General features: G+C 59.9%; 80 protein-coding genes, 1 tRNA gene, 1 pseudogene and 2 riboswitches. Of the genes and pseudogenes, 43 read left to right on the top strand and 39 right to left on the bottom strand.

All coding sequences use genetic code 11. The annotated features are described in order from the left end of the window. Positions 1-278: 278 nt before the first annotated feature. Complete coding sequence (gene queD, locus AC2LD7_RS13985) at positions 279-635, bottom strand: 6-carboxytetrahydropterin synthase QueD (protein WP_484598337.1); 357 nt, start codon at positions 633-635, stop codon at positions 279-281. 231 nt (positions 636-866) lie between these two features. On the opposite strand from queD, the gene AC2LD7_RS13980 reads away from it, so the two are divergent. After that, positions 867-2,183, top strand: coding sequence for a Na+/H+ antiporter family protein (locus tag AC2LD7_RS13980; protein ID WP_484598336.1), 1,317 nt, complete (start codon positions 867-869; stop codon positions 2,181-2,183). Between the two features lie 138 nt (positions 2,184-2,321). Then, positions 2,322-3,377 (top strand): AI-2E family transporter, encoded by a 1,056-nt coding sequence (locus AC2LD7_RS13975; protein ID WP_484598335.1) that lies wholly within the window; start codon positions 2,322-2,324, stop codon positions 3,375-3,377. A gap of 870 nt (positions 3,378-4,247) precedes the next feature. Here AC2LD7_RS13975 and AC2LD7_RS13970 read toward each other — a convergent pair. The 10 genes from AC2LD7_RS13970 to AC2LD7_RS13925 form a co-directional block, all read right to left on the bottom strand. Beyond that, a complete protein-coding gene (locus AC2LD7_RS13970) occupies positions 4,248-5,843 on the bottom strand; it encodes an isocitrate lyase (RefSeq protein ID WP_484598334.1) in 1,596 nt (531 codons plus the stop codon). 509 nt (positions 5,844-6,352) lie between these two features. Further along, positions 6,353-7,159 carry a secretin N-terminal domain-containing protein gene (locus tag AC2LD7_RS13965; RefSeq protein ID WP_484598333.1) on the bottom strand — a complete coding sequence of 269 codons (807 nt, stop codon included), beginning with the start codon at positions 7,157-7,159 and terminating at the stop codon, positions 6,353-6,355. Continuing rightward, positions 7,156-7,785, bottom strand: coding sequence for a DUF7931 domain-containing protein (locus tag AC2LD7_RS13960; protein WP_484598332.1), 630 nt, complete (start codon positions 7,783-7,785; stop codon positions 7,156-7,158). Before AC2LD7_RS13960 ends, AC2LD7_RS13965 begins: the two co-directional genes overlap by 4 nt. A 7-nt stretch (positions 7,786-7,792) precedes the next feature. Further along, the gene (locus tag AC2LD7_RS13955; protein WP_484598339.1) at positions 7,793-8,218 is read right to left on the bottom strand and encodes a GNAT family N-acetyltransferase; all 426 of its coding nucleotides are present in this window, start codon (positions 8,216-8,218) and stop codon (positions 7,793-7,795) included. Then, positions 8,211-9,377: a ribosomal protein uL16 3-hydroxylase gene (locus AC2LD7_RS13950; RefSeq protein ID WP_484598331.1), complete on the bottom strand. Its 1,167-nt coding sequence runs from the start codon at positions 9,375-9,377 to the stop codon at positions 8,211-8,213. Before AC2LD7_RS13950 ends, AC2LD7_RS13955 begins: the two co-directional genes overlap by 8 nt. Before the next feature lie 76 nt (positions 9,378-9,453). Then, positions 9,454-10,824, bottom strand: coding sequence for an adenylosuccinate lyase (gene purB, locus AC2LD7_RS13945; protein ID WP_484598330.1), 1,371 nt, complete (start codon positions 10,822-10,824; stop codon positions 9,454-9,456). A 111-nt stretch (positions 10,825-10,935) separates the two neighbouring features. After that, the gene (hflD, locus tag AC2LD7_RS13940; protein ID WP_484598329.1) at positions 10,936-11,559 is read right to left on the bottom strand and encodes a high frequency lysogenization protein HflD; all 624 of its coding nucleotides are present in this window, start codon (positions 11,557-11,559) and stop codon (positions 10,936-10,938) included. Then, positions 11,556-12,686, bottom strand: coding sequence for a tRNA 2-thiouridine(34) synthase MnmA (gene mnmA / locus AC2LD7_RS13935; protein ID WP_484598328.1), 1,131 nt, complete (start codon positions 12,684-12,686; stop codon positions 11,556-11,558). The genes hflD and mnmA overlap by 4 nt, the downstream gene beginning before the upstream one ends. A gap of 72 nt (positions 12,687-12,758) precedes the next feature. Next, positions 12,759-13,199 carry an NUDIX hydrolase gene (locus AC2LD7_RS13930; protein WP_484598327.1) on the bottom strand — a complete coding sequence of 147 codons (441 nt, stop codon included), beginning with the start codon at positions 13,197-13,199 and terminating at the stop codon, positions 12,759-12,761. Between the two features lie 121 nt (positions 13,200-13,320). Further along, positions 13,321-15,546: an NADP-dependent isocitrate dehydrogenase gene (locus AC2LD7_RS13925; protein WP_484598326.1), complete on the bottom strand. Its 2,226-nt coding sequence runs from the start codon at positions 15,544-15,546 to the stop codon at positions 13,321-13,323. 366 nt (positions 15,547-15,912) lie between these two features. Between AC2LD7_RS13925 and icd the strand changes: the two genes are divergently transcribed. Then, a complete protein-coding gene (icd, locus tag AC2LD7_RS13920) occupies positions 15,913-17,169 on the top strand; it encodes an NADP-dependent isocitrate dehydrogenase (RefSeq protein ID WP_484598325.1) in 1,257 nt (418 codons plus the stop codon). A gap of 55 nt (positions 17,170-17,224) precedes the next feature. Here the strand turns inward: icd and cspD are convergent, their stop codons facing one another. Beyond that, entirely contained in the window at positions 17,225-17,482 is a 258-nt protein-coding gene (gene cspD, locus AC2LD7_RS13915) for a cold shock domain-containing protein CspD (protein ID WP_484598324.1), read from the bottom strand. Between the two features lie 215 nt (positions 17,483-17,697). Here cspD and clpS point away from each other — a divergent pair, with 215 nt between their 5' ends. Together clpS and clpA are read left to right on the top strand one after the other, a co-directional pair. After that, entirely contained in the window at positions 17,698-18,060 is a 363-nt protein-coding gene (gene clpS / locus AC2LD7_RS13910; protein WP_484598323.1) for an ATP-dependent Clp protease adapter ClpS, read from the top strand. Between the two features lie 29 nt (positions 18,061-18,089). Then, positions 18,090-20,360 carry an ATP-dependent Clp protease ATP-binding subunit ClpA gene (gene clpA, locus AC2LD7_RS13905; protein ID WP_484598322.1) on the top strand — a complete coding sequence of 757 codons (2,271 nt, stop codon included), beginning with the start codon at positions 18,090-18,092 and terminating at the stop codon, positions 20,358-20,360. A gap of 171 nt (positions 20,361-20,531) precedes the next feature. On the opposite strand, the gene infA is transcribed toward clpA, so the two are convergent. The 4 genes from infA to trxB all read right to left on the bottom strand — a co-directional run bounded on the left by infA (position 20,532) and on the right by trxB (position 23,284). Beyond that, positions 20,532-20,750, bottom strand: a complete 219-nt coding sequence (infA, locus tag AC2LD7_RS13900) for a translation initiation factor IF-1 (RefSeq protein ID WP_002553999.1) — start codon at positions 20,748-20,750, stop codon at positions 20,532-20,534. 98 nt (positions 20,751-20,848) lie between these two features. Continuing rightward, positions 20,849-21,556 (bottom strand): arginyltransferase, encoded by a 708-nt coding sequence (locus tag AC2LD7_RS13895; RefSeq protein WP_484598321.1) that lies wholly within the window; start codon positions 21,554-21,556, stop codon positions 20,849-20,851. A gap of 52 nt (positions 21,557-21,608) precedes the next feature. Beyond that, on the bottom strand, positions 21,609-22,289 hold the full coding sequence (aat, locus tag AC2LD7_RS13890; protein ID WP_484598320.1) for a leucyl/phenylalanyl-tRNA--protein transferase: 681 nt from the start codon (positions 22,287-22,289) through the stop codon (positions 21,609-21,611). A gap of 47 nt (positions 22,290-22,336) precedes the next feature. Continuing rightward, complete coding sequence (gene trxB / locus AC2LD7_RS13885; protein WP_484598319.1) at positions 22,337-23,284, bottom strand: thioredoxin-disulfide reductase; 948 nt, start codon at positions 23,282-23,284, stop codon at positions 22,337-22,339. A 214-nt stretch (positions 23,285-23,498) separates the two neighbouring features. On the opposite strand from trxB, the gene ftsK reads away from it, so the two are divergent. The 6 genes from ftsK (at position 23,499) to cysG (ending at position 31,212) form a co-directional block, all read left to right on the top strand. Next, positions 23,499-25,901, top strand: coding sequence for a DNA translocase FtsK (ftsK, locus tag AC2LD7_RS13880; protein ID WP_484598318.1), 2,403 nt, complete (start codon positions 23,499-23,501; stop codon positions 25,899-25,901). A gap of 16 nt (positions 25,902-25,917) precedes the next feature. After that, positions 25,918-26,541 (top strand): outer membrane lipoprotein periplasmic chaperone LolA, encoded by a 624-nt coding sequence (gene lolA / locus AC2LD7_RS13875; RefSeq protein WP_484598317.1) that lies wholly within the window; start codon positions 25,918-25,920, stop codon positions 26,539-26,541. Between the two features lie 74 nt (positions 26,542-26,615). Continuing rightward, positions 26,616-27,941 carry a replication-associated recombination protein A gene (locus AC2LD7_RS13870; RefSeq protein ID WP_484598316.1) on the top strand — a complete coding sequence of 442 codons (1,326 nt, stop codon included), beginning with the start codon at positions 26,616-26,618 and terminating at the stop codon, positions 27,939-27,941. Continuing rightward, positions 27,938-28,312: a fluoride efflux transporter CrcB gene (gene crcB / locus AC2LD7_RS13865; RefSeq protein WP_484598315.1), complete on the top strand. Its 375-nt coding sequence runs from the start codon at positions 27,938-27,940 to the stop codon at positions 28,310-28,312. The genes AC2LD7_RS13870 and crcB overlap by 4 nt, the downstream gene beginning before the upstream one ends. Positions 28,313-28,384: 72 nt before the next feature. Further along, positions 28,385-29,665 (top strand): serine--tRNA ligase, encoded by a 1,281-nt coding sequence (serS, locus tag AC2LD7_RS13860; protein WP_484598314.1) that lies wholly within the window; start codon positions 28,385-28,387, stop codon positions 29,663-29,665. Positions 29,666-29,814: 149 nt separating this feature from the next. Continuing rightward, positions 29,815-31,212, top strand: a complete 1,398-nt coding sequence (cysG, locus tag AC2LD7_RS13855; RefSeq protein ID WP_484598313.1) for a siroheme synthase CysG — start codon at positions 29,815-29,817, stop codon at positions 31,210-31,212. A gap of 59 nt (positions 31,213-31,271) precedes the next feature. Here the strand turns inward: cysG and AC2LD7_RS13850 are convergent, their stop codons facing one another. The 7 genes from AC2LD7_RS13850 to AC2LD7_RS13820 all read right to left on the bottom strand — a co-directional run bounded on the left by AC2LD7_RS13850 (position 31,272) and on the right by AC2LD7_RS13820 (position 35,476). Further along, positions 31,272-32,270: a glutathione S-transferase family protein gene (locus AC2LD7_RS13850; protein WP_484598312.1), complete on the bottom strand. Its 999-nt coding sequence runs from the start codon at positions 32,268-32,270 to the stop codon at positions 31,272-31,274. An 86-nt stretch (positions 32,271-32,356) separates the two neighbouring features. Further along, positions 32,357-33,337 carry a glycosyl transferase family protein gene (locus AC2LD7_RS13845; RefSeq protein ID WP_484598311.1) on the bottom strand — a complete coding sequence of 327 codons (981 nt, stop codon included), beginning with the start codon at positions 33,335-33,337 and terminating at the stop codon, positions 32,357-32,359. Continuing rightward, the gene (locus AC2LD7_RS13840) at positions 33,334-33,669 is read right to left on the bottom strand and encodes a TusE/DsrC/DsvC family sulfur relay protein (RefSeq protein WP_484598310.1); all 336 of its coding nucleotides are present in this window, start codon (positions 33,667-33,669) and stop codon (positions 33,334-33,336) included. Before AC2LD7_RS13840 ends, AC2LD7_RS13845 begins: the two co-directional genes overlap by 4 nt. After that, complete coding sequence (gene tusB / locus AC2LD7_RS13835) at positions 33,666-33,968, bottom strand: sulfurtransferase complex subunit TusB (RefSeq protein WP_484598309.1); 303 nt, start codon at positions 33,966-33,968, stop codon at positions 33,666-33,668. The genes AC2LD7_RS13840 and tusB overlap by 4 nt, the downstream gene beginning before the upstream one ends. Further along, positions 33,968-34,327, bottom strand: coding sequence for a sulfurtransferase complex subunit TusC (gene tusC, locus AC2LD7_RS13830; RefSeq protein WP_484598308.1), 360 nt, complete (start codon positions 34,325-34,327; stop codon positions 33,968-33,970). The genes tusB and tusC overlap by 1 nt, the downstream gene beginning before the upstream one ends. Then, a complete protein-coding gene (gene tusD / locus AC2LD7_RS13825; protein WP_484598307.1) occupies positions 34,327-34,719 on the bottom strand; it encodes a sulfurtransferase complex subunit TusD in 393 nt (130 codons plus the stop codon). Before tusD ends, tusC begins: the two co-directional genes overlap by 1 nt. A gap of 88 nt (positions 34,720-34,807) precedes the next feature. Beyond that, positions 34,808-35,476: a Bax inhibitor-1/YccA family protein gene (locus AC2LD7_RS13820; protein ID WP_484598306.1), complete on the bottom strand. Its 669-nt coding sequence runs from the start codon at positions 35,474-35,476 to the stop codon at positions 34,808-34,810. 251 nt (positions 35,477-35,727) lie between these two features. On the opposite strand from AC2LD7_RS13820, the gene AC2LD7_RS13815 reads away from it, so the two are divergent. The 3 genes from AC2LD7_RS13815 (at position 35,728) to AC2LD7_RS13805 (ending at position 38,310) form a co-directional block, all read left to right on the top strand. Further along, positions 35,728-35,818 (top strand) — tRNA-Ser (locus AC2LD7_RS13815). A gap of 210 nt (positions 35,819-36,028) precedes the next feature. Further along, positions 36,029-36,934, top strand: a complete 906-nt coding sequence (gene yedA, locus AC2LD7_RS13810) for a drug/metabolite exporter YedA (RefSeq protein ID WP_484598305.1) — start codon at positions 36,029-36,031, stop codon at positions 36,932-36,934. A gap of 185 nt (positions 36,935-37,119) precedes the next feature. Beyond that, entirely contained in the window at positions 37,120-38,310 is a 1,191-nt protein-coding gene (locus AC2LD7_RS13805; RefSeq protein WP_484598304.1) for an MFS transporter, read from the top strand. Between the two features lie 30 nt (positions 38,311-38,340). Here AC2LD7_RS13805 and AC2LD7_RS13800 read toward each other — a convergent pair whose 3' ends face one another. Then, positions 38,341-38,511 (bottom strand): hypothetical protein, encoded by a 171-nt coding sequence (locus AC2LD7_RS13800; protein WP_484598303.1) that lies wholly within the window; start codon positions 38,509-38,511, stop codon positions 38,341-38,343. A gap of 463 nt (positions 38,512-38,974) precedes the next feature. Here AC2LD7_RS13800 and AC2LD7_RS13795 point away from each other — a divergent pair, with 463 nt between their 5' ends. The 13 genes from AC2LD7_RS13795 (at position 38,975) to AC2LD7_RS13735 (ending at position 51,661) form a co-directional block, all read left to right on the top strand. Next, on the top strand, positions 38,975-39,286 hold the full coding sequence (locus tag AC2LD7_RS13795; protein ID WP_484598338.1) for a con-10 family general stress protein: 312 nt from the start codon (positions 38,975-38,977) through the stop codon (positions 39,284-39,286). Positions 39,287-39,656: 370 nt separating this feature from the next. Further along, the gene (locus AC2LD7_RS13790) at positions 39,657-40,313 is read left to right on the top strand and encodes a cytochrome c3 family protein (RefSeq protein WP_484598302.1); all 657 of its coding nucleotides are present in this window, start codon (positions 39,657-39,659) and stop codon (positions 40,311-40,313) included. A gap of 4 nt (positions 40,314-40,317) precedes the next feature. Beyond that, on the top strand, positions 40,318-43,269 hold the full coding sequence (locus tag AC2LD7_RS13785; protein ID WP_484598301.1) for a TAT-variant-translocated molybdopterin oxidoreductase: 2,952 nt from the start codon (positions 40,318-40,320) through the stop codon (positions 43,267-43,269). After that, positions 43,262-44,617 carry an NrfD/PsrC family molybdoenzyme membrane anchor subunit gene (gene nrfD, locus AC2LD7_RS13780; RefSeq protein ID WP_484598300.1) on the top strand — a complete coding sequence of 452 codons (1,356 nt, stop codon included), beginning with the start codon at positions 43,262-43,264 and terminating at the stop codon, positions 44,615-44,617. Before AC2LD7_RS13785 ends, nrfD begins: the two co-directional genes overlap by 8 nt. Continuing rightward, entirely contained in the window at positions 44,610-45,137 is a 528-nt protein-coding gene (locus AC2LD7_RS13775) for a DUF3341 domain-containing protein (protein ID WP_484598299.1), read from the top strand. Before nrfD ends, AC2LD7_RS13775 begins: the two co-directional genes overlap by 8 nt. After that, a complete protein-coding gene (locus tag AC2LD7_RS13770; RefSeq protein WP_484598298.1) occupies positions 45,134-45,664 on the top strand; it encodes a c-type cytochrome in 531 nt (176 codons plus the stop codon). Before AC2LD7_RS13775 ends, AC2LD7_RS13770 begins: the two co-directional genes overlap by 4 nt. Next, on the top strand, positions 45,661-46,659 hold the full coding sequence (locus tag AC2LD7_RS13765) for a hypothetical protein (protein WP_484598297.1): 999 nt from the start codon (positions 45,661-45,663) through the stop codon (positions 46,657-46,659). The genes AC2LD7_RS13770 and AC2LD7_RS13765 overlap by 4 nt, the downstream gene beginning before the upstream one ends. Next, the gene (locus tag AC2LD7_RS13760; protein WP_484598296.1) at positions 46,656-47,108 is read left to right on the top strand and encodes a hypothetical protein; all 453 of its coding nucleotides are present in this window, start codon (positions 46,656-46,658) and stop codon (positions 47,106-47,108) included. The genes AC2LD7_RS13765 and AC2LD7_RS13760 overlap by 4 nt, the downstream gene beginning before the upstream one ends. Before the next feature lie 196 nt (positions 47,109-47,304). After that, entirely contained in the window at positions 47,305-48,153 is an 849-nt protein-coding gene (locus AC2LD7_RS13755) for an SCO family protein (protein ID WP_484598295.1), read from the top strand. After that, entirely contained in the window at positions 48,146-49,114 is a 969-nt protein-coding gene (coxB, locus tag AC2LD7_RS13750; protein WP_484598294.1) for a cytochrome c oxidase subunit II, read from the top strand. The genes AC2LD7_RS13755 and coxB overlap by 8 nt, the downstream gene beginning before the upstream one ends. 27 nt (positions 49,115-49,141) lie before the next feature. Then, positions 49,142-50,767: a cytochrome c oxidase subunit I gene (locus AC2LD7_RS13745; RefSeq protein WP_484598293.1), complete on the top strand. Its 1,626-nt coding sequence runs from the start codon at positions 49,142-49,144 to the stop codon at positions 50,765-50,767. Continuing rightward, positions 50,754-51,401 carry a cytochrome c oxidase subunit 3 gene (locus AC2LD7_RS13740; protein WP_484598292.1) on the top strand — a complete coding sequence of 216 codons (648 nt, stop codon included), beginning with the start codon at positions 50,754-50,756 and terminating at the stop codon, positions 51,399-51,401. The genes AC2LD7_RS13745 and AC2LD7_RS13740 overlap by 14 nt, the downstream gene beginning before the upstream one ends. After that, positions 51,398-51,661 carry a hypothetical protein gene (locus tag AC2LD7_RS13735; protein WP_484598291.1) on the top strand — a complete coding sequence of 88 codons (264 nt, stop codon included), beginning with the start codon at positions 51,398-51,400 and terminating at the stop codon, positions 51,659-51,661. Before AC2LD7_RS13740 ends, AC2LD7_RS13735 begins: the two co-directional genes overlap by 4 nt. Before the next feature lie 59 nt (positions 51,662-51,720). Here AC2LD7_RS13735 and AC2LD7_RS13730 read toward each other — a convergent pair whose 3' ends face one another. Genes AC2LD7_RS13730 through AC2LD7_RS13695 form a run of 8 tightly spaced genes read right to left on the bottom strand, consistent with a single transcriptional unit; the run spans position 51,721 to position 60,026 of the window. Further along, entirely contained in the window at positions 51,721-53,133 is a 1,413-nt protein-coding gene (locus AC2LD7_RS13730; protein ID WP_484598290.1) for an NADH-quinone oxidoreductase subunit N, read from the bottom strand. Next, positions 53,133-54,620 carry a complex I subunit 4 family protein gene (locus tag AC2LD7_RS13725; RefSeq protein WP_484598289.1) on the bottom strand — a complete coding sequence of 496 codons (1,488 nt, stop codon included), beginning with the start codon at positions 54,618-54,620 and terminating at the stop codon, positions 53,133-53,135. Before AC2LD7_RS13725 ends, AC2LD7_RS13730 begins: the two co-directional genes overlap by 1 nt. Then, complete coding sequence (locus AC2LD7_RS13720) at positions 54,617-56,554, bottom strand: NADH-quinone oxidoreductase subunit 5 family protein (protein WP_484598288.1); 1,938 nt, start codon at positions 56,552-56,554, stop codon at positions 54,617-54,619. Before AC2LD7_RS13720 ends, AC2LD7_RS13725 begins: the two co-directional genes overlap by 4 nt. Further along, positions 56,554-56,859 carry an NADH-quinone oxidoreductase subunit NuoK gene (gene nuoK / locus AC2LD7_RS13715; RefSeq protein ID WP_484598287.1) on the bottom strand — a complete coding sequence of 102 codons (306 nt, stop codon included), beginning with the start codon at positions 56,857-56,859 and terminating at the stop codon, positions 56,554-56,556. Before nuoK ends, AC2LD7_RS13720 begins: the two co-directional genes overlap by 1 nt. A 14-nt stretch (positions 56,860-56,873) precedes the next feature. Next, the gene (locus tag AC2LD7_RS13710) at positions 56,874-57,479 is read right to left on the bottom strand and encodes an NADH-quinone oxidoreductase subunit J family protein (RefSeq protein WP_484598286.1); all 606 of its coding nucleotides are present in this window, start codon (positions 57,477-57,479) and stop codon (positions 56,874-56,876) included. After that, the gene (locus tag AC2LD7_RS13705; RefSeq protein WP_484598285.1) at positions 57,479-58,405 is read right to left on the bottom strand and encodes a complex I subunit 1 family protein; all 927 of its coding nucleotides are present in this window, start codon (positions 58,403-58,405) and stop codon (positions 57,479-57,481) included. The genes AC2LD7_RS13710 and AC2LD7_RS13705 overlap by 1 nt, the downstream gene beginning before the upstream one ends. Further along, positions 58,402-59,688, bottom strand: a complete 1,287-nt coding sequence (locus tag AC2LD7_RS13700) for an NADH-quinone oxidoreductase subunit D-related protein (protein WP_484598284.1) — start codon at positions 59,686-59,688, stop codon at positions 58,402-58,404. Before AC2LD7_RS13700 ends, AC2LD7_RS13705 begins: the two co-directional genes overlap by 4 nt. Beyond that, positions 59,685-60,026: an NADH-quinone oxidoreductase subunit A gene (locus AC2LD7_RS13695; RefSeq protein WP_484598283.1), complete on the bottom strand. Its 342-nt coding sequence runs from the start codon at positions 60,024-60,026 to the stop codon at positions 59,685-59,687. The genes AC2LD7_RS13700 and AC2LD7_RS13695 overlap by 4 nt, the downstream gene beginning before the upstream one ends. A 531-nt stretch (positions 60,027-60,557) precedes the next feature. On the opposite strand from AC2LD7_RS13695, the gene AC2LD7_RS13690 reads away from it, so the two are divergent. Both AC2LD7_RS13690 and AC2LD7_RS13685 read left to right on the top strand, forming a co-directional pair. Continuing rightward, on the top strand, positions 60,558-61,298 hold the full coding sequence (locus AC2LD7_RS13690; RefSeq protein WP_484598282.1) for a ZIP family metal transporter: 741 nt from the start codon (positions 60,558-60,560) through the stop codon (positions 61,296-61,298). A 48-nt stretch (positions 61,299-61,346) separates the two neighbouring features. Beyond that, a complete protein-coding gene (locus AC2LD7_RS13685; protein ID WP_484598281.1) occupies positions 61,347-61,946 on the top strand; it encodes an exopolysaccharide biosynthesis protein in 600 nt (199 codons plus the stop codon). 68 nt (positions 61,947-62,014) lie between these two features. On the opposite strand, the gene AC2LD7_RS13680 is transcribed toward AC2LD7_RS13685, so the two are convergent. Beyond that, positions 62,015-63,193, bottom strand: a complete 1,179-nt coding sequence (locus AC2LD7_RS13680) for a DUF1615 domain-containing protein (protein WP_484598280.1) — start codon at positions 63,191-63,193, stop codon at positions 62,015-62,017. A 196-nt stretch (positions 63,194-63,389) separates the two neighbouring features. Here AC2LD7_RS13680 and AC2LD7_RS13675 point away from each other — a divergent pair, with 196 nt between their 5' ends. Both AC2LD7_RS13675 and AC2LD7_RS13670 read left to right on the top strand, forming a co-directional pair. Next, the gene (locus AC2LD7_RS13675) at positions 63,390-64,352 is read left to right on the top strand and encodes a hypothetical protein (protein WP_484598279.1); all 963 of its coding nucleotides are present in this window, start codon (positions 63,390-63,392) and stop codon (positions 64,350-64,352) included. Positions 64,353-64,475: 123 nt separating this feature from the next. Then, positions 64,476-64,763 carry a hypothetical protein gene (locus AC2LD7_RS13670; protein ID WP_484598278.1) on the top strand — a complete coding sequence of 96 codons (288 nt, stop codon included), beginning with the start codon at positions 64,476-64,478 and terminating at the stop codon, positions 64,761-64,763. A gap of 59 nt (positions 64,764-64,822) precedes the next feature. On the opposite strand, the gene AC2LD7_RS13665 is transcribed toward AC2LD7_RS13670, so the two are convergent. Together AC2LD7_RS13665 and fdhF are read right to left on the bottom strand one after the other, a co-directional pair. Beyond that, positions 64,823-65,305 (bottom strand): helical membrane plugin domain-containing protein, encoded by a 483-nt coding sequence (locus tag AC2LD7_RS13665; protein ID WP_484598277.1) that lies wholly within the window; start codon positions 65,303-65,305, stop codon positions 64,823-64,825. Then, positions 65,305-68,265 carry a formate dehydrogenase subunit alpha gene (gene fdhF, locus AC2LD7_RS13660; protein WP_484598276.1) on the bottom strand — a complete coding sequence of 987 codons (2,961 nt, stop codon included), beginning with the start codon at positions 68,263-68,265 and terminating at the stop codon, positions 65,305-65,307. The genes AC2LD7_RS13665 and fdhF overlap by 1 nt, the downstream gene beginning before the upstream one ends. A gap of 245 nt (positions 68,266-68,510) precedes the next feature. Between fdhF and AC2LD7_RS13655 the strand changes: the two genes are divergently transcribed. Beyond that, on the top strand, positions 68,511-69,356 hold the full coding sequence (locus AC2LD7_RS13655; RefSeq protein ID WP_484598275.1) for an AraC family transcriptional regulator: 846 nt from the start codon (positions 68,511-68,513) through the stop codon (positions 69,354-69,356). Here AC2LD7_RS13655 and AC2LD7_RS13650 read toward each other — a convergent pair. From AC2LD7_RS13650 to AC2LD7_RS13640, 3 genes are all read right to left on the bottom strand, one after another. Further along, entirely contained in the window at positions 69,353-69,940 is a 588-nt protein-coding gene (locus AC2LD7_RS13650; protein WP_484598274.1) for a LysE family translocator, read from the bottom strand. The two genes, AC2LD7_RS13655 and AC2LD7_RS13650, sit on opposite strands and share 4 nt — an antisense overlap. Before the next feature lie 87 nt (positions 69,941-70,027). Further along, positions 70,028-70,669: a DUF1109 domain-containing protein gene (locus tag AC2LD7_RS13645; RefSeq protein WP_484598273.1), complete on the bottom strand. Its 642-nt coding sequence runs from the start codon at positions 70,667-70,669 to the stop codon at positions 70,028-70,030. Beyond that, positions 70,666-71,232, bottom strand: coding sequence for a sigma-70 family RNA polymerase sigma factor (locus tag AC2LD7_RS13640; RefSeq protein WP_484598272.1), 567 nt, complete (start codon positions 71,230-71,232; stop codon positions 70,666-70,668). Before AC2LD7_RS13640 ends, AC2LD7_RS13645 begins: the two co-directional genes overlap by 4 nt. 212 nt (positions 71,233-71,444) lie before the next feature. On the opposite strand from AC2LD7_RS13640, the gene AC2LD7_RS13635 reads away from it, so the two are divergent. The 10 genes from AC2LD7_RS13635 to AC2LD7_RS13590 all read left to right on the top strand — a co-directional run bounded on the left by AC2LD7_RS13635 (position 71,445) and on the right by AC2LD7_RS13590 (position 83,489). Continuing rightward, on the top strand, positions 71,445-71,717 hold the full coding sequence (locus AC2LD7_RS13635) for a BufA1 family periplasmic bufferin-type metallophore (RefSeq protein WP_484598271.1): 273 nt from the start codon (positions 71,445-71,447) through the stop codon (positions 71,715-71,717). 24 nt (positions 71,718-71,741) lie between these two features. Continuing rightward, a complete protein-coding gene (gene bufB / locus AC2LD7_RS13630; protein ID WP_484598270.1) occupies positions 71,742-72,581 on the top strand; it encodes an MNIO family bufferin maturase in 840 nt (279 codons plus the stop codon). Then, positions 72,578-73,342: an HvfC/BufC family peptide modification chaperone gene (locus tag AC2LD7_RS13625; protein ID WP_484598269.1), complete on the top strand. Its 765-nt coding sequence runs from the start codon at positions 72,578-72,580 to the stop codon at positions 73,340-73,342. Before bufB ends, AC2LD7_RS13625 begins: the two co-directional genes overlap by 4 nt. A gap of 24 nt (positions 73,343-73,366) precedes the next feature. Continuing rightward, complete coding sequence (locus tag AC2LD7_RS13620) at positions 73,367-73,840, top strand: DoxX family protein (RefSeq protein ID WP_484598268.1); 474 nt, start codon at positions 73,367-73,369, stop codon at positions 73,838-73,840. A gap of 128 nt (positions 73,841-73,968) precedes the next feature. Then, positions 73,969-74,703, top strand: a complete 735-nt coding sequence (locus AC2LD7_RS13615) for an HAD family hydrolase (protein ID WP_484598267.1) — start codon at positions 73,969-73,971, stop codon at positions 74,701-74,703. A gap of 3 nt (positions 74,704-74,706) precedes the next feature. After that, entirely contained in the window at positions 74,707-75,954 is a 1,248-nt protein-coding gene (locus tag AC2LD7_RS13610) for a DUF2254 domain-containing protein (RefSeq protein WP_484598266.1), read from the top strand. 421 nt (positions 75,955-76,375) lie between these two features. After that, positions 76,376-77,782 carry a DegQ family serine endoprotease gene (locus tag AC2LD7_RS13605; RefSeq protein WP_484598265.1) on the top strand — a complete coding sequence of 469 codons (1,407 nt, stop codon included), beginning with the start codon at positions 76,376-76,378 and terminating at the stop codon, positions 77,780-77,782. 164 nt (positions 77,783-77,946) lie between these two features. Continuing rightward, entirely contained in the window at positions 77,947-78,309 is a 363-nt protein-coding gene (locus AC2LD7_RS13600) for a hypothetical protein (RefSeq protein WP_484598264.1), read from the top strand. A gap of 367 nt (positions 78,310-78,676) precedes the next feature. Continuing rightward, the gene (locus AC2LD7_RS13595) at positions 78,677-81,739 is read left to right on the top strand and encodes an ATP-binding protein (RefSeq protein ID WP_484598263.1); all 3,063 of its coding nucleotides are present in this window, start codon (positions 78,677-78,679) and stop codon (positions 81,737-81,739) included. 225 nt (positions 81,740-81,964) lie between these two features. Further along, positions 81,965-82,062, top strand: a riboswitch (glycine riboswitch). Positions 82,063-82,066: 4 nt separating this feature from the next. Continuing rightward, a riboswitch (glycine riboswitch) is annotated at positions 82,067-82,163 on the top strand. A gap of 60 nt (positions 82,164-82,223) precedes the next feature. Beyond that, positions 82,224-83,489, top strand: coding sequence for a D-amino acid dehydrogenase (locus AC2LD7_RS13590; RefSeq protein WP_484598262.1), 1,266 nt, complete (start codon positions 82,224-82,226; stop codon positions 83,487-83,489). Positions 83,490-83,528: 39 nt separating this feature from the next. Here the strand turns inward: AC2LD7_RS13590 and AC2LD7_RS13585 are convergent. Next, positions 83,529-83,690 (bottom strand): annotated as a pseudogene (locus AC2LD7_RS13585) (FKBP-type peptidyl-prolyl cis-trans isomerase); the annotation flags it as partial. A gap of 50 nt (positions 83,691-83,740) precedes the next feature. On the opposite strand from AC2LD7_RS13585, the gene AC2LD7_RS13580 reads away from it, so the two are divergent. Continuing rightward, complete coding sequence (locus AC2LD7_RS13580) at positions 83,741-84,787, top strand: recombinase family protein (protein ID WP_484598261.1); 1,047 nt, start codon at positions 83,741-83,743, stop codon at positions 84,785-84,787. The last annotated feature ends 41 nt before the right edge of the window (positions 84,788-84,828 follow it).

Genomic DNA, 84,828 nt, shown 5'->3' with positions numbered 1-84,828 from the left:
GGGTTTGTCTTTGGGCAAAGAAAAAACGGAACGGGCTGCTTCTAAACGTATCCGCGAAAAAGGGCCGCAGAGTGACGGGGCGGCAGGGCCAGCTCAGCTAGCGCCTTCACATTGTGGTGATGCGCAGTCTGTCACGTTAGGGATACTTGACCTGCCCTAAAGGTAGCGCGATACCTATCTAATCGACTTGCTTCCTACCGTCTGCTACGCCCGAATCGGCATGAAACGGGCGCTACAGCTTGGTCTCGATTGCTGACCCCGGCACGGCGGATGCAAAATTATACGCCGTGATATTCGCAACCACTGGTACAGGTTTCGTGGATGCGAATCCGTGATAACTCAGGGAGTAGAGGTTTGAGCTCCTGCCAGATCCATTTCGCCAAATTCTCGCTGGTGGGATTCTCCAGGCCTGGCAAGTCGTTCAGATAGTTATGATCGAGTCGTTCGTAGATTGGTTTGAAGACTTGTTTGATCTCGCCAAAATCGCGAATCCAACCGGTATGCGCATCCACCTCACCTTCGATATAAAGAGCCACCCGAAAGGAATGCCCATGTAGTCGGCCGCATTTATGCCCTTCGGGTACGTGCGGCAAGCGGTGTGCGGACTCGAACGTAAACTCTTTGAATATTTCCACTGATCCATCCGAATAGGTGTTGTCGCCAGAAGCGCCAATTTTACAAGTTTTGCATGGGCGGGTGTGGCTGACAGTAGATAAGAGCGACTCGAGCTGCTCCGTTAGAAATTCGATGGGCTCGGCTATGTCCGTGGTTCTTTGACACTCCCATGATCTTGCGGCAGAGTACCCCGCTTTTTATCGGCTTTTTATCGGCTTTTTATCGGCTTGTGCCGTCTCCGAGGAGTTAAAATGAATGCAGTAGTGGCGGCAGTCGGCATTATGCTGATTCTTAGCCTGTGCAGAATCCATGTGGTCGTGGCGCTGATTGCCGGTGCCATCGTTGGCGGAGTATTGGGTGGGTTAGGATTGGAAGGTAGCCTCGCAGCCTTCAACAAGGGATTAGGGGGCGGCGCAACGGTTGCGCTGTCCTATGCGTTGCTTGGTGCCTTTGCGGTGGCTATCGGTAAAAGCGGCCTGGCCCATGCGCTGGCTGATCGTGCGTTGGCAGTAGTAGGTAGGCACGATTCGAAACCTAGTGGCTCGGTCAAATGGTTGATGATCGGCTTACTGCTCGTTGTCGCAGTATCGTCGCAGAATATCCTTCCAATCCATATCGCTTTTATTCCACTCCTGGTTCCACCGTTGCTCTATGTATTGAGCAAGTTACATATTGATCGACGCTTAATTGCCTGTGTTTTGGCATTCGGACTGGTTACGCCCTATATGTTCTTGCCGGTGGGCTTCGGTAGCATCTTTCTGAACGAAATCCTTCTCGCCAATGTTGCGAAGAGTGGAGTCGATGTCAGCGGGATAAACGTAAGCCAGGCGATGTTGATACCTGCGCTAGGTATGTGCACCGGGCTGGCGGTAGCTATGTTCAGTTATCGTAAATCGCGTATATATGATCTTACCCAGGTCGACCAATCAAAAACGGTCAGAGTCAGCTACAGCCCTCTTACGTTACTGGTGGCAGGCTTGGCAGTTTCTGTGGCTTTCGTAATGCAGCTGTGGTTGGACTCGATGATCGTTGGTGCGCTGATCGGTTTCGTTATTTTTTCCGTATCTGGCGTGGTGCGCTGGCGAGAGGCTGACGATCTGTTTACTGAAGGCATGAAAATGATGGCGATGATTGGCTTCATCATGATCGCCGCCGCCGGGTTTGCAGAGGTCATGCGTGAGACCGGGCAAGTGAAGACGCTTGTCGATGCGTCAGCACAATGGATCGGAAACAGCAAGGCGATTGGTGCCCTGATGATGTTGCTGGTTGGTCTGCTAGTTACTATCGGAATTGGCTCGTCGTTCTCCACGGTTCCGATTATTGCCGCTATCTTCGTGCCACTTGGATTGGAACTCGGTTTCGGTCCCTTGGCTATCGTGAGCTTGGTAGGTACTGCCGGGGCGCTCGGAGACGCCGGCTCGCCAGCTTCCGATTCGACTCTAGGACCCACGGCTGGCCTGAATGCGGATGGCCAGCATAATCACATCTGGGATACCGTCGTACCGACGTTCCTGCATTACAACTTGCCGCTGCTCGGGTTTGGCTGGGTGGCCGCGATGACACTCTGATTCGCCAGTTACGAGCACGCTTCAATGCGCCGGTCGACGGGCGGCGATCAACTGAGAAGGGCTCCGATCAATCGGTATTAGCACTCCTTTCGGCAATCGCTGACTAATAGATACCGTTACAGCAATAGGAAGCCAAATGTGAATTCGACGCTTGAGCAAAAAGTATTCCTTGCCCTGTTGCTCGTAGTAACCATCGCCTTTGGCTGGATACTCTTCCCCTTCTACGGGGCTGTGTTTTGGGCCGTAATTCTTGCGATCATCTTTGCTCCGCTACAGCGGAGCCTGTATGGCCGTCTTGGCAATAGGCGCAATCTGACCGCGCTGATCACCTTGTTGGTTTGCCTGATAGTAGCGGTCCTCCCGGTTATTCTGATCACCGGTCTTTTAGTTCAGGAAGGTAGTTCTCTTTATAGGCAAATTGAAAGCGGGGAGCTTGATATAAACAGCTTCGTCGGAAGCGCGAAGGAGCTACTGCCTGCCTCAATTCAGCTACAGTTGCAGCGCTTCGGTTTTGGCGACATAGACCAGATGCGTGATCGGCTTGCTAGCGGGGCGCTGGAGGGCAGCCAGTTTCTTGCCACCAAGGCATTCAGCTTCGGTCAGGGAACATTTCAGTTCGTGGTCAGTTTCTTTGTAATGCTTTACTTGTTGTTCTTTCTAATTCGAGATGGACGGGATCTGGTTGCACGGGTCAGGCGCGCGCTGCCTCTGAGCGATAATCAAAAACGACGACTGTTCAGCAAATTCACGCGCGTGGTCAGGGCTACGGTAAAAGGCAACATTGTAGTTGCTGCGACGCAGGGTTTTCTCGGTGGTGTGATATTTGCCGTTCTCGGTATTCCCGGTGCCCTACTCTGGGGTGTACTCATGGCGTTCTTGTCACTGCTCCCGGCGATTGGCGCCGGGCTGATATGGACGCCGGTAGCAATTTATTTCCTGACGAAGGGAATGATCGTCCAGGGCGTTGTCCTTACGCTTTATGGCATCTTGGTGATTGGCCTTGTCGACAACATTCTGAGGCCGATTCTGGTGGGCAAGGACACCAAAATGCCGGATTATCTGGTGTTGATATCGACTCTTGGTGGGCTGGCTCTGTTCGGCTTGAATGGCTTTGTAATCGGACCACTGATTGCGGCGCTATTCATCTCTGCATGGGGACTGTTCACTACGCCTGAGGGAAAATCGCCGATTTAGATGCCATCTAGTAGTACAAATCCCAGCGAAATTGTCCGCCGACATGGTTTCGGATCGCCTCGCGCCAGCGGATGATGTACCCGTAGGGGATCGATGCACGAGGGTTCATCACGGGCTTTGCGGCGGATTTCCACGATTAATACCGCGGGCGTTGATTTCCTTCGAGCCTCGTCGACCTCGACGCGTTTGCTATCAGCGAGAGTGGCCCAGTTTCGATGCAGCAACGGGGCATCTATATTCATGATTCAGCGCGAGCAAGTCGTGGTCGCTTTTGCATCCATTGATGCTTGGCATCCATTGGGAAGAAATGCATGCCAGCGTGGTGCATGCCGTTTTTCTGTGCTTGGTCTTCCACAGGGTTGCTGGCGTCTTCGAGATACGCCGGGTAGCTTCAGCAAATAGGCGTACCCCAAGGAATGAAGCCTTTGCCGTATAGCCTGGCGGCACCGTGATGATGTCGGCTCGCGCCAAAGGTAGGCGGGTACGGCGTCGGAACGGGAAAGATTTCCGCCGCTGCCTGCAGGTTCGACTGCGTTGGCGATTACCGGTAGCCACTTAGAAACGCAAGCGCACCACCGGCTATTTACCGTATGTCGTCCCACGCTGACGACATCTTGAATATAAGGATTGGCAGACTGGTTGCTTGGCAACTCATCGCCATTGCCGAAGATGTGTTGTGATTGTTGTCAGCCACGAGGCAGTTCCATTGGAACTGTGACGCTATGGAGGTCGAAGACAGCTTAATGACAGTCCTGTCGCTGGCGACAAGCGGTTCGTTTGATGGGAAAGCCCAAGAAAATAAAAGCCCCGGTAGATACCGGGGCTCGTTACACCATCAGGTCGGGCCGGAGCCCTACTGACAAACGCTTCTTAGTGGAACTGATTCATGGTGTTGTCTTTGCCACTAGCCTTCAGAGCAGCTTCGCCAGCGAAGTACTCCTTGTGGTTGTCGCCAATGTCGGAGCCTGCCATGTTCTGGTGCCTGACGCAGGCGATACCCTGACGCAGCTCTTGGCGCTGAACACCTTTGACGTATGCGAGCATGCCTTCTTCTGCGAAGTACCCCTTGGCCAGATTATCGGTGGAGAGCGCAGCGGTGTGATAAGTCGGCAGGGTAATCAGGTGATGGAAGATGCCGGCGTGAGCGGAGCCGTCCTTCTGGAAAGTGCGGATCTTCTCGTCAGCAACCTGAGCCAGTTCCGTCTCGTCGTACTCGACGCTCATCAGCTTGGCGCGGTCATAGGCGGAAACGTCTTTGCCTTCGGTAACAAATGCATCGAATACCTGCTGGCGGAAGTTCAGGGTCCAGTTGAACGACGGGCTGTTGTTATAGACCAGCTTGGCGTTCGGAATGGTCTTGCGGATTTCATCGACCATGGCCGCGATCTGGCCAACGTGCGGCTTCTCAGTCTCAATCCAAAGCAGATCAGCGCCGTTCTGCAGCGACGTGATGCAATCCAATACGCAGCGCGCTTCGCCAGTGCCCTTGCGGAACTGGAACAAATTGGACGGCAGACGCTTGGGACGCAGCAGCTTACCTTCGCGGTTCAATACCACGTCGCCATTGTTCAGCTCTGTGGCGGAAACTTCTTCACAGTCCAGGAATGAGTTGTACAGATCACCCAGGTCGCCCGGCTCTTTGGTCACAGCGATCTGCTTGGTCAGGCCTGCACCCAGCGAGTCGGTACGCGCAACGATTACGCCGTTGTCGATGCCCAGCTCAAGGAAGGCGTAACGGACGGCGGCGATCTTGGCCAGGAAATCGGCGTGAGGAACGGTAACTTTGCCGTCCTGGTGGCCGCACTGCTTTTCATCGGAAACCTGGTTTTCGATCTGGATGCAGCAAGCGCCTGCTTCGATCATGCGCTTGGCCAGCAGATAAGTGGCTTCCGGGTTGCCAAAGCCGGCATCGATGTCGGCGATGATGGGTACGATGTGGGTTTCGTGATTGTCGATCTGGTTCTGGATCTCGGCGGCCTTGGCAGAGTCACCGGCTTCACGAGCAGCATCCAGAGCGGTGAAGAGCAAATCCAGCTCACGCGAATCAGCCTGACGCAGGAAGGTGTACAGCTCTTCGATCAGGTCGGAAACGGCCGTTTTCTCGTGCATCGACTGATCCGGCAGCGGGCCGAACTCGGAACGCAGAGCTGCGACCATCCAGCCCGACAGGTAAAGGTAGCGCTTGTTGGTGGTCTTCAGGTGCTTCTTGATAGAGATCAGCTTCTGCTGACCGATGAAGCCATGCCAGCAACCTAGAGACTGAGTGTAAACCGACGAGTCGGCGTCGTACTCAGCCATGTCCTTGCGCATGATGTCGGCAGTGTACTGAGCGATTTCCAGACCGGTCTTGAAGCGGTTCTGAGCGCGCATACGGGCTACGGATTCAGGGTTGATAGCGCTCCAGCTGCTTCCAGCTACTTCTTTCAGAGCGGCAACGGCCTTGATGTCGTTTTGATAAGCGGACATGGTCAATCCTTCAAAAGAAATTCGTGTTTGGTTGAGCACCGACTTTTCCCACCGAAACCTACGTGCTTGCGCTAATCATGCGAGCAACACGCGGCAGAGCGTCGAAATACCGACCGGGACGAGGATTGAACCAAGGAGAGGAGGGGTGTGCAGTTACGACCGCAAGAAGACCCGGCTAGCTGCGGAATGGTCGTGGCATCCCGGCACGCAGCGGCACGGGGCCGTTGAGTGACTCAGCAGAACTGACGTCTCGAGCTGATGCGTTAATCGCTTCCCCGTCCCTCAGGACGACTCGTTCCAGTCGCAACCTCGTCAGTCCGCCTTGTGGGCAGTACAGGCACGGAACGCCTCTGCTGGTTGGCTGAGCACGATCCGGAGACCCTTGCCAGGGCCCCTGGTTAGCGGGAGCGGGGCCATCATGCGCTGCCAAAAAAGGTTCGTCAAATGTTTTGTAGTGCTTTTTTTACCTCACTACATTTTTTAACAAGGGCAGCGGAGCCGTCGGTTTTTTAATTCAACGCGTCTACTTTCAGCCGTAGCGAGAGATCCTGACGGCCTTGCGTGGAGTAGCGACGAAGCGTCCCACTTTGATTGGAACTGGCGTTTTCATCGAGGCCGCCAAGTGAGATCCATTCTCCGAGTCGTCCGCTGACGCGGGTGTCGGTTTCCTGAATATCAATGGCGTCTGGCAGGGAACGACTCATTCGATCCTGGTGACTGCTGATGGTGACTCGCACCCTATCGCCTTGAACCGTCGCCGTGGCATAAAAGCCCCGCGTGACGTTGCGATATTGGGTCTGCTGGTAAACCTGGCCGTAACCATCGGCGCCAGTGGTCGTGATTGGTACGCTTTGGCCAACCTGAATGAGGGCGGGGTAGCCCTCGGTTGCCTGGATCTTCTGAACACCGCTGCCTTGACTGGTGGTGCTGCGGCGTATGATGCGAACCTGATCGCGCCCTTCCGTCTTTCCGCGTCCCGTCTGGACTTCGACGTCACCGATGCCGGTTGAGCCGTCGACGCGGTAACCGCTATCACTGCCGATTGCTGAACTCTGGGTGTCTACGCTGATGAGCAGCCTTCTGGGCTCGTTGTCCAGTTGAGACAGTACCTCGCGCAACTCGCTTATGACTTCGACGGGAGCGTTGACAACCAACTGATTGCCGTACGCGTTCACCTTGCCTTGGTCGCCGACCACCGATTGCGCAATCGGTAGCACATCTTCAGCCATGCGGAAATTCAGAGGGATTACCTCGGTCGCGGCGTGGATCGACATGCTGATCAGTATCGAAAGCGCGGCGAGAATACGGCAAGTCATAGCAAAAAGCTCCGCAGGTCAGGGTCGGACAGGCTATGGTCCCAAGCGGTGTCGAACTGACGCTGACGTTGACGAGCCCGGCCGGGGTCCTGGTAGAGCGCGTGGCCGGAAAACTGAGATGGCTCAGGACGAACCAGCACGCCGCAATCATCGGCCACCAGAAAAGCGCATGCTTGCGCCGAGTAATCGGGATGAAGTTTGCGGATCTGCATATTGCTCGTCAATCGGCGCGCCAGGGTTAGCAGCCGATGTCCCTGCTTGACCGCTCGCGATGAATCACCAAGCAGAATGCGCAGGCGATTGCGTGGATGCGCCAGAAGAAAGCGCGTGCATGCTTGCTGAACACTGTTGTGGTTGTAAAGCCAGGGTTCCAGGTCGGGGCTATACAAGCTCAAACTGCGGCGCGCCTGCTCGAGCAAAGCCAGTGCATGTCGGCGCGCAGCGTCGGGCGAGTCGAATGGCTGAGGTGTTCGCGTAGCTCCCAAAATAAAGGGAGCGGGTTGCCATTCGTCCGTTCGGTTCTGTTGGGTCTGTGGGTTGTCGACGGTATAACGACCTGGCGATCGAAAGTCGATAGCGGCCCATTCGGTTGCAGCTATCGGACGATCTGAGTCGTCTGTGCTCATGGCTGGTTTAGCCGCTTTTTCGAAGCATGTCGACGTGCGGCAAACCAGCTTCCAAAAACTCGTCACTTACAACTTCAAAGCCGAGTCGCTCGTAGAATGCCGTGGCATGGACCTGTGCGGTGAGCCGCTGTTCGCTGAGACCGCGGCGCTCAGCTTCGATAATCGCGGCTTTCATCAAGGCACCTCCAACATGCATGCCGCGCCAGTCGCGAAGTACTGAAACGCGACCGATATGGCCGTCGGTCAATAACCGCGCGGTACCGATGGGGTAACCGCTTTCGAGTGCGAGAAAATGCACGGCCTCCGCATCGTCTGCGTCCCATTCAAGTTCGGGCGGAACCGATTGCTCCGCAATAAATACCGTCTCGCGAATACGCCGCAGATCCGCGTTGTCCTGCTGCCAGTCGGCGATGCGAACATCTATATCACTCATCAGCAAACTCCAGACTTCCCTGCTTGATCAGTTGCCAGATCAGATTACGCCCATCTTCGTCGTTCAGCCACGGTGCGAGGTTTTCCGCATGCATCGCATCAGCCGAGCAAATCAGTTTCAGCAGGTCTTTCACGTGGGAAGGAAGCAAGCGGCTCTGACCGCTGGCAAATAGCAGCAGGCCGATGTCGACTTCGCTCCAGGCCAGCCGCGCACTGAGGTTACGAACCAGGATAGCGCCGTTGTCCAGCATGGTGAGCAGCTCCTGCTCTTCGATGTCTTGGCCCTGCACACGCTCCGGGTAACGAGGTTCGGTCATGAACTGGCCAAACCAGGTGAGCAGGAGACGCTCGTCGCCCATGTGTTCGGTGAGCATCGCCCGCAGGCGCTTGAGTGCATCGCTCTGGATTTGGTGCGGGTCGTCGGTGGGGACCAGATCAGCGTCGCTGTAACGTTCTTCGTTGGGCAAAAACTGCGCGAGAAAGTCCGTGAAGTGAGTCAGCACCTCAGCCGCACTGGGGGCTCTGAAGCCGAGCGAGTAAGTCATGCAGGCATCTTCGGCGATGCCGAAATGCGCCAGTCGCGGCGGCAAATAAAGCATGTCGCCGGGCTCCAGAATCCATTCATCGGTCCCTTGGAAGTCCGCAAGGATGCGCAAGTCCGCATGCTGCAGCACCGGGGTGTCGCCATCACACATCTGGCCCAATCGCCAGCGGCGCTGACCGTGGGCTTGAAGGAGGAAGACATCGTAGTTATCGAAATGCGGACCGACGCCGCCACCCGGAGCAGCGAAGCTGACCATTACATCGTCGATGCGCCAGTTAGGCAGGAAGCGGAAATGCTCGATGAGTTCGGCAACTTCCGGCACTAATTGGTCGACTGCCTGCACGAGCAGTGTCCAGTCTCGCTCCGGCAAATTCTGATAGGTGTCTTCACTGAACGGCCCACGACGAAGCTCCCAGGGGCTATCTCCGTGCTCAACCACCAGACGGGACTCAACTTCTTCTTCCAGAGACAGGCCGGCCAACTCATCAGGGGAGAGCGGGCTTTCGAACGAGGGAATCGCCTGACGGATCAGGAGGGGCTTCTTCTGCCAGTAGTCACGCAGGAAGTCGCGCGCGCTGATGCCGCCTAGAATTTGCAAAGGAATATCGGAAGTCATGCAGGTACCTTGCTCTGCTACGGAGCTGCAAATAAAAACGCCCGGCACAGCCGGGCGTGCAAAGATGAGGGTCTGTTCAGATCCGCTTGGCCTGGGCTGCCGCGTTACCGATGTAGCCTGCTGGAGTGAGCTTGCGCAGCTCTTCCTTTGCTTCGGCCGGTATCTCAAGGTCTGCGATGAACGACTGCAGCGCCTCGGGGCTGATGCCTTTACCTCGGGTCAGCTCCTTGAGTTTTTCGTAAGGGTTTTCGATGGCGTAGCGACGCATGACGGTCTGGATCGGCTCGGCCAATACTTCCCAGCATGAATCGAGATCTTCGGCGATGCGAGCGGCATTGAGCTCCAGCTTGCCAATACCCTTGAGGCTCGCTTCGTAAGCGATGACGCTGTGCGCGAAACCGACACCCAAGTTGCGCAGCACGGTGGAATCGGTCAGATCACGCTGCCAACGGGAGATTGGCAACTTGCTCGCCAAATGCTGCAGCAGTGCATTAGCGATACCCAGATTGCCTTCGGAATTTTCAAAGTCGATCGGATTGACCTTGTGTGGCATGGTCGAAGAACCAATTTCGCCGGCCACGGTGCGCTGCTTGAAATAGCCCAGCGAAATGTAGCCCCATATGTCGCGATCGAAATCGATGAGAATCGTATTGAACCGCGCAACGGCGTCGAACAGCTCAGCGATGTAATCGTGAGGCTCGATTTGCGTGGTGTAAGGATTCCAGGACAAGCCTAGATCGTTTTCGATGAATTCGCGTGCGTTGTGTTCCCAATCGACAGCGGGATAAGCAGACAAATGCGCGTTGTAGTTGCCAACGGCGCCATTGATCTTGCCTAGTAGCGGGACGGCGACGATCTGAGCGATTTGGCGCTCGAGGCGGTAAACCACGTTGGCCAGTTCTTTGCCGAGCGTGGTGGGAGAGGCGGGCTGGCCGTGGGTGCGCGACAGCATAGGCACGTCTGCATGCTCTACAGCCAGCGCGCGGATTGCCTCGGCGATCTGGCGCATCAGCGGCAGCAATACATCGTCGCGACCTTCGCGCAGCATCAAAGCATGGGACAGGTTGTTGATGTCTTCGCTGGTGCATGCGAAGTGGATGAATTCGTTGACCTTGGCCAGCTCGGGCTGTTGCTTGGCCTGCTCCTTGAGAAGGTATTCCACGGCTTTGACGTCGTGGTTCGTGGTGCGCTCGAATTCTTTTACACGTTCGGCATGTTCAAGCTGAAAGTTTTCCGCCAGCTGATCAAGCAATGCATTGGCCTCAGCAGAAAACGGTGCGACTTCCGGAATGCCGCTGTGGGCGGCAAGGCGCTGCAGCCAGCGGACTTCAACCTGAACGCGGCAACGAATCAGGCCGAACTCGCTGAAGATTGGGCGAAGAGCGCTGGTTTTGCCGGCGTAGCGGCCATCGACGGGGGAAACCGCGGTGAGCGAGGAAAGCTGCATAGAGGGCATTCTCGACAGTCGAGCAACGAAAAGAGGGCGCAGATTATACATGAAAGCGACTCGATGATTGCGGCCGCGACTAGAACGGTTGCCGCATCGGGTCGTTGGGGCTTATTCCGTCCGCAGCAGTGGATAAAGCGCGTCGAGCAGCTTGCGCCGGCTTAAAACCATCTGCCAGCGATGCCCTCCAAGCTGGCGCCAGAGCCTCGCAGAGCGAATCCCTGCCAATAGGAGTGCACGAATCTTGGCGGCGTTGTCGCTCTGCTGAAGGTGGCGCATGTCGCCCTGCACCTGGATGCGCTGACGAAAGGTACTAAGGGTGTCCTGATACAAGCCACCAAAGGATGCAACGACGTTTTCGTGGGTCAGACCGAAGTGGTCGGCTTGTTGCTGTATCTGGTCCAGGCGACTTCCAATGACCTGCAGCAAATCGCTGCGCTTATCCAATTGACGTTCCAGCCCGATCATCGCCAGCGCATAGCGCAGCGGTTCGCGCTGAAGACTGCTGGTGTCGCGCTCCAGCGCGCCGACGAGGGCTCGATAACCGTCGCGCAGGTTGAGATCGTCGCCGCCATAGATTTCTAGCGGAGGTCTCTCTTCACGTACTAGCAAGCTTCCCAGCATGCAGCCGAGTGCGGCATTTGGTAGCTGGCCGGTTCGGGCGATTCTGTCGACGAGCGTTGCGGCCTCGAATACCGCACCGAGCGCCACCAGCTGTTCTTGTAGTGGCGTCATGGGCGGGCTCCGGCAAACCAGGGCTCGGCAGTCTCGATCACGCCGCCACCGAGGCATATTTCACCGTCGTAGAACACTACGGACTGACCGGGCGTCACGGCGCGTTGAGGGTTATCGAACACGGCTCGATAGCCGTTGGCGGTCCGCTCCAGCGTGCAGGGCTGATCACCCTGGCGGTAGCGTACCTTGGCCGTGAGCCGCAGTGGTGCGGATAACCCGACTGAATTGACCCAATAAATCTCCGAGACGAGCAGGGCGCGGGAGAATAGCCAGGGATGATCATTGCCCTGACCTACAATCAGCACGTTGCGCTCAAGGTCCTTGCTCAAGACGTACCAGGGCTCGTCGCCTGCGTCTTTCAGACCGCCGATGCCCAGCCCCTGACGCTGGCCGATAGTGTGGTACATGAGGCCGTGGTGGCGGCCGATAACTTCGCCATCGATTGTCTCGATGTTGCCGGGCTGTGCCGGTAGGTACTGTTTGAGAAAGTCACTGAAACGGCGTTCGCCAATAAAGCAGATGCCGGTCGAGTCCTTCTTCTTCGCTGTCACCAGACCATGCTTCTCGGCAATTGCCCGGACTGCGGGCTTTTCCAGCTCGCCCACCGGAAACAGCGTCTTACCCAGCTGCTCACCGCCAACGGCGTGGAGGAAGTAGCTTTGGTCCTTATTCGGATCGAGCCCCTTGAGCAGCTCACTGCGCCCGTCAACGTCACGGCGGCGCACGTAGTGCCCAGTGGCGATCATGTCGGCGCCAAGTGTCAGGGCGTAATCGAGGAACGCTTTAAATTTGATTTCGCGGTTACACAGGATGTCCGGGTTCGGTGTACGCCCAGCCTTGTATTCGGCAAGGAAGTGCTCGAACACGTTGTCCCAGTATTCAGCGGCGAAGTTGGCGGTATGCAGCTTGATTCCGATCTTTTCGCAGACGGCTTGAGCATCGGCCAGATCCTCCCGCGCCGTGCAGTATTCGGTGCCGTCATCCTCTTCCCAATTCTTCATGAACAGGCCTTCGACCTGATAACCCTGCTCAAGCAAAAGCAGGGCGGAAACCGAAGAGTCGACGCCCCCGGACATGCCAACTATGACACGGAGGCTTTCGGGGCTGGCAAAGGTTGCATCAGGCATAGGAACTCGGGAAGGGGCTGCCAAAAAGACGAAATTCTACAGGCTGGCGACGCCAAAGGCTAAGGGAGTGGATCAGTCGCGCACTATATCCAAGTCGTAAAGCGGGCCGTCGCGATAGTCATCGATACAGCGCGGTACCAGTTCGCTGCGCCAGCGTCCCGGCTGGGCCAGCAGCTCGTCGCGGCTCAGCCAGGGGGCGGCAACGATCCCGCTATCGAGTTCACGCTCCGGATGGTGGCAAACAGGATTGGCGGCGAAACAAATCCGCTGGTAAGTCACCCCGTTGCTCGGCGCGACATATAGATAAATGCCGACCACGCCGGTTAGCTCGACATCCCAGCCAGTCTCTTCGAGCGTTTCACGTACCGCTGCTTGGCGTAGGGTTTCGTTGGGTTCGAGGTGTCCTGCTGGTTGGTTCAGCACCAACTGGCCAGCTTTCAGCTCTTCGACCAGCAGAAAGCGGCCGTTGTTTTCCACGATGGTGGCGACAGTGATATGTGGATGCCAAGTCATATTGAAGATCTTTTATTCATGGTGGCTACCATAGTAACGATGAAGGCCGGCTTGAAAAATAAAACCCCGGCGCTAGGCCGGGGTTTCAGTCGCCGTGTCGCCATCAGGCGACCGGTTGCACTCAGACTATCGCAGCGAGCGCAGCGTTGAAGGTCGCGCTCGGGCGCATGACCTGGCTTGTCAGCTCCGGGTTGGAACGGTAGTAGCCACCGATCTCCACCGGCTTGCCCTGTACCTCGGCAAGCTCGGCGACAATCGCTGCTTCGTTTTCGCTCAGCTGCTTCGCCAGCGGTGCGAAATGGGCCTGCAGCTCCAGGTCCTCAGTCTGTGCGGCCAACTCTTGGGCCCAGTACAGGGCCAGATAGAAGTGGCTGCCGCGGTTGTCCAGTTCACCAGTGCGGCGTGACGGAGACTTGTTGTTATCGAGCAGTGTGCCTGTCGCTGCGTCCAGAGTCTTGCCGAGCACCTTGGCTTTCGCGTTGCCCGTCTTGATTCCGGTTTCTTCAAGCGATACCGCAAGCGCCAGAAACTCACCGAGCGAATCCCAGCGCAGGTGGTTTTCTTCGACCAGTTGCTGCACGTGCTTAGGTGCAGAGCCACCTGCACCGGTTTCGTACATGCCGCCGCCGGCCATCAGCGGGACGATCGAGAGCATCTTGGCTGACGTGCCAAGCTCCATGATCGGGAACAGGTCAGTCAGATAGTCGCGTAGCACGTTACCGGTCACCGAAATTGTGTCCTGGCCACGGACGAGGCGTTCCATGCTCACGCGGATGGCTTCGTTGTAGCCCATCATGCGGATATCCAGGCCGGTCAGATCGTGTTCCTGCAGGTAGGCTTCAACCTTTTTCTGAAGCTCGCGATCATGGGCGCGCTCAGGGTCAAGCCAGAAGATTGCCGGGGTGTTGGATTGCCGGGCGCGAGTAACGGCGAGCTTGACCCAGTCGCGGATTGGCGCGTCCTTGGTCTGGCAGGCACGCCAGATGTCGCCGGCTTCCACGTCGTGCTGCATAAGTACGGTGCCGTCAGCCAGCACGACGCGCATGGTGCCATCGGTGGTCATCTCGAAGGTCTTGTCGTGAGAGCCATACTCCTCCGCTTTCTGCGCCATCAAACCAACGTTTGGCACGGTGCCCATGGTGGTTGGGTCGAACGCACCATTGGTTTTGCAGAAGTTGATCATTTCCTGGTAGATCCGGGCATAGGTGCTTTCCGGCATCACCGCTTTGGTGTCTTTCAGCTTGCCGTCCTTGCCCCACATCTGCCCGGAGCTGCGAATCATCGCCGGCATCGAAGCGTCGACGATTACGTCGCTGGGTATATGCAGATTGGTGATGCCCTTGACGGAGTCGACCATCGCCATTTCTGGACGACCGGTGTAGCAGGCGTGGATATCGTCCAGGATTTCTTCTTGCTGCGAGGCGGGCAGACTTTTGATCTTGTCGTGGACGCTGCTCAGACCATTGTTCGGATTGACGCCCAGCTCTCTGAATAGGTCGGCGTACTTGTCGAACGCGTCTTTGTAGTAGACGCTCACGGCGTGGCCGAAGACGATCGGGTGGGAGATCTTCATCATGGTTGCTTTGACGTGTAGCGACCACATGACGCCGGTTTCCTTGCAATCCTGCAGGGTTTTCTCGAGAAACCCGCGCAGTTTCTTGCAGCTCATGAACATGCTGTCCAGAACTTCGCCCTCTTCGAGCGTGAGCTGCTTCCGGACTTCAACCTTGCCGTCTTTGCCAACGAACTCGAGGCGTACGTCACCGGCCTTCGCCATGGTGATGGATTGCTCGCTAGAGAAGAAGTCGCCGCCGCGCATGTAATCGGCGTGGGACTGCGAAGCCATGCTCCACTTGCCCATCGAGTGCGGATGTTTGCGGGCGAATGCCTTGACCGCTGCAGGTGCGCGACGGTCGGAGTTGCCCTCGCGTAGTACCGGATTCACGGCACTGCCAAGGATCTTGCCGTAGCGCGCACGGATCTCTTTCTCGGCTTCGGTGTCTGGATCTTCCGGGAAATCCGGAACGTTGTAGCCTTGGGCCTGGAGCTCGGCGATGGCGTTGCGTAGCTGTGGTACTGAAGCGCTGATGTTCGGCAGCTTGATGATATTGGCTTCCGGCGTGGTAGCCAGAACCGCCAGCTTCGCGAGGTCGTCGTCGATCTGCTTGTCTGCGGTCAGTTGGTCGGCAAAGCTTGCAAGAATGCGCCCTGCAAGAGAGATGTCACGTGTTTCGACGGCTATGTCAGCGGAGGCGGCAAAGGCTTCTACAATAGGCAGAAGCGAATAGGTGGCCAGCGCCGGGGCTTCGTCAGTGAAGGTGTAGATAATCTTCGAGCGGGTGGACATGTAGAGTGGTCTCTCTCTTGCTGAGCGTGCACAGAATCTCGAAATGCGCAGGTAGGCGCTCTGGCTACGTTCGTTGAGCCAGAAATCGAGGATTCGCCGCGATGATGTTGGTTGCACCACTTGATTGAGCATTTGATCCGTCCGGCTGCGGTTGGCAGTCAGGCGGTTTCAGAAGAAAAGTCCTCGTTAGAGATTGGCTTTGCTCCTCATGACTCGTTAGTCACCTAAGCAGTATATCACCGCGCCATGTTGTCTAAAAATGCCCAGACCATAAGACGAATGCACATATGGTTTCGGCCGATTCAACTGGGGTACTCTTCGGAGATGACCACTGTTTAATGTTTAACCACAGAAACGGAGTCCAGCATGGGATACCAAAAGATCCAGGTGCCTGCCAGCGGTGACAAAATCACCGTCAATGCCGATCACACCCTGAATGTTCCCAACAATCCGATCATTCCTTATATAGAGGGTGACGGAATTGGTGTTGATATCAGCCCGGTGATGATCAAGGTGGTTGATGCGGCTGTTGAAAAAGCCTATGGCGGCGAGCGCAAGATTGCCTGGATGGAAATCTACGCTGGCGAGAAGGCGACTCAAGTGTACGACCAGGACACTTGGTTGCCGAAGGAAACCCTGGAAGTGGTTCGCGACTACGTGGTGTCCATTAAGGGCCCGCTGACCACTCCTGTTGGTGGTGGCATTCGTTCGTTGAACGTCGCGTTGCGTCAGGAACTCGATCTCTACGTATGCCAGCGTCCGGTTCGCTGGTTCACGGGCGTTCCCAGCCCGGTAAAGAAGCCAGCCGACGTTGATATGGTCATCTTCCGCGAGAACTCGGAAGACATTTACGCCGGCGTCGAGTGGAAGGCCGGCTCTCCTGAATGCGAGAAGGTTATTAAGTTCCTCACGGAGGAAATGGGTGTCAAGAAGATCCGCTTCACTGAGAACTGCGGTATCGGCATCAAGCCGGTCTCACTGGAAGGCACCAAGCGTTTGGTTCGCAAGGCGCTGCAGTACGCCGTAGACAATGATCGTAGCTCGGTGACTCTGGTCCACAAGGGCAACATCATGAAGTTCACCGAGGGTGCCTTCAAGGAATGGGGTTACGAGGTGGCGCGTGATGAATTCGGTGCCGATTTGCTCGATGGTGGCCCTTGGATGCAATTCAAGAATCCTGTTACCGGCAAGAACATCGTGGTCAAGGACGCCATCGCCGATGCCATGCTGCAGCAAATCCTGTTGCGCCCGGCCGAGTACGACATAATCGCTACACTGAACCTCAATGGCGACTACCTCTCCGACGCCTTGGCGGCAGAGGTCGGTGGTATCGGCATCGCTCCGGGTGCCAACCTGTCCGACACCGTGGCTATGTTCGAAGCGACCCACGGCACTGCGCCCAAGTATGCCGGCCAAGACAAGGTCAACCCAGGCTCGCTGATCCTCTCTGCCGAAATGATGCTGCGCCACATGGGCTGGATCGAGGCTGCTGACCTGATTATCAAGTCGACCGAAAACGCCATCGCTGCCAAAACTGTGACCTATGACTTCGAGCGATTGATGGACGGTGCGAAGCTGATGTCTTGCTCCGAGTTCGGCGACGCCATGATCTCTCACATGTAGTTTGCGGAGAGACACGAAAAGGCCGATCATCGATCGGCCTTTTCGTTGCCTAAAATTAGGCGTCTATGGTCGAGCTCTGTGAGACAGGTTCGGCTATATCCGCAGTGGTCTGCAGCGACCGAATGTTGGTTGCATGCAGGCCCTTGGGACCTTGCAGAATATCGAACATGACCGCTTGCCCAGCCTTGAGAGTTCTATACCCTTCCATCTGAATGGCAGAGTAGTGGGCGAACAGGTCCTCATCGCCGCCGTCTGCTACGATGAATCCATAGCCCTTGGCGTTGTTGAACCACTTGACCTTACCGCTTAGCATGCTGTTATCCCTCTGCAAAGAAGTCCATCACTGGAGTAACATCCATTTCATTCCGCGCTGATGCAGCACATGGCCCCACGCGCGCAGCCCGTTGCCGTTGTGGCACATACTGGTTGTATCATCGTTTTGCCGATAGTCAAGGCGACTCGTCAGGTGGCTGTGAAGCCTTTCCACTTATCCCGGCCACGGCGCCCCGACCTAGAACTGTTATACGCATGCGTGCATTTCCAAAGATTCGACTAATATCCAATCAAGATCGTCCTGAACCGCTGGACGATGACGCTTCCAGCTTGGCGGTCGAAGAGGCCAAGCCGCAACTGAAGGCACCACCTATGTTCAAAGTTGTCATGTTTAATGATGACTACACGCCGATGGATTTCGTTGTGGAGGTGCTCGAAGGAATTTTCAATCACAATCGGGAGCTTGCCACCAAGATCATGTTGGCGGTTCATACCGAAGGGCGGGCCGTCTGTGGTGTCTATACGCGGGACGTCGCTGAAACCAAAGCGATGCAGGTCAATCAATATGCAAGGGAATGCCAGCATCCGTTGCTTTGTGAGATCGAGAAGGACGGTTAAACCCGACTGCTGGGTAAGAGGTGAAAGCTATGTTGAACCGTGAGCTCGAAGTCACTCTGAATCTGGCTTTCAAGGAGGCTCGTACCAAGCGTCATGAATTCATGACGGTCGAGCATCTCTTGTTAGCCCTGCTGGACAATGAGGCAGCCGCAACGGTGTTACGCGCCTGCGGTGCCAGTCTCGATAAATTGCGACACGATCTACAGGAGTTCATTGACTCCACCACTCCTTTGATTCCCCAGCACGACGAAGAGCGCGAGACTCAGCCAACCCTGGGCTTCCAGCGCGTGCTTCAGCGTGCCGTTTTTCACGTGCAGAGCTCCGGCAAGCGCGAAGTCACTGGCGCGAACGTCCTGGTTGCGATTTTCAGTGAGCAGGAAAGCCAAGCGGTGTTCTTGCTAAAGCAGCAGAACGTTGCCCGTATCGATGTCGTCAACTACATCGCTCATGGAATTTCCAAAGTGCCGGGCAATAACGGCAACGCTGAAGGCGATTCGGAAATGCAGGACGAGGAGGGCGGTGAGTCTTCCGCCGCAGGCAACCCGCTCGATGCCTATGCGAGCAATCTTAACGATCTGGCCCGTCAGGGGCGTATCGATCCGCTGGTCGGGCGCGAGCTCGAGGTCGAGCGAGTCGCGCAGATCCTGGCGCGTCGTCGCAAGAACAATCCGTTGCTCGTCGGTGAGGCGGGAGTCGGCAAGACGGCGATTGCCGAGGGGCTGGCCAAACGCATCGTCGACAATCAGGTCCCGGAGCTACTTGCCAATAGCGTCGTCTATTCTCTGGATCTCGGTGCCTTGCTTGCCGGCACCAAGTATCGAGGTGACTTCGAGAAGCGCTTCAAGGCGCTGTTGAACGAGCTGCGCAAACGCCCGCAGGCGGTCCTGTTCATTGATGAAATCCATACCATTATCGGAGCGGGGGCGGCGTCGGGTGGCGTAATGGACGCTTCCAATCTGCTCAAGCCGCTGCTCTCGTCCGGTGAAATTCGCTGCATCGGCTCGACCACATTTCAGGAGTTTCGTGGAATCTTCGAGAAGGATCGCGCATTGGCTCGGCGCTTCCAGAAGGTCGATGTTTCCGAGCCGTCTGTCGAGGACACTATTGGAATTCTGCGGGGGCTGAAGGGCCGTTTCGAGCAGCATCACAACATTGAATACAGCGATGAATCACTCCGTGCAGCAGCGGAGTTGGCGTCGCGCTATATAAACGACCGCCACATGCCGGACAAGGCGATCGATGTCATCGACGAGGCGGGTGCTTATCAGCGTCTACAGCCAGAAGAAAAGCGCGCCGCGCGCATCGATGTCGAACAGGTTGAAGACATAGTTGCCAAGATCGCGCGGATTCCACCCAAGCATGTCAGCACTTCCGATAAAGAATTGCTGCGCAATCTGGAGCGTGATCTCAAGCTGACCGTCTTTGGTCAGGACGATGCAATCGACTCGCTTGCCACCGCCATCAAGCTATCCCGGGCGGGGCTGAAAGCGCCGGACAAGCCGGTAGGTTCGTTCCTCTTTGCAGGCCCCACTGGAGTCGGCAAGACGGAAGCTGCGCGCCAGTTGGCTCGGGCGCTGGGTATCGAGCTGGTGCGCTTCGATATGTCCGAATACATGGAGCGTCATACCGTGTCACGACTGATCGGCGCGCCTCCTGGTTACGTAGGCTTCGATCAGGGTGGTTTGTTAACCGAGGCGATAACCAAGCAGCCACATTGTGTACTGCTTCTGGATGAAATCGAGAAAGCGCATCCGGAAGTGTTCAATTTGCTGCTGCAGGTGATGGATCACGGCACCCTGACGGACAACAATGGACGCAAGGCGGATTTTCGCAACGTCATTTTGATCATGACTACCAATGCGGGTGCGGAGACTGCAGCGCGTGCTTCGATTGGCTTCACTCATCAGGATCATGCATCCGATGCGATGGAAGTGATCAAAAAGAGCTTCACGCCCGAGTTCCGCAACCGTCTGGATACTATTATCCAGTTCGGGCGCCTCAGCCACGAAGTCATCAAGAGCATCGTCGACAAGTTCCTCATCGAGCTGCAGGCGCAGCTTGAGGACAAGCACGTTACGCTCGAGGTATCGGATGCGGCGCGCGGTTGGCTGGCTGAGCGCGGCTACGATGCGCAGATGGGAGCGCGGCCAATGGCTCGTCTGATTCAGGACAAGATCAAGCGACCGCTGGCGGAGGAGATTCTATTCGGCGAATTGGCCGAGCATGGTGGTGTGGTTCACATCGATATTCGTGACGGAGAACCATTCTTCGATTTCGAAACCACAGCGGAGTTAGCCTGATCAGCTGAGGGTGGAACGAAACGCTTGGCATTGCCAGGCGTTTTGTCTGGGCCTGATGTGCCGAAAGAAGGCTGTCTAGCTATCCTGGATTGCAGGCGCGATTCTGGTTGGGTTGCGATACAGTACAAACAAAAAAGCCCGGTAATTACCGGGCATTCTTTCTCGCGTCCATTAGCGGGCGCGGTAGGTGATGCGACCTTTGCTCAAATCGTAAGGGGTCAGTTCTACCCGAACCTTGTCACCAGTGAGAATCCGGATGTAGTTCTTGCGCATCTTTCCGGAGATATGCGCAGTAACGACGTGCCCATTTTCCAACTCCACACGAAACATGGTGTTGGGCAGGGTGTCGACGACAGTACCTTCCATTTCGAAGCTGTCTTCTTTCGACATTCAGTAAAGCCCTCGGTGTCCAATGATTGCCCCGGCACAAGAATGTCCGGGTAAAAGCGGCAAGTATTGTGCCTGAAACGGCCCCGAGAGCCAAGGGCTCAGCTCAGAGTAATCCAGCGTTGGTTGACGAGTAGTTCGATCGGACGGTATTCGGTCTTGTAGTTCATCTTGCGGCAATTCTTGATCCAGTAGCCCAGATAGATTGCCTTCAACCCTAATCGAGCCGCCTCGCTGACTTGCCAGAGGATTGCGAAACGGCCAAGGCTGCGCCGCTCCTCGTTAGGATCATAAAAGGTGTACACGGCGGACAACCCATTGGGCAGCACGTCAGTCACCGCCAGCGCCAGCAGGCGACCGTCGAGGCGGAACTCATAAAAACGGGAAAACGGCAGGTCACGGACCAGGAATGTATGGAACTGGTCACGGCTCGGCGGATACATATCGCCGTCGGCGTGGCGCTGCTCGATGTAGGTCGCATAAAGCGAGTAATACTCTTCGGTGAACGAGGGTCGGACGTCCGTGACGGCGAGATCTGCGTTGCGCTTGAGGATGCGCCTCTGCTGGCGATTGAGTTGCAAGCCATCGGCTGGTATGCGAGCGGGGATACAGGCCGTGCAGCGCTGGCAATGAGGGCGGTAAAGGTGATCGCCGCTGCGACGGAATCCCATTTCCGACAGCTCGGCGTACACCTGTACGTCCATCGGCTGGCTGGGGTCGAGGAAGAGTGTGGTGGCCTGCTCGTCGGGCAAATAGCTGCACGCGTGAGGCTGGGTTGCGTAGAACTTGAGACGAGCCAGTGAAGTCATGGTCAGCTCTCGAAAATCATGAAGTCAGTGTAGGTCAGCTTGGCTTCGTCGACTAGGACTCCCATCGGGCTGAACTGGGTTCGTCCAGATGCTTGGCGAGCGTCTCGGCGAAGGTTTTGCGGGATATGCCCCGGGCGCCGAAACTGGCCAAGTGTTGCGTCGGCATCTGGCAGTCAATCAATTTGAATCCCCAGTCTCGGAGATGTTCCACCAATGCCACGAATCCTGCCTTGGACGCATCGGTCGTACGACTGAACATTGATTCACCGAAGAATAGCCGACCCATGGCGAGGCCATAGAGGCCGCCGACCAACCGTTGGTCTTGCCAGACCTCGATCGAGTGTGCGACGCCGAGTTGATGCAGCTTTACGTAAGCGTCCTGCATCGGCGTGGTGATCCAGGTGCCATCGGTATAGCTGCGTGGTCCAGCGCAGCCCTGGATAACGTCTCGAAATGCCCGATCGAAAGTAACGTCGAACACTCCCTGGCGCAGCTTCTTGCCCAGGCTACGCGAAACATGCAGCTCATCTGGATAGAGAACCGTGCGAGGGTCAGGTGACCACCAGAGCAACGGTTGTCCGTCTTGATACCAGGGAAAACAGCCATGCCGATAGGCGGCGAGCAAGCGTTCGGGCGAAAGATCGCCTCCAGCCGCGAGCAACCCGTTGGGCTCGCGCATGGCCTTTTCGAGTGGGGGAAACGACAAGTCGTCGCGCTGTAGCCAGGTCAGCATATTGATCGATCAGGGTGAGGCGGGTGCGGGGCACCTGCCGACAGGAGTTACTGGTCCAGATACTTCTCGGCATCGAGTGCGGCCATGCAGCCGGCACCGGCAGAGGTAATCGCCTGACGATACACGTGATCGGCTACGTCGCCTGCTGCGAATACGCCCGGAATGGTCGTGCAGGTCGCGTCACCTTCGCTGCCGCCTTTGATTTTGAGGTAGCCGTCTTTCATCTCAAGCTGGCCCTGGAAGAGGTCGGTGTTGGGCTTGTGACCGATGGCGATGAACACACCCGACAATTCGAGCTTTTGCTCTTCGCCAGACAAGGTGCTCTTCAGACGCACTCCGGTGACGCCGCTGGCATCGCCGAGCACTTCTTCCATCGTGTGGTTCCAGTGCAGACGGATATTGCCGTTAGCGGCTTTCTCCATGATCTTATCCTGCAGAATCTTTTCCGAACGTAGCTTGTCGCGACGATGAATCAGGTGCACCTCTTTGGCGATATTCGATAGGTAGAGTGCTTCCTCCACCGCTGTGTTGCCGCCACCAATCACGGCGACCACCTGGTTGCGATAGAAAAAACCATCGCAGGTGGCGCAAGCCGAAACGCCGCGCCCTGCGAACGCCTCTTCCGACGGCAAGCCAAGATATTGAGCCGAGGCGCCTGTTGCGATGATCAATGCGTCGCAGCTGTAGGTGGCGCTGTCGCCCTTGAGGATGAAGGGACGTTGCTGTAGTTCGGCAGTATGGATGTGATCAAACACCACTTCGGTATCGAAGCGTTCTGCATGCTTTTGCATCCTCTCCATCAGGGCCGGGCCGGTGAGCCCCTCGACATCGCCTGGCCAGTTGTCCACTTCGGTCGTTGTGGTGAGCTGGCCGCCGGGCTGAATACCGGTGATCATCAAGGGTTTCAGATTGGCGCGAGCGGCATATACCGCGGCGGTATAACCGGCCGGGCCCGAGCCGAGGATGATCAGACGTGAATGCTTGACTTCATTCATAAAAAGCCCTCATAAGCCTTTGTTGCCAATAGAGAAGCGTGCTCCAGTCGAGCCACGCTGTAAAAACTGGCGTTTATGCTACACCGAAGCATCGCGAAAAGCCCAAGCCGACGCGGAACCGGCATGTCATCGAATCGACAAACCCGTACAATGTCCAATTATCTGGCTGAATACGGTTCATAGAGCGCGCCCCGGGCGCAGGAAATAAAGCGTTTTGAAGAATACCTCCTCTACCGCGCCGGCTTCCGTCTGGCGACAGCAATTGCATTACCGTCTCAAAGAGGGTGCCTTGATCGCGCTCGGCGCACTGTGCGCATATCTCTGGATGGCACTGCTGACCTACGACCCGGCCGATCCCGGCTGGACCCACACCAGCAACGTCCAGCAGGTACAGAACGCCGCCGGTCGCGCTGGAGCCTGGTTCGCCGATGTTCTGTTCATGGTGCTCGGCTACTTCGCGTTTCTGTTTCCGTTGCTATTGGGTATCAAGACTTGGCAGGTATTTCGTGCTCGCCACCAGCCCTGGACCTGGAACGGCTGGCTATTTTCCTGGCGATTGATCGGGCTGGTATTTTTAATTCTCTCCGGCTCCGCGCTGGCCTATATTCATTTCCAGTTCGCCAATAATCTGCCTGCTTCAGCTGGCGGTGCGCTGGGTGAAAGTCTCGGTCAGCTCGCCGAAGCTGCACTCAACGTGCAAGGCAGCACCTTATTGCTGCTCGCATTCTTTCTGTTCGGCCTGACGGTATTCACTGATCTTTCCTGGTTCAAGGTGATGGACCTGACCGGCAAGATTACGCTCGACCTGATCGAGCTGATCCAGAGCTTCTTCAGTCGTTGGTGGTCGGCCCGTAACGAGCGCAGGCAGATGGTCGCGCAACTTCGCGAAGCCGACGACGTGGTCAATGATGTGGCGGGTTCTTTCTCGGACGGTCGTGAGCGTGCCAAAGTGAAGGAGCGCTTGCTTGAGCGCGAAGAATCGCTGAGCAAGCATATGAGTGAGCGCGACAAGCGACCGGCACCGATGATCGCGCCGGCAGCCCCGCCGAAACCGATCGAGCAGAGCAAACGGGTGCTGAAGGAAAAGCAGGCCAATCTATTTGTCGATCCGCTGATCGAAGGCAGCGTACCGCCGCTTTCGTTGTTGGATGTCGCCGAAAAGCAGCAGAAGCAATATTCGCCCGAATCGCTGGAAGCGATGTCGCGGCTGCTTGAAATCAAGCTGAAGGAATTTGGCGTCGAAGTCATCGTCGAGTCCGTGCATCCGGGCCCGGTGATTACTCGCTTCGAAATCCAGCCGGCGGCCGGCGTCAAGGTCAGCCGGATCTCAAACCTCGCGAAGGACCTGGCGCGCTCGCTGGCGGTGATCAGTGTCCGCGTCGTCGAAGTGATTCCCGGCAAGACGACGGTTGGCATCGAGATCCCCAACGAGGATCGCCAGATTGTGCGGTTTTCGGAGGTGCTTTCATCCGCACCGTATGACGATGCCAAGTCGCCGGTGACCATCGCACTTGGCCATGACATCGGTGGCAAGCCGGTGATTGCCGACCTCGCAAAGATGCCGCATCTGCTGGTTGCGGGTACGACCGGCTCGGGTAAATCGGTCGGCGTGAACGCGATGATTCTGTCCATCCTGTTCAAGTCCACGCCGGAAGATGCGCGGCTGATCATGATCGACCCAAAAATGCTCGAGCTATCGATCTACGAGGGCATTCCGCACCTGCTCTGTCCGGTGGTGACCGACATGAAGGAGGCGGCCAATGCGTTGCGTTGGAGCGTCGCCGAGATGGAACGCCGCTATAAGCTGATGGCTGCGATGGGTGTGCGTAACCTGGCCGGCTTCAACCGCAAGGTCAAGGAAGCGGAGGAGGCCGGGGCGCCGCTTACCGATCCGCTGTATCGTCGCGAAAGCATGGAAGACGAGGCGCCGCTGCTGAAAAAGTTGCCGACCATCGTCGTGGTGGTGGACGAGTTCGCCGACATGATGATGATCGTTGGCAAAAAGGTCGAAGAGTTGATCGCGCGCATCGCGCAAAAGGCTCGAGCGGCAGGGATCCACCTAATTCTTGCCACCCAGCGGCCATCGGTCGACGTGATTACCGGTCTGATCAAGGCCAACATTCCGACCCGTATGGCGTTCCAGGTGTCGAGCAAAATCGACTCGCGCACCATTCTCGATCAGGGCGGCGCTGAGCAACTGCTCGGTCACGGCGACATGCTCTACTTGCCGCCGGGCACAGGGTTGCCGATCAGGGTACATGGCGCCTTCGTTTCCGATGAGGAAGTGCACCGCGTGGTTGAAGCCTGGAAGGCGCGAGGCGCCCCGGATTACATCGAGGAAATTCTGGTCGGTGCCGAAGAATCAGGCAGCGGCTTCGACAGTGGTGGTGACGGTGGTAGCGGCGAGGACAGCGAGGAAGATCCTCTATACGACGAGGCCGTTCGGTTTGTGACCGAAAGCCGCCGTGCGTCGATTTCCGCCGTGCAGCGAAAGCTCAAGATTGGCTACAACCGAGCTGCCCGCATGATCGAAGCCATGGAAATGGCCGGCGTCGTGACGTCCATGAATACCAACGGCTCGCGCGAAGTGCTCGCGCCGCCTCCCACTCGCGATTGAGTCGCACCGAGGTTACATGCAATTGATTCGCTTGCTGTTCGCGTCTGCTCTGCTGCTCTCGCTGGTTCCGGCACATGCCGACCAGGCTTCTGCGCAGCGCCTTACGGGCTTGCTGCAAAAAGCTGAAACCCTGACTGGCCGCTTCTCCCAGCTATCACTCGACGGTACCGGGACCCAGTTGCAGGAAACCTCCGGCGAGATGGCTTTGCAGCGCCCAGGGAAATTTCGCTGGCACACCGATGAGCCGATGGAGCAGCTGCTGGTTTCGGACGGCAAGAAGGTCTGGCTGTACGACCCGGACCTGGAGCAGGTAACCATCCAAACCCTTGACCAACGTCTGACCCATACACCGGCGTTGTTGCTTTCCGGGGACGTTTCGGCCATCAGCGAAAACTTCGAGGTGTCCCATCAGGAAGCGGGAGAGGTGGTTGACTTCACCCTCAAGCCGAAAGCCAAAGACACCCTGTTCGATAGCCTTCGTCTGTCGTTCCGCGGCGGTGTGATCAATGACATGCAGATGATTGATGGTGTCGGCCAGCGCACCAACATCCTGTTTCAAAACGTCAAATTGAATGAATCGCTAAAGCCGGATCTGTTTACGTTTGAGATTCCCGAAGGGACTGATGTCATCTCCGAGTGACACCGACTGGTCTTTCGCCAACCGACACGGCCTGCTTTTGCGCAGGCCGTTTGCATGAGAGGTTCCTGCTTCCGATGGACCTGTTCAGCCGCGACCCTGTTGCACAACCGCTAGCTGCACGCCTGCGCGCTGCCAGTCTCGACGAATATGTTGGGCAGGAGCATTTGCTGGCGCGCGGCAAGCCGCTGCGCGAGGCGCTGGAGCAGGGGGCGCTGCATTCGATGGTGTTCTGGGGACCGCCAGGCGTGGGCAAGACGACCCTGGCGCGGTTACTGGCCAAGGTCTCCGATGCGCATTTCGAAACCGTCTCGGCAGTGCTGGCTGGCGTCAAGGAAATTCGCCAAGCGGTAGAAATTGCCAAACAGCAGGCAGCCCAGTATGGCCGTCGCACCATCCTGTTCGTGGACGAGGTGCATCGCTTCAATAAGGCCCAGCAGGATGCGTTTTTGCCTTATGTCGAGGACGGTACGCTGATTTTCATCGGCGCAACCACCGAGAATCCGTCTTTCGAATTGAACAATGCCCTGCTTTCGCGGGCCCGTGTCTACGTGCTCAAAAGCCTCGACGAGGCTGCGCTGCGCAAGCTGGTCAGCCGCGCGCTGACCGAGCCCAAAGGGCTGGGTGATCTGCATCTCAGCCTCCCCGAGGAAAGCTTTCAGATTCTTATTGCAGCAGCCGATGGCGATGGTCGACGCGTGCTGAACTTGCTGGAGAACGCTGCGGACCTGGCGGAAGAGGGCGGCGAGATCAGCGTCGAGCTGCTGCAGGATCTACTGGGCGACAGTCGCCGGCGTTTCGACAAGGGCGGCGAGGCGTTCTACGACCAGATTTCGGCACTACACAAATCGGTTCGTGGCTCGAACCCCGACGCCTCGCTGTACTGGTTCGCACGAATGATCGACGGTGGCTGCGATCCGCTGTATATCGCCCGACGCGTCGTGCGCATGGCCAGTGAGGAGGTCGGCAACGCCGATCCACGGGCGCTGAGCCTGTGCCTGTCCGCGTGGGACGTTCAGGAGCGCCTGGGCAGCCCGGAAGGCGAGCTAGCCGTTGCCCAGGCGATCGTCTATCTCGCTTGTGCGCCGAAAAGCAACGCGGTCTACAGCGCATTCAACGCCGCGATGCGCGATGTTGGAGAGAATGGCTCGCAGGAGGTGCCGCTGCACCTGCGCAACGCGCCGACCCGGCTGATGAAGGAGCTGGGCTATGGCAACGAATACCGTTACGCCCACGACGAGCCCGACGCTTATGCTGCCGGCGAAGACTATTTTCCGGAGGCGATGGCGCCGCGTCAGTACTACCATCCGGTGCCGCGCGGGCTGGAAAGCAAAATCCGCGACAAACTCGAACATCTGACCCGCCTCGATCGAGAAAGCCCACGGCAACGGAGAAAGAAATGATTCGGATGGCGCTTGCCGTAGCGGCTGGTGGCGTGGTCGGTACGCTGATTCGTTTTGGCGTTTCGACTTGGGTATCGACGCAATGGCCCAGGCATTTCTATCTGGCGACCCTGGCAGTGAATCTGCTCGGCTGTGTGCTGATCGGCTATTTATACGCGTCGTTCCTGGCGCGCCCGGACATTTCACCCGAACTGCGTAGCGGGCTGATCATCGGTTTCCTCGGGGCCTTGACTACTTTTTCCAGTTTTTCCCTGGACGGATTACGGCTGCTGGAGAGTGGGCAGCTTGCGACGGCCTTTGGCTATATCGGCATCAGCGTGCTCGGCGGTCTAATGGCCGCCTGGGTTGGACTGGGTCTCGGCAGGTTATGAACCTGACCAGGATCAAAGTAAACTCTGTTTCCTCTTCGCCTTTCCTCAAAGCTTTCACAGACGAGACCCACCATGCTTGATTCGAAACTGGTACGCACACAGCTGCAAGACGTGGCCGATCGCCTCGCGACCCGCGGCTACCAGCTGGACGTGGCGCGTATCGAGGCGCTGGAAGCACAGCGCAAAACCGTGCAGACGCGCACCGAACAACTCCAGGCCGAGCGCAACGCTCGCTCTAGGTCCATTGGCCAGGCCAAGCAGCGCGGTGAAGACATCGCACCGATGCTCGCAGACGTCGATCGCATGGGCTCCGAACTGGAAGCCGGAAAAGCCGAACTCGAGAGTATCCAAAGCGAGCTGGACCAGCTGATGTTGAGCCTGCCGAACCTGCCGCACGAATCGGTTCCCGTAGGCAAGGACGAAGACGAGAACGTCGAGGTGCGTCTTTGGGGCTCGCCAAAGACCTTCGATTTCCAAGTCAAAGATCACGTCGCCCTGGGCGAGCAGCACGGCTGGCTGGATTTTGAAACCGCGGCCAAGCTGTCCGGGGCTCGCTTTGCGCTGATGCGCGGTCCGATTGCCCGTCTGCATCGCGCGCTCGCCCAATTCATGCTCGATCTGCACACCCGCGAACATGGCTACGAAGAAGCCTATACGCCGTATCTGGTGCAGGCGCCGGCACTGCAGGGCACCGGCCAGCTGCCGAAATTCGAGGAAGACCTGTTCAAGATCGGCCGCGAGAACGAAGCCGATTTGTACCTGATTCCCACCGCCGAGGTATCGCTGACCAACATCGTTGCCGGCGAGATTCTCGATGCCAAGCAGCTGCCGCTGAAGTTCGTCGCCCATACACCGTGCTTTCGCAGTGAGGCCGGTGCCTCGGGGCGAGATACCCGTGGGATGATCCGTCAACATCAGTTCGACAAGGTCGAAATGGTCCAGATCGTCGAACCGAGCCAGTCGTTCGAGGCGCTCGAAGGTCTTACTGCCAACGCCGAAAAGGTGCTGCAGTTGCTGGAGCTGCCGTACCGGGTGTTGGCCTTGTGCACTGGCGACATGGGCTTCAGCGCCACCAAAACCTATGACCTGGAAGTCTGGGTTCCAAGCCAGGACAAGTACCGCGAGATTTCGTCCTGCTCCAACTGCGGCGATTTCCAGGCCCGCCGCATGCAGGCGCGCTATCGCAACCCGGAAACGGGCAAACCTGAGTTGGTGCACACGCTCAACGGCTCGGGTCTGGCGGTCGGCCGCACCCTGGTAGCTGTGCTGGAAAACTACCAGCAGGCGGACGGCAGCATCCGCGTGCCGGACGTGCTCAAGCCCTACATGGCTGGTGTCGAAGTCATCGGTTGATTCCGTCCGCGGCGTGCTGTCGGTGTGGTCGAGCTGGCATCAAGGAATAATATTTGGTGTTCATCCAAAATCCTTGATTCTCGACAGGGGCCGTCTTCTGCCGTAGCGGTTGAGATGGCTCCACTCAATATTGTCTTCAGGACTCGCTCATGGATTTTCTGCCGCTTTTCCACAATTTGAAGGGCCGTACGGTACTGATCGTAGGCGGTGGCGAAGTTGCCTTGCGCAAAGCCCGTTTGCTATCCGAAGCCGGTGCAGTGCTGCGGGTGGTCGCGCCGGAGGTCGAAGCGCAGCTGAGCGAGCTGGTTGCCCAAGGCGATGGGCAGACGGTCATACGAGGCTATGCCTCCAGCGATCTCTCCGATTGCGTACTGGCCATCGCCGCGACTGATGACGAGCTTCTGAACGCGCAAGTGTCAAAGGATGCCAAAGCGCTTGGCATGCCCGTCAATGTGGTGGATTCCCCCAATCTCTGCACTGTGATTTTCCCGGCAATCGTCGATCGGTCACCACTGGTGATTGCAGTGTCCAGCGGTGGCGATGCGCCGGTGTTGGCGCGGTTGATGCGGGCTCGCATCGAGACCTGGGTTCCGGCTGCGTATGGCCAACTAGCCGACTTGGCGAAGCAATTTCGTGGGCGGATCAAAGCGCTGCTACCAAACGTTCAGCAGCGGCGGGTGTTCTGGGAAGAGGTCTTCCAAGGCAATATTGCCGAACGGGCACTGTCAGGGCAGATGCACGAGGCTGAGCGGCTACTGGAAGAAAAGCTCTCCGGTGCCTCATCGAAAAACCTGGGCGAGGTGTATCTGGTCGGTGCTGGACCAGGCGACCCGGACCTTTTGACATTTCGCGCCTTGCGTCTGATGCAGCAGGCCGACGTCGTGCTCTACGATCGTTTGGTTGCTGGGGCGATCCTCGATCTATGCCGCCTCGATGCAGATCGAATCTATGTCGGTAAACAGCGAGCCGATCATGCGGTGCCCCAGGAGCAGATCAACCAATTGCTGGTGACCCTTGCCAAGCAGGGCAAGCGAGTGCTGCGCCTGAAAGGTGGCGACCCGTTCATTTTCGGGCGTGGCGGTGAGGAGATCGAAGAGCTCGCAGCTAACGGCGTCCCATTTCAGGTCGTTCCTGGGATCACAGCAGCCAGCGGCTGCGCGGCTTATGCCGGCATCCCGCTGACGCATCGTGATCATGCGCAATCGGTTCGTTTCGTCACCGGGCATTTGAAGGATGGAAGTTGCGATTTACCCTGGTCGGAGCTAGTGGCCTCAAGCCAGACCTTGGTGTTCTACATGGGGTTGGTTGGACTGCCGGTTATCTGCAAGCAGCTGATCGCCCATGGACGCAACGCAGACACACCCGCCGCGCTGATCCAACAGGGCACCACCTGCAACCAGAGAGTTTTTACCGGCACCTTGGCCAATTTGGCCGAACGAGTTGCGAACGAGCAGGTTCAGGCGCCAACCCTGATCATAGTGGGCGAAGTGGTGCGGCTTCGCGAGAAGCTTGCCTGGTTCGAAGGTACCAACGCCAAGGATCGATAGACGTGGTTGTCACACGCATTCACAGCAAGGTTGCTGCGAATGCGTCCATTGCCTTGCTATCAGTACGACCAAATCCCATTGCCAGACAACCGTTCACGATCATGCGCGCGATTCAGCTCAAGCTGCGGCCCCTTGGGTACGATGCCGTTGGCGTTGATATGCCGATGGCTCGCGTAGTAATGGCTTTTGATATGGGTGAAGTCGACAGTTTCCGCGATCCCTGGCCACTGATACAGCTCACGCAGCCAGTTCGACAGGTTCGGGTAGTCTTCAATCCGTCGTAGATTGCACTTGAAATGGCCGTGGTAGACAGCGTCGAAACGGACCATCGTAGTGAATAGCCGCCAGTCTGCTTCGGTTAGATATTCGCCGGTCAGATAGCGCCGCTGCGCGAGGCGCTGTTCAAGCCAATCCAGTTCGCCGAAAAGTTCGTCGAAGGCCGTTTCGTAAGCCTTCTGCGTGGTGGCGAAACCGGCACGGTAGACGCCATTGTTGACCTTCGGATAGATCCGTCCGTTCAGGCTATCGATCTCGGCCCGCAGCGGCTCGGGGTAGAGGTCCAGCGTGGAGCCGGTCAATCCGTCGAATGCGCTGTTGAAGATGCGAATCAGCTCGGCCGATTCGTTGTTTACGATGCGTTGCTGCTGTCGATCCCAGAGCAGCGGAACCGTTACACGGCCGGTGTAATTCTCATCATCGGCGGTGTAGCGCTGGTGCAAATACCGCAGGCCGTCCAGCGCATCACCACTGGATCCGGTGTGCTGATCGAACGTCCAGCCTCGCTCTGCCATCAGCCAGCTGACGACCGAAACGTCAATCAGCGAGTCGAGCTGTTTGAGCTTGCGATAGATCAGCGTGCGGTGCGCCCATGGGCAGGCGAGCGACACATAGAGGTGATAGCGGCCGGCTTCAGCCTTGACCGCCTGCTGACCTTCCGGGCCGGGTGAGCCGTCCGCGGTGATCCAGTCGCGTCGCTGGGCTTGCTCGCGCTGAAATTCGCCGTCACTGCTGTTTTCGTACCAGCGGTCCTGCCACTGTCCATCGACCAAGAGCCCCATGTTTGCCTCCTCACGCTTTTAAGTTAGGGGCAGTTTAAGAGGCAAGGTTCGATGGATAGGTTGCAATGTCGGGTCAAACCCATCACTCAGCTCGATTGATTGCGCTGCGCCCAGTAATGCTGCGCCTGCATGAACGCCGCTTCGCGCGGTTGACCGAGGCCCCGCAAGGCCAGCGCCATGGTTGCGACGATCGCCAGTTCGCCATAGGCATTCTCGCCGCCTTTCCAAACGTCCAACAGTTGCTGCGGATCAAGCTGCGCCGGTTTGACGTGACGCTGTGGTGAAAGCGCTGGCCAATCTTCGTCCCAGGTTTCGCCAGCGCTAGTGCCGTATAGATGTGCGATTCCGTCCGGGTTGACCTCAATCTCGCCACCTTCACCCTTGATGACGATGGCCGTGTCGCCGAGCAGGCGGCTGGCCTCGCGATGATTGGCCTGGTATCCGGGGTGAAAGATGCTTTGCAGGCCGCAACGTGCACCCAGAGGATTGAGGATGCGTGCCAGTGAGTGAATCGGCGAACGCAGCCCGAGAATGTTGCGCTGGTCGATCATCCGCTGCAAGCCGGGCATCCAGGCGCCGAGCGACATAAAGGCAAGGTTGGCGCTGTCTAGGGCTGCGGCGGCGGCAGTCCAATCCTCGCAACGGGTGATTCCAAGCAAATCCAGCTGTTGCTCGGTGTACATCCGCCCTGCCGTGTGGGCGCCACCACCATGCATCAAAATGCGGATGCCGTTCGCTGCCAAGCATTTCGCTGCAAGCAGATACCAAGGCAGGTGGCGTTTCTTGCCGGCATAGGTAGGCCAGTCGATATCCACGGCAATAGCCGGCGCGTGCAGGCGTTCACGGACGGCCTCGGTGAAGCCGGCGAGCTCTTCCGCGCTTTCTTCTTTGTGTCGCAGCAGCATCAAAAAGGCGCCGAGCTGCGTGTCTTCGACCTTGCCGTCGAGCAGCATGCCCATCGCTTCGCGAGCTTCCTCACGGGTCAGGTCGCGGGCGCCGCGCTTGCCTTTACCAAGGATGCGGATGAAGACGGCGAAAGGATGTTCGGCAGGGGTGACCAGGCTCATATGCAGTTGCTCGGTTTCGGCAGCCCCGCCAGCTTTGCGGCGAGCTTGGCAGGGGTGCCTTTGAATAGACGGTTCAGGTGCAAGCTGTTGCCCTTTTCCGGGCCGAGTTTCAGTGCTGTGTATTTGATCAGCGGGCGCGTCGCCGGCGAGAGCTGGAATTCACGGTAAAACTCGCGTAGCAACCGCAGGATCTCCCAGTGCTCGGCTTCCAGATTCACCCCCTCGGCCTGGGCTAGGGCTTCGGCGACGGGTTCGCTCCACTCGTCCAGATCGACCAGAAAACCTTCCTGATCGATGGCAATGCTCCCGCCATTTACGATCAATGTGCTCATAACCAGGAATTGGTCCGTGCATAGCGGCAGCACAGTTCGACGAAACCCGGATAGCTGACCAGTCGCAAGCGCTCAGGCAGATTGCCGAGGCCGCGCGCGGTGACGTCTTCTTCCAGTGCTAACAGCGCCACGCTGTCGGGCATCAACTCCAGCGCATGACGTTGGGCTGTGCCGCCCTGCAGGGCGTAGACGGCGTCGCCGCTTAGCAGTAGACCGTCATCGGACGCCAGGAGGCGCAGGCAACTGGCCAGGCGACTATCCGCAAAAGGGGAATGCGAAAGCAGATGTAAAGTGGCCATCAGAGGGTAATCACATGGTCGTAGCGGTTGATAAGGGTGCTCAGGCCGACGTCATCGAGCACCTCCACCGGCAGCGATAAGGCGGCCTCGTCCAGCCCGCGTTCGCTGAGGCTGCGTTTGGCTGCGAACAGCGAGTCGACACCAAACATCGGCAGCGCTTGCAGATTCGCTGTCAGGTCCTTCTGCTGCAGTTTTGCTGCGTGCTGCGCCGGGGCAAGCTGGAACACGCCATCATCGAGAAACAGTAGCCCCAAGGGCAGCTCGAAGGCGCCGCCGGCCAGCACGATATCCAGGGCCTCACGGGCCGTGGGACCGGACCAAGGCGAGTGCCGGCTAACAATTAACATCGAGCGCGCCATCAATGACCTCCAAAGCAGACCAGGCGATCAGCCTGCTGGGTGGCTTCGTGCAATTGGCCAAGACCCGACAGCTCCCAGCCTGCGGCAAGATTTGCCGCAGGACGTTTGTGCCGTTTAGCCTCTTGTTCATCCAGCACACCCCGGCGCAAACCAGCAGCGATACAGACGACACCGTCGAGCCGGTGAGTACCGATGAAACGAGCCCATTGCTCGCCAATATCGAGTTCGTCCTGTGCTGCCACCAGATTGGCTGAGGCGCTATGCACGCCGTCCTGGTAGAGAAATAGTCGGACGATCTCATGCCCGCCCGCAAGCACCGCCTCAGCGAAGCGCAACGCACGTCGCGAAGCAGGGGAATGGGCAGGTGAAAACAGGGCGATGGCGAATTTCATGAGACACCGTTGAATTACTGACCGACATGATACGCCAGCTTCCAAAACGAAAAAGCCCGCCGAAGCGGGCTGATTCATGCGGCAACTGTCAGTCGTCGCCACCCATGATGCCCATCAACTGCAGCAGGCTGATGAACAGGTTGTACAGTGAAACGTACAAGCCGATCGTGGCCATGATGTAGTTGCGCTCGCCACCGTGGATGATGGCGCTGGTCTGGAAGAGGATGCAGACCGAGGAGAACAGTACGAAGCCGGCGCTGATCGCCAGTTGCAGGCCGCTGATCTGGAAGAAGAAGCCCGCAACCATCGCACCCAGCAGGACGAAGAACCCGGCGGTGATAAAGCCGCTGAGAAAGCTCATGTCCTTACGGGTGATCAGCACAAAAGCCGACAGACCGAAGAACACCAGCGCGGTCATCGACAGCGCTGAGGCGATCAGCTCACCACCGTTGGCAGTGCCCAAGTACATGTTGAGGATCGGGCCGAGCGTATAGCCCATGAAGCCAGTCAGCGCGAAGGTGGAGAGCAAGCCCCAGGCCGAATTGCGCAGCTTGACCGTCAGGAAGAACAAGCCGTAGAAGCCGATCAGCACGACGAAAATGTTCGGGTAGGCCGCGTTGGCCTGCATGGCCATGTAGGCGACCAGAGCGCTGAAGCCCAGGGTGATGGCCAGAAGGCCGTAGGTATTGCGCAGAACGCGGCCGACTTCCTGTTGTTCAACCTGCGTGTGCGTAGATGCGTATTGTTGCTTGAGCATGGCGCCACTCCTGTAAATGTATTCAGCCAGAGGTGAATTGCTTCGGATCATAGCAGAGCTTTTGTTTCGGCCTCATAACAGAGTTTGACAGTGTGTTTCGTTCCGGTACTATTGCGCCCGCTCTCTAGCGGAGCAGTGGCAGAGCGGTTGAATACAGCGGTCGCGAAAACCGTCGAAGGGAAACTCTTACATGAGTTCCTATCTTCGGCTAAGCCTAGAAGCATGCCATGAGGTGAAGCAGTAGCAAATTTGGAGGGTTGGCAGAGCGGTTGAATGCACCGGTCTTGAAAACCGGCGAACGTTAATAGCGTTCCCAGGGTTCGAATCCCTGGCCCTCCACCAAATCGTAAGCAAAGGCCCCGAATTTCGGGGCCTTTGCTTTCTTGGCGCAAAAAGACCGCTGCTCGCCAACTGAGACGATCCCTTTGGCTTGGGGCTGAAGCAACCAGGTGTACGACAAACTGCACCGGCAAACAAAAACCTGACTGTGCTTATTGCCGTGCTGGCAACCTGCCTAGAATGATCGGTCCCACTTCCCGCTCGGGTCTGTCCATGTCTTCGCGCCGCTTTCCGTTGCTGCTCGTGGGCGCATTCCTCGCGCTCTATCTGATCTGGGGCTCCACCTACTTCGTGATCAAGGTTGGCGTGCAATCATGGCCGCCGATGCTGCTTGCCGGATTGCGATTCGTCATTGCTGGCAGCCTGATGTTCGCTTGGCTGCGCTGGCGCGGTGTACCTGTGCCGACAGCGAAGGAGTGGCGGTCGTGTGCCATCGTTGGCTTTCTGTTGCTCAGTTGCGGCAATGGCGGTGTGACTCTCGCCGAGCACCTTGGCGTGGCGTCGGCGGTGGCGGCGCTGGCCATCGCCACGGTTCCCCTGTTTGCACTGTTATTCGGACTGATCTGGAACCAGCGCACTACCGGGCTGGAGTGGGGCGGCATTTTGCTAGGGCTGATCGGGATCGGCCTGCTCAATCTCGGCCACAATCTGCAGGCGAGTCCGCTGGGCGCGGTACTGGTACTGCTCGCGGCGGCGAGTTGGGCCCTCGGTTCGATGTGGAGCCGGCATCTCAACCTGCCGGGTGGTGCCATGGCCAGCTCGGCGCAGATGCTGGCGGGTGGAGTGGTGTTGTTGTTTGGCAGCGCCGCAAGCGGTGAGCGCATGCAGCAGATGCCCGATCTCGCCGGCTGGTTTGCCCTCGCTTACCTGACGCTACTCGGCTCCATCGTTGCCTTCAGCGCCTACCTTTATCTGCTCAAGCATGTGCGGCCCGCTGCGGCGACCAGCTACGCCTACGTCAATCCGGTGGTTGCGGTGCTGCTGGGTATCACCTTCGCCGACGAGCGGATCGGTACGGTGGAATGGCTGGCGATGACGGTAATCGTCAGTGCGGTGGTGTTGATCGGGTTGCCGCAGTGGCGTAGACCGAAAGCGGCTGTTGCAGCGAAGCCTGTTTGATTGCGAATGCCGCGGTCGCATCGCAGTTGTATGATGAGTGCCGCTTTACCGAGATCGAAACCGTTCGCTTGTGGGTCATAACCCATTGAAAGGTACACGGCGGGTTGCTCCTGCCCGCACCGGGATGTCGCTGCTCCGGCGCAGTCATCTTCAATTTGCGTTTCATCACCTCAACAGGCGTACCGATGCCCGCTGCGAAAACACCTGCTGCCAACGACACCTTTTTCATTTTGTCGCTGGTGGTCTTCAACTTCATTTCCTTCATTTCCATTGGTATCCCGCTGGCGTCGCTGCCGGGTTATATCCATGAAAGCCTCGGCTTCAGTACCGCCATTGCGGGCATCGTGATCGGTGCGCAATACCTGACCACCTTGCTCTGCCGTCCCCTTGCCGGGCGGCTGGCGGATGAGCGTGGCGCGAAAAAAACTGTGCTGATCGGCATGGCGTCCGGCCTGGTTAGCGGCGTGTTGCTAGTGATCTCGGCCTTGCTGGAATCCTGGCCAATGGCGAGCATCAGCGTGATGCTGGCGAGCCGGTTGATTCTTGGCTTCACACAGAGTCTGATCGGTATTTCCGCAATCACCTGGGGCATTAGCCGTCTGGGACCGGAAAGCACTGCGCGGATGATTTCATGGAACGGCGTCGCCGCTTATGGCGGGGTCGGTATCGGCGCACCACTGGGAGTGTTCTTGGCCCAATCGCTGGGGTTGTGGAGCCTGGGTGTGGTGACCATGCTGTTGGCCGCAACCGGATTGGCGCTTGCCTGGCGCAGAGGCGATGCGCCGCTCAACCCCGGCGAACGCTTGCCGTTCGCCAAGGTGCTCTGGAAGGTGGCACCGCCTGGTGTCAGTCTGGCGCTGGCGACCATCGGTTACGGAACGCTGACCGCTTTTATCGCGCTGTATTACGACGCACGCGGCTGGGAAGGCGCGGCCTGGTGTCTGACTGCCTTCGCCTTTGCTTTTATCGGAACACGCCTGCTATTCCCTAACTTGATCAATCGGGTAGGCGGCTACTCGGTCGCGGTGATCTGTCTGGTGGTCGAAATTCTTGGACTGGTCATGCTCTGGCTCGCCGAGGCGCCGGGTATTGCGCTGGCCGGATCAGCCCTGACCGGGTGCGGGCTATCTTTGCTCTATCCAGCGCTGGGCGTCGGCGTGGTTTCCCGGGTAGGGGTCGCCAACCGCAGCTCGGGGCTCAGCGTCTTCGCCATGTTCTTCGATCTGGCGCTGGGGCTGTCCGGTGCAATCATGGGGGTGTTGGCCGTCTACATCGGTATGCAGAGCATCTTCCTCGGCGCAGCGCTGATGGCTGTCGCCAGCTTGACGATCGTTTGGATGCTACTGACGCGGGAACGCAAGGCGGAGGCTGGTTAGCGCGGCTCGATGGCGGGTGCCGTTGATTCGTCACTGGCTTGTGCACAACCCGATATCGAATGACGCGCGCCTGGCTAGCGCGGCGGCGCTTGGTCGGTAGTTGCGCGTGTCGCGGTCTAGCTTTTGCTTCCAGAATTCCAGCGGCTGCTTAACGCTGAGATCGGATTGCTTGACCAGCTTTTCCAGGGTTTTGCTGCTCATACGGCCTCCAAAAGCTCAATCGAGTGGTTGGTGGTCCTTCGGGTGGTCCTTGGAATGATTCGCGTCCTTGCGCCAGCCTTCGCGGCTTTCCATAGAGCTGAGATTGACTGGGGCGAGTTACAGCTTGTTGACAGTGTCGACATGATTCTGGAACCCGATGAACGGTCCGTCCGGTATTCAGTGGCGCGCTTCTTTGGTTCGCCATGAGACTGCAAACATATATATATGGCGTAAGCCTGATGGCAGTTGGTTTTGCCGTTTCGTTGCTATCGAAACGCAACTACTATGCAGCATGCTCTTCTTTTGATTGCAGTCGCTTCGCTTGTTGTTTCTTCAAATAACCGTTCATCGTCGATTGTAACTTTCGTCGAACTCTTACGAGCTTATTGCCCTCCGAGATAGTGAGGCGGTTGTAATGCAGTCGCCAATTCTTAAGCACCACCAAAGTAATTGGAGTGATCTCATGTCGAATGATAAGAGCGGAAATCCAGGTAACTTCGCAAATGATCGCGAAAAGGCTTCCGACGCTGGTCAGAAAGGCGGCCACAACAGCGGTGGTAATTTCGCTAACGACCCACAGCGCGCTTCCGAGGCTGGCAAAAAAGGTGGCGAGAACAGCGGCGGCAACTTTGCTAACGACCGTGAGCGCGCCTCTGAGGCGGGCCAGAAAGGTGGTCAGAATAGTGGAGGTAACTTCGCCAATGATCGCGAGAAGGCTTCCGAAGCCGGCAAGAAAGGCGGCCAAAACAGCCACGGCGGTGGCCGTAGCTCCTAATATTCAGTGCTATACCTGAAGTTAGGTAAAAAGCAGGGCCCGTGAAAGCGGGCCCTGTTTTTTTGTGGATAATTATAGTGACTGTCGGAGTGCTAACGATACGCCGCAGCCAACAAAGCCTATCCTTCTTGCGTTTCGGTTTAATAATTTCTGCTACATGTCGCCGATGATGACTGGCTCGAGAATTAATATAACGATTGCCATAACTTCATTGCTATTGAAATAACATGGCGCGCTTGCAGAGCCCGTCTCATATGAAAACTTTTGAGCGACCGGCTTACGAGTCGGTGAAATGCCGTTTCCCGATATTTGTGAACTCGCGGAGCGATGCGTGGCCGAAACAGATTGATACAACAACGCACGCAGGCATATGGCTCAGATTTTTCCGCGTTCGGCTGACATGTGGCTGCGTCTGGCCTTGTTCATCCTGTTTGGTGGGATGGTGGCGGTGTTTGTGTCGCTGGTCGTGCTGGATCGCTCGGATTACATCACGGGCAAAGGCTGGTTTATCCAGCAGCCGGTGCCGTTCTCGCACGAACATCACGCCGGCGCGCTGAAAATCGATTGTCGCTATTGCCATGACAGCGTCGAAGTCAGCTCTGTCGCCGGCCTACCACCGACCTATACCTGCATGAGTTGCCATTCGCAGATATGGACCGGAGCGGACATGCTCGCCCCGGTGCGTCAGAGCCTGGCGCAGGATGAGCCGCTGCGTTGGAATCGCGTCAGCGAGCTGCCGGACTACGTTTATTTCCATCACGACGTGCATGTGAATGCTGGCGTTGGCTGCGAGACCTGCCATGGCCAGGTCGACACCATGCCGCTGATGAGCCGAGCAGAGACGTTCACCATGAGCTGGTGCCTCGATTGTCATCAGGACCCGGCGCCACGGCTGCGTCCGCGAGACGCCGTGGTCGAGATGGGCTGGACCACCAAGCAAGATCGCCGCGAACTTGGCGAGCGCCTGATAGAGGAGAACCACATCGAGACGCAAAACCTGACTGACTGCTACATCTGCCACAGGTAACTCAATGGATCGCATCCCGCTCGACTACGCCGCAATCCGCCAACGCCTGGAAGGCCAGCACGGGCCGCTTTACTGGCGCAGCCTGGAGCAGCTGGCGGACGAGCCGGCATTCGCCGAATTCGTCGAAGCGGAGTTCCCGGGTATCGCGCCGGCCATGGACCGCCGTCGCTTTCTACAATTGATGGGCGCCTCGATGGCCATGGCCGGCCTCGCCGGTTGCGGGCAGGAACCTGAGCATGGCGTGCCCTATGTCATGCAACCGGAAAAGGTCATTCCCGGCGAGACGCGCTGGTATGCCACGGCGGTCCCTTTCGCCGGGTACGCGCAACCGGTATTGGGCCGTACCCATGTCGGTCGCCCGACCAAGCTTGAAGGCAATCCCGAGCACCCGGCGAGCAGGGGCGCCGCGACCGCTTTTACTCAGGCAGCGATTCTCCAGCTGTACGATCCCGATCGCTCCCAAGCGCCGCGATACCAAGGGCGCAGCACGACCTGGAGTGCCTTTCAGCGCATCGCGTTCGAACGCGCAGCCGAATGGGATGCCAACAACGGTCGCGGCCTGCATCTGCTGATGGGCGCGAACAGCTCGCCGACTCTGCAACGCCAGTTCACGGCGCTGCTAGAACGTTGGCCCGAGGCTCGGCTGTACCGCTTCGAGCCATGGGCCGGCGACGCTTATGCCGCCACCGAGCGCGCGACGGGCCAGGCGCTGGAAACGCATTACCGCTTCGAACGTGCCGAGTGGGTGCTGAGCTTCGAACACGACTGGCTGGGTGCAGGCCCGAAGGAGCTCCCGCAGGCCCGCGCCTGGAGCGAGCGCAAGCGACGTGCCGCGCGAGGCGAGGGTGAGGCGCGATTGTTCGTTGTCGAGTCGCTGTCGACCGTGACCGGGGCGAAGGCATCCGAGCGCAGACGCGTCGAGCCCATAGCGCTGCGAGATTACGTTCGGGCGCTGGCTGCGACGCTTGGCGAGGGTGAAGCGCCACCGCTGCCGGACGAGGCGCAACGCTGGATCGAAGCGCTTTCCCACGAGCTGCAGGCACGCCGCGGTCGCTGCCTGATCACTGTAGGCGAGTTCGCGCCGCTGGACGTTCAGGCCGCCGTGCATTGGCTCAATCAACGCCTGGGCAATCTGGGCCTGACCGTGGCATACACCCAGCCGGTGACCTGGCTCGACATAGGCGCGCAGCGATTGGCCGAGCTGCCTGAACTGGTGTCCGCGATCGATCGCGGCGAGGTCGAGACGCTGGTGATGCTCGACTGCAATCCGGTGCACACCGCGCCGGGCAACTTACGTTTCGATCAGGCGCTGCAGCAAGTGCCGCTGCGCATCCATGCCGGGCTCTATTACGACGAAACCGCCGCTCACAGTCACTGGCACCTGTCGTTGAGTCACGCGCTGGATGGCTGGTGCGATCAGCGCGCCGCGGACGGCAGCGTATGCCTGGCGCAACCGCTGGTCCAGACGTTCTATAGCAGCCACTCGCTGAGCGAGATTGTCGCGCTGCTTCAGGGCGAGCTGTCACCCGACGCCCACGCGCAGGTTCGGCAGACCTGGCAGCAACTGGACGACCCCGCCTGGCGCGAAGCGCTGGAGCTGGGCTTCATCCGCGACTCAGCTTACGAGCCGGTTGCCGTGACGATACAGTCGCCGCGGTGGGATCTACCAACGCCAGCAGGCGAGGGGCTGACAGCTGTGTTCCGCCCGGACCCCAGTGTATGGGATGGCCGTTTCGCCAATCTTGGCTGGCTGCAGGAATTGCCCAAGCCGATCAGTAAGCTGACCTGGGATAACGTCATCGGAATATCACCCGCGCTGAGTGAGCAGCGCGGCATCGCCAGTGGCGATCGGCTGCAGGTGACCGTTGACGGTGCGTACCTTGAAGGCCCCGCCTGGATAATGCCCGGCCAGGCCGACGATACCCTGAGCTTGTTTGGCGGTTATGGGCGTGAACGCGCCGGACGGGTCGGTGATGGCCTCGGTTACAACGTCGCGCCGCTACGCACAGCCGCCGAACCCTGGATGCGCCGCGGCGCGCAGCTGACCCGGCGCGAAGGCCAAGTGCAGCTGGCCTCGACCCAGCCGCACCATGTCTTGCACGGCAAGGAGCTGATTCGCAGCCTGCCGCGCGAAGAAGCCTATCGGGAAGTGCCACCGAAGCCTGAATTACCCACCCTGTATCCGCCACAAGACAAGGGTGATACCGCCTGGGGCATGGTCATCGATCTCGACCAATGCATCGGTTGCAATGCTTGCGTGGTGGCTTGTCAGTCGGAAAACAACATTCCCGTGGTGGGCAAGGAACAGGTCCAGATGGGCCGCGAGATGCACTGGCTGCGGGTCGATCATTACTACGGCGGCGATCCGCGCGAGCCCACGTCGGCGTTCCAGCCCGTGCCCTGCATGCACTGCGACCAGGCGCCATGCGAGGTCGGCTGCCCGGTGAACGCCACGGTACACGGCCCGGACGGGCTGAACGAGCAGATCTACAACCGCTGCATCGGCACCCGCACCTGCTCGTCCTACTGCCCGTACAAAGTGCGCCGCTTCAACTGGTACAACTTCACCGCCGATGATCCGCCAGCGCTACAAACGCAGCGCAACCCGAATGTCACCGTGCGTGGCCGCGGTGTGATGGAGAAGTGCACCTACTGCGTGCAGCGCATCAGCGAGGCGCGCATCAATGCACGAACAGAGAACCGTGAAATCGTCGATGGCGAGGTGAAGACGGCCTGTCAGCAGACCTGCCCGACCCAGGCGATCGTCTTCGGCAACCTGCGCGACCCGGATGCCGAGGTAAACGGCGAACGCCATACCAAGCGCCATTACGCCTTGCTGGAAGAACTCAACACCCGGCCAAAGACCACCTACCTCGGTCTGGTGGAAGAGCCGCCAGTCCTGCCTGGCCACGCAGCGCCGCTAAGTCCGGAATCCAAAGGGGGAAGCGATGGCTGACACGTCGCATTTCCTGCCTCGCGATATGCCCTTAGGCGACGTTTCGCAGCGGGTGCTGGATATCCCGACCAACTTCAATCAGTACCGACGCGCCTGGTGGATGCTGTTCGGCATCAGTTGCTTGCTGCTCGGGGTGTTCGTGGCTGCGGCGACGGTGGTGCTGTGGAACGGGGTCGGCGTGTGGGGCAACAATATTCCGGTCAATTGGGGCTTTGCCATCCTCAATTACATGTGGTGGCTGGGGATCGGCCACGCCGGTACCTTCATTTCCGCGCTGTTATTGCTACTCAACCGGCCGTGGCGCAACTCGCTGAACCGCCTCGCCGAGCTGATGACATTGATGGCGGTGGTCTGCGCCGGCATCTATCCGATCCTGCACCTGGGCCGCCCCTGGCTGTTCTTCTGGACCGCGCCGTACCCCAACACCATGGAGCTCTGGCCGCAGTTCAAAAGCCCCACCGCGTGGGACTTCTTTGCCGTGCTCGGCTATCTCGGCGTGTCGCTGCTGTTTCTCTACGTGGGTTCGATTCCTGATTTCGCCTCGGCCCGCGACCGTGCGACCAAGCGGCACTATCAAGTCTTCTACGGCCTGCTCGCCCTCGGCTGGCGGGGCGCTGCCTCGCACTGGGGACACTGGCGCCGGTGCTATCGCTTCATTGCGTTGCTCGCGGTGCCGTTGGTGTTTTCGGTATCGAGCGGTTATTCCTTCCTGCTCGATCTGGCCCCCGAGACCGGTTGGCATTCCACTGTGTTTCCGCCTTATTTCGTGGCAGGCGCGGTGTTTTCCGGCTTCGCCATGGTGATCGTCATTGCGCTCGGGCTGCGGCGCTTCTTTGGCTGGCGGTTGCTGATTACCGACGAGCATCTGAACAAGCTTGGTTTGCTGCTGCTGGCCAGCGCCTGGATGACCAGTTACGGCTACTTCAGCGAGCCGTTCATTGCGTTTTATTCCGGCAAGGAGCACGAGATTCTCGTCACCCTGAACCGCATGTTCGGGCCCACCGCCTGGAGCTTCTGGCTGGCGATCTTCTTCAATCTGGTCGTGGTGCAGGCGCTCTGGTGGCCGGCGGTGCGACGCAACGGCAAGGCCATGCTGGCGATTGCCGTTGGTGTGCTGGTGGGCATGTGGTGCGAGCGCTACATGCTGATCGTTCAGCCGCCAACGCGCGACTTTCTGGTGTCGAGCTGGCAGGGCTACAGCCCGTCGTTCTGGGATTGGGCGTTGTTTGTCGGCACCTTTGGCCTGTTTCTCGTGCCGTTCTCGCTGTTCATGCGCTTTCTACCGATGATCTCGACATTCGAAGTCAAGGAAGTGCTGCATCGCTACCGGGGTGGCTCCGATGACTGAGCGCTATTACGGCCTGCTTGCCGATTACGCCCACCCCGAGGCCCTGCTCGAAGCCACCCGGGCCGCGCGCGACATGGGCTATCGGCGGCTGGAAGCCTACAGCCCTTTCCCAGTGGAGGGATTGGAGGAGCTGTTGGGGCACCGCAACAACAGCGTTTACGGGTTCGGCGTCGTCGGTGCATTGGTGGGGGCCGCCCTCGGTCTGGGCATGCAGGTCTATGCCAATCTCAGTTACCCATTGGAGATTGGAGGGCGGCCGCTGATCGCGCTGCAATCGTTCAGCATCGTCACCTTTCTGCTGATGATTGGCAGCGCCGCGCTGTTTGCCGTGTTCGGCCTGTTATGGCGGTGTCGGCTGCCGTTGCTATGGCATCCGTTGCACGAAGTCGAGGCCTTCGGTCGCGCCACCGATGATCGCTTTCTTCTGTGCATCCGCGCGGACGACCCGTTGTACGAGCGCACGGGAACGGCGCTGTGGCTGGCCGAGCGGGCGGTGTCGGTCAGCGAGGTGCCAGCATGAGGCATTGGCTGACGGTTACAGCGCTGTTCGTGTTGCTTGTCGGGTGCGATGACATGGCTCGCCAGCCTCGCGCCAAAGCCCAGGAGGCCAGCGTTTTCTTCCCTGACGGCAAGGTCAATCAGGTACCCCCGGCCGGCACGGTGGCGCGCGGCGATCTGGCCAGGGATGCGCTGTTGGCCGAGCGCCCTGCAATGAGCATGGCGTTGTTGCAACGCGGTGAGGAGCGTTACCAGATTTATTGCTCGCCCTGTCACGGGTTGGCTGGCGACGGCAATGGCACGGTGGTCAGCCGTGGTTTTCCGCGCCCGCCGGATTTCGTCGAACCACGGCTGGTCGGCGCGCCGGATCGACACTTCATGGACGTGATCGCTCATGGCTATGGGCAGATGTACAGCTACGCGGCCCGTGTGGCGCCGGCTGATCGCTGGGCCATCGTTGGTTATATCCGCGCGCTGCAATTGAGCCGCCGCGCCGAACTGAGCACGTTGCCGGAAAGCGACCAGAGCACGCTGGAGGCGCTGCCATGAACGCACGCAGGTTGGCGTTGGCGGCGCTGGCGCTGGGTCTGCCCGGACTGCTGCTATGCCTGATATTTGCGACCCGTGAAGCTGTTGCGGCCAGCCTCGCCAGCTTGCTCGGATTGGCTGGCGTGCCGCTGGGTGGCTTGTGTCTTGGGCTCAGCCTGGCGCTGGTGAGCGGCAGTGCCCGCGACCAGTTATGGCCCTGGGCAGTCGCCAGCGGGCGCGCGCTGCCGATGCTCGCGCTGATGGCATTGCCCGTGCTGCTCGGCGCTGGCGCGCTGTATGACTGGGCCGCGACCGAGGAGGGCGGCTTTCGTGGTTTGTGGCTCGCCTGGCCGAGCTTTGCTGCACGCGGTGTGCTCTATCTGCTGCTGTGGATGGCATTGGCGCGCTGGGTATTGCCGACCAGCGTTGCGCGGCCGGCGGCGTCCGGACTCGGGCTGATTGCGCTGGTGCTGAGCATTTCGCTGGCGGCAATCGACTGGGCGATGTCACTTGATCCGCATTTCAAATCCAGCCTGTATGGGCTGATCTGGTTCGCCCGGCTGCTGCTCAGCGGTATCGCTTTCAGCTGTCTGTTGGCGCTGGCTGCTGGGGCCGGCAGACCCGGCGTACTGCGCGGGATGCTCGCGGCTGCGGTACTCGCCTGGTTCTATCTGCATTTCATGCAATACCTGGTGATCTGGTACGGCAATCTCCCTGAGGAAATACGCTGGTATCAGCACCGTGGCGAGGGTGGCTGGTTGTGGCTGACCTGGCTGCTCGCGGCCGGGCAGACGCTGGTTTTCGTCGCGCTGCTTTGGCCCGTTTCCCAACGCCCGCGGCTGCTTGCCGGTTTGGCCGTGGCGACGTTATTGCTGGGCCTGGCGGAAGGCGTCTGGCTGAGCCTGCCGGGCCTGACGGACATTCAACCATTACTGCAGGGCTTGGCATTGGTCTGCGCCTGGCTGGCCGGGGGCGGGTTGTTGGCGCTGGCGCTGTTGCCGAGGAGGGGCCCATGAGCGTGCCGGTAGATCCGCAATCGAAGGAAGACGGATTCGAGCATCACGACGCCAACGTCAAGGGACTGGTCATCGTTGGTCTCAGTATTGTTGCCGTGCTGTTCCTGTCTGGCGTGGTCGTTGCCGGCCTGTTGTGGTGGTACAACCAGCAGCCGGTAGAGCCCACGACGGCGCTGGAACGACAGGTGCAAACGCCTCCCGAACCGCGTCTGGAGAACGATCCACGGGCCAGCGGCAATGCGGTGCGGGCGGCGGCGCGCGAACAATTGGAACGTTACGGCTGGGTTGATCGTGAGGCGGGGTTGGCGCACATCCCGATTGGCCGCGGCATGGCGTTGCTGGCCGAACGCGGCTGGCCCTCGCGCGCTGAGCCCGGCTCAAGCGAGACGGCAGGCGAGGCGGCCGGACCAAGGCAGGAACAGGCCAAGGGGAGGGCGCGCCGTGAGTGAATTGGTCAGGTGTTTGCGCGGTTCATTCGAGGGTCCGGAGGCGATGGGTTATCACCCATACTACGGTCGGGGCAGGGCTTGTCGGATTCCTTGTGTGCGAGGCGCTCGCGCTCGTGCTGTTCGTGGGATGGGTGTCAACCCATCGAATAAACCTCGGTGCTATGGCCTGGGTCGATGTTTCGCCTTTCTCTTTGCTGTGTTGTTGCTCGTTGGCCCCGCCTACGCCGAGGCGCCGTTCGATCCGTTCGCCTCCGCCGGCATCGAGCAAAAGCCCGGCGCCCAGGTGCCGCTGGATCTGCGCTTCAAGAACGATCAAGGCAAGCTCGTTTCCCTTGGCGAACTGATCGAGCAGCGCCCGGTAATTCTCGCGCCGGTCTACTACCGGTGCCCGAACGTCTGCGGCGCCCAGCTGGCCAGTCTGTTCAACTTGCTCACGGCGTTGTCGTTCGAGGTGGGCAAGGATTACGAGGTGATCGCCTTCAGCTTCGACCCGCGCGAAACTCCCGCCGATGCCCAGGCCGAGCGCGCCAAGCTGCGCGAGCGCTGGCCGCAACTGGCGGACTCGCCGCACGTACACTTCCTGACGGACAGCGCGCCCATCGAACAGGCGAGCCGCAGGATGGGTGATAACCCATCAAACCCAGGCGCCGAAACACCCAGCTCGCCGCAATCCTCCGGCGTTGCGCTGGCCGAGGCCATCGGCTTTCGCTACCGCTGGGACCCGGACATTCAGGAATACGCCCACGCCTCGGCCATCGCGACTCTGAGCCCGGCCGGCAAGCTGGTGCGCTGGCTGTACGGGCTCGGTTACCAGCCGGACGACATGCGCCTGGCCCTGACCGATGCCGGTGAAGGGCGCATCGGCTCTTTGGGCGATCAACTATTGCTGCTCTGCTATCACTACAACCCACGCACCGGCGGCTACGACAATCTGGTGATCGGCGCGCTGCAGGTCGGCGGCATCGGCACCACGCTGGCGCTGGGCGGGTTCATCGGCATTACCCTCTGGCGCGAGCGGCGCAAACGGGGGGCGGCGCATGAATGAGGAATTCGTGCGCTTCTGGCCGCAGACCGCTTCCAGCTACGCCGGAAATGTCGACTGGCTGATCTTCGCCTTCACCGTAATGATGATGTTCTTCGTCGTGCCGGTATTCGTCCTGCTGACGTTGTATGCCTTTCGCTACCGCAAGGGCACTAAAGTGCCGCGCGATCACCGTCCGCGCGGCAGCATGAAGATCGAGATGACCTGGATCGCCATTCCCTTCGTCGGCGCCATGGTGATCTATCTGATCTCCGCCAAGCTTTATTACGAGGTCCGCACACCGCCGCCCGATGCGATGGAAATCCAGGTGGTAGGCAAACAGTGGATGTGGAAATTCCAGCACCCCGGCGGCCAACGCGAGATCAACACGCTGCACGTGCCGGTGGGGCGTCCGGTGAAGCTCAACATGATTTCCCAAGACGTGATCCACAGCCTCTACTTCCCGGCGCTGCGGGTGAAGCAGGACCTGCTGCCGGGGCGCTATACCCAGCTCTGGTTCGAGGCCAACAAGACCGGCCGTTTCGACGCTTATTGCGCCGAGTACTGCGGTACCGACCATTCGCACATGCTGGCCAGCTTGATCATCCAGCCGGCGCAGGAATACGAAGCCTGGCTGGAGCAGGCCGGCCGCTCGGAAAGCCTGGCCGAGCAGGGCGACGCACTTTTTCGCCAGTTCGGTTGCAGCGGGTGCCACGGCGAGGCGAGTGTCGCCCATGCGCCGAATCTGGCGGGTCTCTACGGGCGCCGCGTGGCGCTGCAGAACGGCCAGTCGATCGTTGCCGATGACGGTTATATCCGCGACAGCATCTTGCTGCCGAACAAACATGTGGTGGCCGGCTTCGAGCCCATCATGCCGAGCTTCGACAACGTCCTGGACGAGGAAGCGGTGTTGCGCCTGACCGCCTATATCAAGTCCCTCGGTCGTGCCGGGGACGGAGGGCAGGATGAACCCGAACAGCCTTGAGACGCCCCGGCACAGGAGATCGCCCCATTGAGCCAGAAGAACCCCGCCGCCAATCAGCGCCCCAGCTACCTCGCGGACGAGCACGGGCTGCGCACCTGGTTCATGACCACCGATCACAAGCGCATCGGCATCATGTTCATGATCGCGGTGACCGCGTTTTTCTTTCTTGGCGGGCTGGCGGCCAGTGCGATCCGCATCGAGCTGATCACGCCGGAAGGCGATCTGCTCACCGCTGATGGCTACAACCGCGCATTCACCCTACACGGTGTGATCATGGTCTGGTTCTTTCTAATTCCCTCGATCCCCTCGGTGTTCGGCAACTTTCTGATCCCGATCATGATCGGCGCCAAGGACATGGCGTTTCCCAAGCTCAACCTGTTCAGTTGGTATTTGCTGGTCGGCGGCGGGCTGTTCACGATTTTCTCGCTGCTGGCCGGCGGCGTTGACACCGGCTGGACCTTTTACACGCCGCTGTCGACCATGTTCAGCAATGGTCACGTGGTGGCGGTAATCGTTGGCGTGTTCATCACCGGCTTTTCGTCGATCATCACCGGGCTCAACATCATCGTCACCGTGCATACCCTGCGCGCGCCGGGGATGACCTGGTTCCGTTTGCCGCTGTTCGTATGGTCGCTGTACGCGACCTCGGTAATCCTTGTGCTGGCGACGCCGGTGCTCGCGATCACGCTGCTTCTGGTCGCGGCCGAGCATCTGTTCCACATCGGCGTGTTCGACCCGGCGCTGGGTGGCGATCCCTTACTGTTCCAGCATCTGTTCTGGTTCTACAGCCACCCGGCGGTGTACATCATGATTCTGCCGGCCATGGGTGTGATGAGCGAGCTGGTCACCGCGGCGGCGCACAAGCGCATCTTCGGCTACAAGTTCGTCGCCTATTCGAGCCTGGCCATCGCGGTGATCGGCTTCATGGTCTGGGGCCATCACATGTTCGTCGCCGGCCAGTCGATGTATGCCAGCATGGTTTTTTCGCTGCTTAGCTTTCTGGTAGCGATACCGTCTGCGATCAAGGTCTACAACTGGACCGCGACGCTCTACAAAAGCAACCTCACCATCAACGCACCCTTTCTTTACGCAGTGACCTTTATCGGGTTGTTCGTAGTGGGCGGGGTGACCGGGCTGTTCCTCGCGCTGCTCGCAGCCGACGTGCATGTGCACGACACCTACTTCGTGGTGGCGCACTTCCACTACATCATGGTCGGCGCGGCAGTGGCGGGGTTCTTCGGCGCCTTGCATTTCTGGTGGCCGAAGATGACCGGGCGGATGTACTCGCAGCTGTGGGGCAAGATCGCTGCAGTGATGATCTTCTTCGGTTTCAACCTGACCTTTTTTCCGCAATTCCTGCTCGGCTACCTGGGCATGCCGCGGCGCTATCACAGCTATGGCGAGGACTTTCAGTTCCTTCACGTTATGTCCTCGGCTGGCTCCGCAATACTGGCGGTGGCCTACATACTGCCGTTCTTCTACCTGCTCTGGTCGCTGCGTTACGGTCCTATTGCCGATGACGACCCCTGGGAGGCGGCCGGTCTGGAATGGCGCACCTCCTCGCCACCACCCACGCACAATTTCACCGAAATACCCATCGTCGACTTCGAAGCTTACGAGTATCCGCCAGAGGCCACTCATGGACGTTCGTGAGGACTACCTCGCCGAACACTTCCAGACCGCCGCGCAGCAGCGCGAAGCGACTTATCTCGGCATGTGGCTGTTTCTCGCGACCGAAGTGATGATGTTCGGCGTGCTGTTTCTGGTGATCTGCTATTACCGGCTGGCTCACCCGCAAGCGGTGGCCGAGGCGGTCGGCCACCTGCACTTTCTGCTCGCTGGATTCAATAGCGCGCTGCTACTGACCGGCAGCCTGTGCATGAGCCTCATGGTGCGTGCCTCGCGTCGCCACTACTACGGCCAGATGCAGTTGTGGCTGCTTATCTCGGCGTTATTGGGGCTGGGATTTCTCGGTCTGAAGGGCTTCGAATACGCCTGGGAATTTCGCGAGGGCCTGCTGCCCGGTTCGCCCAACGAGTCTCCGTTGCGTGAAGCGGCATCGCGCCTGTACATGAACATCTACCTGTTCTCCACCGGCCTGCACGCCGTGCACGTGCTGATCGCCGTGACGCTGGCGCTGGGTATGGCGGTTCGCATTCACTTCGGCCATATGAAACTGCCCGAACGCGCCATCACCCTGGAAATGGTCGGGCTCTACTGGCACTTGGTAGACGTCATCTGGATCTTCCTTTATCCCGCCCTGTACCTGTTGGGGAGGCCAGTATGAGCTTGCGCACGTTGTTGCTGACCTACCTCGGCCTGCTCGCCTTGCTCAGCGCCAACGTGTTGCTGGCGCTGTGGTTGCCCGCCTGGTCGAACTGGGCATTGCTCGGCGCGGCGGGGCAGGCGGGGCTGGTGATCGTCGGCTTCATGCAGCTCGGTCAGCATTCGTCGCTGGTGCGCTTTTTCGCGCTGGGTGCGGGGTTCTGGTTGCTGTTGCTGTTCAGCTTGTCGTTGGCGGATCTGCTGACGCGAGGCGCCGGTTAGGCGCGTGGACTTTTGACCACAACCAACCCCGAGACCAGCTTCCTATCTCAAGGATCTCTTCACACCGGTAGCAGACTGGCCCCGGCCAACCGAGCCATCAACCACTGCATCCCCAGGCCACCTGCGACCAATAGCAACACGCCAAGGACCAACACCGCACGCGGCCAAGGGCCTTCCAAGATGTAAACCGGATGTTGGGTGCGGCCGAAAACCATCCTGCCGATGACCCGCAGGTAATAGAACAGCGACAGGGCAGTATTGATCACGGCCAGAATCGCCAGCCAGGTGTAGCCGCCATCGATGGCGGCGCGGAACAGCAGGAGTTTGCCGAAAAATCCAACCAGCGGCGGAATACCTGTCAGCGACAGCAGCGCGAGGATCAATACCAGGGCGGCCATAGGGGCTTCGCGAGTCAGACCACCGTAATCATCAAGGGCGGTACGGCCGCGCAGATGCACGATAACGGCAAAGGCGGCGAGGTTGGCGATGGCGTATGTGGCGAGAAAGATCAATAGCGACGGCATGGCGTCTGGGCTGGCGCCGAGCACCGTCACGGCCATCAACGCGTAACCGGACTGAGCGACCGCAGACCAGCCGAGCAGTCGGCGCACATCGCTTTGCCAGAGCGCGGCGAGGTTGCCCAGAGTCATGGTGGCGGCAGCGAGTAGCGCAACCAGCAGCGGCGTGTCGAATTCCTCCGGCAGCAGCGAGACGAAACGGGCCAAGGCCATGGCCGCGCCAATTTTCGGGACCACCGTAAGCAACGCTGCGGCTGGCGCGGGTGAGCCCTGGGCTACGTCCGGCATCCAGGCATGGGCCGGGAAGGCGGCCAGCTTGAACGTCAGTCCGAGGACGATGCAGCCGGCGCCGACCGCTAGCGCCAGAGAATCGTGGTCCAGCGCCAGGCTGACAGCGATCTGCTGATAGCCGGTTTCGCCGGTGATACCGAACAGCAACACCACGCCGATGCACAGCAGGCTGTTCGTCAGCGCCCCTACCAGAAAATATTTCATGCCGGCTTCCAGCGCCGGTGCCCAGCGACGATGAAAAGCCGCCAGCGGATAGCTCGCTACGGAAGACAACAGCATGCCCACCACCAGCTGCATGCTGTCGCTGGCCGAGGCAAGCATGATCACACCGAGCAGGGCGAACAGCAGCAGCGCGTAGAACTCGCCATGGCGAGGGTCGCTCTGCAACCACGCCGGGCAGAGCGGCACCACCGCCGCGCCGGCCACGAGCACGATCAGCTTGGTGGCGATGGTCAGGTCGTCGAGCGCCCACACGCCGGAGAACGTCAGGCGCGGCGTGCCGCCCCACTGGCGCATGCACAGAGCGATGGCTATGACGATTACCAGCAGCGCGACGCCGGCCATCCACGCCAGCTGGCGCTGCGGAACGAACGAAGAACCAAGGATGATGATCACGGCGCCGAGCAGCAGCGCGATTTCGGGTAGCAGGTCCGCGACCGGCATCAGCGCGCTCCAACCAGCAGGGATGCCGAGGCCTCGATCATCTGCAGCAGGAAGTGTGGCGCCACACCGACGATCACGAAGGCCAGCGCCAACCCGCCGAGCACCAGCCCTTCGGTGGTCTTGAGATCGACGAAACCGCTCCATTGCTGCGGCAACTCACCGAAGAACAGCTGCTGCAGCAATTGCAGGAACAGCGCAGCGGTAATCAGAATGCCGAAAATGCCGATCACTGCCAGCCACGGATAGACCGCGAAGGTGCCGGCGAAAATGTGGAATTCCGCGACGAAGCCGGCCAGCCCCGGCAAGCCGAGGCTGGCAAAGGCGGCCAATACGGCAAAGGCGGTCAGTAGCGGCGCGCGCTTGGCCAGGCCTCCGTACCGGGCCATCTCGTAGTCGCCGGTGCGCTGCCAGAACGAGCCGCAGATAAGAAACAGGCTGCCGGTGATCAGCCCATGAGCCACCATTTCCACCGTCGCGCCGACCAGCGCGAGTTGTCGCGCAGCCTCATTGCCACCAAGCAGCGCGCCGGCCACCGCGATGCCGAGCACCGTGTAACCCATGTGATTGATCGAGGTGTAAGCGATGCGCCGCTTGAGATTGCCCTGGCCCAGGGCGACGCTCGCACCGTAGAGGATCGATATCACCGCGACCACTGCAATCACCCAGGCGTATTCGGCAAAGGTTTCGCGCATCATCGAGAACGGGATGCGGATCATGCCAAACGTGCCCATCTTCAGCAGCACTCCGGCGAGCACCGCCGAGGCCGGCCCCGGCGCATCCACGTGTGCCTGTGGTAGCCAGGTATGCACCGGCACCAGCGGTGTCTTGATACCCAGCCCAATCATCAGGCCGAGCAGAATCAGCCCGGCGGGCAGGCCGGAGCCCACCAGTGGCTGCTCAGCAATCAGCACGCGCATGTCGAAGGTATGCGGCTCTACCGCCAGGAACAGCCCGATGAAGGCCAGCAACATCACCAGCGAGCCGCAAAAGGTATAGATGAAGAACTTCAGCGCTGCAGCTTGCGGCTGGCCGTGGCCCCAGCGGCCGATGAGGAAGAACATACCCACCAGCGACAGATCGAAAAACACATAGAACAGCAGCAAATCCAGCGACAGAAACACGCCGAGCGACACGCCCTGCAGAAACAGCAGCCAGGCGTAGTACTGCCGCGCATGGTTCTTCGTATCCACGGGGTAAGCGATGCTGGCGACAAACACCAGCGCACTCATGCTCGCCACCGCCAAGGCGATGCCGTCCACGCCGAGTCGCCAGGCCATACCGAGACTGGGCACCCAGGGTACTTCCTCGATTTGCTGGAACAGCGGCCCGGTCGTATCGAAGCGCAGCCAGGCGATAACCAGGCAGAGCACGGACAACGCCCCAACCACAATCGCGAACCCACGCGCGGCGAAATCGCTCAAGCGAGGCGTGACGGCGAGCACGAGGGCGCCCAGCAGAGGCAGGCCCAGAGCTGCGGTAAGAATCAAAGTAGTGCTCCTGTACCGAGAATGATCAGGATCGCCGCCAGACCCACGGCGACGCCGGTGTAGTAGTGATGCATCTGGCCGGACTGCAAGCGGCGCGCCTGTCCGGCCAGCCAGGCGGAAGCCGTTGCGCTGCCTCGACTGATGCCGTCGAACAGGGTTTCGCCCTGCTGGCTGCTGCGTGCCGCAAGCCAGGCCGTAGCGCTCGCGCTGCCACGCACAACGGCATCGATGACGGCATGATCGAAGCGCGACAGGCGATGAGCCATGCGTGGATAACCAGCGATGGCGCGTGGAACAGCGTCGATCACGCGGTCATCGAAGCGTGCCAATGCCCGGCTGACACATCGCAAGCCGCTGACGCCGCGTTCGGCCAGCAGGGGCAGACCCAACCAGTCGCTGGCAGTGACGAAGCGAGGATTGTCGGCGTCGTGGTTGGCCCAGCTGCGTTGCACCGCCAGCGTGCCAAGGACGATGCCGGCGAGCACCAGTCCGAGCGACATCAGCAATTCCCTGCGCGTGCCGGCCGGTAAGTCGATGCTGAGCAAACGCTCCAGTTGCCCGGCCATGCCCGGCCACCACAGCAGCGCCGTCATCAGCGACACGCCCGCCAGCGAATACAGCGCCAGGGCTTCGGGCGCCGTATGCCCCGGCGTCTCGCTGCGGTTATTGCCGACCTGCGGCCCGCGGCCGAAGGCTAACAGCTGGAAGCGCGTCGCATAGAGCGCGCTGAGCCCGCCTGCGATGGCGGCGATGACTGCCAGCCAGGCGAACTGATGACCGGCGGCGCTGATGATTTTTTCCTTGCTCCAGCCACCGCCGAGCGGCGGCATCCCAGCCAGCGCCAGACTCGCCGCCAGCGTTGCCAGGGCGATACCCGGCAGTTGCCGGCCGAGACGCATCGCACCCAGGGAATAGCTGCCGGTATGGTGTTCAGCGATGCCCGCCGCAAGAAACAGCACACCTTTCATGAATGCATGGACGACGAAATGCAGCAGCGCCACACCCGGATAACCGGCGCCAACCGCGAGCCACATCAGCCCGTAGTGCGCGGAGGTGGACGCGGCCAGAAGCTTTTTCGCATGGCCCTGCAGGCTGGCAACCAGACCGCCGGCCAATGCGGTCGCCAACCCCAGGGTAATGGCCAGTGGAGCGAACCAACTGACGCCGGCCAGGGTGGGATGCAGCCGGACGATCAGATAAACCCCCGCTGCCACCATTGTCGCGGCATGCAACAGCGCCGAAACCGGTGTAGGGCCGGACATGGCGGCGAACAGCCAGGGCGAGAACGGTAGCTGCGCGGACTTCGCCGCAGTCGCCAGGACAATACCGGCAGCGAACACCTGCAGATTGGCGCCGTCCAGCTGGCCGAGCCCGTCATAGGCGAACGAACCCGTGCCGGCATAGGCTGCGGCGGCTGCGATATACAGGCCGAGGTCGCCGAAACGGGTTACCAGAAATGCCCAGGCGGCGTCGCGCGAGGTCTTGCGCTGGTGCCATTGATGGCCGATCAGTGCCCAGGAAAGCGCGCCAACCAGTTCCCAGGCGATCAACAGGGTGAGCAAGTCGTCGGCCAGTACCAGCAGCTCCATGGCGCCGACAAAGGCCAGTAGCAGTGCAATGAGCCTGGCCAGTGCGGTGCCTGCGCTGGAGCCCGCCTCATGAAAGGCGCTGTACAGCACGATGGGCGCGGCTACCAGCGGTACTACAAGGGCGAATGTCGCGCTGGCGGTCGAAAGGTTGGCCGACAGCACAATGTGCGAGCTCCAGCGGTATGTGGCTTGCCAGTCACCGAGTACCGCCAGCAACGCGAGGACGCCGGTAGCCAACGTGAGCGCTGCTCCGAACCAACCGAGTAACGCCGGCTGGCTACGACGACCTAGGCCGTAGAGCAGCGGTGCGGCCAGCAGCGGCAATAGCGCGACGAGCCAGAGCATCAGTTTTTCAGCCCGTCGAGTGCTTCGGTGGTATCGGCCTGTTTGGCGCGATATACCGCGACTACCAGGGCAAAGCCCATGGCCATTTCAATCGCCATCACCGCCATCACGATGATGGTCAGCAACTGTCCTTCGGGCACGCCGGCGCTGCTAAACGCCCAGAAGGCGACCGTGGCGAGCATCGTGCCGTTGAGGATCAGTTCCAGACCCATCATCAGCATGACGAACGATTGCTGCGAGAGCGCGCCATAAACGCCCAGGCCAATCAACGCGGCGGCCAGCAACAGCAGGGGGGGCAGGGTCATCGTCTCGCCTCCGTTCAGTGATGGTGGTGATCGTTGCTCTGGTCGCCGTCGTCCTCAGGCGGTTTGCCGGCCGGGTCGCCGCCCGGCATCAACCCAGGCGGCATCGAGCCTTCGGTGGATGCGCCGTAGCGGCCACGGTGGCTGGACAGCACGACCACACCGATCATGGTGGCGAGCAGCACCAGCCCGGCGGACTCGAATACCAGCATCGAGGGACCGAGCATTTCCTTGCCCAGCGAACTGACGGGCTCAAGATCGGCAGCCGCCGGGCGGTCGGGGAAGTCGGCAAACAGCGCAACGGCTGCAAGTACTGCGAAGGTCACCAGGCCAGCAGCCTTGGCGATGCGTGGTTGATGCACCATGTTCATGGGGTTGAGTCCGGCAGGGTTCATCATGAACATGACCATGAACAGCGCCATCACCATCATTTCCACAGCCATCATGAACCACAGCGCCACGCCCAGATATTCCGCCGAGAGCAACAGCATGATTGCGCCGACCGCGATGAATGACAGCAGTAGCAGAAAGGAGGCGCGCACCATTGAATCGGTGCGGAAAACCCGCCAGCCGCTGTAAACCGCGATGGCCGCAAGGATGAAAAAACTCAGGTCGACAAACATCAGCGCAGCGCCTCCAGTCCGGCCCAGACCAGATCGACGAACGCCAGCGGCAGAAACAGCAGCCACGCCAGTGTCACCAGCCGCTCGGGAGCGACGCGCGCCAACAGATGTCCCAGCCAGAGCAGCACGGTGAGCACCAGCGCGCTTTTGAGCAACAACCACACCGGCCCAGGCAGCCACGGCCCGAGCCAGCCGCCGAGGAACGTCGTCGCGGCCACTGCGCTGAAGGCCACCAGCATCGCTGCCCGGGCGAATGTCCAGACCAGCCGCGAGCGGCCGGAAATTTCCGCCTCGGTACCACCGGCCAGATCGGCCGAATCGGCGAAATTCAGCGGACCCCAAAAGCTCACGCCGAGCCCGACTATCAGGAACAAGGGCAGGCCCAGCGGCTGACGGATGACGTTCCACAGTTCGCGCTGCGACTCGATCACCGCAGACATTTGCAACGACTCGGCGGGCAGCGCGACGCCGATCAGCACGAACATGCTGATCAGTATGTAAGACAGCCCCAGCGCCACGTAACGGTAGGCGCCAATCAGCGGCAGCAGCGCATTGGCCGACCAGCCATGGAGAAATATCACCACCGTGGCCAGCGCCTCCACCGAGCCCCAGAGCACGATGCCGGTGGATAGATCGCTGGGAATCAGGCTCGCCGACCAGGGCACCACCGCCAGCCCTGCGGCCGCCAGCCCGAGGTAAAGCGCAGGGGCCAGGCGCCAGTTGAGGGTGTCGGGTTTCTCCGTGGTGTTGCGCTGTTGCAGCCAGAGCCAGGCGACTTGTTGCAGGGGCGCAGGCAGCGGATTCCCCAACTTGTGTCCGCTGACAGCCGCCGCGATAGCGCCATCGATAACCTTCAGCAGATACACGCCCAGTCCCAGCGTGAGCAGTACCGTCAGTAGGGGCAGCAGTAATTGCGAGACGATCATGCGGCCCCCTTGTCTACGGTGCGGTGCAGGACTTGTGCATCGGTGTAAAGAGACAGTGCAGGCAAATCGAGGCTGGCGATCACCGCCATGGCTTCGCCCCATTCCAGACCGGGCAACAGATCGGTGAGCACGCTACTCATGTCCATCGGCTGGCTTTCACGGCTGAGCGTGCCGAGCGGGGTTTCGGTCTGATCGAGGGAGGTGTGCAGGTCCTGCCGCTGGGCGTCGGTCGCGAGGGCCAGGGCCTGTTCGGTTTCATCCAGCCACTGCAGCAGCCGCGCCGGATAGTCGCCGTATTGTTGCGTCTTCACGTCGAAGCCGAGTTGGCGGTAATGCGGGTCCCGCTCGCGCGCATCATGCTTGAGGCCGGCGGCGCGTGCGGCCGGTCCGCCCAGGCTGCGCGCCTGTTCGCGATCCAGCACGCCCAGCTTCGCCGGCATCGCGTGTAGTAGACCACTACGGTGCAGGCGTTTGCGCAGCTGCGGCAGCCGATCGCCCGCTTGCAATGTCTGCGCTTCACCCAGGGTCCGTAGCGCCAGGGCATGCAGGCCGGCGAGATTGAACAGCTGCGCCAGGCGTCTCAGATGGTGCCGAGCCCTTTCGATTTCCAGCGCGGCGATTGGCACCGGCCCGTCCAACGCCTGAAAAAACAGCGGCGAGACGCTAACCGGGTAGGGCTTGGCCTTGATCATGGCCATCTGGATCACGTCGCCCTGCAGGGTTAGTTCCAGCACCAGCCCCGCCGGCAGCAGCGGGAAGAAGGGCCCAAGATTAAACGACAGCGAATCGAGCATCAGCCCGTCGCGGATGTCATTCATCATCGCCATGGCCATCGGCCGGCCGTAGGGCACGCCTCCCATCATGCCGCTACCGCCCTGGCCGTGGTCGCCCAGCCCCTGCCAGGGACTCGGCGGCTGGTCGGGCAGCAGTTTGGGCGAGGCGGGAGTGTTGCCGTTGAGCAATCCCTGGTGGGCGTCGGTCAGCACCTCGGGCAACGCATCCAGGCGCTCGACCCTAATGGCATGCTGCAACTCTATCAACGGGTCGGCGGCGAACCAGACGCTAGCCGCTGGGTGCGGCAATTGCTCATGCAGCCGCCGCAGCGCCTGCTGATGTTCGGGCGGGATACCGCCAGCCACCAGCAGGACGCTGGCGTGGCGCGGGCTATCGACCAGTGCGATCCCCGGCGTGAGCATCAGCTTTTCGCGGATGCCCTCGCCATGCATACCCTGGACGATAAATACCGGCGTTGTCCGTGCTGCTAGCCGCTGCAACAAGTTCATTGCCACCGGAACACCCCCTCGCGCCAGGCATAGACGATCCCTACCGAGAGAATGGCCAGGAACATGCCCATCTCTATCATTGCTTTCATGCCCTCGGCGACGTAGACCACGGCCCAGGGGTACATGAACATCATTTCCATCTCGAAGGCGATCAACAGCAGGGTCATCGGGTAATAACGGATGTGGTAGCGGCTCCAGGCGTGTGCGGCGGGCTCGCCACCGCCAAGAAAAGGCGCGCGCTGCGGCCAGCCGGCTCGCCCCGATGGCGGTCGCCATTGTGCGGCCAGGCCAATAGCGACGCTGATCAGGAAAATAACCAGCAATGTGAACAGTTCCATCGGCTTCCTCCGGACCGGACTGTTGAGCGAGCTCGGTCTTGATCTGGATTGTTCCGCCCGATGCACAAAATGACCGGCCTTTGTAGTGGCCAATCACCCGGTCGGTTCTGTTGAGCCGCTGAGTCGGGGGCCCGTGTGGCCTGCGGCTTGGCAGGAAAACAGGTAACTAAAGGTTACGACCGAGGCCATTTTCTTAAGGTTCACGTCGGTTTATTACAATTCTGTCAGGTTGGCAGCGCTGCCCGATCACAGCGCGCAACCCGTAGGGCCGGGTCTGTTTTTGCGCGATGCTGCGTTTCTCGTCGCTTATTTTGGAATGACCAAACCTCGCTCCTCGTGCCTTGCCTCGCGCAAGAACATGCTCCGGCGCGGCCGCGAACGAAACGGGAACAGACCCTAGTGCCTTGCACGACGAATGGCAAAAGAGCATCAAAGACGGGTGCGGTCCCAATAGTTGAGTCGATACCGCGGACGCGGCACTGCCTACATGGCTGCGATCCGCGCCAATGCAGACCGGTTGAGGGGGAATTTTTGCCAAGCATCTGGATGGTTCTCGGCCTGGCGTTGCTTCCAGCGCTGGGCAATTTCACCGGCGGTGTTCTTGCCGAGTGTTTTCATGTTTCCCGGCGGCAACTCAACAGAGCGCTGCATGCGGCGGCAGGGGTAGTGTTGGCGGTGGTCGCGGTCGAATTGATGCCCGAAGCGCTGGCGCGAATTCCGGTCTGGGCCGTCGCCCTCGGCTTTGGTTTGGGCGGCGTCGCCTATGTATTGATCGAGGCTTTGGTGGATCGACTGCAGCGCGGCGAAGGCGCGCCAGGCAGCGGCGCGAAAAGCATGTGGATGATCTTTATCGCCGTCTCGATGGACCTGTTCAGTGATGGGCTGATGATCGGCGCCGGCTCCAGCGTGTCGCTCGGCATGGCGATCACCTTGGCCTGCGGTCAGGTCATGGCGGATGTTCCGGAAGGCTACGCGACCATCGCCAACATGAAGGCCAATGGCGTTTCACGATCGCGTCGGCTATGGCTGTCGGCGTCCTTTGCCGTGCCGGTGGTGGTCGCTGCTGTGGCTGCGTACTACCTGCTGCGTGGCCAGGACGATCTTTATCAGATGGGCGCGCTGGCTTTCACCGCAGGGCTACTTACCGTCGCCGCTGTCGAGGACATGCTTTCCGAGGCCCATGACAGCGCCGATGACAGCCGCACTTCGGTGCTGGCTTTCGTTGGCGGCTTCGTACTGTTCACTTTGGTATCGGCCGGGCTGGGCAGTTGATCGACGGTACCTGCGGCTGTTTATCGCAGCTCGATATAGGAGGTTGATATGGCCGAGGCCAACCAGCATGAGCGATGTCTGGAACAGGTAATCGATGGCGTCATCGAGCTGGGCGATGACCAGCAACAGGTGTCGGTCAGCGATATCCAGGACAAGATCGGTCAGCGCAGCTTTGGCCCGTTTCTGTTCGTACCGGCGATCATCGAGATCAGCCCCATAGGCGGAATTCCTGGTGTGCCGACGATGCTGGCGCTGATCGTCGCGCTATTTGCCGTACAGATGCTGTTCGGCCGCGAGCACTTCTGGATTCCCGCGTTTCTCGGCAACCGCTCGGTCCGCGGCGAAAAGCTCGAGAAGGGCCTGAACAAGATACGACCGGTGGTGCGCTGGCTCGACAAGGTCGTACGCGCTCGCATGAGCTGGGCCACGCGCAAAACCTTTTTACGGGTGATTGCCGCGCTTTGCCTGTTGTTAGCGACTTCGGTACCGCCGCTGGAGTTGCTTCCGTTCGCCAGTACGGCGCCGTTCTCGGCGATTTGCCTGTTTGGTCTGGGCATAACCGCCAAGGATGGATTGTTCGTCGTGCTGGGGTTGATCGTTTCCGTTGGTGCCTTCGTTCTTGCGGGCATGGGCTTGATCGGTGGCTGAGCGACGCCGCGCATGGCGGAGATGGCAGATAAGGTTTCCACTGCGCGCCATATCTGCCTCGTATGCAGTCAACCTCCGGCGCGTTTCATGCAGGCCAGGTGACGATCATTGACTCGGTTGGCGAACCACGCCGTGGTCAGATTGCGGGTGATCTTCGGACTTTCCAGGCGGATGCCCGGCAGCACTGCACGCGGCAGAGATTTACCCGCACGCTTCTCGGCAAGCGCGAAGACGCGCTCGTAAAGCCGTGTTTTCTCGAAGCCGTGGGTATCGCCGCGCTCAAGCGCATTGCGAATCGCGGTTTCGCTCATGTCCAGTTTGCTTGCCAGCGAGCGAACCGCACGCTCGGTCTGACCGGCCTTGCTGCTGCCGTGGATGATCAGATCGCCATCGAGCGCCAGCTCGATGCCGCTGGCGCGGCTGACCGCATTCTGGAATGCGGCGTTGCGGCTGGCATACCAGCCGGCGTTGAAGTCGGCGAAGCGGTACAGCGGCTGGCTGTAGCTGGCGGGGTAGTCGAGTAGGTGAGCGATGCCGAAATACATGCCGCCACGGCGAGTGAACACCTCGTCGCGGATGGTACCCTTGCGTGCGTAGGGATAGTCACGTGCGCGGTCTTCGGCAAACGCGATACTGACCTGCATCGGCCCACCGGTCTTGACCGGGTTGAGCATGCCGAACAGCTGTTTGCCGAGCGGCATGATTCCAAGAAAATCATCGAAAATTGCGCTTAGCTGTTCTTCGGTACGCACCGCGGCGAGCCGCTCACTGTACGTCTTGCCGTTGGGCGACTGGACGTCCAGCGCAGCGTTGACCACGAAGCGCGGAATATGCAGCCGGGCGGCCCGGCGATGGATTTCCTCGCGGGCAATCTTCGCCAGGCCTGGGACCGGTGGCGTCGCCTGGAAAGTGGACTCCTGCACGGTGACGGCCAGGACCGAACAGATATTTTCGCTGTTCGGCGAGATATCCAATGAATCGAACGCGGCATAGATATCCGTCGCCCAGCCTTGGCGGTTCGGGATGTTGCTGGGGATGAGCCGGACGATCTTCGCCCGAACCTCATCCGGCCGAGGCGCAGGCACGTCCGGCTGCTGAGTGCCGCAGCCGGCCAGGCTCAGCAGCAGGGCGCCGCCGATACTGGCGGCGGCGCGGCGGGCAAGCGGCGAAGCATTGGCCCGCTGCGGCGATGCTGCCGGCGAGGCGTTGCGGGTCGTTGAATGTCGCTGAAATATATGAAAAATCATGCCGTCCCGATCGTCGTGTACTGTGGGGCTTCGACCATCAAACAGACGAAGCTGCTGCGCAGTCTGCGCGAAAGCCTGACGGCAATCAAAAGCGGGGCCGCTACCGGAAACTCGCACGACGTGTGTTGTCCGAACCCAGACGAGCCCTCCCGTGCGCTGTGCTAGTTGGCGCCACGTCTCAATCGAGCACCCATACATGAGTGAACAGCATTTCGACCTTCGGCGCCTTGAGCGCTACGACAGCACCACATCCGAGTACATGCTTGCGATCATCACCGATGAGGACCACGCCTCGCAGGTGGAGCAGGAAGACGGCCGGATAGCCTGGCAATCGACTCTGCGCCACGACCGTCTGCATCGACAGGCGGACCCGCAAACCGGCCGGCCTCGATACCGCTTCGAGGACATACCGGAGGACGAAGGGGGCGAGTTTCAATTGATCAGTCTGATTGCCGAAGGCGGGCGAGGGGCCGAGTTTTCCGAGCTGGTGATGTTCGGCAAACGCCTGGTGACCTTCGACGATCGAACCGGGCTGGTCTGCGAAGTCCGTGGGCAGAATCAACTGGTGCCGCGAAATATCCTTATGACCGGCAGCGGTGACGAGCAATTCAAAGGCTTCAAAAGCGAATGGGCGACGCTCTGGAACGATCAACTCGTCATCGGAAGTCACGGCAAGAAGCCGGCCGAGGAGTGGGTGAAAATGCTCGATCGCAACTATGGCGTGCGCAGCGTCAACTGGGCCGATCGCTATCAGCGCATCCGTGACGCGCTCGGCATTGGCCCCGACGGGTACGTCATCCATGAAGCGGCGGAATGGCATCCGTATCGCCGAGAATGGCTGTTCTTTCCCCGCAAAATTTCCACTACGCCGTTCGACCTGACGGTCGATGAACGCGAGCGCGGCGCCAACGTGCTGATCATCGCCAATGAAGACTTCAGCGAGATCCGCACCCTGCAGGTCGGGGAGCGGATTCCCGAGCGCGGCATTTCTTCGTTCAAGATCCTGCCGGGACACCCTGACGAGTGCATCGGGCTCAAAAGCGTGGAGATCGGCGATCGCACCGAAAGCTACCTGTTCTGCTTCAACCTCGACGGTGAAGTTTTGCAGGACGACATCTTCATCGGCGATTACAAGTGCGAGGGGCTGGAGATTCTCTGACGCCGGCCCGCCGGGTAAGAGCGCTCGCGGCACTCTGGCTATTCGAAGCGGTCAACTGGTGGGCCTGTTGTTCAACCTGAAATAGCAGTCGGACTGTATGGTCCGCGCAGTCACGGAGGTCCCATGCGTCTTGTTTATCTTGCGCCAGCGATACTTGGCTTGTTCCTGGTGGGTTGTGGTGCCGACGAACCCGAAGATGTCGATCCGCCGCCTGCGACGGCTGTACAACCGCAGGCACCCGTAGCACCGCCCGCGATGCCGCCTGCCAGCAGCGATACCAGCGGTGACACCGCGATCGACGAAGAGATGAGCGACGGTAACAGCCCACCGACCGATGAGATGCGCGATCAGCAAACCGACGGTTCCTCTGGCGAGGCTAATGCGCCAGCGACCGGCACTACCAACCAGTAATTGATTGACGGTAGCGGGCGAGCTCGCGTTCCCCGCTACCGGCCCGCTTTATCGCGGTCTCACTGCTCGGTTGGCTTGCCGCTGAACGCGGTGATCGGCTTGTCGACTTCCTTGTCCAGTTCGCCGGCGAACGTCTTGAGTCCCTCGATAATTGGCATCAACGCCGCCCACAGGTCGTCGTCGTGCAGCATCTTGTAGGCGCCGGTCACTCCCGGCGCTTCGTCGTGCTTGCCGTCGGGCTTGTAGCCGCTAACGGCACCGAACGCAGATTGGAAGGCGAACACCACCTTGTAGAACTGCGCCGGCTCGATGCGCGACAACGCCATGCCGAGTATCGACAAGTTCTGGATCGCATTGAGCGAGCCGTCCTTACTAAGCCCGTCTACCAGTACCTTGAGGATGCGGTCGTTGGCGCCGACCATGTCATTGGCCAGGCGCAACACACCGCGCTGGTGCAGGGTTTCAAGAAGCGTATCCAGCTCCTCCCGAGCGGTGGGGCCGATGGGGGTCGGCTTGACGTCATAGTTGATACGTTCAGCCATTAGAATCTCTCCGGGTGCGGGGCTCTGCCGGGCGGCGCGACATAATCATCCTGGTACCATTTGACCTCGACCGGCACGCCATCGTTGGGGGTGCGATCGCCGTAGCGGAAGCTGTTGCGTGGCAGCGGGTTTTCGCCTTTGCGAAGCACTTCGATCTTGACGGCGGTTTCCTTGTAGGCGGGCGTATTCACGTCGGGGTCGTGGTGCTCGCCGGTGAGCAGATTGACGCCCGGCTTGCCCTGGTGGATCGGCAGAAACAGCGTCTTGCCAGCGACCCGATCGGTCACCAGCGCGCGCACCTCGACCGAGCCGCGACGCGAACTGATTTTCAGCCAGGTGCCGTCCTCGATGCCGCGCTCGCTCGCCAGCTCCGGGCTGACTTCGACGAACCAGTTGGGCGCCTGCGACCAGATGCGCGGGCCGCGGCCGGTCTGGTTGGTGCCCTGGAACTGCTCCAGCATCCGTCCGTTGTCCAGCATGATGTCGAACTCGCTGTCCGCCGATTCGGCCGGAGCCTTCCATTCCAACGGGAAGAGCACGGCCTTGCCATCGTCGGTGTGAAAGCGGTCGGTATATAGCAGAGGGGTGTCGCTGCCGTCGGTCTGCATCGGCCAATGCAATGATTGCCAGCCTTCCAGCCGTTCGTAGCTCACACCCTGGAACATCGTGGCGATGCCGGCGACTTCATCCATGATCTGCGAGGGATGGGTGTAACCCCAGTCGTGCCCCATGCGTGCGGCCAGGTCCGTGAGGATGCGCCAATCCGGGCGGCTGTTGCCCAGCGGCGGCAGTACTTGGTAGAAGCGTTGAATGCGCCGCTCGGTGTTGGTGAAAGTGCCTTCCTTTTCCACTGAGGGGGAGGCCGGCAGCACCACGTCGGCGAACTCCGCGGTGCGGCTCATGAAAATATCCTGCACCACCATGAAATCCAGACTTTCGAAGCCGCTGTGCACGTTCTTGGTATCCGCGTCGGAGAAAGCAGTTTCCTCGCCGATGATGTACATCGCCTTGACCGAACCTTCATCGGCCCCTTGGACCATGGTGAAATTGTCGTTGCCTTTCTCCAGCGACAGTCGCTCGGGTGGTACGCCCCAAGCTTTGGCCCACTTATCGCGGTTCTTCTCTTCGGTGACCTTTTCGTAGCCCGGATACATATTCTTCAGACAGCCAAAGTCGCTGGCGCCCTGCACGTTGTTGTGGCCGCGCATGGGGTAACCGCCGGTGCCCGGTTTGCCGTAGTTGCCGGTGACCAGCAGCAGGTTGGACAGCGCTGTGCTGGTATCCGAGCCGTGGCTGTGCTGAGTGATGCCCATGGCCCAGAGCAGGCACACGGTCTTGGCCTGGCCGATCATCTCGGCCGCTTCGATCAGTTGTTCCTTGGCGATCCCGGTGACCTCGGCGGCGAAGTCCATGGTGAAGGGTTCTAGGGATTTCTTATATTCCTCGACCTGGTTGACCTTGCCGCCGAGGAAATCGAGGTCGGCGTAACCGTGCTCGAACATATAGCGCGACAGCGCCGAGGCCCAGACCATGTCGGTGCTCGAATTGGGCCGCAGATGCAGATCGGCGCGCTCGGCCATCTCGTGTTTGCGCGGGTCGAACACCACCCACTTTTGCCCGCGGTGCTTCTTTTGCGCCTTGAGCTTCGAGGCGATCACGGGGTGGTTCTCGGACAGGTTGCTACCGACGATCACGATCAGCTCGGCTTTTTCCATATCTTCAATGGTGCCCGAATCGCCGCCGTAGCCGACCGTGCGGAACAGGCCCTTGGTCGCCGGGTTCTGGCAGTAGCGCGAGGAGTTATCGACGCTATTGGTGCCGATGACCGCACGGGCGATCTTCTGCGTCAGGTACGCCTCTTCGTTGCTCGCCTTGCTCGAGCCGATGAAACCGATGGCGTCCGGCCCATGGATATCGCGTATCTGCAACAGCCGGTGCGTGATCAGATCTAGCGCCTCGTCCCAACTGGCTTCGCGGAATTTGCCGTTCTCGCGGATCAGCGGGGTAGTCAGGCGTTTCGGATCATTGACGAAGTCCCAGGCGAACTTGCCCTTGATGCAGGTGGAGATGCCGTTGGCTGGCGCGTCCACCACCGGCTGCACCTTGAGGATGTGCCGATCACGGGTCCACATCTCGAACGAGCAGCCGACCCCGCAATAGGTACACACGGTCTTGGTGCGCTTGATCTCCGGCTGACGCCAATGCATATCCATCTTTGAAATGGCAGTGATCGGCGGGGCGCCGATGGTCCGCTCCAGCTTCTTGACCATGTCGATCATTGGCCGTTTGATGTCCTGCGGCAGGGCGGTGAATGGCCCGGCGTCGGGCTGCATGGTCTTTTCCAGCAGCGCGTTGCAAGGGCAGACGGTGACGCAGTGACCGCAGCTCACACAGCTCGAATCGTCGATGGGCTTGCCGCCATCCCAGAGCACGCGCGGGTGATCCATAGTGAAGTCTATCGACAGCGTCTCGTTGACTTCGACGTTCTGACAGGCCTCGACGCAACGACCACAGAGGATGCACTGGTCCGGGTCGTAGGTGTAGAAGGGGTTGGAGTGGTCCTTCTCGTAGGGTTTGCGCTGAAACTGGTAGCGCTGGATGGGCATGTGCATGTCAGCAAAGGTGTTATGCAGCGTGCAGTCACCGGTGTTGTGCTCGCATAGGGTGCAATACAACTCGTGCTTGGCCAGCAGGCGATCCATGCCTTCCTCGCGCGCATCGCGGGCCAGCTCGACCTGGCTGGTGACGGTCAGCCCCTCCTGAGCCGTGAGCGTGCAGCCGCGCACCAGTTCGCCGTCGACCTGTACCCAGCAGACATCACACGTTTGCGGAGAACCCAAGGCGCGGTGGTAACAGACGTGAGGCAGATTGATGTCGTGCTTGGCCAGGAAATCGATAAGCGGGGTATCGGCGTCACCCGAGAGGGATTCGCCGTCGAAGTGGATCGTGCAGTGGGTCATCAGGCCTCCGTGAGTTTTTATGGTCAGGCTTCGGCAGCAGCGGGTGTCGATTTCCTGGCGTGGGATGGCTATAAAAGGTGACTGGCTGTCGATGCGATCGTTCACGATTACCAGGCAATCCGCGACGAGAGGACCTGGGCGGAAATCGATGCCTGCGTTTGCCGTCGATGCCGCGTTGCGCAGCGGTCCCAGGGGATATTTCGGCTAATCTGAGTTCTCTTTTGGTAATCCGCGAAAGGCCCTTAATGCATCAGCCAAACCTTACAGACCGGCATGCGCTAGCAGGTTCCAGTTTCTGGCGGGACGCGGCGCTGCCCTTTATCGAGGCGCGTACGGTCGCGGATGGACGCCGCGTCTGCTACGCCCGGCACAGCCACGAAACCTTTTCGGTGGGGCTGATCGACAGCGGCTCCAGCACCTATATCAACGGTCGCCATCATTGCCGTATCGATGCCGGGACGCTGGTGCTGATGAACCCGGGCGATGTTCATGCCTGCAACCCGATCGAGGACCAACCCTGGGCGTATCGCATGCTCTACGTCGATGCTGGTTGGCTCGCCGGGCTGCAGGACGAACTGGGGCAGGGTGGTTCTGGCTTTCGTTGTTTTGCGCCGATTCTGACGCATGATCCGCTGTTACAGGCAAGCTTCAGGCGCTTCCACACGGTGCTGACTGACGAGCACGCCGAGCAATTGCACAAGCACAGCGTGGCCGTTGAGTTTTTCAGCGCCATGCATCGGCGGCTGGAATTGGCGACGGCGGGTTCGGTAAACGATCCAAAGCTGAAGCGCGCCGCAGAATTCATCGCCGACAACTACCAGCGTTCGCTCAAGCTGGAGGAGATCAGCTGCACCGCTGGCGTCTCGCCGTCCAGCTTGATCCGGTCGTTCAAGAAGTACTACGGAATGACTCCGCACGCTTACCTGACCAACCGCCGGGTGCAAGCCGCCCGTGCCGAATTACGGCGCGGCATGCCGATTGCCGAAGTAGCGCTGGCGGCCGGCTTTGCGGATCAGGCGCATCTGCAACGCGCCTTCAAGCAGTTGCTGGCGGCGACGCCCGGTCACTATCGCGGTCAGCGTCGCGCCTAAGTCAGCAATAGGTACACCGCGCAAGCAATTAACAGCGCCGCCATCACACGATTGAACAGTCGCATCCGTGAAGCTTCGTTCAGGTATTGATGCAGGAACGCGCCCGCATAGGCCCAGCAGGCAAGCGAGGCGTAGCAAACCACGAAATAGATCGCCGCGAAGCGCCATACCGAAGGCCCGTCACCGGCGGCAGCGAACAATCCCATGCCGGCGATCGAGGCCAGCCAGGCTTTTGGGTTCAGCCACTGCATCATTGCGCCGTAGAGCATCGTCGGTTGCGCGGCAGGTTTGTTCGTATTCAGCCTGCCGTCGTCGCTCGCCAGCCGATAGGCCATGTACAGAAGGAAAGCGACGCCTGCGAGGCGGATGGTGTCGGTCAGCCAAGGCCATCGCCCCAGCAGTTCGCTGAGCCCGAGACCGATCAGCAGTAACAGCAAGGTAAAGCCGGTGGTCGCCCCGCTGACATGGCGCATGGCCGCGCGCAGGCCGAACTGAGCGCCAGCGCTCAGGGCGACAATATTGACCGGGCCGGGCGAGATGGAAGAGGCCAGCGCAAACGCGGCCATGGAAAGGAATAGGCTCATCGGAACTCCTAGTTTCACGCTGGGATGACAGCGCGAAGATAGGAGCCGGCGTTGTGCCGGTATTGAAGAAAATGCGCGCTGCGCCGTTTACCAGCGCAACAGACGCGGGCCGAGCAGGGCGCCGGCGGCGATGGGAATAAGCATGCCGAGCAGGTACCAGACGGCCCAGAAGGCGGCACTCATTTCCGGGCAATGCAGGCTGTAGGCAAGGGTCGCCATCGAGCCCGCCAGCGCTCCCCCTGCCGCGCCGGCCAACCGTAAGCGGGTAGGTGCAAGGCCCCGAATCGCCCAGAACACACAGACGAACGCCGGAATCGACAGCAGCGCGATATTCAGCGGACAACTCCGCCAGGTATCGCCGAATACCATTGCCCAGCGATTGCTCGCCGAAACGCTGAGCAACAGGCCCAGCGCCGCCAGCCATAGGGTTGCTACGGGTGCAGCGATCATCATCCAGCTGTTACCCACCGGCATACCTGGCCGGGCCAGGCGTGTGGTGACCAGCAAGGCACCACCCAGCAACGTTGCCGGGAACGCCAGCTTGGCCCAGAACACCGGCATCGAGGCGACCTCGGCGATGTCCGGGCGGATGCCAAAAAAGGCGAGTAGCACCAGCAACGCCAGCAACAGGCCGGCCACGATGGCCATGCCGAAACGTCGGACGACGATCCGTTGGTCCACTGGCGTTGCGTTGCTGGCGAGCATGTTGATCAGCTCGTCAGTGTTCATCGACTACCTCCAATCAGGGCGGCCAGCGCTTTCAATCCGCGGTGCACACCCACTTTGACTGCGGAAGTCGATAGTCCGGTGCGCTGGGCGGTTTCTTCCACCGAAAGTCCCTGCAATTTGACGTGAAGAATGGGCAGGCGTTGTTTGTCCGGCAATTGTTCCAGCAGCCGGGCCAGGTCACGCTGCGCCTGGTCGGCTCGATGATCTTCGTCGGCCAGCAGCTCAGCCTGATCGTCGAACGAATCGTTCAGCGCATCGTGTCGCGCATGGGCGCGGAAATGATCCATCAGCTTGTAGCGTGCGATTGCCTGCACCCAGACCGTCAGCGGTTGGTCGCGGCGGTAGGTGTGCAGTGCGTTGTGCACAGCCAGCAATGCTTCCTGCAGCAGATCTTCGACCTCGGCCGATTGCAGTCGGCGTCTGAGAAAGCTGCGCAGGTGCGCGCCTAGCAGCGTCAGGAATTGCCGGTAGGCCGACTCATCGCCGTCCAGCCCCTGCAGCAACAGCTGCTGCAGGCGGGCCTCGCGCGCCTTTAGCGCCTCATGGCTGGTAGTTCGTTGCATCGGTCGCTCTGGTTACACGCGGAAAAATATCGACCGCAGATCCCTGTCATCCAGCCAGCCGCACGGCCGTGGCGCGCCGCCACGGTAGAGCGAGTCGAGAAAAATCTCAAAAATATTTTTCCGTGCTGTAACCGTGCTATCGGGGTTGGCGAACTAGAGAACGAGCTGCCGGTAAAACCGCTGGCAGCAATACCGCATGGAGACATACCCACATGAACAATCTCGTCCTTGCCGCTGCAGCCGTTGCCTTAGCGTCCATTGCTGCCGGTGCCACCGCAGCGGAAAAGAATGAAGGTGCCATGGAGAAGTGCTACGGCGTCGCGCTCGCCGGTCAGAACGATTGCAAAGCCGGTGCCGGTACCAGCTGCGCCGGCACATCGAAGATGGACTACCAAGCCAACGCCTGGAAGAACGTCCCGGCCGGTACCTGCACCGAGATCAAGACGCCTGAAGGCATGGGCTCGTTGACCCCGATGGAATCCTGATCGAGCCGTGATGGAAGGTGCCGCATGAGCATGTCAGCTGAACTGGGCGCAGGCCTCGGACTCAAGCCCGAGCATTATGAGGCGGCGCACGACTGTGCGGCGTCAGGCCTGTGGTTCGAAGTGCACCCGGAGAACTACATGCTCGGCGGCGGCCCTCGTCTGGCCTGGCTGGAGGCCATTGGCGAACGCCACCCGCTTTCGCTGCATGGCGTATCGCTGTCACTGGCGGCTGACTGTCCGCCAGACGAGGACCATCTGCAACGATTCAAGACGCTGGTCGAGCGGGTTCGGCCGGTGCTGATTTCCGAACACCTCGCCTGGTCCGCCTGGCGCGGTCACTACCACCCCGACCTGCTGCCGTTTCCACGTACGAACGAAGCGTTGGCGCGCATCGTCGACAACGTCCAGCGTACTCAGGAGCTGCTCGGGCGACAGATCGCACTGGAGAACCCCAGCCACTACCTGCGCCTCGACGGGCATGAGTGGGACGAGATCGAATTTCTCGCTGAACTGGCACGCCGTAGCGGCTGCGGTTTGCTACTGGACGTCAACAACGTGCATGTCAGCGCTCATAACCTCGGCCTCGATGCGATTGCCTATATCGATCGCTTTCCGGCACAAGCCGTGCTCGAGATACATCTGGCCGGACACAGCCAAGACAGTTCGGCGCAGTCGGCACTGTTGATCGACTCGCACGACGCGCCGATCGCTGCCCCAGTCTGGGCCTTGTATGAACGGCTGATCGAGCGAATCGGGCCACGGCCTACCTTGATCGAGCGCGACGATCAGTTGCCAGCCTTCGCCGAGCTGCTGGTCGAGCGCGACCGCGCCCAGCGGGTGTTGGATCAGAGGAGGGCGGCATGAGCGTCTCGCTTGGCGAGTTTCAGGACGCCTTCGCCGGAGCGTTGCGCGGCATCGAAGCCACGCTTGCCAACCCGGCAGCCGAGTGGCTGGCGACGATCAGCGCCCAGCCCGGGTTTGCTGTGTACCGCAACACCGTGATGAAGGGTTGCGTGGATGCGCTGCGGGCTAACTTCCCGACGGTCGAGCGGCTGGTGGGCGCGGAGTGGATGGCCGCCGCCGCCGCGGTTTACGCCACGCAATGTCCTCCGACTCAGACGCAGCTGATCGACTACGGCGCCGGCTTTGCGGAATTTCTGCAGGGCTTCGAACCGGCTCGCGAATTGCCTTATCTAGCAGAAATCGCGCGCCTCGATCGCCTGTGGATTGCTGCGTTTGCCGCAGCGGAGCAATCCCGACTGGAGCTGCATGTGCTGAGCTCAATGGCGCCGACGCAGTTGGCCGAGCTGTGTCTACGGCCCTGTGCGACGGCGCGCTGGCACTGGTCCGCTTTGCCTGCCTTCACGCTCTGGCGGTGCAATCGTGAATGTGTCGATCTGCCCGATCCTTTGCTCTGGCAGGGCGAGGGCGTATTGCTCTTCCGGCAGCAAAACCGGGTCGCCTGGCAGCCGCTGAGCCGTGGTGGCTGCGTCTTTCTCAACGCCTGCGCGGATGGCCGAACGCTTGCCGACGCCTCGACGTTGGCAAGCGAAGCTGAGCCCGGACTGGATTTCAATGACCTGCTGATGCGCCTGTTCGCCGCCGGGGTCTTTACCACCGATTGAGGCATACGCCCTGGAGCACTATTCATGGAAACGTTACACACCTCTCCATCCGCCCCGAAATCGTGCTGGTTGCAGCTTTGCAATCGACCCGCCGCATGGCTCCAGCTCCACATCAGTGACTCCATGCTGAGCCTGGTGGCGCGTCTGGCCATCGCTGCGGTGTTCTTCTATTCCGGGCGAACCAAGGTCAGCGGGTTTCTCACTATCAAGCCCAGCACCTTCAGCCTGTTCGAGACCGAGTACGCATTGCCGTTGCTGTCGCCTCATCTGGCGGCGCATCTGGCCACCTATGCGGAGCATCTATTCCCGCTTTTGCTGGTGCTCGGGCTGCTGGCGCGGCTATCGGCCCTGGCGTTGCTGGGAATGACGTTGGTCATCCAGCTCTTCGTATATCCCGATGCCTGGTCGACGCACTTGAGCTGGATCGGCCTGATGCTGATTGTCATCGGCCGCGGCGCCGGGTGCTGGTCGGCTGACCGAATGTTAGGGATTCGCTGAAAAGCAGCGCCAACACAAAGCGCCATCGGAACGGGGTAAAACTTGGCGCACTCGGCGCAGTCCAAGCCCTGTCTCCAATCCGGGAGCCGCCGCGCGGCATTGCTGCGCATCGACCAACAGGAAACCCGATGGCCACTATCGACCTGCTGATCAGCGATTGCGACGGTGTCATCGTCGACAGCGAAGTCATCAGCCACCGCGTGCTGTTCGAAGCATTGAGCCTCCACGTTCCGGCCGAACGACTGGCTGAAGCACTGGAAGGTACCTTCGGCCTCACCGTGCCGAGCATCATCGACCTCATCGAAAAGCGCTTCGACCTGAAGATGCCGGAGACTTTCGATGCCGACTTGCGTCGGCAAAGCGAAAAAATAGTGGCAGAAGAGGTCCAGGCGATTCCTGGAGTACGTGATGCGCTGCATGCCATAGATCTGCCACTGGCCGTGGCGTCCAATAGCCGCCTGCACAACGTTGAGTCCTCGCTGCGTCGCGCCGGGCTGACCGAGCGGGTCGCGGGCAATATTTTCTGCGCGGAGATGGTGGCGTCACCCAAACCCGCCCCGGATGTCTATCTGCTCGCGGCCGAACGCATGGGGGTGGCGCCCGGGCACTGCCTGGTGATCGAAGACAGCCCGACCGGTGTACTGGCCGCGCGCACCGCCGGAATGCAGGTGATCGGGTTTACCGGTGCCAGCCATATCCCGGCCGGCCACGACCAGGCGCTGCGTGAACTGGGGGTATCGGTGGTGATCAGCGATATGCGCGACCTGCCAGCGACGGTTGCGAGCTTTCGGCGCGCTGAGCTGCACGGCAAGAACAGCCAAAGCCTGGTCTTGTCAGTACTGAAACGGACGAATTGCGAGTAATAGATGGTCGAGCGCTGGAAGTGGTTTCTCATCCGCATTAGCAAGCGGCCCTGGTTCAGGGCTAGCCTGTTTTCCGTCCTCGGTGTTGCCACCGCGCTACTGGCTTTGGCGGTGGCGCCCTATATCCCGGACGATATTCCGGCCAAGATCGGTTCGGATGCGGTCGATAACATCCTCGGTGTGCTCGCTTCGAGCATGCTCGCGGTCACTACCTTTTCACTGAGCATCATGGTGGCGGCCTATGGTTCGGCGACCAGCAACGTCACCCCTCGGGCGATCTCGTTGCTGGTGGAAGACCCCACCACACAAAACACCCTGTCTACCTTCATCGGATCTTTCATCTTCAGCCTGGTCGGGATCATCGCGCTGAGCACAGGCCTTTATGGCGATAAGGGCAGGGTGGTGCTGTTCGCGGTGACCATCGGTGTGGTCGTTCTGATCGTTTATGCGTTGTTACGCTGGATTGATCAGCTCTCAGGGCTCGGTAGGGTTGCAGAGACCACCGCACGGGTAGAAGACGCTGCCACCAAAGCCTTGTGTCAGCGAATGGAGCAGCCGTTTCTAGGCGGTTGCCCGTTAACGATCGATCCGCGGGCATTGCCCGGTGCCCGTCCCTTGTACCCCACGAAAATCGGATTCGTGCAGCACATCGATATGCCGGCGCTAGGCCTGCTGACGAAGGAGGAGAGCAGCTCGGTCTATATAGGCGTGCTGCCCGGCACGTTCGTCGAACCGACGCAGCCAATCGCTTGGACTGTGGGCATCGAGGACGAGTGCGAGGGCCGGTTGCGCAGTGCGTTCGTCATCGGCTCGCAACGAACTTACGAGCGCGATCCACGCTTCGGGGTCACCGTGCTCGCCGAGATTGCCTCGCGGGCCTTGTCGCCAGCGGTCAACGACCAAGGAACGGCCATCGATGTCATCGGTCGCGGCGTTCGGGTTCTTTCGCACCTTTCCAGACCTGTCGCTCCCGAGGAACCGCTATTCCGCCGAATATTCGCACCGGGGCTGAGCGTGGCTGACATGCTCGATGATTTCTTCACACCAATCGCCCGGGATGGCGCGGCGCTGATCGAGGTCGGTATTCGATTGCAGCAGGGGTTGGCATCGTTGGGGCGTCTTGGCGACGCGACGGTTACGGTCGCGGCGAACCGACATGCCGAACTGGCGCTCAAACGTGCTGAAGCGGCACTCGTTCTGCCCGAAGACAAGCAACGCTTGCTGCAATTGGCGGCGAGCCCGGACTGTTGAAGCACGCCGACTGGCGACGAACTGCAAGTCGCAGTCGGGCTTCTGGGAAAACCTTACTTTTCCTTTACGTCCGCTTCACACGAAGCTGACTGTCATAGGCGTAGAGTTTTGTTCAGGCTGATGGAACAGCCTGCTCCCATTGGGTGGGTTAGCCGCGACCTGGCTGTTGGTTATCGAAACAGCTGTCGAGACGCGGCGGCCCGCTGCTTTTTTCTGGGCTGCTTTGGCAGGACCGCCACATTGCGCTAGCCGGACGTCGAAAACTATCTGGGTTGCCGACACCCTGTTGGAAATCGCTTCGAAAGGCTCATACATACAGCTTGTCAGCTATTTCCGTCTTGGCTGGCTTGGCAGCGCTTTCGACGACCTGCTAGAAGCTGGGCGCTTAAATCATTTTTCCATCGTGGAGAGACCAGTCACCATGATTCTTCGTAAAAACTTCATGGCTGTCGTGGCAGGCGTGGCGCTGTTTGGTCAGACGCTCGTTGCTCACGCCGAGCTGCCGGATTTCACGCCGCTGGTCGAGAATGCCGCGCCGGCGGTAGTCAACATCAGTACCAAGCAGAACAAGCCGATGCGTGGCGCACAGGCTCAAATGCCTGACCTCGAAGGCATCCCACCGATGTTCCGCGAGTTTTTCGAGCGCGGCATTCCGCAACAACCGGATCGCCGTCGTGAAACGCAGTCGCTGGGTTCGGGCTTTATCATTTCCGAAGACGGCTATGTACTGACCAACAACCACGTGGTGGCTGACGCCGATGAAATCATGGTCCGTCTGCCTGACCGTAGCGAGCTACAAGCCAAGCTGGTGGGTGCCGACCCGCGCAGCGATGTCGCCCTACTGAAGATCGAAGGAGATGGTCTGCCGACGGTGAAGCTGGGTAACTCCGAGGAGCTGAAGGCGGGCGAGTGGGTCGTCGCCATCGGTTCGCCGTTCGGATTCGATCACACCGTAACCGCCGGTGTGGTCAGCGCCACCGGTCGCAGCCTGCCGAACGAGAGCTATGTGCCTTTCATTCAGACGGACGTGGCAATCAATCCGGGCAACTCCGGCGGCCCGCTGTTCAATCTGGAAGGTGAGGTCGTTGGTATCAACTCGCAAATCTTCACCCGCTCCGGTGGCTTCATGGGCTTGTCGTTCGCGATCCCGATCGACGTTGCCATGGACGTCGCCAATCAACTGCGTGAAAACGGAAAGGTCAGCCGCGGCTGGCTCGGCGTGGTGATTCAGGAAGTGAACAAGGATTTGGCCGAGTCCTTCGGGCTCGAACGTCCGGCCGGTGCGCTCGTTGCACAGGTCATGGATGGCGGTCCGGCAGCCAAGGGTGGGCTGAAAGTAGGCGACGTGATCCTGAGCCTGAATGGCAAGTCCATCGATATGTCCGGCGATCTGCCTCACCTGATCGGCGCGATGAAGCCGGGTACCAAGGCCAAGCTTGAGGTGGTTCGCGATGGCGACCGCGAAACCCTGACCATCGATATTGGCGCATTGCCGGAAGATGGCGATCTCCTGGCGTCCGCTGGCGGCTCGGGTGGGGCCACGCTCAGCAACAACCGCTTGGGCGTTTCCGTGACAGGACTGACGGACGCGCAACGTCAGGCGCTTGAAATTTCGGGTGGCGTAGTGATCAGCGATATCAGCCAGGGCCCTGCTGCGATGATCGGTCTGCGTCCGGGTGATGTCATCACCCACCTCAACAACGAAGCCATCGATTCGGTCGACACGTTCAGCCAAGTCGTCAAGGATTTGCCGAACAACCGCTCCGTGTCGATGCGTGTACTCCGTGAGGGACGAGCGAGCTTCATTACCTTCAAGCTGCCGAAATAACGGCCCAACTTTGTCCGATCCGATGCTCCAGGCCCGCTTGATGCGGGCCTTTTTTTCGCGCGCGAGAGGCAGCGCGGCTGAATAAAGACTACGAAGGTGCAGATCGAACTCACTCAAGTCCTGACGGCTCCATATGGTTTGAGTCGACTTTCCTGAGGCCTTAGATGAAAACGATTTTGACGCTGGGCTTGTTTCTGTTGCCGTCGATGGCGATGGCGATGGCGATGGCTGATCCGCTCGAACTGGAACGTGAACTGAACGACTTGAATCTCGACGTGCAGATAAGCGAGCTGGACACCGATACCCAGGCTGGCATCGAGTCAGGGTTGGTGCAGGTGTTGATCACCAATCACGAGCGCTTCAAGGTAGCCTGCCAGCTGCATCCAGGCGATACCGAGGCTTCGCCAGGGTTGGACGAATCGCCTATCTCGATTATCGCTCCGGGTGGTCGCGGCGCCCTTACCATGAGCGGCGAATATGGAGATTCGACCCTTAACGCGCTATTGACCTGCATACGCGATGAATGACGGGTGCCGTTGCCGTGGATCGCGCGGTAAACATGGCCGATCACGTATTGCCGAACCGTTGTTCTAATCGCCACGAACAGCGATTTGGAGCACATGAATTCCCTTGTTTGACATCCGATTCGAAAGGCCTGCCGGCGCCTTGCTACTTCAGCTGAGTGAATGAACTGGTCTGAAGCAAATGCTCTCCAACTGATAATACTCGTCGCGCGCGAATCGCTTAAGCTAAGCCGTTCCGCTCGGTGCTGCACCGTTTCGCCAAAGGTTTTTAACAACGCCCTGTTTCAGCCAGGGTGCCAGAGGTAGCACTATTTTGAATCAGGCAAGTGGAGCGAAACCGGCCCGTTCGGTACCGTTGCGCAGCCGTCTGTTGGCTATCGCGCTTGCCGGAATTATGCCTTTGGCGCTAGTGGCCGGGCTGGGCCTGGTATCGATAGTCAACGACCAGAAGCAATTGGCGAAACAGCGAAGCCTCGAAGCCACACGCTTGGCCGCCACAGCCGTCGAGGTCGAGCTCAGGCGCTCCTTGGACGTGCTACAGGCGTTGTCGCAATCACCGTTGCTCGAAGAGGGCGATATCGACGGCTTCTCCGGTATGGTCCGGCGCGTGTTGCCCTCGGTGCCCAGTTGGTATGCGCTGCTCATCATCACTCCGGACGGCGAGGTCATCCGGCGCGTTTCGCAGCACGACCCGCCTGCATCCAAGGCGATTGCCGAGCCGCGCAGCTTCGCTGAAGTGATGCGCACGGGCGAGCCGCAGATTGGCAACATGGGGCTGGGGCCCGGCGGGGTCTGGGGGATTCCCATACGCGTGCCTGCCGGTATCGAGGCGGGCGCGCGCTATGTTCTGACGGCGGTGCTCAAGCCTGAGTCCATCGTTGAAGTCATCAGCAACCGCCGGCTGCCTCCGGGTTGGGTTACCACCGTGCTGGACGCCGACGGTATACGCATCGCTCGCTCCCAACGGCACCTGGAAACGGTTGGGCGGCCGGCTTCGCCGACGCTTGCAAGCATGCTCGTGGACAATCCCGCCGACGAGGGAATCGGAATGGCGATGACGTTGGAGGGGGCCTCGGTCTATACCGCCTTCGTTCGTCTGCATCCGTCCAAATGGGTCGTCGCGACAGGCGTGCCCACCGAGGTAGTTGAGGCCGATGCTGTGCGGGCCTATACCTTGTACGGCGGTGGACTTCTGCTTTCGTTGTTCTTCGCGGTTGCCGCGGCGTTGTTCGCGACGCGGCGGATCAACGTGCCGATGCGCCAACTGCGACGTGCCGCCCAAGCCATCGGCCGGGGCCAATCGGTCCAGGCGCCGAGTAGCGAAATCGACGAAGTGCGTGAGGTCGGTCGTGCCCTGGCTTCTGCTGCGCAGGCGCGCCAAGCGAGTGAAGCCGAGCGCGACAGCATGCTGTCGCGGCTGGAGCTGGCGCAGCGGGACCTTACCCAGCAAGTAAGCGATCTCGAACTGCTGCAAGCGTTGGGCAACCGTCTGCTGCAATTGCCGACGCTGGATGCTCAACTAGACGCAATCATCGACGCGTTGTGCGAGCTGCACGGTGCAAGCCATGGGCTGCTGACGCTCAGCGATGGCGCGTCGCCCTTGCGCATTCATGCGTCGAAGGGTTTTTCGGCCGCGTCACTGGAACTCATGGACAACGTAGCGCCCGGACTCGGCGTATGCGGTGCAGCGGTGCAGAGCGGCCAGCGGGTGGTGGTGACGGATACCGAAACCGATCCACACTTCACCGAGTTTCTTGCGTTATCTCGTGCCGAGGGGTTCCGCTCTGTTCACAGCACGCCGATCCGGCATAGCGATGGCAGTGTTCTAGGCACTCTGACCGTGCAGCTCAAAGAGCCGCGATCACCCACCGAGCGGGAGATTCGCCTGGCCGACCTCTCGGCCGGTCTTGCCGCGATATTCATCGATCGGGCGCAGGCACAGACCAAGGCTGGCATGCTTGAAAGACGGCTACAGGTGGCACTGGACTCGTCTACTGTCCCGTTTGCCGTTCTCTCGCCAGACCTCGATGCTGCAGGCAAGCTGCATGACTTTCGGCTGGACTTCATCAATCCGACCGGCGCCATAAGTTTGCACGGAACGGTAGTAGAACTGGTGGGCCGTCGTCTCAGCGAAGTGCTCGGGCCCAATGCCAATCCGCAAGCTATGCACACGCTGGTGACGGTAGCGACGCAGCAGCAGCCGAGAGACGTGGAGTTGCGCAGCACGGCTTTTGCCAGCGAACGCTGGGTGCGCCTGATCGCCACGCCGTTCGAGCACAGGCTCGCCGTCTGGTTTGCCGATGTCACCGAGTCCAAACGCCAGGAACAGGCGATCCTGGAGTCCGATCGCCGCAAAGATGAGTTTCTCGCGACCTTGGCCCACGAGCTTCGCAATCCGCTGGCACCGATACGCATGGCAGCCGGCATCTTCGGCTCGCCCGCTGCGTCCGAGGCGCAGAAGTTGCGCAGCCAGCAAATCATCGAGCGGCAGGTCCGGCACATGGCGTTGCTGCTGGACGACCTGCTCGATATATCCCGCATCACCGTCGGCAAGCTGATGCTGCGCAAGGAGTCGCTGGACCTGAGGGCAGTGGTCGACGGTGCCGTCGAGACGGTTCGCGCCAAAATCGAAGCGAAACAACATGAACTCATCGTGCAGTTGCCGGCGGTGCCAATCCTGTTGGAGGCCGATCCACTTCGGCTCGAACAGATCCTTACCAATCTGCTGAACAACGCTGCCAAGTTCACTGCCAATGGTGGGCGGATTTGCATCAGCGCCGCGCTCAACGGTGAGACGGCCACCCTCTCGGTGGCAGACAACGGCTTGGGTATCGCTCGTGAAAATCTCAAGCTGATTTTCGAGCGATTCGCACAGATACCCACGGCCGGCATGCAGGTCAACAATGGCCTGGGCATCGGTCTGGCGCTGGCCAAGGGGCTGGCGAATCTGCACGGCGGGGATGTTCGCGTCAGCAGCGCGGGGTTGGGTCTGGGTGCTGAGTTCACGCTGAGTCTGCCAGCGCTGACGGCCACGCAATCCGGTCGGCAACCCGGCGAGCGTGGTGGCGTCACGGTCCACACGCGGCGAATTCTGGTTGCCGACGACAACCGCGATATCGCCGAAACCATGGCCGAAATACTCAGGCTGGAAGGCCACGAGGTGCATCTCGCTTTCGACGGTATCGAGGCATTCGAGCGTTACCAGCAACTCGAGCCGGAGGTAGTGCTGCTGGATATCGGCATGCCTGGCCTGCGCGGCGATGAAGTGGCACGGCTGATTCGGGCGCACTCTGTTAATGCGAACGTCCTACTGGTGGCCATTACTGGTTGGGGGCAGCCGAGCGACAAAGAGCGCGCGCTGGCGGCGGGGTTCGACATCCATATGACTAAGCCTGTCGACATTGCCCGGCTGATCTCCGTGGTGGGAGTCTGACGTCGTGTCTGCGTCCCGGCCGCTCGGCGGGGCTATCTTCTATTTGGTTTGTACTGTAGAAACGCTGGACACCAAGCATTTTCGTGCAGCGTTTTGCATTGCCGCACCCAGCGCGTTCACAGGCCAGTCGGTCGGATCGCAAAAGCTGATCTAGTAAGGGATTTTCTGGCACACAGCGTGCCTAAGCTTTGTCTATCGGGAGATCGCCGATCACCTGGTAAATGATGTGTGGTATCGGGAGAGACTGCAGCGGCATGACCGCCAGCAGCGCCGAAGGAGCAACCGCCCCGGAAACTCTCAGGCAAAAGGACCGATATCACGGGTGAACTCTGAAGAGTCGTCAGGCTTCGTCGCCTGGCGCACCGAAGGAGCAAGCGAGACCGGCTATGCCGACGCTCGTGAAACTCTCAGGTCCAGAACAGAGGGGGCGCCTGACTCGCATGTGCGAGCGGGCTCTAACCCGTTGACGTTCTGGAGCTGCAAAATGAAGACGATCGCTGTCGTTGGTGGTGGTATCACCGGTATCACCACTGCCTACGCGCTGGCCAAGCGTGGTTTCGCCGTAACCCTTTTCGAGAAGCACCGCTACGCCGCGATGGAAACGTCCTTCGCCAACGGCGGGCAACTTTCTGCCTCCAACGCGGAAGTGTGGAACCACTGGTCGACCATCCTCAAGGGCATGAAATGGATGCTCAAGAGCGATGCACCGTTACTGGTCAATCCCAAGCCGAGCTGGCACAAGCTTTCCTGGTTCGCCGAGTTCATCGGATCCATTCCGCAATACCGCAACAACACCATCGAGACCGCGCGCATGGCCGTCGCCGCCCGCGAGCATCTGTTCGCTTGGGCGGAGGAAGAAGGCATCGATTTCGATTTGAAAAAAGCCGGCATCCTGCACATCTACCGCGACAAGGCCGGCTTCGATCATGCCGGCAAGGTGTCCACGCTATTGGCTCAGGGCGGCTTGCCGCGCCGTAGCGTGACGCCGGATGAGATGCGGGCCATCGAGCCGACCCTGGCGGGGCAGTATTACGGCGGCTACTACACCGAATGCGACTCCACTGGCGACATCCATAAATTCACCAATGGCCTCGCCGCAGCGGCCATTCGCTTGGGCGTCGATTGCCGTTACGGCGAGGACGTCAAACATGTCGCGGCCGACGGCAACGGTGGCAGCGTGACCATCGCCACGCCGGGCGGCGAAGAGCGCCTGGAGTTCGATGGCATAGTCGTCTGCGCCGGCACCGCCAGCCGTGCATTAGCCGCGCAACTGGGCGACCGGGTGAATATTTATCCGGTGAAGGGCTACTCGATCACGGTCAACCTAAACGACGAGTCCAGCCGTGCCGCCGCGCCCACCGTCAGTCTGCTGGACGACGAGACCAAGCTGGTGACCAGCCGTCTCGGCGCCCACCGCCTGCGAGTGGCCGGCACTGCCGAGTTCAACGGCTACAACCGCGACATCCGCGCCAACCGTATCCGACCATTGGTAGATTGGGTCGCCGAATGCTTCCCCGGCGTCAGCACCCAAAGCGTCATTCCCTGGGCCGGCCTGCGCCCGATGATGCCGAACATGATGCCCAAGGTCGGTCGCGGCAAGTCGCCCTGCGTGTTCTACAACACGGGCCACGGTCACCTCGGCTGGACCCTGTGCGCCATCACCGCGGACATGATCGGTGACGTGGTAGAGCAGTCGCTGGGCGCCGCGAAATCGACTCACAACTCGATTCGGCAGGCAGCGTTGGTTTGACCTGGTAGTCATGGCTGCGGCGTCATCGTCGCAGTCATTTCATTCATCGCGCGTCAGCACTTCCAGCAGCTCGATTTCAAAGATGAGGTTCGAGTTCGGCTTGATGTGTTCGCCGATCTGGCGTTCGCCGTAGGCGAGGTGGGCGGGGACGAAGAGTTTGCGCTTGCCGCCGACTTTCATGCCCATCAGGCCTTGGTCGCACGTTCTTGCTATATTGGTATCCCACTTTTTCGCACGGAACGGGTAGCAGCATGCCCAAGGCAATCGGGTACATTAGGTTTTCTTCCCCTAAGCAGGTGAGTAGCAATAGCAAGCAGCGGCAGGGCGAAATGATAGCCCGCTGGCTTGAGGCGCACCCAGACTACTCGCTGTCAGATCTAACTTTCGAAGACCTTGGGCGCAGTGGCTTTCATGGTCAACACGCTGCAGAAGGTGGAGGATGGGCAAAGCTCCTGGCGGCTGTTGAGGCTGGGGCAATCAAGCCCGGTGATGCTGTGCTTGTAGAGGCTCTAGACCGCACAGGACGACTTGAAACTGTTGATGCCCTACATTTCCTGAACCCGATCCTTCGTGCAGATGTTTCAGTTATCACGCTGGACGATGGGAACGTCTACTCGCGGGAGAGCTTGAACGGGCCGCAGATATATTTGCTCGTTGCTAAAATTCAGGCGGCACACGGCTACAGCAAGTTGCTATCAGAACGCACTAAGTTGAGCTATCAGGCTCGCAAACAAAAGGCGAGGCTCGGTGAAGGTGTTAAGAGACTTGGCCCGGTGTGGCTCACTACAGATGGCAAGCTCAGAGAGGATATTGCACCGTACATCGTGCAGGCGTTCGAATTGTACGTTTCGGGTGTGGGTAAGATTTCGATTGCAAACCGGCTGAGAGCGTCAGGCGTTGAGGCATTCAAAACTTGTTCAGGCCCAACGGTGGAAGGGTGGCTACGCAATAAAACCGCTATTGGTTTTTGGGACGAGATACCGAATGTATACCCACCTGTAGTGAGCCGAGAATTGTTCCTACAAGCTCAGAAAAGGCAGCGAGAGGCAACAACCGGACCGCGCACAAAGACAACCAAACATCTTCTTGTTGGGCTGGTGAAATGCGGAGTGTGTGGCGGGAACTACATCATGCAGAGCAAAGGCGGCGAGCCTCACAGCATGCGGTGCCTCACGCGTCAACGGCTCAAAGACAACGGTTGCACCAATACCAAAACGATCCCCCGCAACGTGCTGGAATATGTACGTTTACAGACCTCGCATATTGCCCTTGCTGAAGCCATGCAGTGTTGCCGCTGACCGAAAACTGACCCAGTAGAGGCTGTTCTGCCGACTGAAAA

It is taken from the genome of Stutzerimonas sp. (assembly GCF_982611455.1).
Note: the sequence above shows the minus strand (reverse complement) of the source record. Positions and strands in the feature narration are given on the sequence as shown.

Excerpts from the sequence above, each read along its gene's own strand:
- AC2LD7_RS13645 (WP_484598273.1), bottom strand. The coding sequence starts at position 70,669 with ATGAACACTGACGAGCTGATCAACATGCTCGCCAGCAACGCAACGCCA.
- AC2LD7_RS13655 (WP_484598275.1), top strand. The coding sequence starts at position 68,511 with ATGCATCAGCCAAACCTTACAGACCGGCATGCGCTAGCAGGTTCCAGT.
- AC2LD7_RS13950 (WP_484598331.1), bottom strand. The coding sequence starts at position 9,377 with ATGACTTCCGATATTCCTTTGCAAATTCTAGGCGGCATCAGCGCGCGC.
- AC2LD7_RS13700 (WP_484598284.1), bottom strand. The coding sequence starts at position 59,688 with ATGAACTTGTTGCAGCGGCTAGCAGCACGGACAACGCCGGTATTTATC.
- AC2LD7_RS13695 (WP_484598283.1), bottom strand. The coding sequence starts at position 60,026 with ATGGAACTGTTCACATTGCTGGTTATTTTCCTGATCAGCGTCGCTATT.
- AC2LD7_RS13600 (WP_484598264.1), top strand. The coding sequence starts at position 77,947 with ATGAAAACGATTTTGACGCTGGGCTTGTTTCTGTTGCCGTCGATGGCG.
- AC2LD7_RS13620 (WP_484598268.1), top strand. The coding sequence starts at position 73,367 with ATGGAAACGTTACACACCTCTCCATCCGCCCCGAAATCGTGCTGGTTG.
- AC2LD7_RS13665 (WP_484598277.1), bottom strand. The coding sequence starts at position 65,305 with ATGGCTGAACGTATCAACTATGACGTCAAGCCGACCCCCATCGGCCCC.
- AC2LD7_RS13760 (WP_484598296.1), top strand. The coding sequence starts at position 46,656 with ATGAGCGTGCCGGTAGATCCGCAATCGAAGGAAGACGGATTCGAGCAT.
- AC2LD7_RS13955 (WP_484598339.1), bottom strand. The coding sequence starts at position 8,218 with ATGAGTGATATAGATGTTCGCATCGCCGACTGGCAGCAGGACAACGCG.
- AC2LD7_RS13705 (WP_484598285.1), bottom strand. The coding sequence starts at position 58,405 with ATGATCGTCTCGCAATTACTGCTGCCCCTACTGACGGTACTGCTCACG.
- AC2LD7_RS13610 (WP_484598266.1), top strand. The coding sequence starts at position 74,707 with ATGGTCGAGCGCTGGAAGTGGTTTCTCATCCGCATTAGCAAGCGGCCC.
- AC2LD7_RS13850 (WP_484598312.1), bottom strand. The coding sequence starts at position 32,270 with ATGGGGCTCTTGGTCGATGGACAGTGGCAGGACCGCTGGTACGAAAAC.
- AC2LD7_RS13710 (WP_484598286.1), bottom strand. The coding sequence starts at position 57,479 with ATGTTTGTCGACCTGAGTTTTTTCATCCTTGCGGCCATCGCGGTTTAC.
- AC2LD7_RS13685 (WP_484598281.1), top strand. The coding sequence starts at position 61,347 with ATGGCCGAGGCCAACCAGCATGAGCGATGTCTGGAACAGGTAATCGAT.
- AC2LD7_RS13965 (WP_484598333.1), bottom strand. The coding sequence starts at position 7,159 with ATGACTTGCCGTATTCTCGCCGCGCTTTCGATACTGATCAGCATGTCG.
- AC2LD7_RS13640 (WP_484598272.1), bottom strand. The coding sequence starts at position 71,232 with ATGCAACGAACTACCAGCCATGAGGCGCTAAAGGCGCGCGAGGCCCGC.
- AC2LD7_RS13790 (WP_484598302.1), top strand. The coding sequence starts at position 39,657 with ATGGCTCAGATTTTTCCGCGTTCGGCTGACATGTGGCTGCGTCTGGCC.
- AC2LD7_RS13970 (WP_484598334.1), bottom strand. The coding sequence starts at position 5,843 with ATGTCCGCTTATCAAAACGACATCAAGGCCGTTGCCGCTCTGAAAGAA.
- serS (WP_484598314.1), top strand. The coding sequence starts at position 28,385 with ATGCTTGATTCGAAACTGGTACGCACACAGCTGCAAGACGTGGCCGAT.
- nrfD (WP_484598300.1), top strand. The coding sequence starts at position 43,262 with ATGGCTGACACGTCGCATTTCCTGCCTCGCGATATGCCCTTAGGCGAC.
- AC2LD7_RS13980 (WP_484598336.1), top strand. The coding sequence starts at position 867 with ATGAATGCAGTAGTGGCGGCAGTCGGCATTATGCTGATTCTTAGCCTG.
- AC2LD7_RS13650 (WP_484598274.1), bottom strand. The coding sequence starts at position 69,940 with ATGAGCCTATTCCTTTCCATGGCCGCGTTTGCGCTGGCCTCTTCCATC.
- hflD (WP_484598329.1), bottom strand. The coding sequence starts at position 11,559 with ATGACGCCACTACAAGAACAGCTGGTGGCGCTCGGTGCGGTATTCGAG.
- AC2LD7_RS13960 (WP_484598332.1), bottom strand. The coding sequence starts at position 7,785 with ATGAGCACAGACGACTCAGATCGTCCGATAGCTGCAACCGAATGGGCC.
- AC2LD7_RS13670 (WP_484598278.1), top strand. The coding sequence starts at position 64,476 with ATGCGTCTTGTTTATCTTGCGCCAGCGATACTTGGCTTGTTCCTGGTG.
- AC2LD7_RS13930 (WP_484598327.1), bottom strand. The coding sequence starts at position 13,199 with ATGACTTGGCATCCACATATCACTGTCGCCACCATCGTGGAAAACAAC.
- AC2LD7_RS13805 (WP_484598304.1), top strand. The coding sequence starts at position 37,120 with ATGCCCGCTGCGAAAACACCTGCTGCCAACGACACCTTTTTCATTTTG.
- coxB (WP_484598294.1), top strand. The coding sequence starts at position 48,146 with ATGAATGAGGAATTCGTGCGCTTCTGGCCGCAGACCGCTTCCAGCTAC.
- AC2LD7_RS13605 (WP_484598265.1), top strand. The coding sequence starts at position 76,376 with ATGATTCTTCGTAAAAACTTCATGGCTGTCGTGGCAGGCGTGGCGCTG.
- tusD (WP_484598307.1), bottom strand. The coding sequence starts at position 34,719 with ATGAAATTCGCCATCGCCCTGTTTTCACCTGCCCATTCCCCTGCTTCG.
- AC2LD7_RS13680 (WP_484598280.1), bottom strand. The coding sequence starts at position 63,193 with ATGATTTTTCATATATTTCAGCGACATTCAACGACCCGCAACGCCTCG.
- AC2LD7_RS13590 (WP_484598262.1), top strand. The coding sequence starts at position 82,224 with ATGAAGACGATCGCTGTCGTTGGTGGTGGTATCACCGGTATCACCACT.
- aat (WP_484598320.1), bottom strand. The coding sequence starts at position 22,289 with ATGCTGACCTGGCTACAGCGCGACGACTTGTCGTTTCCCCCACTCGAA.
- tusC (WP_484598308.1), bottom strand. The coding sequence starts at position 34,327 with ATGGCGCGCTCGATGTTAATTGTTAGCCGGCACTCGCCTTGGTCCGGT.
- clpS (WP_484598323.1), top strand. The coding sequence starts at position 17,698 with ATGCGTGCATTTCCAAAGATTCGACTAATATCCAATCAAGATCGTCCT.
- mnmA (WP_484598328.1), bottom strand. The coding sequence starts at position 12,686 with ATGCCTGATGCAACCTTTGCCAGCCCCGAAAGCCTCCGTGTCATAGTT.
- AC2LD7_RS13895 (WP_484598321.1), bottom strand. The coding sequence starts at position 21,556 with ATGACTTCACTGGCTCGTCTCAAGTTCTACGCAACCCAGCCTCACGCG.
- cysG (WP_484598313.1), top strand. The coding sequence starts at position 29,815 with ATGGATTTTCTGCCGCTTTTCCACAATTTGAAGGGCCGTACGGTACTG.
- AC2LD7_RS13720 (WP_484598288.1), bottom strand. The coding sequence starts at position 56,554 with ATGCTCTGGCTCGTCGCGCTATTGCCGCTGCTGGCCGCACCGCTGCTC.
- AC2LD7_RS13580 (WP_484598261.1), top strand. The coding sequence starts at position 83,741 with ATGCCCAAGGCAATCGGGTACATTAGGTTTTCTTCCCCTAAGCAGGTG.
- AC2LD7_RS13635 (WP_484598271.1), top strand. The coding sequence starts at position 71,445 with ATGAACAATCTCGTCCTTGCCGCTGCAGCCGTTGCCTTAGCGTCCATT.
- AC2LD7_RS13785 (WP_484598301.1), top strand. The coding sequence starts at position 40,318 with ATGGATCGCATCCCGCTCGACTACGCCGCAATCCGCCAACGCCTGGAA.
- AC2LD7_RS13775 (WP_484598299.1), top strand. The coding sequence starts at position 44,610 with ATGACTGAGCGCTATTACGGCCTGCTTGCCGATTACGCCCACCCCGAG.
- AC2LD7_RS13765 (WP_484598297.1), top strand. The coding sequence starts at position 45,661 with ATGAACGCACGCAGGTTGGCGTTGGCGGCGCTGGCGCTGGGTCTGCCC.
- AC2LD7_RS13735 (WP_484598291.1), top strand. The coding sequence starts at position 51,398 with ATGAGCTTGCGCACGTTGTTGCTGACCTACCTCGGCCTGCTCGCCTTG.
- lolA (WP_484598317.1), top strand. The coding sequence starts at position 25,918 with ATGCAATTGATTCGCTTGCTGTTCGCGTCTGCTCTGCTGCTCTCGCTG.
- AC2LD7_RS13795 (WP_484598338.1), top strand. The coding sequence starts at position 38,975 with ATGTCGAATGATAAGAGCGGAAATCCAGGTAACTTCGCAAATGATCGC.
- tusB (WP_484598309.1), bottom strand. The coding sequence starts at position 33,968 with ATGGCCACTTTACATCTGCTTTCGCATTCCCCTTTTGCGGATAGTCGC.
- AC2LD7_RS13615 (WP_484598267.1), top strand. The coding sequence starts at position 73,969 with ATGGCCACTATCGACCTGCTGATCAGCGATTGCGACGGTGTCATCGTC.
- AC2LD7_RS13625 (WP_484598269.1), top strand. The coding sequence starts at position 72,578 with ATGAGCGTCTCGCTTGGCGAGTTTCAGGACGCCTTCGCCGGAGCGTTG.
- fdhF (WP_484598276.1), bottom strand. The coding sequence starts at position 68,265 with ATGACCCACTGCACGATCCACTTCGACGGCGAATCCCTCTCGGGTGAC.
- trxB (WP_484598319.1), bottom strand. The coding sequence starts at position 23,284 with ATGAATGAAGTCAAGCATTCACGTCTGATCATCCTCGGCTCGGGCCCG.
- purB (WP_484598330.1), bottom strand. The coding sequence starts at position 10,824 with ATGCAGCTTTCCTCGCTCACCGCGGTTTCCCCCGTCGATGGCCGCTAC.
- AC2LD7_RS13730 (WP_484598290.1), bottom strand. The coding sequence starts at position 53,133 with ATGCCGGTCGCGGACCTGCTACCCGAAATCGCGCTGCTGCTCGGCGCC.
- AC2LD7_RS13800 (WP_484598303.1), bottom strand. The coding sequence starts at position 38,511 with ATGAGCAGCAAAACCCTGGAAAAGCTGGTCAAGCAATCCGATCTCAGC.
- cspD (WP_484598324.1), bottom strand. The coding sequence starts at position 17,482 with ATGCTAAGCGGTAAGGTCAAGTGGTTCAACAACGCCAAGGGCTATGGA.
- bufB (WP_484598270.1), top strand. The coding sequence starts at position 71,742 with ATGAGCATGTCAGCTGAACTGGGCGCAGGCCTCGGACTCAAGCCCGAG.
- crcB (WP_484598315.1), top strand. The coding sequence starts at position 27,938 with ATGATTCGGATGGCGCTTGCCGTAGCGGCTGGTGGCGTGGTCGGTACG.
- infA (WP_002553999.1), bottom strand. The coding sequence starts at position 20,750 with ATGTCGAAAGAAGACAGCTTCGAAATGGAAGGTACTGTCGTCGACACC.
- icd (WP_484598325.1), top strand. The coding sequence starts at position 15,913 with ATGGGATACCAAAAGATCCAGGTGCCTGCCAGCGGTGACAAAATCACC.
- AC2LD7_RS13675 (WP_484598279.1), top strand. The coding sequence starts at position 63,390 with ATGAGTGAACAGCATTTCGACCTTCGGCGCCTTGAGCGCTACGACAGC.
- AC2LD7_RS13870 (WP_484598316.1), top strand. The coding sequence starts at position 26,616 with ATGGACCTGTTCAGCCGCGACCCTGTTGCACAACCGCTAGCTGCACGC.
- nuoK (WP_484598287.1), bottom strand. The coding sequence starts at position 56,859 with ATGACCCTGCCCCCCCTGCTGTTGCTGGCCGCCGCGTTGATTGGCCTG.
- AC2LD7_RS13740 (WP_484598292.1), top strand. The coding sequence starts at position 50,754 with ATGGACGTTCGTGAGGACTACCTCGCCGAACACTTCCAGACCGCCGCG.
- clpA (WP_484598322.1), top strand. The coding sequence starts at position 18,090 with ATGTTGAACCGTGAGCTCGAAGTCACTCTGAATCTGGCTTTCAAGGAG.
- AC2LD7_RS13820 (WP_484598306.1), bottom strand. The coding sequence starts at position 35,476 with ATGCTCAAGCAACAATACGCATCTACGCACACGCAGGTTGAACAACAG.
- AC2LD7_RS13770 (WP_484598298.1), top strand. The coding sequence starts at position 45,134 with ATGAGGCATTGGCTGACGGTTACAGCGCTGTTCGTGTTGCTTGTCGGG.
- AC2LD7_RS13840 (WP_484598310.1), bottom strand. The coding sequence starts at position 33,669 with ATGAGCACATTGATCGTAAATGGCGGGAGCATTGCCATCGATCAGGAA.
- AC2LD7_RS13925 (WP_484598326.1), bottom strand. The coding sequence starts at position 15,546 with ATGTCCACCCGCTCGAAGATTATCTACACCTTCACTGACGAAGCCCCG.
- yedA (WP_484598305.1), top strand. The coding sequence starts at position 36,029 with ATGTCTTCGCGCCGCTTTCCGTTGCTGCTCGTGGGCGCATTCCTCGCG.
- AC2LD7_RS13845 (WP_484598311.1), bottom strand. The coding sequence starts at position 33,337 with ATGAGCCTGGTCACCCCTGCCGAACATCCTTTCGCCGTCTTCATCCGC.